Below are 112969 nucleotides of genomic sequence, written 5' to 3'. Positions count from 1 at the left end.
GAGACAGGAAAAATCTTATACTCAGAAAAAGTACGGCGATCACGCGGTATCCCCTGTGGTCGGTGTAATGCTGATGCTTGTGGTGACGATCATCATTGCGGCAGTGGTCAGCGGGTTTGCCGGGGGCATGATATCAGGTCAGAAGAAAGCACCGCAGGCAACGATCCAGGCCACATACAGCCAGTCCGGAGGTATGACGATCACCCATGCGGGTGGCGATCCGCTTGCAGCAACGTCCCTAATGTTTACGGTCTCGGATAACCCGGAGTTCGGACAGGGCCTCAGTGCCGTGACTACGCAGGTGCTCAACACATCTATTATTACGGATGCAAACGGCAATGCTTTGAAAAATCCGGATGGTACCTCGAATCTTACCTCATTCAAGGCCGGCGACTCCCTGTATATCAACCGGACCTACATCGATCCCCAGTATTTCCAGCCTGCGGTGGCCCCATGCGACAGGGGGTCATCTTATTCCGGTACATACGGATACATTGGGGATTCCTATGCATGTACGGGAAATAATGACGTATATGCCATAAAATGGCTGGGCACCGGCTGGGGCTACGACGGATCAAAGACTGCATTCTGGAACCTCGTATTTGTGAACCCGAACAATGTTGGAAAGACGTTCTCGCTCACTGTATCTGACCAGAGTGGCGACACGATATCGCGGACCGACGTGACGATCACGCCGTAGAGGGAGGTCGGACAACCATGTATATCGCACGTGCACAAAAGGGAAAAAACATAAAATCAGGAAATGACTGGGCTGTCTCCCCGGTGGTAGGCGTGATGCTGATGCTCGTGGTCACGATCATCATCGCAGCGGTGGTCAGCGGGTTTTCCGGCGGACTGATTGGCGGTAACAACCAGAAGGCCCCGACCCTTGACATGGATATTAGTATTGCCAACAACGGCTATTGGTCGGGAAGCCATTTCTCCGCCAAGGTCATTGGTGTGGAATCGGGTATCTCAACCCAGAATCTCAAGATTGTAACTTTGTGGAGTAAAACGCTAAGTAACGGAACCCAGGTAACCGGCGGTGCAACGATTCTGCCCGGGACTACCAACACGAACCTGACGTACCAGCCATGCACATTCATGGAATACGGAGTCTGGCAGTTTAACTCCCCCCTGGGATACGGAACAGGTGTCAATGGAACCTCGTGGCCATGGCAGCCGTACGACCCGCCGGCAGGAGCCACACTGGGTAGCTCGTACAATCTTGCACCTGGCGACTCAAGGGGCAGTGCCCAACAATGGTTTGGGAATTATAACCTCGTGTCAGGTACCACCATGTATGCAGAACCGTTCGGCCAGGGAGAGGGACCCGTAGGAGATCAGGCCGGAACAGCTTTCCCCGTAGGCTACGGGATCAACACCGCACCCTATTCATACTCCTATGGGGGTGACGGTGCAACCTACAACTTCCAGCCCGGCGAAACCGATGAAATGATGGCGGTTCTCGGCAGCAACTGGAACGTTCTCATGCCCGGGGACACGGTCTCGGTCAGGGTCATCCATATACCCACCGGAAAGACGATCCTGCAGAAGAACGTGATCGTGGAGGGATGAAATCATGAAACATTCAAGAGAAAATGCGGTCTCTCCGGTTGTTGGCGTGATGCTGATGCTCGTAGTGACGATCATCATCGCTGCACTTGTCAGCGCCTTTGCCGGTGGCATGGCAAAGACGAGCGATAAGCCCCCGCAGGCAACTATCCAGGGAAGCTTCAGCCAGTCCAGCGGTCTCGTCCTGTACCACAATGGTGGGGACACGCTCACTACAAAGCAGCTTGTCATTACCCTTACACCGAGCAGTGAATTCGGCGAAGGTCTGGACAGGACTGCGGTAATTTTGAACAAATCATTGATCACCGATGCAAACGGCAATGCATGGCTGAATGTTACCGATGGGACTATTGGTGTTCCGGCATTTGCTCCGGGCTCATCGATGTATATTAATGTGACCAACCTGCAGATTATCGGATCGCAGAGCGGGGCGGGGATGCTGTTTGCCACAACGGGTCATGGTTCACAGTGGCCTACATGGTGGGCAGAATCCCTTATGAACCCAGCCAATGTGGGTAAGGATATCATCATAGAGGTTGATACAACCACCGGCCAGATGGTCTCAAAGGTGAAAATTCCGATTAAGCCCTGATTTGTAGTAAGTGAAAAAAGATCGGATAACGACATACTTGGCTATTAAGCCGGTTACCATGACTGGAACATATTTTGTCTCGTCATGGAAACACTATTTTTCCCATTTTTGCAAAATAATTTTCTGCCAGACCATTTCCATACCCGGCAAAAAAAGACCAGTTTTCTCTCCAAATCATCCATAATTCAGGTGTGTTAATTCAGTTACCGAAAACTTTTGTTTTGGCTATCTGAAAAGTTCACCAAAGAATTGCAACTACCTGTCATAAAATTTAAAACATATGGTTACAAATTACATTCTGTTAACTATGTGCATTGGAAACACCTGTGGCGGCATGACCGAGACAACGATCTATTCTGCCGCATCCGGAAACCCGACCCTGTTTGTTGCGGGAGCAGCAGCAGTCGCCGCCGGGATTGTGCTCGTATTGTTGCTGGTAAAGTATAACATCATCCCGCTGAAAGGAATTCAGTCTTGTCACGGGATCGCCTTTTAATCATTGGTCTTGTTGCAATCTGTGTGGTCTGTGTCGGGATCGCACTCTATGCAACAACGTCCACTGTCCCGGGATCTTCGCCAGTTGTACTCACCGTGATGATGCCGTACGATCAGGGTATGAGCTCCACCCTGACCCATCTGGCCACGGATTACGGCAAAAGTCACACCACGCAGATCAACCTGATCAGTGTGAAAGGCCGGCAGGCTATGGTTGACGAAATCCTCAGTGGAAATCAGACCCCAGACCTGATCATTATAGAAAAGCAGTATCCCCTGTTCAACCTGACAGGATTAGAGACCCTCCTGTCAGGCGGTTTTGTGGTCAATAGTGACTATCTCTATACCACTGAAGCAGTTCTCGTAGTCCCTCAGGGAAGCGCGATCCACTCTCTCGCAGATATATCCGGGAAGAGGGTTGCGATGGTCAACCAGACTAAATACGCGGCCCCGGGAGGATGTCTTGCAGGGTATATTGTTGCCGACGCGAATGCTTCCGTAACACCGTTCATGGTATCAGGGGTTCCCGAGGCATATGCAGCAGTTGCCAATTCTTCGGCAGATGCAACCAGTATCTGGATGTCGGATTACTCCATGCAGCAGGCAAGAACCGGTGATAATCTCTCCGAAGTTCCCCTACCCCAGTACGGCATGGACAATTACATCGTGCTTCTGAAAACATCCGGTCATCCAAAAGAGGCAGCATCATTCATGGATTATATCGTAGCGCACAAAGACGCCTTTGGCAATACCTGAATATATCCCTCTTTTGTAGATCGCTGTAATTAAATTCCCTTTTGGGAATCGCCCGTGTATTTATCTGCCGTCAGGATCGATATGAAGTAACTTCCCGTTCCTTATCATCTCGCGCCACCGGGCCCACTGCTCATCCATCTGCCGGACATATGCTGCCGATTCCCGCTCCTGTTTGTCGGGCACTATGATCCCGGCAATGCCGCCGTCCCGGAACCAGAGGCGCCGGGATCCAATGAGGGCGAGCACGGGGTCGTGCGTGGCAATAAACGTGATCTTCTCCTTTTGTACCAGAAGTTCGAGCGCTTTTCTCCGGTCTATCCCAGCGTTCTCGATCTCGTCGATGAGGACAATGGGCGAGGAGCTCAGGAGGGCAGTATCGGCAATCATCAGCGCCCGGGACTGCCCGCCGCTCAGCTGGGTGACCGATACACTCCCGGTAAATTTCTCACCGCTCAAATTGTTTGCTGCTACAAGTATGGCCCGGACTATCCCGTCCGGATCCGGGCTGAGCCGGGATTCTGCATGGAGCAAAAGGAACTCTTCTACGGAAAGGTCCACAACAAAATTCATCTGCTGCGAGAGCTGGGCCACCAGTTTCTGCCCCGTGGATTGTACAGCTGATGGGGCAACGGGAGCACCGTTGATGAGGATACGGCGCCCGGTAACCGTGTCGCCCTGCGCAAGCGACTCGATGTCAGCTAAAAACCGGCTCTTTCCCGAGCCGGTAGGACCTACAATGCAGGTCACTTCGCCAGCCCGGCAGGTGATTGCACCACCCTCTTCCTGCCCGGACTTGTCCCTGCCACCGGTGATCGTGAGCGACCGGACCTCAGCAATTCCCGTACCGCCACCCCCTCATTGTTCCCCGCTCCCGGAAGGAAACTCCATCCGGCGGACATTTCCTATCTGGTAGGTGTCGCCCACCCGGGTCTCCCCTAGGCAGTAGGAACAGAGCGCAGCCGGCATTGCAAACCGGAGTTCCGAGCCTTCAAGCGAGTCCGCGTCCGGGATTTCGTGAAGGTGCCGCATCAGGCTCGTGTTTCCCTGGCCAGTGAGGCCGTTCATCATCACGATCCCGGCCCGGGGATTCGAACGCGAGACCCGAAAGGTAAAGACCTCGCGTTCGGCTTGGGAAACGATATCGCCCTTGGTGATCACAACAATATCTGCGAGTTTGAGCATAGGCCCAATCTTTTTTGGCGTGTTTACCCCGGAAAGGACATCGATGACGCAAAGTGCTGTAATGCCCCGGATATGAGGCGAGCACCGGCAGCAGAGACCGGCGCTTTCCGTGACCAGGAGATCGAACCCCTCACGTTTTCCCCATATTACGCAGGCTTCGATGTTTGCCACAAAGAAATGATCGGGGCAGAGACCTCCCGATAAACCGGTGCTCACCGGGATCTGCGCTTTCCGGTAAGTTGCCGGGTCATCAGACGAGATACAGTCAAATTTGGCCACACCTGCACGGACCCCGGCAGCCTGCGCTGCTTTTATGATATGGAGGATGACCGCAGTTTTCCCGGACGAAGGCGGGCCGGCAACGGTGATCAGTTTCATGGGGATTTTCCGTTATAGATCGCAGCAAATTCGCGGCCAAGCATCTCGGTCTCCTCGCCGATATCGTGCTCCCGTATGTAATCCCAGCCGATCCAGTTGAAAGCGGCATCACGGGGGACGCACGGCGCGGCACCTGCTGCCATGCTCGGGAAGTGTACGCCAGAGAGAAGCGATCCGGTCTCTTTTCCGGCAAGATACGAGATGAGTGGATCAAGATCCTCTCGGTGTTTTCGTTTGACAATCATGGTAACGGGGCTTACAATGGCGCCGTCATCAGGCCAGACAATGGTGACATCCTTTGTTTTCTTTGCAAGGTTGGCAAAGAAAAGCGGCATGATCGAGACTGCTGCCCCACCGGCCTTTGAGCCGGCATTTTTGACCATCTGCGCAGGATGAACCGCGGAGGCGATCGACCGGGCAAGCGTGCGAACGCCGGAAAGGCCGGTCTCCTTGTAGAGCGTGAGGAGCACGGTCTCGCAGAAAAACCCGTCCTGTCCACGGATCGCAACAGATTCCTGGAATTCCGGCAGGAGCAGATCGGTCCAGCGCTCTGGGATCTTCCGGTCCCCGATCCTGGTATTGTCTACTACCATGACATCGATGTTTGCGCCCAGCATTGAGTAGTACCCATCCGGGTCGCGGAGATCGAAGTTATCATAGGGTATATCCGCGTGTTCCATGACATCGGAAAAATACTTTTTCTTTCGGAAATGGTCAAAGAAAAACCGGTGATAGTACCCGTTCAGGCCCGGGGAGATTACGATATCCGGCATATCGGAAAGGTTCTTAAATGCCGGGATGTGGTTATAGTAGGCAAGCTGGTTGTTCGCGTTGGACTCGATGAGGTACGAGAACGGGGGGTTCCCGCGCCACTTACGGGATATAAACTGCGCAAACGCAGAATCAAAAGGGATCTTGACCGGGCAGGGCATGAGACCCAGAAACTGCAGGTCACGCTGGTTGTAGCTACGGGCAGCAAGCGTTTTGTTCTTGGGCGTGCGGTATGCGACAACATGTTCCTTTGCGAGAGCTATAAACCCGATACAATCGATTTTTTTGTCACAGAGCGCATCGGCAAGGGTGAGGTACACTGCGTTTTTCGATCGGCTCGGAGCATCTTTGAGTTCGGCAAGACCGTAGGATTCAAAGAGATGCTCTAATTCTGGGTACCGGTTGAGCACTGACCGGATGGAATGATCCGGGATGATGTAGATCGGATCCTCGGGATTCTCGTCCATGTATTTCTTTTCCTGGCCGATGGAATGGCCGTGTATCAACTATTCTGGATTACTTTTCACGGAAAATTAGATAAAGTACGTGATAGAGTGAGTGTTGGTGGGAGAAGATTTCCTGATGGCCGGTTTTCCTGTTCTTGGAAAAGATCGACCACGGGAATAGCACTGACAGGGCAGCTTATCCCGACCCTAAAAAAATAAGCCCGTAACCTCATCTGATTGTCCCTCTCGAAATTTCTCACCTTAATAAGCCTTTTTTTTAAACCAAAATACGCCCGAATTGAGCCCCATATAATGCCCATAAGCGGCCCAAAAACGCGAAAAAACAAACAATTTTTTTATCCGATTTAAAAAATAGAGCCAATTTAGGCTTTTTTAAAACGTGGCCCATACGGGCCCGGAATGGCATAACCCGGATTATATCTCTGGAGGATCAGTACACCTCTCACGGGCTGGACAGGAATTTTCCCGCAAACGCCGGATCTCAACCGGATTTTTTTGGAAAATATTATCGATAACGTTGCCAAATTTTTCCTGGAATGTTCGATGACATTGGTGAATTTTTCTCGGAATTGCCAACTCGCGACTCTATCTTTTTTTACAAATTCCCGATTAATCGGTTATTATCTCATTAATTCCCTTACATCAATTTCAGGAATCCACTGCTTGCGCACGAAGTCCATATTGACTTTTCCAGAAATGTCCGGATGTTACTCCTTCATTAAGATCTTTTCTTGGATAATGGGATCCTGATAAGTTTCGCGGTTTATGAGGGATTTTTCACCTCTGTAATAATATCAAATCAATCGTCGACTTATCAAAACCCGGCCAGAGAAAAATATTATAGTATTTTTGCGGTGGTGTCTTTGTAAAAATTATCTTTTTGCCACTAAAACAAGCGGATCGATATCTGCAAGCGAGTCCATCCATGCCAGGTCTGCGACGTTTGCCCGCTCGATTGCCGCATTTGCCTCGCTTATTGCCCGGTTTGCATTCACAATGGCATTGTTTGCATTCTGGATCTTCCCGTTGGCCTTGTTGATGGCCATCCAATCATTAGCCGGTCCCGGACCTGTTGCTCCTGGTGCGGCCTGCAGGGGAATATCCGAACCGGTACTGCCTTTTTGTGCCTTCCTGAAAGGTACTGACGACGGGTAAATGTTTAGCGGCTGCCGGATATAACTGCGGGAATCGCTCCGGTCTACATACCAGGACCGCATGAGGAGCCGATCTTCCGGAGTGAGGGGCCTGCAGAGAATATCAGGGATATCGGGTGGGGACTGAAGCTTCTGTTTGACTTTTGCCCGATTCATCAAGGCGGGGATAATCACGAGAATAAATTCAAGGGAGATAAAGATCGGTACAGTAAAGACAATAATTGTCAGGAGATCAGTACCCATGTTTTTGTGTATCTGGTGCAGGGGTTAAAATAATCTTCTGTGATAATTTCATACATCGTTACCCCTGTGTGACAATTATACACTTACTGGCATATTCCCCTGATGAGTGGGGAGAACTATTTCAAGTCGGCCTTTTATTTTATTTTTCTGGCATTATTCTGGCATTTACATCAAAAGATATATTGTCTCTGAAAAAGGAATTTACCTTTGATCGGCGATGGGTTGGCGTCAAAAAATTGTTGATCTCTTTTTTGAGAGCGAGGACCCCCCCCGGAGCCACCCTGCCTCGTCCCGAGCCTGGACTGCCGGGTATCTCGTAAAAAACCGTTATGAACTCCTGGAAATAACCAAAAGCGACCAGTATGTTACCTATACTGCACGGGACCAAACAGCAAAGAAAACACTCTCGATCATAACCGTACCGGATAATCTCGTGAATGATGCGGGTGCCGTCCAAGACTTCATGGACGGGGCAGACGAGTGGGTGAGCCTCGGTCACCATACCAATATCGTTTTTGCCGATTTTGTAGAGATGGTCGATGGCAGGCCCCTGTTGTTTTCTGAATATACCGGGAACGGGGTCCTCAGGCAGTACCTGAAATCTTTTCCTCTCGAAAAAACGCTGGACTTCGCCATCCAGTTCTGTACGGGTATGGAATATGCCCATGAGAAGCTGGAGACGTTTCATGGCAGCATCAGGCCTTCCAGCGTGATGGTGCAGAAAAATCCCGTCTTCAGGTTCGGACACTGCTATAAGATCCGGGATTTCGGTATAGCACAATCATTTCCCCAGGATCCCCGAATTGTACATGGGAAATATCCTGCCGATACCGGGACTTTTTCTTTTACACCCCCGGAATTATTCCCGCAAAAAATCAAGGAGAACTTTTCTTTTCACGGTACAGCATCCACAAAATCCGATATCTATGCATTTGGTGTCCTGCTCTACGTGATGGCAACGGGAAAGATGCCTTTCTATGGGCCAGATGAGATCTTCTGCGGGTGCCCCGAGCGCCCCCTGTCCTCAAATCCGAAGGTACCGGAGAGCCTGGACCGGCTGATCGGGAGATGCATGAAACGGCGGCCGGAGGACAGGTATGCCGATTTCGGGGAAATAAAAAACGAACTAAAGCGGGTCTTCAGGGAGCTGACCGGGGAAGAGTACGCAGTCATCGGCAGGAAGGATTCCTGGGCGCATAACGATTGGAACAGCACCCGGGAGGTATTTGTTGAGCCGGACTCAGCGTGTTTCGATGAGGTTGTAACCGCCTTTGAATGCTCGATCCTCCTTGAGCCGGAGAACATCCAGTCGCTGGTCAACAAAGGGGATTTCCTCGCAGAACTTGGCCGGTTTGACGAGGCGGTGTCTGCATATGCCCGGGCGCTCGAACTGTCTCCCAATGATGCCCGGGTATGGAACAACAAGGGGACTTTACTTGCCCGGTGCGGCCGGCTAAAAGAGGCAGTGTCAGCGTATTCCCGGGGACTTGAACTTTCTCCCGGCGATGCCCGGGCATGGAACAACAAGGGGGTTTTGCTTGCCGAGCTTGGCCGGCTCGAAGAAGCGGTAACAGCGTATACCCGCGCACTTGAACTTGCCCCCGCGGATGTAAAGATCTGGAATAACAAGGGTGACGCGCTTGCCGAGCTTGGCCGGTTTGACGAGGCGGTATCCGCGTTCCGGCATGTCTGTACCGTGGATCCGGAAGATACCGATGCGTGGTACTCTACCGGGGGATCTCCTGCCCCCCTGGGCCGGTTTGAGACTGCGCTTGCGTTTGAAACCCCCCTGCCAAATCTGCCCCGGGAAAACACATCCCGGCCGCGCGAGGCGGAAAAATGGTATTGCGAAGGGGAGTCGCTTGCCCGGCGCGGTAAATTCGAAGAGGCCGTGTCAGCGTACGATCATGCAATCACGCTGAAGCCGGATTACGCAGATGCCTGGCTCAACAAAGGAACCGCGTACGGGATTTTAGGGAAAGATCGGGATGCAGTCCGCTGTTTTGGGAAGTTTGTCCAGATGGCACCGCCGGAATCCGCAGCACAGGTCAGAGAGGTCGAGCAGCTGATTGGCCAGATGAAACCGTAAGGCATATTGAGTCTGGGGGGAAATAGGGATTAACAATGATTTGTGGGACCAAGATACAGTGATTGGGATAAAAAGTATTGGGTGCAATAGAGATTGGCGCAGCGCCTTTAACCAGTGGCACTTTATTTTAGGAAAAGAACAATGAGTTTCATTATTGTTTTGGCCCGGGTAAGCAGCAGCCGTCTCCCAAGGTAAGGACATGATTTCCGTTCTTTATGTTGACGATGAAGCAACCCTCCTTGAGCTGACCCGGCTCTTCCTGGAGTACCGGGGTGAGTTTTCCGTTGATACAAAACAATCTGTCCAGGAAGGCCTTGACGCCTTAAAAGTACGGCAGTACGATGCCGTCATATCCGATTTCCAGATGCCGGGGATCGATGGCCTTGAATTCCTCCGGAATGTCCGAACAACCTTTGGCGACCTCCCCTTTATCCTCTTTACCGGTAAAGGGAGGGAGGACGTGGCCATCCAGGCAATAGATGACGGCGTGGATTTTTACCTCCGGAAAGGCGAGGATGCACGGTTGCAGTTTGCCCGGCTGGAAAACCGGATCAAACTTGCAATAGAACGGCGTACTCCCCGGAATGTCCCGGCCAGTCCTGGCATCCTTGTGGCCGAGCTGATCAATTTTTTCCCCGATGCCACCTTTGCGATCGATAAGGAGGGTACCCTTATCGGCTGGAACCATGCAATGGAAACATTGACCGGGGTACCGGCACCGGAGATCCTTGGCAAGGGAAAGTACGAATATTCCCGGGTGCTGTATGGAGAACCGCGGCCGTCCCTTGTCGATCTTATTTTCCGGTCCGATGCAGATGCCGGGAACTATTACCCTCTCCTTGAAGAATGCGAAGGAGGTATCCTTGCATCCGAAACCCGGCTGAAGATTCCCCGGCTTTCCTCCATTAAACTGTCCTGCAGGGCCATGCCCCTCCGGGACCAGAACGGATCGGTCATCGGTGCCATTGAATCGCTCTCTCTTCCTGTCCTGGAACTGCCGGATCCCCGGCATGCCGGTGTATCGCATGAGGTTCCTGCAGCACGGGAAGAGCCTGGTGACCACTGGCAGAAGATAGAGGAGGTTGTCGCCTCTCTCCCCGGAGTCGTGTACCAGTACTGCTCCCGCCCCTCCGGGGAAAACGAGGTCCATTTTATCAACCGGCCCGCAAGCGAAAACATTCTCGGGTTCGATCGTTCGGATGGGGATTTCTTTAGCTGGGTTGCCCGGCACATGCACCCGGATGACCGGGAACGTTTTACCTCGGCTACCGATGGGGCACAGGAGGATGGCGCATCGTGGAACTTCGAGGGTCGGTTTATTAAACCATCGGGGGAGACTATCTGGATCTGGGGGATGGGAAACCGGTCCGTACGCGGGAACGAACAGAGCTACGCAGGGATCTTCCTGGACATTTCTGCACGGAAAAAAGCCGAACTAAAAGTCCAGGAATATGAAGAGAAGTTCCGGCTGCTTGCCGGGCACTCGCGTGAACCCGTTCTTGTTGTGGATTTCGGGGGTTCGATCCTCTTTGCCAACAGTGCTGCGGCCCGGATTTTTGAGACCCCGGACAGCGCCTCACTGATCGGCAGAACGGTCATGGATTTTATCGCACCGGAATCCCGGGATGCACTGGCGCAGGAATTCGTGCAGGCATCACGGGGATCCGGCACCGGCCCGGCAAACTACACCATGCTTTCAGCCCAGGGGAACCTGATCCCCGTGGAAAGTTCCGGGACCGTGGTCCTGTACGAGGGAAAAATTGCCCATTTCCTGTCCCTGCGGGATACGACGGGAAGCCGGACCCTTGAGGGTGCCCTTAAGGAAGGAGACGAAGAGTTCCGTCTTCTCTTCGACCATATGGATGAGCCGGTTGCCCTTTGCGAGATCGTGTATTCCGGTGGCAGCACCGCGTCGGATTACCGGATCCTTAAGGCAAATGATGCGGTCTGGCGCACACTTGGCGCCAGCCGTTCGTCCGTAATCGGGAAGACCAGCCGCGAAGCCTACAACACCCCGGAGCCCCCGCACCTGGACATCTACGCCCGGGTAGCAGCTACCGGCAAAACGGAAACGTTCGAGCGGTATTTCCCGGAACTCCAGAAACATTTCCGTGTATCGGTGTGTTCTCCGGGAAAGGACCGGTTTGCCACGATCTTTTACGATATCACGGAACATAAAAAGGCGGAGACTGCGCTCTTACAGGCAAACCACCAGCTCAACCTGATGGCAAGTATCACCCGGCACGATATCCTCAATAATGTCTCGGCCCTGCTCGGGTACGTTACAATCCTGCGCATGAAGTTCCAGAACCCTGCGCTTTCCTATTATTTCACCAAGCTCGAAGACATCACGACTGCGATCCAGCACCTGATCTCAGATACCCAGATGTACCAGAATTTCGGGATCGCCGAACCGAAATGGCTGGAGGTGAGTACGCTCATCCGGCATCTCCAGATCCCCGAAACAATTGTGCTAACCGTAGATCTTGCCGATGTCGAACTCTATGCGGATCCGCTTCTTGAAAAAGTCTTCTTCAACCTTTTGGATAATTCAATCCGGCACGGCCAGACCGTAACGGAGATCCGGGTCTCGTCCCGCCACAATGACGACCGGCTGGTCCTTTCCTGGGAGGATAATGGTGTCGGGATCCCCAGTGAGGAGAAAAGTAAGATTTTTGAGAAAGGGTTTGGGAAGAACACCGGGCTTGGTCTCTTTTTGTGCCGGGAGATCCTTTCGATCACAAATATTTCCATCCAGGAGACCGGCGAACCGGGCCGGGGCGCCCGGTTTGAGATTACAGTTCCCCCGGGCGGATACCGGCTCACCGATACCCCGAACTACCCGGTGAACTCCTCCCGGTCAAAAAGCCCCGGGATCGGGCAACAACAGGTAAATCCGGACTGATGGTGGACATGTACACGATTCTTGTGGTAGACGATACCCGGCATGTTGCTGACGTATTTGTTACGATGCTTAAAGAGGGAGGTTACTGTCCCCTTGTCGCGCACAGTGGCCAGGAATGCCTGGATCTCTTAGCCACAACAATGCCGGATCTCCTCCTCCTCGACGTCATGATGACGCCCATGGACGGCTGGACTACGCTTGAAAAGATCAAGGAAGATCCGGCCACGTTGGATCTTCCCGTTCTTATGCTCACCTCAAAACTGCTTACCCCGGCACAGGCAGAGCAGTACAGTGTCCTTATCGAGGATTACGTTCTCAAGCCGATCACCAATTTCGAGCTCTACGATACGATCGAACATGTGCTCCGCCGCCGGCAGGCCATCCTTTCGGATGTGGAAAGGGCCCGTCGGTGCGGGATTGATGGCGAGGTTATCAGCGAATATGCCCGGCTCGCAAAGAGCATTGAAGTCAACCGGCGCTTCCTTACAATCCTTGAAAATACCTACAAGCCCGACAAACCGCCTGTCCCGGTCAGTGACAACATCCTCCAGGCACTAAAAAACCTTGAGGGCCATCTCAAAACCCAGGAGGCACGCCACCGGCAGATCAAAGAGGAGATCAAAAAAGCCTCCCGCGAGCCGGTGCCGAAGCCCCGGTACCGGTAAAGGGTAAACCCGGTTACCATGATGCCCGTTACTGATTCCACCCTCTTTTCCCGGCCCGGTTCGATCTTGGAGGAGACCCTTACGGAGATCCGGGATATTCTCGGCAGCAATTTTGAAACGATCACAATCGAACGGGTTGTCATCGGGATCTTCTTTACCGGCATCAAACTTAGCGACGGCTCCGGTGGGATCTGCTTTACTCCCATAAAGGAGATCCCGGATGCTGTCTGCTGCCCGAGCTCTGCCCGGGCAATGCCGTACCCGGGAAAATTTACCGGGAAACCCGCCGCGGATTTTATCCGGGATCTGGCCGGGGCCCCGCCCCTGAAAAAAGCGGTTGGCGTTGCTGTCATCAATGCCCTCGCGGAGTCCTGCAGGAAACGCCGGCCTGATGATGCTTGCGTGACCGATGCAGGGAAAGATGCACTCGAAACTCTCCTTCTGCCGGAAATGGGATATGTGGTGGTTGTCGGAGCGCTTGTACCGATTATTAAGCGCCTGAAAGTCCGGGGAAAACCGTTTGGGATTCTCGAACTCGATCTGCGTACCCTCAAACCCGATGAATTGCCGTTTGCCATCCCACCAGGGAAAGCAGATGCAGAGATCCGCAGGGCCGACATGCTTGTCATTACCGGCACAACCCTTCTGAACAACACGCTCGAACCCCTTCTTGCCTCGGCACGGCCCGGTGCAGAGATCGTTGTCGTGGGACCGACCGCGAGTATGCTCCCCGCCGCATTCTTCCGGCGCGGTGTCACGGTGCTGGGAGGAGATGTTGTTACCGATCCGGACCGGCTGCTCGATACGATAGCCGAGGGCGGATCAGGGTATCATTTCTTTGGAAAATCTGCGGAGAAGACCCTCACCCGGCAGCGGTAATTTCTGCGTTTTGTGCCGCCCTGTTTTTTATTATATTGCGTGGGTTTTGAGGGTTTTCCCAGTATAAGTTAAACTTTTCAGTAAAGTTAACAAATAATAATTATCAAACGTAGGGTTGAGGGAATCCCTTTGCCGGCGATTCCGACAAAATTTCGTGACCGTACCCGAAGACAGGGAAGGGAATCAATCATGAGATGCGGCTATTGTGAACGGGCCTGCGATATGCAGGAAGGACAGAACGGGTATTGCCGGATGTACCGGAACAGTATGGGTGCGATCACGGAAAATTACCCGGACCGGTATCTCAATATCTACCCGGTCTCCAGCGAATCCATCCCGATGATCCACTTTTACCCGAACGGTATCTTCCTGTTGATCAGTACCATGGGCTGTAACTTTGCCTGTGACGGCTGTATCTCAGAGTTCCAGACCACCCGGCCCGGGACTCTGCAGGAGGTACTTGTCCCGCATCCCCCGGAGGAGATCCTGTCGATTGCCCGGGAGTATTCCTGCCGGGGTATCACGTTCTGTCTCAACGAACCTGCCGTGTCCTTTCCCACGTTTCTCCGGGTCGCAAAGGCAGCAAAGAGCGCGGGGCTCCTTGTCGGCTGCTCCAGCAATGGCTACATGACACCGGAGACCCTGCAAAGCCTGCTCCCGTACCTGGATTTTGTCAACATCGGCCTCAAGGGATCATCGGATGAGCGGTACCGGGAATGCGGTGCCGTATCATCCGCCCCGGTCTACCGGAACCTGAAGATCCTGTACGATAATGGCATATCCGTAGAGGTCTCGGTCATGTACCTTAATGGGAGGGAGCAGGAAGTTACCGGGGCCGCAGAGCGTGTCCGTGCGATCTCGCCATCCATTCCCTTCCAGGTCATGCGTTTCATGGCGACGCATCCGGATCTCGAGCCGATCGCCCCGACGCGGGCACAAGGGGAAGCACTCTGCACGACCCTGCGGAACTACCTTGATCACGTGTACCTGTTCAATACCCCCGCGACAACGGAGCTCGACACCCGGTGCCCGGTCTGCGGGAAAATTCTCATCCACCGGGTCTTCTTTGGGCCCATGGCAGCACGGGTACTATCCTGTCATCCTGACGGTATATGCAGCTGCGGATACCGGTTCCCGTGTACGGGTACGATCGATCCGATATTCGAAGGAGAAGTCCAGGTTCTTGGGGGATATCGCTCAATCATGGGGGCGCGGGTCGCAAGCGGTATTCTCGCTACCCTCGGGGTCACCGATGAAAAAGTAATTGACCGTGTTTCAAACACGCTGATTACAAACGGCTATCTCACCGATTTTTCCACCCACACCGGCAGCATAGATGCATATCTCGATATGGTCCGGTACCTTGCAACGCTCGTTCACCGGGAAGAGCGGGCGGACCGGCTCGCCCGGTACATCTTGGATGTGAGGGACGAAGTGCAGGAAAAAGCGCCGGTTACCGGGAAGCCCCGGGTTTACGCAGTGCTCAGCCACCCGCTCTTCCCGCTATACGCGGCAAAGCCGGTAAACCAGCTGATCGAGATTGCAGGGGGGAGAAGCCTCAACCGCGAGCTCGGCTTCACGGAAAGTAAAAATCCCGAATATTCCGTCGAGGAAATCAACCGGCTTGACCCGGAGGTAATCCTCGTATCAGGCCATTTTGCCCCCCCGGTTTCCGATTTTATTACAACCTGCCGGGATCTCGGGATTCACTGCCGGGCACTTGATACGAATCGTGTGTATATGCTCAACAGCAGTCATGCGGACGGGACAATAAGCTGGGCACTGGGTCTCATGGATGTAGCAAACTGCCTCCACCCGGCGCAGTTCCGCTACTCGCTTGCCGGTGAGCAGGAGCGGTATGAGCGTGAGATGGAAGGTACACTTTCATAAAAAGCAGGTTCTTACCGTTTCGCAAATGACGCGATCAACCAATGGACCTCACAGGAAAACCTGGAATCAGGATAAAGGAGATGCAGGAGTTTTGAAATGACGGAGGTAAGAAGTTGCGACAAAACCCCGGAGTCTGATTTCGATACCGTGTTTAGCGCAGATGATTACCTGTATTTTTATGCGGATTCTATCCGGGACGAGTTTACCGATGAGCAGATCGCATTCCTAGTACAGGAACTCGCGCTGGAGAAACGGATGAAGACTCTCGACCTTGCCTGAAAATGTTTAATCATTGTATTTAATAAATACCGAAATCAATACAATTATTCGGATATGATCCCGGATCTCGTTCTGCCAACCTGTTCGGCGGTGACCCAAGAGCGGACATACTGGCGCGACCGGTGGAAAGCGCAGCGTCTGGCCCTGCTTGAATCACGGAAAAGTGAAGACAACAGTTTCTGGAATGATAAAAAAGGAATAAAAAAACATTTTATCGGTGATCTTAACGAATGGAGGGAGCAGGCAGAGACCCGGATCAATGGAATGGGAATAAAAAATGGCTCACGGGTTCTTGAAATCGGGGCCGGAACTGGGGTTCTCAGCGTGCCTCTTGCTGCACGCGGGTGCGAAGTCATCGCAGTGGAACCCTCACCCCTGATGGGAGAAGCCCTTACCGAGTACCAGCGAGGGCAGAAAACCCGGGAGATCACCCTGATCCCAAAGCGATGGGAGGATGTGACACGGGAAGATCTCGGTGAGCCGTACGATGCAGTCATCGCATCCTACAGTCTCATGGTTGCCGATATCGGTGAGGCCGTTCTAAAAATGCAGCATGCCTGCCGTGGCACCACCCATATCTTCTGGTTTTTGACCCAGCCGCTCTGGGCGCAGGTCAATGCCGGGGTATGGAAAGAGATCCATGGCACCGCATTTTACGGTGAGCCAACTGCGGACTGCCTCTGGCAGGTGCTCTATGAAATGGGGATTTATGCACATCTCTCGGTTGAGGGCGGGTGCAACCCGGCGTACTATCCCTCCATCGAAGAGGCGGTCACGGAATTCCACGATCGCATGAACTGCACGACCGCGGAACAGGATGCAATCCTCCGCACATACTTCGCCCGGACACTGGCAAAAAGCGAAAAAGGATATTTCTTGAATGGCCGGGCGCTCGGTGCCCACATCTGGTGGGCTGCAGTAGATCAGTAGCCGGTAATCGAATGCAGATGAAATCTCCAAACAAAGAAGGGGTTATGTAAAAAATGCCCAAATCCATAAAGCCGGAACGTCTTTTCACCTCCCCACTATCGGGATCTTCACCCTTTCCCCGTGATCCATTCTTCTGGAGGGAGCAGTGGCGGCAGCTGAAACTGGCTCATTGCGCTGTCCCGGTATATGGGAATGCCCGGCAGTTCTGGGCAAACAAGGAGATGATCAATGCCGTTTATATGAAAGGCAGAAAAAAGCATGACAGGGATGATGAGACCCGTGCAGCCGCCCTTAGTGTTCCAAAAGGAGCCCGTGTTCTTGATATCGGGACCGGGCCGGGAACCTACGCAGTGCCGCTTGCGGCCCGGGGGTGCCGAGTCACGGCGGTTGAACCGTCACCGGTTATGCGGGAAGCTCTTGCCGAAAACATGCGCGAGCGGAATGCCGAAGATATCAGAGTAATCCCCAAGCGCTGGGAAGATATCACGGTACAGGAACTCGGGGAACCGTTCGATGTCGTCATTGCCTCATATTCACTGACCATGATGGATATCGGTAAAGCCCTGGCAAAGATGGTGGAGTGCTGTGCCGGGACCATCCATCTTTTCTGGTTCATGACCCCTCCTGCATGGGTTCAGGTAAACAGGGATCTCTGGCCGCTTCTTCATGGCGGGGAATTTCCCGGTGAGCCTACAGCAGACTGGCTCTGGCAGGTGCTTTGCGAGATGGGTATCTATGCCAACCTCGAAGTTGAGACGAAATTTCCTCCGTCAGTCTACGCGTCCGTTGACGATGCAGTTGCTGAGTTTTCCGGGAGACTGAAATGCTCAACAACCGCCCACGAGGAGACTGTCCGGAATTATTTCCAGTCCGTATTGCGTGAGGAAGGAGACGGTTTTGTACTGGGGGGCGAGACTCTGGGGGCCCACATCTGGTGGACGCAGGGACAATCTGCGGTGAAATCAACAAATATCCGGGGTTCGGGATCCCGTAAATCCCGGAATACCCCGTGACAAGGATAGTGACCGAAATGAGCGACTACGACATACTATTCAACAAAGCAAAAGAGTTCCACGGGCACGTCTGCCCCGGCATTGTTCTTGGGACACGGCTTACCCTCGCCGGCCTCCGCGAAGTGGGGATAAATCCCCACGAACCGATTCACAACCTGATCGTGTTCATGGAGATCGACCGGTGCGGCACCGATGCCGTCCAGGCCATTACCGGCTGTTCCCTGGGCCACCGCAGTCTCAAACACAAGGATTTCGGGAAATTCGCTGCAACGTTTGTAAATACCACGACCGGAAAAACTATCCGTGTCTCGGTCCACGAGAAGAACCGGGCCGAACATGACAAGATCGATCGAAAAGAGCTCATCACGGTACTCTCCTGTATTCCCGAAGAAGAGATCCTGAAGATTGAACAGGTCCGGCTTGCCATCCCCCGGGAAGATCTCCCCGGGCTTCCCGTGGGGAATGCAGTGTGCAGTGTATGCGGAGAGCAGATCTCCGATAACCGGCAGATTGTCCGGGATGGAGCTGTATTCTGCAGGAACTGTGCCGGTGAATCGTACTACACGGTCATCCCTAGAAAATCTGCTTGATCTGTCTCTGAAGATCATAGAATCGGTCCGGGAAAACGATCCCACATCTGATTTTTAAGGATACGGCATTTTTGATCTTCTTTCCGAATCCTTTCCTATGGTTGGTGAAAGGATCCCAGTTTTTCAGTCTCTCTGTTGCCTTGAGACTTTACTCTGGGGAACTATCCGCGGGAAATCTACTGAGTTCTCTCTCCTTGCTGCATGACTGTTTGCCGCTGTACCTATTCCATGGTGGCTCGTGAGGCATAAAAATTAACTTAAGTCTCTTGACAAAAGAAAGGTATTAACCAACAAATATGTACTTATATCTCCAAATATGCATCAAATACGCGAGAATTTCTCATAAAATCAAAGGATATCGCTTATGTTAACAAAGAAAAATATTTAATATGGTGCCATCAATTGTGAAATATGGCGGAAGACCTCATACAGGCCGATATCGGTCTCTTCCCCCGGAATGTAGGGCCAGGTACCGGGGTATTTACATGGATCATTCTGCTCTCGCTTGTCCTTGCAGACCTTTTCCTCCTTGACATCCTGACCACTCAGCTCATCCTGCATATGGGCGGGATGGAACTCAACCCAGTAATGACGGGGATTGTTACAACCCCGGCCCTGCACATTCTTCTCAAAATAGGCATTGTCCTCTGTATTATCCCCGTTGCACTCAATGCAGAGGCCCGAATAAAAGGATCGGGCATGGCATTGTATGCAGCGCTGATCGTGATGTACACAATTGTCGTCCTTAACAATACCTCGGTGCTCATCCCTCATATCCTGGGTTACCTTGCAGGGTAACACGGTGAGAAAAAAGGGAAGGGCCGTAACGGAATGTACGGCTTCAAAACACGTTTGCTTCCGAGAAGACCGTGACCTGCGTCTGCTCGATCGCGTAAGGCTTGATCTCCCGGGAATGAGACGACATCCGCATCTTGACCACTTCAAGCGCCAGGTAGACATCGGTGAGATCGCTTGAGCGGACATAGCGGAGCAGGATGACCGTATCTGCCAGGTATTCGATGAGTCCGTGACGGCTCGAAAAGACATTGTCGCTGTTGGTCTCGGAGGTCATCATCATGGTGCAATTCTTTTCCCGCAGCCCGTCGATAAACCGGAACATTTCGCGCCGCCTTTCGGCATCGCTTGAAAAAAGGTCTTCAAAGAGCGAGATCGGATCGATCACCACCCGGCTCGCCTTTACCTCGCTGATCAGGTTGGGGAGCTCGTTTTTGATCCGGTTGTTCGCGAGGTTGAAATCCGTTGGGTCGAGCTTGATGATAAAGAGGGATTTGTTGAGGTACGGCTCCACGTCCCAGCCTTTCTGTTTCATGTACTGGAGCAGGCGGTCCTCCCGTTCTTCGAGGCTGATATAGATCGCCCGCTCGCCCCGTTTAAGCCCGTCCCAGATAAAGTTCAGCGAAAAGGTAGTTTTTCCGGTACCGTACGTCCCGATGACGGCACAGATGTTCCCTGCAAGCAGCCCGCCTCCGAGCATTTCGTCAAGCCCGGGGATTCCCATTTTCACCCTGTCGCTGTTCATATGACCATCCTGATATTGCTCACTTCAAATCCCCCGGTGGTGGAGATCCTGACGGCAAATTTCACCAGGTCCTGCTCTTCGAGATGCGGCATGACCCCCCGGAACTTCTCGAAATACATCACCCGCTGGCGCCGCGAGCCGGTGCTCTCCTCCCACCGGAACAAAAATACGGCATCGGCGATATCGGCCAGTTCGATCTCCTTTGCCTGTTCGATGATCCCCCGGCTGAGCAGCAGGTAGATGGCCAGGCGTTTTGTCTTTGCAAACCGCTGGAGGCCCCGGAGAAAACCGGTCAGGTCTGCCCAGAGATTGGGAAGGTTTGTCTGGGTTGCAATATCGGTGATCGAATCGAGGATGATCATAGTCTCCGGCTCTGCTGCCGCAAATATTTCCGTGAGCCGCATGAAGATGTTGGCATGTTCGGAGCGCTTCTGGAGCCGGGTCAGCGTATCACTGCGGCTGTACCAGGAGTCCGGCACAATGCTCCGGTCGAAATAGAGATCCGAGAGATCCTCAAACGCGATCCCCTCCATCCCGCCGGGCACTGAACCGGTGGGAAACGACTGGACGATCTCGCGCCTGATATCGGCCTCCAGCCGGGTAAACGTGATGTACAGGATCTTTTTGGGGTACAGGATACCGGCCCCGGGAACCCGGTGCATCTCTGCAAGGGAGTTTACCGTGGAGCTGTAGGCAAATTCGTAGTGTCCGGCCCCGATATCGCCAAAAAGGAGGGTCAGGGTTCCCGGCGGGACGCCCCCATCAAGGATAGGATCGAGCGATGCGATCCCGGTGGGCATTCTGGTTTCCTGTGATTCCTGCATCCGGTACTCCGTATATCTTCTTGCCGTTTTTTTCTAAAACTCTCATGGGCGCACAGATAAAGATATCTGTCATTCTGCGACGAGTCGGTGCCGGAATCGCCGCAAACGCCCTCCCGTATCGCTGCCCGTTTGGCCGACGTTTCCTTTGGAAACACTATTTATATGAGTGTCTGCCGAACTATAAACAGAAATACGGGGTACCACGCGAGGATGGACGCATGAAGGTTTCAGATCTTTTTACCAGACTCCGGGAATACCGGTCCCGGGCCGGGATGGCCGTGAAGGGTGCAGGTACCCCGCAACCTTTGGCGGGAGATACCGGCACCGCCCTGCAGTCATCCGGCATCCGCGAGGCGAGCTACCGGCATTATTTCCGGTTCCTTAAAGGCCGTGATAAACTGCCAGAGGAGGAGTACGATCCTGCACGGCACGGCCCGCTTGTGAAGGCCGAGATCCCCGCCGGCTACGATCTTCTCGACCAGTACTGGATTGAAGAGGGCCTGACCCTTGTGTATATCGCTCTCAACCGGAAGACCAACCAGACCGAGTACCTCCTCTTCGAACCGCCGCTCTCGGAGTTTGAGTACGAGCTGCTCGAACGCCTCCATGAAGACCTCCTTGATGTCCTGATCCTGACCTCAGATGAGGTAAAAACAGATCGGAAGAAAATCCTCCTCTCAAAGGTGCATGGCCTCCTCGACGACTATGGCCTTGTCCTTGATGAGTCCGCACATTTCAAGATCGAATACTACCTGATCCGGAATTTCATCGGCTGGTCGCGTATCGATCCGCTCATGAAAGATCCCAACCTCGAGGATATTTCATGCGATGGCAGCCGGATCCCGATCTTCCTGTACCACCGGAAACACCGGAATATCAAGACCAACATCGCGTTCGAGGCCACGGTCTTGAATTCGCTTGCAATCACCCTTGCCCAGCGTTCGGGAAAACACATCTCTACCGGCTCCCCCCTGCTGGATGCCACCCTTCCGGACGGTTCGCGGCTCCAGCTGACGCTCGGGACCGAGGTAACTACCCGGGGAACCTCCTTTACCATACGCAAGTTCCGCGAAGACCCGTTTTCTCCCATTGAGCTTATGGAGTACGGGACATTCTCCAGCGACGAGCTGGTGTACTTCTGGCTTGCCATTGAAAACGGTATGAGCCTGCTCTTTATCGGGGGAACTGCATCAGGGAAGACCACATCGCTCAATGCAGTCTCACTGTTTATCCCCCCCATTGCCAAGGTGGTCAGCATCGAAGATACGCGGGAGATCACTCTCTATCATGACAACTGGATCGCTAGCGTCACCCGCGAGGCGCTCACTGAGGGCGGCAATGCCATCAGCATGTTCGATCTTCTCCGGGCTGCAATGCGGCAGCGGCCGGAGTACATTCTTGTCGGGGAAGTCAGGGGTCCTGAGGCACAGACGCTTTTCCAGGCAATGAATACCGGCCACACCACGTTCTCCACCATGCATGCAGGAAGCATCGATGCGGCCATCCACCGTCTGGAGAGCGCGCCGCTCAACGTGCCGCGTAACATGGTCCAGGCATTGAACGTCATTTGTGTTCAGGCCCTCATCTACCGCGGTACAGAAAGGGTGCGGCGGGTCCAGGAGGTTGTCGAGATTGCCGGAATCGATCCTGCTACCGGGAACCTCCGGGTCAACAATGTCTTTCAGTACGATCCAGTCCATGACCGGACCATCTATACGGGTCGATCCCAGATTTACAGCATGATCGCCACAAAACGAGGATGGACACGGGAAGAACTCGATTATGAGATCACCGTAAGGAAAAGCCTCCTCGATGCCATGCATGCGCAGGGGATCCGCGACTACATATCAGTTGCCTCACTCTTCCATAATTATAATATCAACCGTGCGGACGTACTCGCCCACAACGACGATCTCAGACAGGTACTCTGATGAACTTCCGGCACTCCCTCCAGAAATGGCTGCTGCGCGACCCGATCCGGTACCACAGCGTCCATGCTGACCTGGTCTCGTCGCGTTCCGGCCTGACGCTCGAGCAGTACCTCTGGAAGTCTGTGAGGATCTCGGTTGTTTCCGGTATCATCTTTGCGATCCTCGGGTACATCGTGAGTGAGTTTTTTGCCCAGGAGGTCCGGTCCGGGAGAGGAGTCTATAACGTTCTCAACCTCCAGCTCCCTGAAAGTCTTGCGTTCCTTTCCAGTCCCACGGTAGTAGTCTCGGTCAGTGTTGCAGTCTCTTTTGCTTTTGGGGCGTACATCGCCTACCTTCTCCTGCTCCGCCTCCCCCACATCGAGAAGAACAACCGGAGTATCAAGATCAACCTGACGCTGCACAACGCTGTTGCCTATATGTACGCAATGCGCCGGGGCGGGGCTGAGCTGATGTCGATCTTTTACGCCCTCTCCGAGAACGCCCCCATCTATGGGGAAGTGGCGCTCGAGTTCCGGCAGATCACCCGGGATGTGGACTATTTCGGCTCTGATATGCTCACCGCCATGCGGCATCTCTCCAGTACCACACCCTCTGCAAAGCTCAAGGATTTTCTCGAAGATCTTCTCTCGGTGATCGAGAGCGGGGGGGATCTCTCGGAATTCCTCGCGAGCCGGGTGAGGCTGTACCAGGAAGAGGCCCGGTTTGAGCAGAAACAGTTCCTGACCCTCCTTTCCATGGTTGCCGAGTCGTACGTGACCCTCTTTGTTGCCGGCCCGCTTTTTCTGATCATCATCATGGTGGTCATGGGCATGATGGGGGGTTCTGCCGTTCTCCAGCTCTCCCTGGTAGTCTATGCGATCATGCCGATCGGGTCGTTTATCTTTATCCTGCTCATTGACGTTGTATCGGGAAGAGCGGAGAAGGCCGAGAGGTATACACGGGTAAAGGAGCTCAACACGTATTCGGATGTCTTACGGGAGAAAAAGGGAGGGGAGGAACCTCTCTTTGACCAGCTCCATATGTACGACAAGGTCCGGACGCTCACCCATTACATCCGTCATCCCTTTGAGAGTTTTGTCAACGATGTCAACCATACCCTCTACATCACCGTCCCGATAGCGATACTCTACATCGTACTGGTGTTACTGAATATCCCGTACTATGCGGATCCGGAAATCTTCATGGAGGTGATGAACGCTCATCTCGTGATTGCCCTTTTGATCGTCCTTATTCCCTACGCCATATTTTATGAGATCTGGTCTCACAAGGTCAAGGGGATCCAGTCAATGATCCCGGATTTCCTGGAGCGGATGGCCGGGATCAACCGGGTCGGCCTCACGATTGCACAGGCAATCGGGATTATGGTCAACACAAACCTTGGCCTTCTCAGCTACGAGATCCGGCGGATAAAAAGGGACATGGACTGGGGTGCGAACTTTTCCGAGGCGCTGATGCGCTTTGAGCAGCGGATCAGCACCGCGTCCATTGCCCGGACCGTGACCCTCATCACCAAGGCAAGCGAGATGACCGGGCAGATCGGCGAGGTGCTTGCGATTGCCGCAAGCGATGCAAAGATGAGCGAGACCCTCAAAAAAGAGCGCCTTGCCGAGATGTTCATCTATACGGCGATCGTATACCTCTCGTTCTTCGTTTTCCTCTTTGTCGTTGCCGTTCTCTCTACACAGTTCCTGCCGGTACTTGCCCATATCGGGACCGCGGGGATTTCGGGATCAGGCCCGCTCTCCGGTCTTGGGTCAGTACCGGTCAAATCCTTTGACCGGCTCCTCTACCATGCCTGCCTGATCCAGGCGCTCTTCTCGGGTCTGATCGCCGGCCAGATGGGCGAGGCCTCGCTCGCCGCCGGGGTCAAGCACTCCTGTGTCCTCCTGATCATTGCCCTTGTTGTCTTTACCTTCTTTATCGCCGTATACCCGGACCGGCCGGGCATTCACGGGTAAACAGGCATAAATAAGAGCACGGGAGATAGGGTAGTGAGGTGACTTTGGACATGTGTACTGTTGGCGGACCGACGGATATCGAGATCCCCCCTGACCGGGTGAAAGGAAAGGATTACCGGTGCAGGGAATGCGGCGAACGGTTCAAGGGAATCGGCAAAAGGCCCATGTGCCCTTCCTGCCAGTCCGAAGACGTAGCCGAGATATGAACGAACACGCCCGCGGCGATATCCTGCTCGCGAAAGGCGCCCACTCTTTTCTCCTCGCGGCTCCCGTACGCGAGGGTTTTGCGCTCTGCATCGAGACTGCAGCTGAAGAATTTGTCCAGGGGGTCCATGCCGGCGACGTGGTGGTGGTTTCCGCCCCCGGGGCCGGGCCGGTGCAGCCTGCCCTGATGCTCCTTGAACTGGTCAGGACGTACCATCTTCCGCTCGTGGTTCTCCCCAAAAACCACCCGGGATCGAAACGGATCCCGTACGTAGTTTCCGTGGCCCCGGAGATCCTGACCAGCTGTGCGATCGTGCGGGGCACACACCCGGAGCAGCACCTCGTCTGCTCCTCCGATGAACTGGCGGGCCTTGTCGTCCGCATGACCGAAGGTAACGTCGGGATTTCCCCGGTCCCGGCTACCGTGACGCTTGAGTGGCTCTAGCGCCCGGGTACCATCCCGGAGACCCTTTTTGTACAGTGTGCCTGTCACCGGGGGTGCTTCCTCTCCTGAAAAACACCTGTGATCGTAAATAACAATGCATATATTGTGATTTTTACCAAGTATGTACTGCCGTGAGTGGAGGGTTGGATGAAAACTGAGGTCTTAAACGACATCAAGAAAACTGAAACTGAATATCAGTCAGTGATCAGTACGGCACAGGAAGAGAAGAAGAAGCGACGTGCCCAGGCTGAACTGGAAGCTGATACCCTGGTAACCAAGGCGCAGAGCAATGCTGAACAGTACAAGAAGCTGAAACTGGAAGAAGCACGGCACCAGGCAGCTCTAAAACACGCTGATATCATAAAAGAAGGCAATCAGCGTTCAGCGGCATTGAGCGAGAAGGGCAAAAGGAACCTTTCAAAAGCAGTGCAGCTGCTGGTATCGCGGTTTAAGGAGCAGCTGCATGTTGGCGCCTAAACCGATGAGCCGGGTGCTTATCGTTGCATCCCGGGACCAGGCGGAACCGATTATCGGGGAACTCTACCGCGAGCACCTGTTCCATATCGAAGATTACGTGGAGCAGGGACGCGAAGGGTACGAGGGCTTTAAGATCGGAAATCCGCTTCCCGGGGCTACAGAAGCATCGCAGGAGCTTGTCAAGGTCAGGGCAATTGAGAACGTCTTTTCTGTCCGCGGCGAAGATATCGACGCAAAACAGAAACTGAGTGCACCCGAGATCCGGCAGAAGATCGAAAAGGATCTCCCGGGTATCGAAAAAGAGGTCGAGGACCTGGCAGCGGCCCGGTCGAAACTCGATACGAAGGCAAAGGAGTACGAGCAGAAGATCCAAGAGCTTGCTCCCTTCAGGGACACTTCGCTCGATCTTGCTCTTTTGCGCAACACTGCGCATTTTTCCGTGCTGGCCGGTTACGCCCCAAAGGACGTGGTACTTTCTGTCCCGCACGAGATTGAGACTGTTGTAAAAGGCAAGGACCGGGTATTTGTCATTGCCGTGGTTGCGGCAAAAGACCGTGCACAGGCAGAACGCGAGCTCCAGGAAGCGCAGTTCCAGTCGGTTGGGATCCCGGAAGAGAGCGGCACAGCAACGGTCCGCACCGCGTATTACACGGAGCAGATCACCTCGCTCAAAAAAGAGACTGAAGGGGTTAATGCAAAACTCGCACAGATCCGGGAATCGCACGCCGATCTCCTGGTTGCCTGCGAGGAGGCATTCCGGGCAAAGATCGAACAGACCGAGGCACCGTTGAGGTTTGCTACGACCGCAAAAGCGTTCGTGGCTGAAGGATGGGTTCCCGCGGATCGTACCGCAGGGCTCTTTGCCGCCCTTGACAAGGTGACCGGCGGCAGGGTCTTTGTCTCAGAACAGCCTATCGATCTCGCGCACGACACCGTGCCTGTGGAGTACAACAACCCGGAGTTCGCAAAGCCTGCGCAGCTGCTCATGGATGTCTACTCCCGCCCGACGTATACGGAAGTAGACCCGACGCTTCTCTTGTCGATCATGTTCCCGATCTTCTTTGGGGTGATCGTGGGTGATGTCGGGTACGGCCTTCTGATGCTTGCACTGTGTGTTGGCCTCTGGAAGTTCATGAAAGGCGACGAGGCCAGGCAGTTCCTGAAAATTCTCCGGAACGCGAGCATCATGAGCATCTTCTTCGGGCTCTTGTTCAGTGAATTTTTGGGATTCGAGCTCCCGTGGGCCCCGATCATCTACAGCCGCCACTTAAACATCGGCGTAACTGAAGCCGGGGGGCAGGGGGCAGCGATCGCCCAGCTCTTAATCGTCTCGGTCTGGGTCGGTATCCTGTATGTCACGCTCGGCAGGGCGCTTGGCATGGTCAACCACGCCCGCCAGGACCATGGCGACCACCGCATAAAAGCCGTGCTTGCAAACTTCGGCTGGATAACCGTTATGTGGGGAATCCTCATTGCCATCTGGTCGATGTTCCCGATCCCGCTCATGCCGGATCTCACCGGGCTTCCCATCGTGGCGGTGGGGCTCTCTGTCGGTATGGTTGTCGCGATCATCTTTATTGTAATGGGTGTCATTTTCATAGCACGCGATGCGGTCCTCGAGATCATCGAGATCCCGACGATCATCTCGCACGTGCTCTCGTATACCCGTCTGACAGCGGTGGGGCTGTCATCGGTTGCCATCGCGATGGTGGTCAACTACATGTCTATCGGGATGTTCATCAATCCCGGTATGAAGGATCTCTCCATTGTCGGAATTGTCATGATCGTTATCGGGGTTTTGATCTTCCTCCTGGGGCACGCATTCAACCTTGCCCTGGGACTCCTCGACGGCGGTCTTCACTCAATCCGGTTGCATTATGTCGAATTCTTCACCAAGTTCTACAAGGGTGGAGGCAGGAAATACAATCCATTTGGAATGAAAAGGAAATTTACGGAGGACTAGATTATGGCTGACGTTAACATGACTATTGAAATGGTTCAGGCATCGCAGGTCGGAATGAAGGCAATCGGCGCAGGTCTTGCGGTCGGTCTCACCGGTGTTGGTACCGGTGTAGCCGAGATGGGTATCGGTGCCGCAGCTGTCGGGGCAATCGCGGAGAACAAGGACTTCTTCGGTCTGGGCCTGCTCTTTACGGTCATTCCCGAAACCATCGTCATCTTCGGTCTTGTCATTGCACTGCTGCTCCTGTTCTAAAGCGAGGCAGAACAATGGGACTGGAAGCAGTACTAGAAGAGATCAGGGAAAAAGGCAGAAAGGAAGCGGATGCGATCCGTGCCGAGTCCAAAATGGATTCTGACCGGATCCTTGCTGAAGCTGACCAGAAAGTTGCCGGGATCAAGGCAGAAGCCGAGGAAGCCTCAACAAAGCAGGCAGCCCGGGTAACCGCCCAGGAAATTTCCGCGGCAAACCTCCTGGTCAAGCGCGAGATCCTCAACACGCAAAAAGGGCTCCTTGACGAAGTGTATGAGGGTACAATCGCAGAAATTGCAAAACTCCCTGAGAGCTTCCATCGCGAAGCGATCAAAAAACTCCTCACAGAAGCAAAAAAGGAGATCCCGAAGGGAAAGATCCACTGCAATGCACGGGATGAGGCAGCGGCAAAGGCTGTCCTTGCGGAGAAGGAGTTCTCCGGCTTTATCCTCGGCGAACCGGCTCACATCGATGGCGGGATCCTGATCGAAGGCGAAGGGGGCGAGCTGCAGATCGACTACAGCTACCGTACCTTCATGAACAAAGTATGGGAATCCGGGCTCAAGGATGCGTCTGATATCCTCTTCGGATAGGATGGTACAGGTATGGCAGGGATGAAAGGCATTTCAGCGCCCACAATCTACGTCTGTACCAGGATGCGGGTGAGAAAGGCAAAGCTCCTCCCCCGCGAAGAGTACCAGCGGATGCTCAACATGAGCCTTCCCGAGATCATCCGTATCATCGAAGAGACATCCTACAAGCAGGAGATCGACGAACTCGGCACCACGTTTAAGGGGATCGACCATCTCGAGATTGCCCTGAGCTGGAACCTTGCTAAAGAGTACCAGCGGATCCAGAAGATCACGCCGGGAACGCTCAAGCAGTTCACCCGGGCGTATCTTCGCTACTGGGATATCCAGAACGTGCTCACCATCCTCCGCGGCAAGCTGCACGGGGAAAAGACGGGCAGGATCAGGGAGGTCCTTGTCCCGGCAGGAAACCTCGACAAGATTGTGCTCGACCGGCTTCTTGCTGAAGACGGTCCCGACCGTGTTGTCGATGCCCTCAAAGGGCAGCGGATTTACCTGGTGCTTGCCCGCGAGTACCCGGCGGCAAAAGAGTCCGGCTCGTTTGCAAAGATGGAAAATGAGCTGTACAAGCAGTTCTACGCTGAGCTCATTGCAGAGTGCGGCGGGGATGCCGGGGGCAGGATGTTTTTAGCTTATATCCGGCTGGATATCGACATAAAAAACGTCCTGACACTCTTCCGGCTCCGGGCAGACAAGGGAGGAGAAGATGCAAAGGAGCTGTACATCCCCGGCGGTACGATCACTGCTGCCGACTTCTCCGCTCTGGCCACGGCCCAGGATTACCGGGAATTTACCGACCAGCTCAGGGCCAAGGTCCGCACCGGGCCGGTTGTTGAACTCCTCAAAAGCATCGAGACCGAGCGGCCTGTCCATGAGATTGCAGCGCTTCTTGTACACGTCCAGATGGAACAGATGGAGAAACTCTCCCGGAGAAATCCGTTCTCCATCTATCCGATCCTCGTGTACCTGGAGAAGAAGAAGTACGAAGTGTTCAACCTCCGGGCACTGGCACGGGGCAAGCAGTCGAATCTCCCCGCAGAAACGATCAGCAAGTACCTGGTGATATAAGATGGAGATCGCAGTTATCGGCAACAGCGAGTTTATCCTCGGGTTCCGCCTTGCAGGCATCCGTAAGACCTATACCGCGGAAAACGACGAGAAACTCCTGGAAAGTGTCAACAGCGTTCTTGCGGACGGACAGGTGGGAATTCTCGTGCTCAACAGCAGCGACATGGAGCGGCTCCCGCGCCGGCTCCGTACCACGCTTGAGAACTCAGTCAAGCCCACCGTCATTGCCCTTGGCGGCGAAGAAGGGGGCCTGTCCATGAGAGAGAGAATCAAGAGATCGGTGGGTGTTGATCTGTGGAAGTAAAAGCCAACCAAGCAAAAGAAACAAAAAAGGGCGTCCTCAAAAGGATCGCCGGGCCCGTCGTAACGGCCGTCAATCTTGACGCCCACATGTACGATGTGGTCAGGGTCGGTAACGAAGCCCTGATGGGCGAGGTCATCAAGATCCAGGGTGACAACGTCATTATTCAGGTGTACGAAGATACCACGGGTATCAAGCCCGGCGAACCGGTCTCAAACACCGGCCTCTCGCTTGCAGTTGAGCTCGGGCCCGGTCTCCTGACCAGTATCTACGATGGTATCCAGCGTCCCCTTGAAGTGCTCGTCAACAAGATGGGCAACTTTATCGAGCGCGGTGTGTCTGCACCGGGTCTCTCCCACGAGAAGAAGTGGACCTTCAAGCCGGTGGTAAAAGCCGGTGACAAGGTAGAACCCGGCGCAATCCTTGGCGAAGTCCAGGAGACCAACATCGTCCACAAGGTTATGCTCCCGCCCAACGTGAAAGCAGGCGTGGTAAAGACGATAAAAGCCGGCGACTTCACGGTTGACGAGATTATCGTTATCCTTGAAGACGGCCGCGAGTACCCGATGATCCAGCGCTGGCCGGTCCGTGTCCCGCGCCCGGTAAAGGAGAAGAAGAACCCGACGATCCCGCTGCTCACCGGGCAGCGTATTCTCGATGGTCTCTTCCCTATTGCAAAAGGCGGCACCGCTGCAATCCCCGGCCCGTTCGGGAGCGGCAAGACCGTTACCCAGCAGCAGCTGGCCAAATGGTCGGATGCAAAGATCGTGGTCTACATCGGCTGCGGAGAACGCGGCAACGAGATGACCGAAGTGCTTACCGAGTTCCCGCACCTTGAGGACCCGACATCAGGAAAGCCGCTCATGGAGCGGACGGTGCTCATCGCGAACACCTCCAACATGCCGGTCGCGGCCCGTGAAGCATCGGTATACACCGGTATTACGATCGCCGAGTACTTCCGTGACATGGGATACGATGTCTCCCTCATGGCCGACTCCACCTCCCGGTGGGCAGAAGCCATGCGTGAGATCTCCTCCCGTCTTGAAGAGATGCCCGGTGAAGAAGGTTACCCGGCATACCTTGCGGCCCGGCTCTCCGAGTTCTACGAGCGTGCAGGTCTTGTCGAGACCCTCAACCACCAGTCAGGATCCGTTTCGGTCATCGGTGCAGTTTCACCACCCGGCGGAGATTTCTCAGAGCCGGTCACGCAGAACACCCTGCGTATCGTCAAAGTCTTCTGGGCTCTTGACGCAAAGCTCTCCCAGCGCCGGCACTTCCCGGCAATCAACTGGCTCAACTCGTACTCGCTGTACCTGGATGCACTCCATGACTGGTACGACAAGAACGTCTCCCCTGACTGGAACAAGCTCCGGTCCTGGGCTATGGGCGTCCTCCAGAAGGAGGCCGAACTCCAGGAGATCGTGCAGCTGGTTGGTTCCGATGCACTGCCCGAGACCGAGCAGATCACCATCGAAGTCGCCCGCATGATCCGTGAGATCTTCCTCCAGCAGAACGCGTACGATGCAGTCGACACGTTCTGCGACATGCAGAAGCAGTACGACATGATGAAAGCGATCCGGCTCTACTCGGACCTTGCAAACACAGCCCAGGCAGCAGGGGTCAGCCCGGCCCAGATCACGACGATCAAGGCCAAGAACGAACTGCCCCAGATCAAGTTTGTCAAGGACTACAAGCAGCCCCTGGCCAAGATCGAGAAAGACATGGATGCGGAATTCAATGCACTGAGGTCGGCAGCATGAAGGAATACAGGACGATCACAAAAATAGCCGGCCCGCTTGTCTTTGTCGAGAAGACCGAGCCTATCGGGTACCAGGAACTCGTAAACATAGTCCTTTCCGATGGCACGATCAAGCGCGGCCAGGTGCTGGACACAAGCGACGACCTTGTCGTTGTCCAGATCTTCGAGACCACGACCGGTATCGGCAGGGACAGCGGCGTCCGTTTCACCGGCGAAACCATCAAGATGCCGGTGGGCCGCGAAATGCTCGGGCGTATCCTCTCGGGCGGCGGTAAGCCGATCGACGGCGGCCCGGAGATCGTTCCGGAAAAGCGCCTCGACATCACGGGTGCTGCAATCAACCCGTGGGCCCGCAACTCCCCGTCTGATTTCATCCAGACCGGTATCTCCACCATCGATGGCACGAACACGCTCGTGCGTGGCCAGAAGCTCCCGATCTTCTCGGGTGCCGGTCTTCCGCACAACAACGTGGCTCTCCAGATTGCCCGGCAGGCAAAGGTGCCCGGCTCTACCGAGAGTTTCGCGGTCGTATTCGCTGCAATGGGTATCACAAAAGAAGAAGCCAACTACTTCATGCAGGATTTCGAACGCACCGGCGCCCTCGAACACGCCGTCGTGTTCCTCAACCTCGCAGACGATCCGGCAGTCGAGCGTATCATCACGCCCCGGCTCGCCCTGACCACTGCCGAGTACCTTGCATTCGAGCTTGGCATGCATGTGCTTGTCATCCTTACGGATATGACAAACTACTGCGAAGCGCTCCGCCAGATCGGCGCTGCCCGTGAAGAAGTGCCCGGCCGCCGTGGCTATCCCGGGTACATGTACACGGACCTGGCCTGCATCTACGAGCGTGCGGGTATCATCAAGGGCCAGAAGGGCTCGGTCACCCAGATCCCGATCTTAACGATGCCCGGCGATGATATCACCCACCCGATCCCCGACCTGACCGGGTACATCACCGAAGGCCAGATCGTGGTCAACCGTGAACTGCACCGTAAGGGTATCTACCCGCCCATCAACGTGCTGCCCTCGCTCTCCCGGCTCATGAACCTGGGTATCGGCAAGGGGCACACCCGCGAAGACCACAAGAAGGTCTCCGACCAGATGTACGCGGGCTATGCGGAAGGAAACGATCTCCGGGGCCTTGTTGCTATCGTCGGTAAGGATGCACTCTCCGAGCGTGACCGCGGACTTCTTGAGTTCGCCGACCTCTTCGAGGACAAGTTTGTCCGCCAGGGATATGACGAGGACCGTACCATCGAGGACACCCTCGATCTCGGCTGGGACCTCCTCTCCACGCTGCCGGTAGAACAGCTCACCCGTATCGACCGTGACCTGATCAACAAGTACCACCCGAAGCTCAAGGCCGGAGCCAAGAAGGAGTAAGGAGAATCCATGGCGCTGCGCGATATCAAACCAACCCGCTCGGAACTGATCAACCTCAAGAGGAAGATCCAGCTCTCGCAGCGCGGTTATAAGATCCTCAAGATGAAGCGCGATGGGCTGATCATGGAATTCTTCAAGATCCTTTCCGAGGCAAAGGACAGCCGCGGGGAGCTCTTAAGAAGGTACAAGCACGCTGTCGAGATGATGGCAGTGGCAAACACGGTGGAAGGCGCGCTCGGTGTCAAGGCCGCTGCCTTCTCCGTAAAAGAGACCCCGGAGATCACGCTCAAGAGCAAGAACATCATGGGCGTGGTCGTGCCGGAGATCGAGTCCTCCAAGGTGAAAAAGACCCTTGCCGACCGGGGATACGGGGTGCTTGGCACCTCCCCGGTCATTGATGAGACCGCCTCGTCGTTCGAAGACCTGGTCGAAGCCATCATAGAGAGCGCCGAGATCGAGACCACGATGAAGCGTCTCCTCGACGAGATCGAGAAGACCAAGCGCCGGGTAAACGCGCTTGAGTTCAAGGTCATCCCTGAACTCACCGAGGCCCGGGACTTCATCAAGATGCGCCTTGACGAGATGGAAAGAGAAGAGCTCTTCCGGATGAAGAAGATCAAGGCCCGGGGTTCGTCGTAACCCCGGGAGTGTGGCCACATGCCGATCGGTACCCTCCCGGATCTGGGGGCAGAAGGAAAAACGGTGCTTCTCCGTCTTGACCTCAACTCCCCCATCGATCCCACCTCCCACCTTATTTTGGATGACAAACGGTTCCGCGAGCACCTGCCCACGGTACGTGCCCTTTCGGATTCCCGGGTTGTGATCGTCACCCACCAGAGCCGGCCCGGGAAAAAGGACTTTACCACGCTTGAGGCCCACGCAGGCAAGCTCGAAGAGCTCCTGGGCACTCCTGTTACCTACATTGACAGCATCTTCGGGAAACACGCCAGGGATGCCGTGCAGGCCTCAAAGCCCGGCGATATCCTGATGCTCGAGAACGTGCGGTTTGCGGCTGAAGAGAACCTCACGATGAAACCTGAGGACGCAAAAAAGACGCATATCGTCAGGCGCCTCTCATCCATGGCCGATGTCTTTGTCAATGACGCGTTCGGGACTGCCCACCGCTCCCAGCCGACCGTGGTCGGCCTGCCGCTTGCCATGCGTTCCGCTGCCGGCCTTTTGATGGAACGAGAGGTTGCCACCCTTTCAAAAGTACTCTCGGGTGCCCCCCGCCCGGTCACCATGGTGCTTGGCGGCACCAAGATCGATGACTCGATCGAGGTTGCCGCCCACGTGCTTGCAAACGGCATTGCCGATAACGTAATCGTGATCGGGGTCGTGGCCAATGCCTTCTACATCGCTGCCGGGTACGATATCGGCAAACCCTCCACCCAGCTCATCGAGCAGCTGAAGTACCAGGGCGAGATAGCAAAGGCCAAAGCGATCCTTGATACGTTCGGCGACCGGGTGATCCTGCCCTCTGCGGTTGCCGTGCGGCAGAACGGGCGGCGTGCCGAATACCCGGTAGAAAAGATCCCGTTCGATGCACCGGTCATGGATCTCGGCATGGATGCCCTCCCGGCCCTTGTTTCCACCCTGAAAAATGCCGGGACCGTGGTCTTTAACGGCCCGGCCGGAGTCTTTGAGGACCCGGACTTTGCCACAGGCACCTACGAGCTCCTCCGGGCCGCATCGAAAGTCGGGTTCTCGGTCGTGGGCGGCGGGCACACCGCAGCCGTGATCGAGAAGCTCGGGATAGAAAAAGAGTTCACCCACATCTCAACAGGTGGCGGGGCCTGCATCGAGTTTCTGACCGGCAAAAAACTCCCGGCAGTCGAGGCGCTCGAAGAGTCGTACCAGCTCTTCGGGTAAACGCACGTCGCACCCCTCCACCAAAACTCTCTTTTTTGCTGCCGTCGCGGGATATTTATAGCGGCCTTTCCAACTCCATAAGGACATGGCGGAAAAAAAGCCGGCCGGCAGGGGAGAACGGGTAGCCATCTCCTACAAGATGCCGCCCAATATCTATGAAAAAGTAAACCGGCTTGTGTATGAGGAGAAGAAGTTTTCCACGGTCTCCGACTGCATCACGCAGGCGCTGATCTCGTTTGTCGATACCCGCCACGACCGGGAACGTGCAGAGCAGCTCTTCCGCGAGTACCTTGCCTCTGACGCGGGCCGGGAATTCCTTCGGCACGAGATCCGGGGGGCACTCGTGGATGTCCTTGCTCCCCCGCGGGCAGCAAACGGGGAGCGTAACCGGCCGGATCCGTGAGACCCGCCGTGGGGACCGTACTCTTTTTGCCTCAGGACGTTTTAAGGAAAAGATCATGCAGGTTCGCATTATTGCGGTGGGAAAGATCAAGGAGCGGTTTCTTTCCGAGGGGATCGCGGAATATACCAAGCGCCTTTCCCCGTACCTGAAACTTTCCATTGTTGAAATCCCTGAAGAGCACCGGGGAACCCGGGCCCCGGCCGGCCAGGAAGAGCTTGCAAAAGAGAAAGAGGGCGGGCGGATCCTTGCTGCGATCCCAGAGCGTGCGTACGTGGTAGCGCTCGATCTCCGGGGAACGGAAATATCCAGCATTGAGCTTGCCGCCCGGATGCACGACTGGCAGCTTGCGGGTACGAACACGATCGCTTTTGTGATCGGCGGAGATCTCGGCCTTTCCGATGCAGTGATCAACCGGGCCGCGTTCCGGCTCTCGCTCTCTCCCCTGACCTTTACCCATCCGATGGCACGCCTGATCCTTGTGGAGCAGCTCTACCGGGCCTGCCGGATCAACAGCGGCGAGCCCTATCACAAATAATCCCCTGGTCCCCGATCCACACCTATATGAACCGGACGCACAAGACCACTCTTCCATGAGCACCAGGGAACACACCACCCGCGTGGTTGACGAGAAGAGCGGCCTGATGGAATGCCTGGTCTGTGGCGAAAAATATCATGCCACAATGAAAGCCGGCCCGGACGGAAAATTCCTGCCCGAGAACTGGGAGTGCGTGAACAAGTGCCGGCTGATCCATCACGACGAGGAGAAGGCCGGTCACAAGCACTGATTTCCCGGCACCGTTCTCCTTCCCTTTTTATTTTTTCAAGTGCCCCTTTTGTCTGTTCCAGAACACGCGACAGTTTTTTTGGTGACTTTTCCTGCAACCGGCCGGTACCAGCGTGGGGACCCCACATGTCCGGACACAAAGAGGGAGGGTGCCCCTCAGTTTACCGAAAAGGGAGGGAGGGGGTGGGGGCCACCCCCCTCCCCCGGATCCGGGTACTAAACTAATTTTGCAGGGGCAACAAGGGTATGTTCGTGCGGAACTTCCGGCGTGAAATATCCGGCTGCAGGACTCCTGCATGCACCGGTGCCGGGCCGGATCGGATCAAAGGGGAGGAGGGGGTACCCCCCTTTTGAGAAAAAAGTGGAGAGGGGGGGGTGATCCCCACCCACCCCCTTTACCTTTTTTTAAGCACGGCCGCCCGGTTCACGAAATATCTCCGGGTCTCCACTACCTCAAGCCCGCGTTTTTCCAGAATCGTCAGGTTCTCGCGGAACTCCGTTCCCGAAACCAAAAACGGCGGTTCGGAATAGAAAAAAATCCCGCCGGGCGCAAGCATAGCGGCGATCTCGGAGAAGAGTTTTTCCCGGTCTGGGACTTCGTGGACAACAAAGATCGCAAAGGCCGCGTTGACCTGCCCGTCACGGTCCGGTAAAAGATCAAGCGAGTCCGGCTTGCACCGGTGCGTTTTTACCCGGGGCATGAGGCCTTCGGCCGAAAGTTTTTCCCGGACGATTGCAAGCATCTCTTCCTGGAGGTCGGCGGCAATCACGCATCCCTTGTCCCCGACACGCTTTGCAAACTCGCGGGTAAAAAATCCCGGGCCGCAGCCGAAGTCGAGGACCCGGTCGCCGGGCTTCACGTACCTTTCCGCGAGCCGGTCGGGGCGATAGAGAATGCGGCGGAATTTCGTGTCGAGATGGGAAGCGTGTTCGGCAGAGAAGACGTCGCGGGCGTGGGAGTGCGGAGGCATGGTTATTTCATCTGGTTACTGAGCATCTGCATATGACCTTTAAGCGAACCAATAAAATGCTCGAATGACAGGTTCGGATTGGGTTCATCGACATGGATATCTGTACTTTCAAACCGGGCTGTAATAAAACAGGACGATTCATAGAGCCGTTCGAGAATAAGCCTCTCGCAGAGGATCTCGTACCGTTTTTTGTACGAAGCATCCCTGAATATTTCATCGATGGCAAAGTGTGGCTCCCGAACCGCAACCGGGGCGGTCGATTCCGGGCAGTCCTCTAGAAGGAAAAGGTACCCCAGCCACGGTCGGAACATCCGGCTCCCGAATCGTTTCTCCCGGAATGCGACCCAGATATCCGTGGCACTCCCGAGTGCCTCCTCGCTTCGGTTATTGAAATTATTTCCAAACGACGGGCCCATCTGGGATTTCAGTTCAATGACTGCGCCAAGCACACCCTTCTGGACTACCACAATATCCCATTTCTTTTCCGGCCGGTAGTAGCCCGGCAGTTCTACAGCAGTTTTTTGGAAAATAGCCGATTCAGGAATCCCGGCCTCTGTGATTGCCGAACAGATGAGATCGGCAAAGGCGTCCATCTGTGCCCCGCCGGTTGCCGCACCGCGGGTTCCCTGATCGTGTCTTCCAGACTCCGTCTGTTTTGTAATCTGTCTCTTCCGGATAGTCCGGTAGGACCGAACAGCATTAACAATCTTTTCGTCCATTTGTGACCTCACCGGTACGGGAAATCCCCGGATAGTGTCTGCTGGTATTTTTTCACGGTCTGCGGAGTTTCTATCATGATCCCCTGCTTCCGCAGCCGTTGGTATGCATACTCGAGATACCTAGGATCTATCTCTATTCCGATACTATTCCGCCCTGTGGCGGCTGCGGAGAGCATTGTTGTACCGGTTCCCACGAAGGGATCGAGCACTGTGTCGCCAACGAAACTGAACATTCGTATCAGTCGGGTGGAAAGTTCAACCGGGTACGGCGCCGGGTGATCCTGTGTAGATGCACCGGGGATATCAGTCCAGATCTGCCGGAACCATAACTTGTGGTTCTCTTGCGATATGGTACTCAGCAATCGCTTTTCGGTATCCGGTTTTCGGTAGGCACCAGGCTTTCTCTGCATCAGGATAAACTCGATATCATTTTTTATCACACCGTTAGGCTCAAAGGGTTTCCCGAGGATTCCCCCACCTCCGTTGCTGACTTCGAACGTAGCATTGGCGATCTTATGCCAGATAATGGGTGAGAGATTATCAAAACCGATCCTGCGGCAGGATTCGATGATGCTGGCATGGAGAGGCATCACGAGGTGCCGCCCTGCCTCCTTTCGCGAAAGACACACATCGCCAACGACCACAATAAGCCGCCCGCCCTTGGCAAGGATCCGGTAACATTCTGCCCATACTTTATCGAGTTCTGGAAGGAACGCCTCATAGTCCTGAATGTTCCCTAGTTGCCCGTCCGACTCGTGGTATTTTTTCAGGCTCCAGTATGGTGGAGAGGTGACAATGAGATGAACGGATTCATCATCGATACTGGAGAGATCGCGGGCATCACCGAGAACCAGTTTGTGTTCCGTCTGCACAAGCCGGGTGATCGCTTCGATCTTTTTGATGAGATTAGCATTTTTTGATATTGCTGGGATAGCCTTCTGAATACCAACCTCTTCGATCAGCGGATTAAGAAATGCCAGATCGATTTGAGGGGGGATTGCTGAGGATGTCATCGGGCGATTATCCTTGGTATTACTTTATGGAATGAGGGGATTTAAGGGTGTGGGACTCTTACAGATCCTCATTTTCCGGTCATCAGATCTGCAGTTTCCCCTCAGAAAATGGAGCCCGTATCTCCCCCGGATTCTCCTCAAACCCCTCCGGGAAACCCCGTAAAACGCCCGGATTTGGAGGTGCCGGGAAATCCCGTTATAATCGCCCTGATTGCTGAAATTCCTGCAAATTGTGCCCCAAAAAAGACCCCCAGGATCTGGGTGAGTTTTCATTTTCCACATACTTTTGCCCGTGTGAATGCCGATCGGCCCGCAAAAGGCCTTGGTGAGCCTTTAATCGCGGGGTCGGAAATTGACGGTTTTACGGGCATATTTTGGCCAGAAAACCGCGGAATGCTCCCCATATCTCACGTCGGAGGCCCCACTGCGGAAGGTTGGCGTGTTTTTTTTCGAAAATGTTTTAGGAAAATACGGGATCCGTGGAAAAGACCCGGAAACGATCTACCGGCTTTGAGAATTTTGTCGCGTTCGAAAACAACTCTGCACTCTTCCCGGTAAATGAGATCAAGCAGATCCTCAAGCTTGAAACAATGAAGCGGATCTCAACCGGGATTATCCGGGGAATAACGATTCGCCTCTGTGCAAAACCTGCCGGAAAAATTTCCCGGAATATTTTCTACGGGATAAAAATACAGAGATCAATTGTGATATTAACAGAATCTATTTATATCTCCAACTCGTTTTGTAAAATAAGAGATTTATATGGCTGTTTCTTCAACCGACAATCTGCGAAATCTGCTCGAAAATATCAAATCTCTTGGTTTTTTTGACCGGCTGTTTGGCTGGGACCGGATCGGGCACCTGAATGCTGCTGCCGGCAACGAACTCCGGACAATCATCGGCGAACTCAATGCCCTGTATGCGCAAAACGAACAGGCAGAAATCCGAATCCGCCAGCTCTACAGCGATCTGGAGAACCAGAAAAACCAGTATTCCCGGCTCAGAAAAGAGCATGACTCCCTGAAAAATTCCACCGGTAACATTCACGATGTCCTTGACACCCGGGAACAGGAACTGGGGATGCTCAAAGAGTCAGAACAAAAGAATGCCCGGCGCCTGGTTGAACTGGAGAATGAATGCGGGAGGCTGAGATCGGTCATAGACCGGTACATCCAGCTGTTCCAGGAAAAAGAGAACGAGCTGGGTGCCTTAAAAGAAGCCGACTCGAAAAATACCCAGAGGATCACCGAACTCCGTAAAGAATCCGATAAGTTACAGGCCGCACTCGAGCAGTTTACCCAGAGACTACAGGGACAGGAATCCGGTCCCGGCGCACTGCGACCGGCAGAAATCAAAAACGCCAGAAAACCTGTCCGCAGTCACATCATGCCCAAAAATGCCGCAAACCCCGATGAAAAGCGTATCCTCCTGGTCGAAGATGATGTACACTTCTCCCAGATGCTCGAGACCCTGCTCATGGAGATCGGCTACACGGTTGTCGGGATTGCCGTGAGCGGCGAAGAGGCGCTTGCCCTGGCCCGCGGAGAAAACCGGGTGGATGTGATCCTTATCGACATCCACATCGAGGGCGACATAGATGGCATCGAGACGGCACGCCAGATCAAGGAGCTGTACAGCACCCCAACCATTTTCATGACAGCCCAGCCGGACGACGAGAGCATCCGGCGGGTGGTGCTGACAGAATCAGAAGGCTACCTGGTCAAGCCGATCAACCGGCAGGAACTTTTTGCAAACCTCGAGATCGCGATTCATAAAAAACGCAAGAATGATGCGTTCACCGGTGGACGACGGGTAGCGGTCAGCCCGTAGTCCGGCACCGTGCAGGATGCAGGTCTCCCGGAAAAAAGCAGGGTTCTGATAAACGGAATGCCTGAAAATAAAGATATTAATCGCAAGTAACAATTGTCAGCCCAATGGGCAGCAGGAGATTGCGGCAGAGGATCGGGCCACCAGAGGCAGAATCAACGCGGGCTAATTCCCCACAATCTCCCGGGCCCAGTTCCTGAACTCTTCCAGATCCTCCGGATGCAGGCGCAGGTACCTGCTGATAATCAGTTTGCCCCGGACACTTCCTGTGTTCCCGACAATTGTCGCGCCCTTCTTTTCCAGGGTTTCTGCCATATTGCCAAGCATCTTCTCTCCATCCCGGGGATACGTTGCCGTTGCAAAGAGGGCAACCTTCCTTCCGGTAAATGTGCCCTCCTCCAGAAGGCGATTCATATAATCCCCCGGCCCGGTGCCATACATTCCGCTCCCGAGGAAAAGGATCTCTGCATCAGGCAGCGGTTTTTTTATGTCCCCGACGCTCACACCCGACACTTCCGCAATTGCCACAGCGGCACTCCGGGTGCGTCCTGCCCGGGAATCTACCAGCACTGCTACTGTTTCCATACCCTCATCTTCCGGCTTGTGCTATTTATAATTCAGTATAGTACTCACTTCCGGCAATTTTTATCGGCTTTTCCGGGAAGATCGTTCCCTAAAGGGCATCGACCCGATATTAATTAAAAAAAGAGCGGGATCCCTTGGGATCCTTACGGCGCCCACTTTACCGGCAGCCGGTGGCCGGTCTGGGGCACTTTTCCTTCGATGATCTCCTTAATCAGGTATTCGGGAAAAGATGACCGGCTGATCTGCACATACGTTTCATAGCTGACCGGGCCATAGAAGCGCCGGACGCCATCATTGCGGGTGACCACAAGGGTTTCTTTGTCGATATCGAATCCAAGTTCCTGGATCTGTTTGGACAGGCGGTGGTGCCAGACTAAGCTCATTGTTTACCTCGCATTTGACCGGATTTGATCAAATCCTCTTCTTGGTTACCATAAAAAAGATAAAAACCTGCTGAAGTAATCCGGTGTATTCCCTCTTCTCTTTCTTTGATGGATTGATGTTTACCGGTTTTTTTGGCACAAGATTCTTGCCCGCACCGCACCCATGATCGTCTATGATTCCGGATGCGGATGACGATCCGTTTCCCCGTGTCTATAAGGTAGACCGGCTCTTTCCCGAGGAGCAGGATTTTGTCGCAGACGACATATCCCCCCTCCAGCCCTACGAGATGGCAGAGCTCGATGAGCCGGCCATACCGGTCGAGATGCCCCCGCTGCATAAGGGAGAAGATCCCAATCCCCCGGCAGAGAAGATGGGCGGCCGCGCCGGCCCGCGGGACGAAACCGGGATATCACGCGATACGAAAGGGGCTGACGAGCAGGTGACACTCTCGTTTTTCAAAAAGGAAAAGGAGAAGCTGCGCCGGCCATGGGACGGGCCGGATCTTTCCCCTCCAACCCGCACGGACGCTCAAAAGGAAGGATAACTGCATGGCACCTGCCGTATACAACCCGGGGCACAAGGCAGTCCTGGACGATCTCCTTCTTGCCCTCCCCGGCGTTGAGCCGGGCAAAATGTTCGGGTACCCGGCATATTACGTGAAGGGAAAACTGTTTGCCTGCGTGTACGAAAACGGCGTAGGCATCAAGGTGCCGGCCGCAATGGCAGCAAAACGTGCAGGACAGCCCGGCATCACCTGGTTTGTGCCACTCGGGCGCCGGCAGATGAAGGAATGGATCCGGATTGACCGGGACACCTCAGAAGAGTACCGGAACGACAAAGAGATCTTTTCGGCTGCTATCGCGTACGTCTCAACGCTCGCAAAATAACCGGTACTCTCTTTGCCGGAAAAAAAGGGATTTCTCTGCCGGGTGATCAGTTCTTCTGCGCCGGTTCGGCCGCGGGGGAAGTTTTCCCGGCGGCCTCCTCGCCATCTGCCTGAACGCTCTTCATGGACGGGAAGAGGATCACTTCCTTGATGGAATTGTTGCCGGTAAGAAGCATCACGAGCCGGTCGATCCCGATGCCCACGCCCCCGGTCGGTGGCATGCCGTACCCGAGCGCGTTGATGAAATCGTAATCGATCATCTGGGCTTCAAGATCGCCGAGCTGGCGTTTTTTGTCCTGCGCCTCGAAGCGCTCCTTCTGGTCGAGCGGGTCGTTGAGCTCGGAGAAACCGTTTGCCAGTTCCATGCCGTAGATGAAGAGCTCGAAGCGCTCAGTGAATCCTTCTTTTGTCCGGTGGCGTTTTGCAAGCGGCGAGTTCTCCACGGGAAAATCGTAGATAAAGGTAGGCTGGATCAGTTTTTCCTCCACCATGTTCTCGAAGAAGTACACCAGGAACTCGCGCTGTGTCTGGGGTTTTTCGGCTTCCTTGAGCTTGTTTTGGATTGCAAAGGCCCGGAGCTCGTCCACCGACAGGGCAAAGATGTCGATCCCGGCGTACTCCTTTACCGCATCGGCCATCGAGAGTCTGCGCAGGGGTTTTGCAAAGGAGATACTTGTGCCCTCAAACGTGATCTCCGTTTTGTTGTGCACCTCCTGCACGAGCGTTGCCAGGAAATCCTCGGTGAGGTCCATCATGTCATACACATCGTGGTACGCCCAGTAGATCTCTACCATGGTGAACTCGGGGTTGTGGTGCGTGTCAATGTCCTCGTTACGGAAGTTCCGTGCGATCTCAAAGATCCGCTCAAAGCCGCCGACCACGAGCCGTTTTAAGTACAGCTCGGGTGCGATCCGGAGGAAGAGCTTCTGGCCCAGGCAGTTGTGGAACGTGGTAAACGGGCGTGCGTTCGCACCGCCGTACACCGGCTGGAGGATCGGGGTTTCGAATTCGAGAAAGTCCCGCTCGGAGAGGTAGCGCCGGATGGAAGAGAGGATCCGGCTCCGGTTCCGGAAGTTCTGCCGGACCTCCTCGTTTGCAATCAGGTCCACGTACCGCTGCCGGTAGCGTTTCTCCACATCGGTAAGGCCGTGGAACTTCTCGGGCAACGGGCAGACGGCTTTTGTAAGGAGCTGGATTTTGTCCACCCAGATCGTGATCTCGCCCAGTTTTGTCCGGAAGACGTGCCCGGTCACGCCGACAAAATCGCCCCGCTCGATGTACTGGTTAAAGAAGTCGAATGCCTCGTCCCCAAGATCTGCCTTCCTGATGTAGAGCTGGATCTTGCCGCTTTCGTCCCCGAGATCTGCAAAGATGGTCTTGCCATGGTTGCGGATGATGGAGAGCCGTCCTGCGGTAACAACGCCCTCGGCACTCTTCTCGTGGGTGATCTCTGAGAATTTTGTCCTGATCTCCGCGATCGTATTCTTCCGGTCAAAGGTGGGGGGATAGAGGTCGATGCCTTTCTCCCGCAGGGCCCGGACTTTGTCGAGCCGGGTCTGGTCGAATGCAAGGGTATCAGCAGGATCGGTCACGGGAATGCTCCGGGGCGGTGGATAAACGTCTGTCTCATACGTTCGCCTTCAAGCGTAATAATACCTACAACGCAGCTGCCACGCCGAAAAAGGGAATAGGTGAATGAGTCAACTTCTCACAAAAATGCATATGGTGAAAATATGTCCTAACACATTTGTAGAACTAACGGCGCTCATCTCTCTTTTTGGGCGTGCGCGAACGATAGGGCAATTTTATCCCCTATTATATTTTAAGTTACACTGAACTGGGGAGTCAAATGAGTCATAGTTATTTAGTTCGATATTCCGTTAAAACCAATTTTAAATTGAAAACGCGGGTCGATTTCAATTTTCCAATATGTTCGATGACAATTTATGATTCAATTGGACCAATCGAGGATAAATGTCGTTGGCTTCACTGCTGTAAAGTTGATGTAATTATTTCTTCAGAGAAAATCGAATCTGCTATTGATGATGCGTTAGTGTTTTTCGATGCTGCAATCGGACTAATTTCACTGCAATTAGTCACACCAACAGATGTACCGATTTTTGAAAAGGCGATAGAATGGGATGATGGAATTCACGACCGAGAATTTATCCAGAATACTGTGTTGCCACATAATCTTGGTAAAGTTAGAGAATTTGATCCCGAGAAATTTGGAATTTTATTCAGCAAGTTGAATGAGACGGAGATACCGTATCGAAAAAAATTCCCTCAACGAATTGAACGCGCCATCCGCTGGTTTAGAATGGGGATATTCGAGTCAGATCACTTTACAAAGTATACTTGTTATTGGTTAGGTCTTGAAATTCTTAATCCCGTAATTAAAGAGAAGTATATTGAAAACATTACGAACCATTCCCTACGCCATTACCACAGGAAAGAAAAACCAACGGAATTGATCAATCTCGCTGGTATCAAATATTTGCTAATGGAAATTCAAGGAAAATCGTACAACGAATGGGTGGAAATTAAAGAGATTCGGGATTCAATCGTCCACGGTAATAAATCCCTTGAGTTGATTAAAACAATCGTAACTAATTATCTGTCCACACTTGAAGAATCCCTCCTTACAGGAATATACGAGTGTATTGGCCTATCAAAGGCAGAAATATACAAACTAATTCGTCCAGGATATCCCCGCCCCTCAAAAACTGAAACAAGACTTATTGCGACATTGATTAATGCTGATAAAAAATCGATGGACATGACTTATTTGCCAGAATTAATTCTTCAAAGTAGCGAACAAGCTCAAACAGATGTTCCAAATGGATACGAGAAGACGCTGACCGTGAGATATACATTAAAAAACTCTCATGGACCGTGTAATGTCTCTGGCATAATGTTAGTTGGATCATCCGATCCTGAAATGAAAAAGCGAAAATTTGAGTGTAGTGCTGATGTATTCAAAAAATAGAATCAAAATGATGATTTTTGAGAGATCAGTACATTAATTCGAGTTGATTGTGTAACCTCCACCAAAATTTCGATTGGCTGGAACTGAAATTTTATTGATGCTCTTGGGGGCTGCGGCCTGCCCCTGTCGCTCGGGCATTCGCCGTTTGCAATGATGCCGTATAACTTGCATTCCGGGCAGCTCCCGACACGGGTTAATACCGAGTGCATCGCATACGCCCCCGCCCCTGTTGGGGGCAGGGCTGGCGTAATGGGGGGTCTTGAGTAATTTTTTAAAAAGGGTTATTCCAGGACAAAAGATCAGGAGGAGTCCCGCTTCCTGAAAATCTCCGAAGCGTATTTGGCAAGACCATAAATCCCGTCCGTGGACGGGTGGACCTCGATAAAATCTTCGAATTCGTGCACGGAGATCTCCCGCTGCATGAGAAACGCAAGATAGGCGGCAACGGTCCCTCCCGAAGGCCCCGCGGCACAGATCCCCTCGATCTCACCCGTTGCAGGATCGGCAAAGAGCTTGGCAAGCCCGGTATCTCCGTATTGCACCGACCAGTAGGTTCCCGGCCCTGCCGGGCCGGGCAGGGCAATCGAGGCGCTCCCCTCGCCACTGCTACCGCAGAAGGCGAGCTCATGGGCAAGGTAGATTGCCTGCGGGATCCGGGAATAGTCCATGTGCCGCTCTTTTCCCAGAATATTATCCGCCGCAACAATGCCCTCGTGCCGAGCAACCGGGGTCAGGAACGGGGCGCCTGCCACGTCCCCGCAGGCATAGATGCCGGGCACGCTTGTCTGCATCCGGTCGTTGACGATGATCGCGCCATCCGGTCCTTTGTCGATCCCCGTTACCATGCCGGAGTTTGGCACCAGGCCAGCTGCGAGCAGCACGGCATCAGCCGAAATTGCCCTCTCTGTTCCGGCAGCCCGGTACCGGACCCCTGTGGTCAGGTCCGTCCCGGCGATCCCGGCAACTTCGGTCTCCTCCTGTATATTCACACCCGATAATTCTTTCATCGCGACCGCCCGGAGATGCCGGTCCAGGTTTTTCAAAAAACCGCTCCGGGCAAGCACCGTAACCTCGCTCCCGAACTCAGAAAAGATGTACGCAAACTCTGCTGCCATCACGCTCCCGCCGATGATTGCAATTTTTTTTGGGAGCTCGCGAAGGCTCCAGAGGGTGTGCGGTGTGTACACCCCGGGGAGCGAAACGCCGGGGATTGCCGGGATGTTGGGCCGGGAACCGGTGGCGATGATCGCAGCCTCGCAGTCAACCGGCTCGTCGCCGATAAAGACTTGTCGTCCGTCAACCCGGCCGGCTTTGCCGTACACCACATCCACGCCGGCCTGCCGGGTTTCATCATCAAGAATGCCCGAGATCTTCTGCTGGACAACATACGTCTCGTCCATCAGTTTTCCGAACCGGAACGCGGGCAGGGTATCGATCATCCCGCGCTTGTAAAACCTGCGCGTGGTTGCAGCGATGCGTGCGGCGTCGTTTAAGGCACAGACCGGCATACAGCCAAAATGGAGGCACTGCCCGCCGATCCCCTGCTCTTTTCCTTTGGGTTCGACAAGCGTGACTTTTTTTCCGGCAGAGGCAAGCCGGATCGAGGCTATCCGCCCGGCCGGGCCCCCGCCCAGGACAACGATCATATGAGGAAAAAAGTTAGAAGACCTCGACGCCCTCGTCCATAGGCTCGGACAGGAGCTCGCCGGTGAAGGCATTGACCTCCACGATCTTCTTGCCCCGGATCTGCCAGACCGGGATGTAGACCTGTTTTGTGTCGATTGTAATGTTCTTGCGGTCGGGCTTGAGGGTCTTTTCCTCATAGAAGATCGCGTCGCCCTTTTCCTGCTTGATCCTGACCTTCTGGGTGAGCCGTTCGATAAGCTCGGTCACCATGCGCTCGGATGCCTCTTCTTTTGTGATGTGCGCATCGGATACCTCGGCATTGGCCGGGATCTCGGAGTCCTCGACTTTGGTCCCGTCAAGATCGAGCTTGATGCCGTTAATCGCATTGATCGCGCCCCAGCCGTCTGCATCAAAGGGGATGCGCCGGTCCTTGTACACCTGCTCCCCGCTGCTTGTGTAGTGGATCAGGTAGTAGGGCATGAACCGGAGTTTTGCCGCGCCCTGGATTCCCGCGGTCCGGATCGCGGCCTGCTCGGAGAGCTTGACCGGGAAGTGGAGGATCGAGATGCCGGAGTGCTCGTCTTCGGCCGGTGCTTCCTCTGCAGCAGCTGCCGCCTTTTTTGCCTTTGCCTTGCCCGGTGTGAGGTCGAGCTTGAGTTCCTGCTCCACGATGTCGGCAAGTACCGCCTCCCCTGCGTACTGGACAAACTCCCCGACACCCCACTGGGTACAGTTCTCGGTCGTAATGTCCTTTTCGAGGGTGAAGAGCAGTTTCTTGCAGGTCATCTCGTGGTCGTCTACCATGAGGCTGTAGTTGGTCTTGTCGAACTGCCCGACGAGTTCCGCATCATTTGAGCAGAGTACAAGAACGCATTCGCCGTCCCTTACGGCCGAAAGATCGAGGGGTTCGTCAACCTCTTCGACCTCAAACTTCGCCGCTTCAAGAATGAGCCTCATCGCATTCCTGGCTTTTTCCCGCATGTCCTGTTCCATCATATAGAGTTTGCTATGGGCTTATAGAACAATTTTTCTATTGAAATCGCCGAGATCACTAATCATGACCGGGCCACTCAAGTTTGTCAATCACAGCATTGACGACTACGCGATGCAGGTGACCTACGATCCCGCCAAGGGGACCGGCAAGGTCGTTTACAATATAACCCTTGTGAAAAACGAGGACTTCGAGTACGCAGTCTCGGTTCTCAGGGACGCGTACAAGACCGGCGTTTCTGTGAGCGGCCTGGTACGGTTTGCCTCTTCAAACGAGAAGATCGAGGACTTCGTGGTACCTGACGGGTTTACCGCAATCTGCACGGTCTGCAGCCTGACCTTCGACGGCCTGTTGATCCGGCGCGGCATCCCGATTAATCCGATTGGCGGGGGCGTGGTGGAAGTCGAGGACCGTTCGCCCATCCGGTTCACCCACATCATCCTGTACGAGCATACCACCATCGACCCGCTCCAGGTGCTCATCTCCCAGCAGATCACTTCGGTAAACGATGTGATGCGCAAGGGCAGCGGGAACATCCTTGCAAACATCCGGGAGTTCCATATGGAGGCAGAGCCGCTCGTGGGCCAGGTGCTTGACGAGCTTGTGGAGAGCAGCTTTACCGGGATCCTTGAGGTCGGTGTGCCCAATATCCCGCTCCTTGGCGTACCGGGCAGCCCGCAGTACGTCTCCATTGCTGCGGTAGGCGGCACAAACCCGATCGCCGCGATCCGTGAGGGCGGGCGTTTTGTCCAGACCCAGGCGCTCAAAGGTGTCATGGATGTGGAAAAATTCGTGGAGATCCGGGATTACTAAATGCGGGCGCCGCTTCTTTTTGCCTTGCATCGCTTTATAGGATCCCGGAGAAATTGTACCTTAAATTTCGGCGCGTGATCCTCCCATGAGATTTTTTGCCCCCGGTGCGATAATTCTCGTACTTTTGGCGGTACTCTGCGTAATGCCGGTGCTTGCCCAGGACAAATATCTCGGTGGCTCTCCGCAGATAACGGCGTATATCGCCGGGACCAACGAGTTTTCGCCCGGTGAGGATGCGACGATCACGGTAGTTATCCAGAACAGCGGGACTGCAGATGTCCTGTTCCTCAACCAGGGAACGCTGCATCAGGCGGATATACCCACGACCGCGAAGTTATTGACGGTATCTCTTACTTCCGGAGGGGCGCCGATCAACATCACGACCGGTCCGCAGGCACTCGGGGATCTTGCGAGTCCCGGGATCACGAGTGTACCGTTCACGGCGAAGATCACCACGGATGCGAACATGGGATCCTACACGCTGCCGCTTGAGGTGCAGTACTCGTATCTCTCGAACAGCCTGGCAAACCAGCCGGCAAGCGACGAGGTCAACCCGGAGTATTCACCGGTAAACGTAACCATTCCGCTCACGGTCCGGATCCAGCCGGTGGTCCAGGTCACGGTACTGGACGCCGAGGCGTCGGGCCTTGCGGTCGGAACGGAAGGCTATGTCAACCTGACCCTCAAAAACACGGGGTACCAGGATGGGACCAAAGCAACCGTGCAGATCCTGCAGCATGGTGACAGCGCCATCTACCCGACCGATAACAGCGTCTGGATCGGCGACTTCCCGCGCAATGGCACGGTCACCTGCCAGTACAAGGTCTCGGTCTCCGACAATGCCCAGCAGCAGACCTATCCGGTCGATGTGGAAGTGACCTATACCAACTCTGACGGTAACGTAGTCACATCCGCGATCGATACCGTGGGTATCCCGGTGGCCGGCAAGATCACCTTTGCCGTGGTCTCTCCCCCGGCAGAGGTAGTCCAGGGTGCAAATACCGTGATCACTATCACCTACCAGAACACCGGTGCGATCACCGCGCGGAGCGCCGAGGCACGGCTCACCACCTATGCCCCGCTCTCAAGCGACGATTCCCTGGCCTATCTCGGCGATATCCCCCCGGGTGGAACCGTGACTGCACGCTATGCCATATCCGCCGATACTAATGCCGCAACCGGGACCTATCCCCTCGATACCGAGGTCAGGTACCGCGATCAGCTCGATAACAGCCAGGTCTCCGATACCTTTACCGCAAACGTTACCGTCACCCAAAAACCTCCCACATCCCCCCTGGTACAGGCTGCTGAAATTGTCGCTGCCATCGCCATTATCGCGGCGGCCGGATATTACTTCTTTGTGATGAGGAGGAAACAATGACCCCCGGGTGGAACGGGGCACTCCCGGCCCCCGGGATACGGACGGTCCGGGACATGAAGAGCGTCCTTGCCGAGCCCCGGTGCCCGGAAACAGGGGCGCTCTATTTCATGTACCGCGATCTTGCCCGGTCAGCCCCTGACCGGTGCTGGCTTGCGCAAAACCGGCTCCGGTACGATGTTACCGTCATCCCCCCGCGTGACCTCTGCGGCGAGTATGTCAAGACCAAGGGGCATTATCACCCGGCTGACCCGGCCGGTACCGGCTACCCGGAGCTGTACGAAGTGACTCAGGGCGAGGCCTTCTTCCTCCTCCAGTCCCGGACACTTGACGATATTGTCCTTATCCATGCCGGGACCGGGGCCCGCGTGGCGATCCCGCCGGGCTACGGCCATATCACCATCAATCCTTCTCCTGATGCAACGCTTGCTCTCGCAAACCTTGTCTCCACCGCGTTTGAAAGCGAGTACGGGGAATACGAGACCCTGCACGGGGCGGCATACTACCTCATGAACGACGGGCGGATCGTAAAAAACCGGCATTATCCGGAAGTTCCCCCGGTCCGGCATCTCACAGCAGTAAAAGGAAGGGACGCAGCCGGCCGGGCATGCACGGGATCGCTCTATTCGCTGGTCAGCAACCGGGATGCACTCGCATTCTTGAACGAGCCGGAAAAATACCCGGACGTTTTTACGGGACTGACAAAAGATTAGGGGCAGCAAGGCGCTTGTGGGCATTTGCCTGTGCCCGAGAGAGCACTTTTTCCTCAGAGGGTGTCCCTGCCTTCCAGCCGTTTGCCTCAAGGTTTTTGAGCGCCGCATCGATCTCGGCATAGGAAAGGCCGATCTCGCCCTCGTCGCTTTGGCCGGCCCAGAGCCCTGCCGAAGGAGTCTTTTCGAGAATGGCTTTTGGGATCTTCACCTCTTTTGCCATCTCGTACACATCGGTCTTGTACAGGTGGACAATGGGCTGGAAATCGGCGGCATTGTCCCCGTACTTGGTGCAGTAGCCAAGCATCGCCTCGCTCCGGTTGGAAGTGCCGCAGACAAGGCGGTGGTCCCGGTTTGCGTGGTAATACAGCACGGTCATCCGGATCCGGGCCATCAGGTTCCCGAGCAGGTAGGGGGTCTCCACAAAGCCCGGGATCGTTTTGAATGCCGCAAGCATAGGATCGATCAGTACCACCCGGTGCTCCATCCCAAGCATGGCGCAGAGTTCCTGTGCGTCAGAAAGATCCTGCGGGTTACTGACCGATGCAGGAAGAGAGAGACCCAGCACCTTCTCAGGGCCGATTGCCCGGCAGCAGAAGGCTGCGGCAAGCGCCGAGTCTACCCCTCCCGAGACCCCGACCACGATCCCCTGGGATTTGCTGTTCCAGTACGCGTACCGGATCATCTGTTCGACCTGTCCCATCCTGCACCCGAGTTCCTGTGCCATCCGGTTCTCCTTTGTTAGAATAAGCGGATGAATTTCTTTAACTGTTCGGTGGTCCCGGTAACGATCACTGCATCCCCATCCGTCAGGTGCTCTGTTGCGGGAGGCAGGACCATGACCCGGTCCGGACACTCAAGGCCGAGCACCCGTACGCCGCTCTTTGCAGCAACAGTACCCACGGAGAGGCCTCGGGAATGCTGCACCTGTTTGAGCGCCACGATCTCCCCGTCCGGGAGATCGATGAGGATGGTGATGGTCCCGGCAAGCACGATCCTCCCCACGGTCTGGCCTCCGATACGCGGCAGGAGTGCAACGTAATCCGCCCCGGCGCGGTAGAGTTTTTCCACGGCCGCGGGATCATTTGCCCGGGCAAGGATGCGGATGCCGGGGTTGAGGTTGCGCGCCATCAGCGTGGTGAAGATGTTGACGTTATCATCGTTGAGCGCAACAATGCAGAACCGGGCTTCCCCGATCCGGGCCTCGTTTAAGATCTCCTCGCTCTCGGCATTCCCGAGAACCTCGTTCACGTTGTACTTCTTTGCGTCTACAACCACGCAGGCAATGCCTGAAGCGATCATCTCGGCATAGGCCGATGACCCTACGTCCCCGAACCCGGCGATCACGGCATGGCCGATCTGCGCCTTGTCCACCTCTAGTTCCTCGTGTACGGCCCGGCGTACCGCGTCGGCCCGGCCGAACAGGAAAAGCGATGTCGTGGCATCGATCGTCTCGGAAGGATCAGGCTGCGGGATAAACCTGCCCGCCTTCCAGAGGAAGGGGACCGCGACGCCGTACTTCCCGGGGAGGTCGACCCCGCCCAGGTTCATTCCTACCACCTTGCTCTCGGGCATCACCGGGATATGGATCAGGCGGAGATTTTTCTCCGGGAACTCCTCGCCGTTGATGGTGAGCCGGTCAAGGCCGGGGATGAGCGAGGCGGTGTCGCCGCTTGGATTAAGGACCGCATGCCGGGCAAGGATCCTCCCGGTGACCTGCTTTGGGGAGAGCACGAACTCAGCCCCGGCATAGCGCAGGTACCGGTCAAAGGAGATCTTGTCCACAATCGAGATGATCCGCGCCCTGGTGATCCCGCGTATCCCAAGGATGATGCTTGCTGTTGTCCTCTCGTTTTCGCAGAGGATCACAAAGTCTGCGTTCTGTATCCATGCCTGCTCCCAGGTCTGCGGGTCGTCGTATTCTCCCCAGATGACAAACGCCCTTCTCAGGTGCCGCTGCGCAAGATCGCGTGCTGCTTTCTCATCCTCCTCCACAATCAGGATCTCTTTTTCCGAAAGCGAGAGGCTCTCGACAAGCGCACGGGAGAGCTCCCCGTTTCCCACGATAACGGTGTGGTGGTACAAGGGGTGAGGTGTCCGGCGCGCCGGCCCCGAGCGGAGCACGGCAACGAGGTACGGCGTGAGGATCAGGGGGATGACCATGAAAAGCATAATCACTCCAGAGAGCATCGTGACCGTTGCAAAGAGGATCATCGCGTCCGAGTGGTACGTGATCAGGCTCCCGGTGGTCGTGAGGGTCTCGATCACAAAGAGCAGGGACTGGGCCCAGTCAACAGATCTGCCCTCGAACTCGGGATACAACCCATGGAAGGTCACGGTCAGGATTGCGATCAGCAGGACAAAGAGCACAAAATAGAGCAGGACCCGCATCTTTGCCGAGGTGTGGACGATTCGCCAGATCACGTTTTGGCGCGATCTCATGCAGTGCCCCTCCTGTACTTTTCCCGGATGGCACATGCCGGGCAGCCCCCGGCGCTCTGTAGTTCACCGCATGCCGGGCAAGTGGAAGGGTGATCTGATGCAATCCCGGAAAGGGTCCCGGCAAGATTTGCAAGTGCGAACCGTGCGGCCGGATGCCGGCTGTTGTAGGTGTTGAGAGCTTCGTTTGCATCGCGCGCAAAACCGCTTGTGCCGGTGCAGGGAGCCGCCGGCAGGAAGTTCCCGGGGACATGCAGCTGTCCGTAGCGCTCCAGTTCCGCTGCCGGAATTTCTATAAATGGCCGGATAACCGGGATCCCGGATCTCCCCACGGACTTTCGGGAAAAGATAGTCTGCTCCGGGGTACCCGTAAGGAGGTCGGAAAAGAACCCCTCCGCGATCTCGTCAACCGAGGTGGCAATGGCGCACCGGGTAACCCCGTGACTTTCCGCGATCTCACTGAGGAGATCGGTTGTAAGCACCCGGCAGGCACGGGCCGCCGCATCCTGCCCCTCATCCTGGATGAGGCGGTCCAGCGTAATTCCGTACCGCTCTGCGAGTGAGCCGGTAAACCAGGGAATGCCGTGCCCCTCTGCAATCGCCCGGGCCCGCTCTGCGACCGGGGATCCGGATATTCCGGGGTCAACAGTTATCGCGCAAAGCCGGATATCCCGCCGGTTCCTGATCAGGCCAAAAAGAAAAAAGAGGAGGCCGGCGCTCGCTGCATCCCCTTCGAGCATTACCGCGATAGTATCTCCCGGGCGCAGCCAGCCGTGGGTGCGGATGGTGCGCTTGGCTTTTGCCTCCAGGTCACGGGTAAAATGCACCGGGCAGAGATGTTTTCCCGAATAGGGCTGGAAAACAATGGCCTCGCGCCGGCATGCGCTGCACTGCATGGGTGACCAATCCTTTTCTTATCTGGCAAATGGAAGATGTTTAAAGTTGTGCTCGTGACGCCGGTATGCACCGTGCCCATGATTTTATAGTCTGCCACATAACCACACTGGTACCTATGGTCGTTGCCCCCGAGCGCATCCGCAGCCTGCACAAGTACGAGAAGGCGATTCTTACCGCCCTCGAACGGTCCATGAAGCGGTATGAGTGGGTGCCGCTCGAAAGCCTGGAGCAGGCAACCGGCCTCTCCGAGTCCGAGGTCAACTACCGGCTCTCGCGGCTGATCCAGTGGGGCATGGTCCGGTTTAACCCCGTGCCCTATGACGGCTACGCGCTCGTTTTTGGCGGATACGATACGCTCGCCCTCATGACCCTGGTAAAAAAAGGAGCCATCTCGGCCCTGGGGGCAAAGATTGGCGAGGGAAAGGAATCGGTGGTGCACGAGGCACTGGGCCTTGGGCCGGTGGCAATCAAGTTCCACCGGGTGGGCCAGCGCTCGTTTAACACGCCCCGGCTCAACCGGGAGTATCTTCCCGAGACCGGCAGCTGCCCTTGGCTCCTTGCTTCCCGGCTATCGGCCGAACGCGAGTACCTGGCTCTTAATGCCCTCCACCCGAAGGTCTCCGTCCCGCTTCCCGTGGCCCAGAACCGGAATGCAGTCGTGATGGCAAAGATCGAGGGCCCGAGCCTTGCCCGGTGCAAACTCTCTGACCCGGCGGCAACGCTGGATGCTGTCCTCAAAAACGTGCGGGCCGCGTACCAGCTTGGGGTGATCCACGCAGACCTCTCGGAGTTCAATATCCTCATGGAGGACGACCGTCCCGTGATCATCGACTGGCCGCAGTGGATGGAGACAACACACCCCAATGCCGCCGCAACCCTTGAACGGGATATCACCAATATCCTTGCCTTCTTTGTGCGGAAGTACAAACTCGCGTATGACCCCGGGGAAACCCTGCGATGCGTGACCGCCTGAGTGTATTTGGGATCGATATTGTCAAAGGCTCGGTGCGTTCGCGGTCCCGCCGGCCGATGTACGCGCTCGTCAGGCTGGAAGAAAGCGAGATTGTAAGCGAAGGTACGGTCTCAATGTTCCGGCTCTTCCGGCTCCTCTCTGAAGAGCGGCCCGACATCCTTGCCGTTGACAGCATCCAGGAGATCGCGACCGACCAGCACGAACTCTTCTTCTTTTTACAAGGGTTGCCCCCGCAGACAAAGCTCGTGCAGGTGACCGGTGGCGAAAAGAAGGAGACGCTCGGGAAGGTTGCGGCCCGGTTCAACATCAGCTTTGACCGGTTCGACCCCTTTGCCGAGGCCCGCACTTCGGCCCGGGTGGCAGCCCTTGGGGCCGGGGCAGAGGTCATCGCGTTCGAGAACGAAAGTGAAGTCGTAGTAAGCCGGCACCGCTCGCCCGGCCGGGGCGGGTGGAGCCAGAACCGGTACGTGAGAAAGATCCATGGCGCTGTCCAGCTCAAGGGGCGCGAGATCGAGATGCAGCTTGCCGCAACAGGGCTCCGGTACGAGAAGAAGGAGACCAAAGCCTTTGGCGGGTGCAGCCGGGTGCTCTTCCGGGTCTTTGCCGCCCGGGGCCAGGTCCCTATCTCCACGTACCGCGGGGCAGACGTCCAGGTAAGGATCAGCGGGAAAAAGCTCGAACGGATCCGGTTCCGGCCGCTTTCGGGAAAGCCACGGTACATGATCGTGGGTATCGATCCCGGCACCACCACGGCCATTGCGGCACTGGATCTGGATGGCAATCTCCTGCACCTGGAGAGTTCCCGGCAGATGAACATGTCCGGTGTGATCGAGGCCCTGTACCGCGCGGGAAAACCGCTGGTGATCGCTTCTGATGTGCAGGAGATGCCGCACACGGTAGAGAAGATACGGAGGGCGTTCTCGGCAGTGGCGTACACGCCAAACCAGGATACGCCGGTTGAGACAAAACTGGCACTCACGGCCGGTTACCCGTACTCAAATGTCCACGAGCGCGATGCCCTCTCCGCTGCTCTTGATGCAAGCGTGCAGTACCAGCACAAGTTCCGGAACCTCATCAAGAGAGTACCTCCCGGCCACGATCTCGATGAGGTCCGGGCCCGGGTAATCCGGGGCCAGGCGCTCGACCAGGTACTGGTGGAGATGCATGCGGTGGCCCCGTCAGCAGCGCCAGCAGAGGAAGCCCCCACAGCCCCGGCCGGCGAGGGGGGCCGGCACGATGATCGGGTCCGGGTGCTGGACGGGATGGTCAAGCGCCTGCGCACGTACGTTGATGAGCTCCAGGAAGAGGTCAAGGCAAAGGAGTACGAGATCCACCGGCTCCAGGGACGGCTCCGGACCGTGCACGATGACCGGACCGTGCAACTCGCCAAAGATGCCGAAGTGGCAAAAAGGGACGCGATCATCGCAAGCCTCAAAAAAAGGCTGCGCCGGGAGGAGCGGCACGGGCGGACGCTTGCAAAAAGGGTGGAGCGGATCCGGACCTATGCCGAGCTCTCGGTGGATGGTGAGGCGCAGCCGGTAAAAGTGCTCGATGCACTCACCCGCGAGGGCCTGCGTCGGCTTACCGGAGATACCGGGGTGCACGAAGGCGATATCGTGTACGTGCAGCGCACGGGAGGGTGGGGAAAGAGTGTGGTCCGTGACCTTGCCGAAGCAAAAGTCCGGGCCCTGATCACCCCGGGAGGCGGGGAAGGGGACGTGCAGATGGGTGCCGCGTTTCGTGAAGCGGGCATCCCGCTCCTCACCTCTTCAGAGACCGCGGTTCAGGTAAAGGGCAGGCAGGGCCTTGCTCCCAAAGACCGGATCGGGCCGGCCATTTCCCGCTGGCAGGAAGAACAGGCGCAGTTTGTCCGCGAGAAGGAGTCCTCACGGATCGAGCACATGTTCAAGGAGTACAAGAGCGAACGGGGTAAGGAAGTAAAAAAAGGCGGGGGCCGGAACGATGGACGACCGTGAACTCTTAAAGACCGTGATGAGGATCGTGGGCGAGGAAAACTGCCGGGATGACTGCGCAATCCTCCCGTGCGGCGACCAGGTGATGGTGGCCACGACAGATATGCTCCATAAAACAACCGACTTTGTGGACGGCATGACCGACTGGCAGATCGGCTGGATGAGCGCTGCGGTCACCATCAGCGACATTGCGAGCATGGGCGCGGCGCCGAAGTATCTACTCATCGCGGTGGGTCTTGACCGCTGGGAGCAGCTCGCCGGTGTGATGCAGGGGGCAAAGGACTGCTGCACGCGCTTTGGCGCACAGATCGTCGGCGGCGATATTGACCGTCACGGGGAACTCACGGTTGTCACGACCGGCCTCGGGCTTACCTCCCGCCGGGATCTTGCCCGGCGCGAAGGGGCATGGCCCGGGGATCTTGTCTGCATCACAGGGGTTCCCGGGCAGGCACAGGCCTGGCTCGACGGCTATAAACAGTTCGAGAAAGCACTTTTTGAGCCGCAGCCCCGGGTTGCCGAAGGACAGGCACTTGCCCGTGCCGGGGTTTCGGCGATGATGGACGACAGCGATGGGATCGCCCTCTCGCTTTACGATCTCATGAGCGTGAACACGTGCGGTTTTGCCATAGATTCGGCGTTCGTTCCCCGGCCGGACGAGGTCCCGGAACCGCAGGCACGCGAGCTCGCTCTGTACGGCGGCGGTGATTACGAGTTGATCTTCACGATTGCCCCGGACCGGTACCCGGTTGCAGGAGTCCCCTGCACGGTGATCGGAACGGTCACAGAGAAAAGGTCCGTGCTCGTGGATGGCAGGCCCATGGAGAAACGCGGGTACCAGCACCGCTGGTAACCTCCTCGCCGGCGCAGTTTGCTTAAATACAAACAATAAAAAATAGTGGATAAAGGAGCCGGTTGCACGTTATGGATACGCTGGAAAGCAAGCTGGACCACCTCACGGCCGAACAGCGCCGGGAGGTGGAGGACTTTGTCGATTTTCTGATCCAGCGGGCAGAGGGGATCCGGGTGACCGTGCAGCTGCCGTCCCACGACCCGATTCCGGCAAAATCCATTGCCCCGCCGCTCATCACCCCTGATCCGGCACCGGTGGAGGAGCCGCCGGCGTCTCTTGCCCGGGAGTACGTCCCGCCGGCTGCATCGGAACCGGTGCACGAGGCTGAAGCACCGGCTGCCCTCCACGAGATCGAGACCGATGACGGGCTTCTCGATTACGGAAAATTCGAAAGAGCCGCCGCAGCACCAGCCCCGCTTCCACCCTCCCCCGCGGACGCGGCCGTGCAGAAGGTCAAACGGAAGCTGATCCAGAAAAGCGAGGCGAGTAAAACCCAGCTCCTCGACTGGATCGATTAATTTTTTTTTTAAATTTTCAGGAAAAATGATGGACTCGACGGGATTCGAACCCGTGGCCTTCACGTTGCAAACGTGACGATCTACCCCTGATCTACGAGCCCTCGTATGCGGCATATACTTTTTCTGCGGCATGCTTATAGTTGTTACTGATCGGCAGGAAAAAGAAGGAAGCCCCGGTCAATTCTACGGATGCTTGCGATAGAGGGAGTGCACCGTTGCAACCGCCCCGATGATTGCGGCAATGCTTCCGATCAGCGCAGCAAGAACAGAGGTGCTCGTCCAGAACGATGCAGTATCGGTCGGGACCGGTGTTACTGTAGCTGCCGGTGTAGCTGCGGTCAGGTTCTGATCTGCAAGCGATCCGGAGACTGCGACCGTGCTTCCCCCGGCCACTGTGATTGTTGTCCCGTAATCCGCATAGCTGCTCATCGTGAGCCGGAGTGCATGGGTCCCGGGAGCGATCGTGCTCAGGTTTACCGGGGTGATCCCCTCATACACATTGTCGATGTACACATTGGCCCCGCCGGGCGTTGAAGAGACAAAGACATACCCCTGGGCCGGAGGAGTGGTGGTGACATTTGCCACCGGAGTGGCAGAGGTCGTGGCATTTGTGCCGGCAGTTGTTATCGTAACCGCGGGAATCCCGGTCCGCAGCGCCAGCAGCCGGGTGACCAGGCGCTCGTTTACCCGGTCGGCCTCCGTACTGTTGAGGTACGCCGTATCTGCAGGGGGCAGCCATGCAACAACATACCCGTTTCCGTACGGGGCAAAGGCAAGTGCCGGATCTCCGTTCTCAAACGAGAGCAGGGTGGTAGCACCGGAACGCGCCACAAATGACTCCCGCGTGGAGACCGGCGTGGTGTTGGGGTACTGGCCGGGCAGGCCGGCAAAAAGGTCCGCAGAGAGCGTGGCATTCGGGTCACTTACGATGAGTGCCGGACTGCCCGGGGAGGTACCTGAAGACTGCACCGGGAGGATATCAGAAAACCGGTCCAGATCGTCCCCGCTCAAAAGAAGGATCCTGCCGGCCGCTGTTGCATTGATGATGCCCGAGGCGGAACTACTGGAAAATCCCGGGTCGCCGCCAAGGATGATGACTTCCGTGGACGCGTTGGTAAAACAGGACAGGTCTCCGTCGAGCTCGGGCCCCGCAAGGCCGGGAAGCGAGCAGGCCACAACAAATTCGTCCTGGTGGAGGCTCGTGTTTAATCCTGCGGTACCCCCGTACACCGCAGCAGTGATCGCAGACCCCGGCATCACAAGGAACAGGGCGGCACAGAGTAACGCGGCACACGCAACCGGGGAGGGGGAGAGATTTGCCATAACAGAGATCTCCTTTCCGGGATCATGGTTGGCCGGTCTCCGTGTTGATAGTTTCGCCCCGGCCCGGCGGGTTTTGCCGGCTCCGGAGTGTTTTATTATTTCCCGGGCAAAAGTTGTGATCAGATCCGGGGAACAGGGTGTGATCTCCCCGGAAGGACCCGGGCGATCCCATGGTAAAACTGATCATCGAACCCAAGAAAGCAAAGGACGGCCAGATCGATTACATCGTGACGTACCACGATGTGAAGACGGATAACCAGTTCACGGTTACGACCACAAACAGCCTTGACGAGGCAGTGCAGCGGCTTAAGGAGACGCTGGAGAGCGAAGTTAAGATTCTCACCGCAAAATAGGAAAAAGGATGCCGGATCTTACCTGCCGGCGCTGATGTCGACGAGGATATTGCTGCCCTCGTGTTTGACGTTGTAGACGGGAAGATCGTAGGTCTTGATCAGGCGCTGTTCTTCTACGATACCGGCAAACATCTCTCCCACCGATTTTCTCACGTTCTCGGGGCAGCCGGAAAACTTCTCTGCGATCCCGTCGAGTTCCAGGACCGGCCCGGACATCAGTTTCCCGGTGGTTACGTCAAACTGCGAGGCATGCATGGGGCAGGTGACGATCGTTCCCATCAGGGAGCCGCGGGACATCCGGGCATTCTCATGGCCGCACCGGTCCCCGATTGCATAAAACACACCCTCAACATTTACGATGCAGATCTCTGTCTCCCCGATCTCCACGTGTTTCATGGCACCGGGCACAATCTCATCTGCTTTTGCAACTTTGACAAATCCCATGTTTTTCACTCCGTTTAACAATTCTCTCCTCAATGCTGGATATGGCTCCCGTCGCAGAACGGCTTGTTTTTGGATCTCCCGCACCGGCAAAGGGTAAGCCGGTTACGGATCCTGTACGGCTTCCCCTCGGCCGATACCACGGGTATGCCGCCCCGTACCCAGAGCGGGCCGTGTTCTTCCCGGGGCGGGTACTCGATGAGCACGATCGATCTTTCCAGTTCGGGCTCAATGGCTTTTCCTGTTTCCGCATCGCGGATCACGAGCCGTCCCGAGGGACAGTTGCAGGCCTCCTCAATGGCAGTTGCCTTTGCAGCCGGGTTGTCCGAGTTTTCGGTGAGGTTCCAGACTCCCCCGGCCCGCATGCAGAACCGGGCATGGACACAGAGGTTCTCGTAGTCGAGCAGCTCAAGCTCGGGCCCCGTTATGATCCGCGGTTGCCGGAGATATGGCTCGCTTCCCGCGGTCTCGGTACCGATAAAACCGATCTTCGCGTGCGTCCCGTCACAGAACGGTTTGTGCTGCGAATGGCCGCACCGGCAGAGGGCATAGGTTTCCTGAACGGAAAAGCGTTCCACTTCCCGCCATGTACGGCAATAGCCCTCATCATCATTGCAGATCTCCATCCGGATAAGCGGGACGCCCCCGGTAACAATATAGGGACCGTTCTTTGTAACGGTGATCTTCATCTCGTCTTTCTGTTCCGGTGCAGGTTTTTTCTTGTCGGTCATGATCTGGTCAAAAAAAAACAGGTGTCTTCTCGTACAGTGGGCAGGACCTTGTGGCCTGTCTTACATCAGCCCGATCTGCTGCATTAAGGCGATCTTGTCATAGAAGAGTTTCTCCTCTACGATCTCCCCGTTCTTCCAGTGGGCAACCGTGCAGAATTCGACTTTGAAGGATTTGCCTGTTGGCGGGATCACTTTCCCATCAGGTGTGGTCATCGGGCCCTTGAAAGTGCCGGTGAACTCGGCGACAGAGCACGTATAGTCCCCCTGGCCGAAGAATATCTTATACGGCCGGTTCCCGACCTTGTTGTCCGGGAAGATCTTAAAGAAGGCAATCGCTTCATCCTTGTGGGAGTGGCGGCCATGGGTCGGATCTGCCTGTGCCGGCCAAAAGACATCAACATCCTTTGCATGGCGTTTCTCAAATGTTGCCCAATCCTGGGCGTTCCAGGCATCATCCAGCGTCTGCATCAGACGCATGTTCTCTTCAACACTCGACATCGTGGATCTCCTTTGTATTACGATCGTGAATTATCCTGTCGGGCAGATAATAATTTTGTAACTTATATGAGGGTATATATCATAGTGTGGTACGGATGACCAGCGACCCAAAGACAATTGCGCTCCTCCAGACGCTCGGGCTTTCAACCTATGATGCAAAGGCCTACGCAGTCCTGATGAGGATCGGCAGCACGACACCGTTTATTCTTGCCGAGGAAGCGGGAATTCCCCGGACCAAGATCTACGAGACGATAAAACGGCTGGAAGCACAGGACTGGATCCGGGTCGAAAAGGGCAGGCCGGGGAAAATATCGCCAGTCTGTCCGAGTGAAGCTATTGGCAGGCGTAAATCAGCGATCGTTGCGGAGATCGACCGGCTGGAAACCGAGTTTACCATGCAGTACGAGAAACGCACGGAAACCGAGATCCCAAAAGCAAGCATCATCCGGGGTATCGATAATATTGCGGTCAAAACTGCTGAGATGATGGGGCGGGCACGGGCCAGCCTGTACCTTTTTGGGACGCTCTATTACCCGGAGGAACTCGCGCCAATCAAGGGCCAGGTGGCGGCGGCAAAACGCCGGGGTGTCGTGATCCGGATCTCATCCAACAACCCGGTCCGGACAAAAGACATGCTTGTTGACGTGTACGAATCCTTTTCGCAGGTGACAAGCGATGTCCAGGTGGCGCCGGAGCCGTTTATCCGGACGCTTACCATCGACAACAAGGAGATGCTCATGATGTTTCCCCTGCCCGAGGCCGGGATGGCGGCCCGGGAGAATGTGGTGGCGCTCTGGGTGGCAAACGATATGGTGACCCGGGCGATCAACAATGTCTTCAATATCACGTGGGGAAACCCGAAATGGACCGGAGCGGGTGCGGACCCGGAAGGATCCGTGACGGCCCGGGAGAAATAGCTGATTTGCCGCTGGTACCAGGATTTTCCCCGCAGGAGAGAATACGAAAAGGATTGCATTTTTTAAATTAAAACAGGATGGACCCGGCGGGATTTGAACCCGCGGCCTCTACGTTGCGAACGTAGCGATCTACCCCTGATCTACGAGCCCAGTGCGGTATTACAATTCTCCTGCGGATGGAATATAGTTATTGCTGTACTCCTTGTAAAACCGCGGGAAAAAGAAAAAATCAGAGGATGATCTCGATGTCGAGCTTCTCTGCCAGTTCCTTGTACCTGTTCCGGATGGTAACTTCGGTTACCCCGGCCACCTCCGCTACTTCGCGCTGGGTGCGCCGCTCGCCGCCAAGGATGGAGGAGATGTAGATTGCAGCTGCCGCAACACCGGTCGGTCCGCGGCCGCTCGTGAGTTCCCTCTCGCCGGCCTGGCGCAGGATCTCGACTGCCCGGCTCTGGACCTCGCCCTTGAGGGTGAGACCGGAGCAGAACCGGGGCACGTAATCGATGGGCGAGGTCGGGAGGAGCTTTAAGCCCAGTTCACGGGAGATAAACCGGTACGTCCTGCCGATCTCTTTTCGTGAGACACGCGACACTTCTGCGATCTCATCGAGCGTACGGGGCACGCTGCACTGCCGGCATGCAGCATAGAGTGCAGCCGCCGCAACGCCTTCAATGCTCCGGCCACGGATCAGGTTCTTGTCCACAGCATCACGGTACACCACGGCCGCGGTCTCACGGACGTTTCTGGGGAGACCAAGGGCCGAGGCCATACGGTCCAGCTCGGAGAGTGCGAACGCAAGATTCCTCTCCGTCGCATTGCTGACACGGATCCGGCGCTGCCACTTGCGGAGGCGGTAGAGCTGGGCGCGGTTTTTCGAGGAGATGGCCCGGCCATAACTGTCCCGGTTCCTCCAGTCGATCATGGTGGAGAGACCCTTATCATGGATCGTAAAGGTCATCGGAGCGCCGACACGCGACCTCTTCATGCGCTGGTCGTGGTCGAACGCACGCCACTCCGGGCCCCGGTCGATGAAATCGTCATCGATAACAAGCCCGCAGCTCTGGCAGACCAGCTCCGCACGTTCGTAATCGTGCACCAGCTGCCTGCCGCCGCACTCCGGGCAGACTGTCTCGGTGTGGTTCTCCGCTTTCTTTTCCTGTTCCTTGACTTTTATACGCGATTTGAGCGCTTCCCGCTCACTCTGGAGAAGTTTGAGTTTTTCTACTTCCTGCATCCGGCATCACCATCATTATCTTGCTTTCGACCAGACCGGTCCTGTCCGGGTCTTTGCGGGGACGGGGGATTCCCGCGCAAAGAGTTTCTCGCCCGGTTGTACGCTGCACGGGCCTCGGCAGAGGACAAGGGCATAGGGGTTTTTCACGTTCCCGAAAAGGTCTGTGATCTTTCCCACCGGTTTTGTCCTCCGGTCCATCACTTCGCTATACAACCCCGGGAGCTGAGCGGCGTCGCACTGGATAACGAGCATCCTTTTTCCATAGGTGCTCATCGCTCGGCCAACAACTTTCACGTAAAGCAACCTCGGGGGGGTATACAAAGTACTAAAGTAATTTAGTAATCTATATATGTGAGACTTAGTTGTATTTAACCATTGCGTGAAAGTATAAATAGAAATTTCAGAAACCGAGGAATTTGTCGATATTTAAAGAGATGATAGCGGCGGCTTCTTCCTCAGTCAGCCCGGCCCCCATCGCCACTTTCTCCTTGGCGCTCCGGTCCATGAGATCGTGCGGCGCGTGCGCATCCGAGTCCACCACGAGCTGGCATGAAACCTCGCGGGCGATCCTGACCACGTGGCCGTTTGTCCGGTTGTGCCCGCCACGGGACGTAATCTCGAGCGCGATCCCGTTCTCCTGCGCAAGCTTTGCATCCTCGCGGGTGATAAGTCCCGGGTGGGCGAGCACATTCACCTCAGGGCAGGCGCAGGCCGCGTGGTTGGTGCCGGGTGCCACCGGTTCAACCGTGGTCTCCCCATGCACAACAACGATCTCCGCACCCGCGTCCCGCGCCTGCCGGGCAACGGCGGCGATCTGGGACGGGGGAACGTGCGTGATCTCGACCCCGCAGAGGAGACGGACGCCGAAAAGCCGGGCTGATTCCTGTACATCAAGGAGCGTTTTTACAACCGATACCGCGTTGGAGGTATCTACATGGTCAGTGATGGCTACAGTGGTGTACCCGATCACGGCCATCCGGCGCACCAGTTCTGTCGGAAGCATCTCGCCATCAGAAAGGATCGTGTGAGTATGGAGATCGTACAGCCCGTTCATTTCCGCACCTCAATGGCCCGGGCTACTTTTTTGATAAGTGCCTCTTTTTTCCCGGTATATGTGGCAATGATCCGGCCCTCGTGCCGGGCCCAGTGGGCCGGGTGGTGGTGCTCCTCTGCCTGGCAGGCTATCCCAAGGCGCCTGAGCGCCCTCTCGACATCGTTTGCATTCGGGCCTTTTGCCGCGATGTTGCGCGGGACCCGGCGGCCTTCCGCCCGGGAAAGGGCCGCATTAAAATAACAGGGATAGAGGATGCACTCGCCTTTTTCCATCAGGTAAAAAGTATGGGGGTCAAGGTATAAACACTGTCCGCTCAAAAACTAAAGGTATGCACCACATCGACGTCAGGATGGAAAAGGATGTATACGACGTCAACAACTCGATTGCCGATGAGAACGCACGGCACCTTAAAGAGCACGGTATCCGGGCATTTGATCTGCTGGGGGCAATCGGCTCGGGAAAGACCGCGCTTATCGAGCGCCTTGTCCCGCTCTTAAAGGAACGCGGCCTGCGGGCCGGCGCCATTGCCGGCGACGTGTACGGCGATGACGATTTCCAGCGGATCGTAGCCACCGGGATCCCCGCATACAATGCAAACACCGGCAAGGAATGCCACCTGGACGCTCATCTGGTGGAGCACGCGATCGATCACCTCCCGCTCGACACGATCGATGTCCTCTTTATCGAGAACGTGGGGAACATGGTCTGCCCTACAGACTTCCGGCTCGGCGCAGAAAAAAGGATCGTGATCGTAAGCTCGACCGAAGGCGATGATGTGGTCAACAAGCACCCGATGATGTTCCGGGACTGCACAATTGGCGTCATCAACAAGGTTGACCTTGCCCCGCTCGTGGGTGCAAACCTTGGCCGGATGGAGTCCGACATCCACCGGTACAATCCGAAGATGCCGGTCTTTAAGACCAACATGAAGACCGGGGAGAACGTGGCGCAGCTTCTCGACGCAATCCTCGCGTGACCGGCCCGGTACGAAAGGGAAATAGTATAAATAACTCCGGAGGGAACATATAGAGCACCATTTCCGGGAACGGTTCAATAGGTCCCGGGAAAAGATCTGAAAGGAAGTAACACCATGCTCTGGCAGGGAGAATCCATACGGAAGGTCACTGGTGGCAGGCGCCGCCCGGCCCAAGGAAAGCGGAGATTTGAGATCGGGCTTGCACCGGCAGACACCCATATCGGCGAGGACCGGTCAAAACTGGTCCGGACCACGGGCGGGAACACCAAGATCCGGTCCATGCGTGCGCAGTTTGCAAACGTCACCAACCTCGCAAACGGCGAGACCAAGAAAGTAAAGATCGAGAATGTTGAAGAGAACGGCGCAAACCCGAACTATGTCCGGCGGAACCTGCTCACCAAGGGCGCTATCATCCGGACTGAGATCGGACGCGCCCGGATCATGAGCCGCCCCGGTCAGGACGGCATCATCAACGCGGTGTTACTCGCATAAGTGCGGGGAAAATACATCCCCGATCTTTTTTCGATGGCCATTAAGGCCTTGTTTTGCCGCTGCAGGTTTTTTAACCGGTTAAGGGCGCAGCAATTGTTTTTTAGATTAGGCTCTCCCATAGTGTAATTATGCGAAGGATCTATTATCGTTACCCGCAGCGGGTGGATCTCTCGTTTGCGATGGGAATGACATTTCCGGAAACCCTGCAGTACGTCTCGGATCTGAGCGGGCAGGAGTCCACCAAGACCACAGGAAAGGAACTCATCCGGGTCAAGGTAAAAGTCGAGATCGCGACCAACCGTGCGGAATTCGGTGACATCACTCCCGATATCCTGCGACCCGGTGTGATCACTGAAGCGGCCGATCTCAGAATATCGGTCCTCGCCCTTGCTCTTCGCGGGAGCGGGAAGGTACCGCTCGCAAACGATATCTTCTATGTCCGGCTCACCGACCGGGGCAACTGCACCGATATCGATATCGCACGGCAGGACTCGGGCGAGGGTCTTGATGCCATGGACATGAAAAGTATCCTCCTTGGTAAACCGAATTGACACTCCGGATCACGGTCGCCGCACCGTTCAGGCACACGCGGAAAGATGCCCTGCGCAAGAACGAGCTCGTGTACTATTATGCGCTCGACCGCAAGTGGATGAGCACCGAACAGGCGACCGTGCTGCTCAAGCGTGCCGAGGAGTCCGGCCTGCTCCGGCAGGAGAACGGAGTCTACACGATCCTTTTTGACCCGGCCACCGAGACCATCCCGATGGGCTTTAGGCCGGGCTCGACGGTATTCGAGGCTCACGATCCGACGCAGGAGCTGATTGGCCGGATCACCAAAGCCCGGAATGTACCCGAGACCGAGGTGGCAAGCGAGATGAACGCGGTGATCCGGGAGCAGTTTGGCGGGAACCTGCTCCCCCCGGCAGCGCTCGTGCTCCTTGCCAAAAAATACGGCGTGCCGTACGAGGATCTGCGCGAGGTCCTCATTGCCGCACTGAAAAAAGGATAAACCCATTCGTGGCACGGTTTATTTTTTCGTGATTTTTATCCCGGCTGTTTGGATTTTCCCGCCAGTATTGCCGGAAAAGCAATATAATCCAACGTGCTACCGGTAGGTATGCAGGCGCGAATACATGGTGGCCGGCGGCGGAGGTCTGCCGAGATCCCGTGGCTTTTTGTTGCCACAATCATCGGCGTTGTGATCGTGGCCGGTGCCGCAGTTCTCTATTTCTCCGGCGGGTCGTCATCGGGGCATTCCTCCTCCGATATGGTCCCGCTTACACCGACCCCGACCGGCACTCTTGCAGCAACCGGGACACATGCAGTTGTCACATCTTCGACACCGGTGGTTATAGCGACCAGTACTCCTGCAGTCGTCTCCTCAACCGGCGTTTCGATCAGCGTGAGCTACATCGGGGGCTTCAACGGTACGTACAATTCGGGTGACGGGATCATGACGGTCTCCGGTTCGGGCTCGAAGGTCTATACCGTGGCAAACGCGACCGGCACGATCACTGCCACCTTCCAGAAGACCGACAGCACCGCCACTCACCCGCTGAGCGTGAGCATTTACAAGAACGGCCAGCAGCTTGCGATCGATAACACAAGCGCATCGTACGGCAAGGTCACGGTCTCGGCAACCGTGTGATGCCGGGAACGTTACGATTTTTTTTATTACAGGAGCCGGACGCTTTTTAGAGCCGGGATACTGCCCGGACTGCTGCCTCTTCGGTATCGTAGATGGCAATAATCTGTGTAAACCCGGTCATGGAAATGATATGGTCGACAAATTTCGTGAGCGCAAAGACACCGAAGTGGACATGGGATTCTTTTGCCTTTTTCCCGATGGCAAGGAACACCCGGAGCCCCGAGCTCGATATATATTCTGATCCGGACATGTCGCAGAGGAGTGCCTTTGGTTCGCGTGCAACATATTCCCGGAGCTCCTTTTCCAGGGCCATGGCTTCCACGTGATCGAGAGAAACGGGCAGGGTGACGATGAGGCAGTCACCTTTTTCCCGGACTGTGCAGAGTGCCATGGTCATTACCTGGGTCAGTTACGTTCCTGTCTCCTCTTTAAGGTATTAAGGATTGAGGATAATCCGGGGCTGAGGTCCGGTGTCCTGCCATCTCATCAACAGGAATATGCCCTAACAGAACGGATTATTTGTTTTGTTTCCCGATTTTTTTAAGTCGGGCATTCCCCTCTTTTGGGGAAATGAGCACAAGCCGGTATTTGTCAGCGAGTGCCTTTGATACCTCCGTCACCAGTCTTTGATCGAATGTCACGAAATAATTGGCTTTGATTGAGATGGCGGTTGCAAGTAGAATCGCGTCCTGCGTCTTTACCCTCTTGAATTTAAAGATCAGAGAGGCGACAATTTCAGAAAAGTTATCGCCATCTTCTTCTGGTTCGTCGGACAAGGGGAAGATTGAGCCGTTCCCGAACAATACATCGAATCTGTTTTCAATATCTTCGTATACGGACTCCATGGAGTCTTCCGGAAGATCGATGGCATTCTTCTCTTCGTTCCAGCGGGAAAGCGGGGTACCGTTCCTGAATAACAGGATGCTCCGGATTTCGTCGCGGACGGCAGAGTAGACTTCATTCATCGCGAGGTATGAAAAATAAAATTCATCCGGCAATCCCTTTGATCTCAGATCGATAATTCCCTGGATGAAATCAATGGAAGGCTTATGCCGGTTCAGATAGATATCGCGAAAATCGGAGGGGATTTGGTATTTTTTGATAAGAAGCGCAAGGACTCCGGAGTCAGTGATCAGCCAGGGGACGAGTGTATTGGTATCAATACACCATCGGCTGCCGACGTACGTCAACGTTATCTCCTTGCTTTTTTCTTTGGGCTCCACAACCCCTTGATCTGTCCTGCTTCACCGTTCACGCTCGAACGCTGCCGCAGTTGATAATATTTTCCGGTTACGGGGTTATGGATTCGTTTGGTTGGCATAATGGCACTGACATTAGGTATTTCGTAAGTGATAATAGTTGTTTGCACTGAGCTGGTGTCGTGGGGTCTCATGTAAAAATGAGCTCGGGAGTTGAAGATCACAGTTTTGTTCGATCCGCCCCCAGTGGTAGTCCGGCACCCTTCCGGCTAGAACTGTCCTCCGATATCTTTATCGGGCCGCCACCATGACAGAAAAATAACTATGCCTCCCTCTGCTGTAAAAACGATCCGTGACCAGATCTTCTGGCAGTACGCAAAGCTGATCTCGAAATCCGCCGGGCTTTCAAATGCCCGGGCCTTCCAGATGAGCCGGTTTGTGAAGCTCCGTGACGGAGAGATCGTGTGGTCGTCCACGATCCGGGAATGGCTGCACGAGCACGAGAATCCGGGTGCATGCATCTACTGCGGGGCAGCGGGCGGTCCGCTCACTACCGAACACATCCTCCCCCGATGTTGTGGCGGCCCGGACATCCCCGACAACGCTATCCGGGTCTGCAGGCCGTGCAATTCGGCCAAAGGTGCCCGGCGGCTGTACGAGTGGAAGGGCCTCAAAGAGAAAGACGCGATCCCACGGATTGCAGAGGGCAAGTATCTTAAGCTGCTCTACGATCTTCACGAGCAGAAGGGTACGCTCAACGTGGACAAGAAGGACCTGGGCCGGATGATGTGCCCGGCCTGCGACCTTCATAGCCGGTGCGAAGATGAGGGGACGGTGGAGAAGATGACGGTGTATTGCCTAGAGGGGGTGTTTCACGCGGAGTGAAAAAATTTGCTGTTTGTTGAAAGTTCCGATCGGATAGAATATCTTTACATGATTGCAGGAAAATAAACTCAGGTATCGGACATAAAATTAGATTTGAGTTCGCATTATAGCAGAGAGATAACATGGCTCGACCAATAGAAGTGGGGCTTGTCCTTTAAGGTGAGGACGCCCGGGAATTTTACCGGTATATGGAAAACCCGGCACGCTACGATACGCCCGAGGGTCGCGAGCTGGCACGCAAGGCGGCATATCTGGCAAGAAAAACCAGATTATAATGGCTGTCTCTTTTGAAGATCTAAAATTTGAAATTCTCCATGACGGCAGCAACCTGTCGTCATTTAGATGGAATGCTGCAAATTTGCATACTTTAATATTTTTTTAAGCGTTTTGTCGGAGAGATAAGATCCACTTCTATCTTTTTTAGGGATTATTGCGTCTAACTCGGATTCTTTTATCGGGGCGATGGGCGTGATTTTACTCAATTCAATTGCGACTATGTTTTGTTTGATGGATGCAAATCGGAAATACTCCTGCTCTGAAAAGGCCAAATGTTTACCAAAGCGATTCCAGATTTTTTGCGGAGTGTCGATATGAACAGATTGGATTTCACCAAGGGCAGTGACTGCTTTTTCAGGATCAAGTGAGTAAAAAACCAGAGTTTGACCTTTTTGTAATTTCTTCCCTATGGGCCCGCCTTTAACATAATAAAGAGGGCGCTTCTTTTGAAGAAGTCGTTTAAGGTATTCTGGTTTAATTGAGACAACCATACCCTTGATGGGACCATCGCAGAAAACAGGAGGTAGGTTACCAAGGATCTTTGCGATATCTTTAGATGAAAATATCAGCACGCCATTCTCTCTTGCATATTTTTCTGCCCGTTTAGAAAACGAACGTGCCACAAATATTGGAAAATGGTACTTAGAGGTTGAACAGCATTGATGTAAAACCATAATTGGATCGAAGTCAACTTTTTCATCTTTAATTTCAACAAGAGCATCTAATGAACAATTATTAAAATCAATTTTCATATGTCTATCAAAAGCGCGATCGCTTACAACCGGATGATCCTCAATTTTCGCAGCCTTAAGAACAATACTGAGATACCATCCTCCCAAATTTTCCCAATCGAAAGGATCCCCAAAATATTCTGGCATTAAGGCCTTTGATAGGATATAGGATTCCCGCCCATTACCGTAGAGATCATCTTTACCTGAAATTAAAAATCCTTTGGAAATTAAAAATTCAATCATTTCCTTGTTATCGATATAGAGATAAGAAATGATTCGAGTCGTACCAGATTTACGACACTGGTTTTCCACTTCAGAATATAAGTCATTACTGTATCTCTGATGGATAAAATCCGGATCGACAAAAAAACTTTTTAATTCTGCAACACCACTGGCCGTTAATTTGATAATCGAAGTGGCAATCAATTTTTCTTTCCAGATCCCTATCGCAAAGCGCCTTTTACCATTGGACATTTCCGTCTGAACACTTTTTAACCAAATTTCAAAATTCGGATAATCTGCCGAAAATTTTGGAGATAATAAGTCATTTAATTGACGAATCTCATCATCCTGAAGAATCCGATCAAGTCGATATTCAGACATGGTCTAACTCCATTTGCTCGTTAACACCAGACTGTGCCAAGGGATAATTTCGATAAGAGAAATTTTGGGGAGGTGAAAAATTGGGATCAATTTTCAAAGGATCTATTGGATTGGGGAATCGGCTTTTTTTATCAATTTCGAAGGCGAAAATTTGTTTGCTGTCAGAGCAATATTCAAAAAACATCTTTTTCGAAATTCCACCGACTGTACCATATCTCGCCCAAATCTCATTTGGGGTTCCGGAAAATATTTTTTTTACAGTGAACCACCCTACAATTTTTTTTGTGGGGGATCCTTCATAAATAAAAATCACGCTTGGGGGATAGTTAGGTTTCGCCTTTCGAAATTCGACGGTTTTTTCACCGGAAAAAATTTTTTTGACGTATACTGGCTTAATTGATAATAATATGGCCATCGGTTCCTGTCTCCAAAACTATCTTTTCGAATGCCTCTTCAGAGATTAGTTCAAATCCCCGAGGTGCAGAATGAATATCGGTAATAATTCCCAACTGAATAAGGCGTTGCAAAGTGAGTCGTTTAGGGAATGAATACGCATAGAGAAAATTTACTACGAATGGCCGAATGGTTGGGTATTTATCCCACTGCTCTTTCAACTCATTTGCAGAAAACACGCTCCTTTTTCTGCAAATCCAAACAAAATCCTCTAAACTTTGAATATTTTTATGGACGTTTTCCACGATTCCAATAGTCGTGATTACTGATTGATGGTATCCACCAGTTCTGTAAAAAATAATTACATCACCGGATTGCAAATCTTTGCGATAGGACCGCGAAATATAAACTTTGGAGATAGCATTTCTGTGAGGTTCATTTTCAATAAAATCCGCTGGAGATTCTCTTTGAAGAATGGAGTCAGGAAGTAGGCTCGTGTGATAGGCCGGATAAATTGGAACAATAAATTTTCTTGCGTTTTTAGATAGGTAGGGATATGTTGTTTTAGGAGTATTGAGGGATACTTTAGGTGAAAAATCCCTGACATATACCAGTTCCTCACCGTATTTAGATGTTTTAATTCCATGAGGTGTGAATCCAAAATCAGTAAGTAACTGAATGAGCCTTTCTTGCTCGGGGCGTTTGGGGAAAATTGTAACATAGATTTCTTTGACGGACTGGTGTAACGCATTATCAAATATAATTTTTAGGAAGCGCTCTCCCAAAATATAGCCATTTAGTTTCACTTTGAAGGTACCAATTTTCAACCGTTTATTTGGTTTAAATATCGGTGTAATATCGCTATAGGACTCTTTTTCGGTTTCAACCTTCATGTAGAGAAAGGCCAGGACTTTTTTCTCCAACATACAAACATACGCGATTTCGTCAGATTTCCGATTAAACCACTCATTAAAATCCGAATAATCCTCTCGCAGACTATTAAAAAATTCATCTGTGATATCTATGTTCCCAAAGAACTCTTTTTTTATGGCTAGAACCTTATAATCTACAAAATCGGGATTTTCTGACGTTAATTTCTCTAATAATGAATCAATGGTAAAGATCTTGCCATTAATCCCCAGATCACTGGCTTTTTTATGAATTTTCTTATCTTCCGTTAGTAGAAGATCAACTCGACCTGCATAGACTTCATTTAGAAGTAGAGTATCGTTTAAATCATTGGATTTGGTATCCCAATGATCGGATACTTTTTTTACATCGGTATGAATTGGTGCAACAGTAGGAAGGATGTGATAACTTTCCAGTTTCACCAAAAAAGCGGTACGGACTTTTTGATCTTGAATTTTTTTTATTTCATCAACAGTAATCTGGTGTACACATTTTTGATAACCTAGCCGGTCGATCCAGGAAAATAATTTCCCAATATCTGGATTGATGGGATTTTTCCCTTCACGGTGTAAAATAATATTAGTATCCAACAATAATTTCATCGAGATCGCCGACACAACCAATCGATCTTTTTAAATATATATTATAAATCTCCCATATACCTTTCTACAAACTGATGAATATAACGCATTGGGATCTTTTAGAGTGCTATAGTAAGATAGCGGGATGTTTATTTTCACTTCTCCTACGCGGTACTTAAATAGGTATAGACGAAACATATTTTTTAGATTTGGGAGTTTGTGGAATTGACCGGTGTTTTGCTTTCCATCAAACCTAAGTATGTCCAAGCTATCTTGGAGGGGACCAAGCATTACGAATTTCGAAAGAAGATCTTCAATGATTCCAATAGTAAAACCGTTTATATTTACTCCTCATCTCCTATGAAGAAAATTGTTGCTTGTTTCCACCCCGGGAAAATTGTGCAGGGCTCACCGGATTTCCTTTGGGAGCAGTTCCGTGAGTTTTCTGGACTAAGCGAGTCAGAATTCTTTAATTACTTTTCTGGTAAAGAAACCGGCTATGCGATTCCGATTGATGAGTTGGAGACATTCGAAGAACCAATAAATCCATACAACACGTTCGAGCGTTTTGTCCCTCCACAATCTTTTTGTTATGTGGATAGCCCTAGCATTGTACAATCTACAAATGAACTCAAATAAACAAACAGATAATCCCAAATATGAAGGTGGTCCGTCTCGTTCATGGAATAGCAATTTGGCCGAATGGATCCCCGGGAGCGAGAAATATTGTTTATTTTGTGGGGGATCTTTTCTTGCCTTCATCACTCCACCCCCACATATAGCATCTGCGGCAACAACTCCGCTTTGATCGCATCAATCCCCATCCCATCCGCACCACAAACCTCGCTGGTCGCTCGTGGGGCTTCGCGTGCTGCTTGTGAACTCCCTGAGCCCCTCTGTGCAGTTTTGTCTCCCGTTTCCCTTCCGGGATCCGCGCTATTGGGGGAGGGGGGTGGGGGTCACCCTCCCCCCGACTGTTTTTTAGCTCATGGGGGGTACCCCCTTGGTACGGCATCTGTCCGGCCCACATCCTTCCGTCGGCAACTCAACGCGAACGGCCCGCTTTTTCCCGCGCAGAATGGAAGAGCCACACTGATCCGGTGGAGGGGGGGGTGCCCCCCACCCACCCCCCTTTCGATCCGCGGGGTACACCCTGCCGGCCAGTATTTGTGGAGAAGAGCGGAGCGCAAATCGATACGCACGCGTACTGGAAATGATCCCTGGAACTTCAAGAAACAAAAACAACGAAGCGCGAAAAAAGTATTTTTGCCCGGGAAACATACTCCTGGACCTTTCTCTCTTTGGTTTTCTTTCTCTTCTCGGCGCCTTCGACATTGGGGAAGAGCTCGTCAAGGGTCTTTTCGCCGTACGCGGTCACGCGGGCGTTGACCTGCACGAACTCGGGGGTGATCTGGTAGGCGCGGATCATCTTTCTCTTGCGCTCGCCTTCTATCACAGGATGGAACCCTACGCCCCGCGCCCGCCAGGCTCTTTCGTGCCGTCCCGCTGGGGAATGGGTACCCCCTCCTCATCCGGCTCAGGCGCCGGCTGTGTTCATGCAGTTATCCACAGTTGGAATACGGGCAAAAGCTCCGGAACCAGCAGCCGCAGCAGCTGTATCTCAGTCCTTTCGGACACTTGGTCTTGATTGACATACAGGGAAATTGTTTTGGTATGAAATAGTCTTGGCGTTGAGTGAAATGGATTTTGCACTCAAAAATGCGGTCGGATTCTGTTGCGGGATGTTCCCAAAGAACCGCGACACGCACACGTATCAGAAACGTGCACCACAGAACAGAAACCGGAAAAACAGCGAAGCGCGAAAAAAGTATTTTTGCCCGGGAACGTTACTTCCGGACCTTTCTCTCTTTGGTCTTCTCTTTCTTCTCGGCGCCTTCGACCTTGGGGAAGAGCTCGTCGAGGGTCTTTTCGCCGTACGCGGTCACGCGTGCGTTGACCTGCACAAACTCGGGGGTGATCTGGTGGGCGCGGATCATCTTTCTCTTGCGCTCGCCTTCCATCACGGGGTGGAACCCTACGCCCTCTGCAAGCAGGAGTTTCCTCCGCCCTGCGCCCGGCAGGCTCTTTCGTGCCGGTGTCCCGGTCTGGTCCGAGCCCCCGGTGATCAGGATCTTGTAACCGGCAAGCCCGAGGGGGCCGGCGTCCACTTCATCCCCGATCTTCTTGCCCACGACTGCTCCTGCCGCTCCGGTGCTGGCATCGACATTGTATGCGCGACCGGTCTTCGGGTCTGATACTACGACTTTTAATTCAACCATGCTTGATTCTCCGTATTGGTCATCCCGGGACGCAACCGATTGGCATTCCCGTTCACTCTCCGGCCCTTAGGCGTAACGTACGCCTGTGCACGTGAAGTACCCATTTAATTATACCAGTACGCTATTAAACCCTCGCGTCTCCCAGACCCGCAAGCTCGGCGCCGCCAGCTGACCCTGAGCGCTTCTCTCACTTACCCCAGAACGGCTCGGCCTTGCGCCGGATCGCAACAAATTCCGCGAGCACTTCCTGCGTGCTGATGTTGAGGTTCTTGAGCATCTCACGTTCAAGCACCTTCACGTGGCGCTCGGGCAGGTCCACCAGGAGATCGTCTCCCACGTTGAGCTGCCGTCCTACGGTTGCCCCTTCAATCGAGATTGCCACCTCAAGGCCTGCGTCCGCCTCCTTAATCGATTCCTGCCGGAGCTGCATGGTCTTGAGGTGCCCGATCTTTTTCCCGTCAGTCTTTACCAGGTCCACATCCGCACGGAGCTTCCCGCCCAGCACGCGCACCCCGACCACGGCCGGGTTGCTCTGCCGGAACACGCAGTCCGGCAGCAACCGGATTTTTGCCGGCATCATCACGTGCTCGAATTGCGCCTTCTCCGCGATCCGTTTCTGCTCGTCGCGCCATGCCACGTACTGATCGATGAGCTGGTAGATCACCTGGCCTGAGAAGACCTTCACCTGCGTGTAGAGCGGGTCTTTTATCATATCCGCCGCGTCGGGAAGGATCGGGGTATTGAAGGACAGGAGCACGCGGAATGTCGGGTTCTTGATGGTCTCGGTGTCGATCAGGTCGTGCCGGCTTACCGGGCCAACCTGTGCCCGCATCACTTTGATCTCTTTTGACTCCAGCTCTTTGCAGAGCGCTTCGAGTGCCCCGATTGTATCCGCCTTGATCACGATCCCCTCTTCGGCAAGGTTCACATGGATCTCCTGCATCTCCTTTCGGATCCTGGCGGCGAGCTCGTCCATGTTCCCCCGGGTCACAAAGAGCGGCGAACCGGCAATCACTTTTTCAAGGCCCGGGGCCGAAACCTTGATCCCGGACGCCGCCACAACCGACTTTACGCGCTCGAACCGGTCCTCGATGAGGATCTCCTTCATGGGTCGGGGTTTCAAAAGCGATCTGACCTTGGTGGTCACCACGTCATCCTGGCTGGCCATCGCGATCTCGTCACCGACCGAGAGCGTGCCGTTGTACAGGATCACATCAAGCGTTGTCCCCAGGCCCCGCTCTTCTTTTACCTCGAGCACGGTCCCCTCGCCTGGTCCCTCTGCAGAAAGTTTGAGCTCCTCGCCCATGTACCGCTGGGCAAGCCCGATCATGATCATGAGGAGGTCCGCGATCCCCTCGCCCGTGTGGGCGCTTACGGGAACAATTGCAAGGTTGCGCTGGAAATCCGAGACCCGGTCGTACCGGTCCGCGGAGAACCCGAGATCGGAGAGTTTGCCAACGATCTCGTAGGTCTTGGTCTCGATATCGGTCTTCACCCGTTCGTTCTGCTTGCCAAAACTGGACAAAAACGATTCGTCCTTGTTGATCCGCCAGCCATGGATCCGGTCCACCTTGGTGGCAGCGATCACAAACGGCGTCTTGCAGTTCCGCAGGATCTGCAGGGCCTCAATGGTCTGGGGCTGGAACCCCTGGCTGATGTCCACGACCAGGATCGCCATGTCGGCAAGCGCCCCTCCCCGGGCCCTAAGTGTGGTAAACGCGTGGTGCCCCGGCGTATCGATAAAGAGCAGGCCGGGGATGTTGATGGGGATCTTCTCCATCGATCCGCTCATCTTCCGGATCGCCTCGATGGGGACGATTGTAGCGCCAATGTGCTGGGTGATCGCACCTGCTTCCGAGGCAACGACCGATGACCCGCGGATCCGGTCGAGAAGTGAGGTTTTCCCGTGATCCACATGTCCCATGACGCACACGATCGGCGTCCTGATCTTCGGGTCTGACATACCCCAAACCTCCCTTATGCACACGCGCCCTGGATTACAGGATATCAAAAACCGTTCGTGGTGCGGCCTGAGATGCCGCTTCCCCGTTCCTACGCTAATCCTGTCAGGGCCACCTGTTATCTTAATGGATGCCTTACCCTATTAATCATCGCTCCCTGACCCTTGCCACAAGGCAACCGGCGGCAGACCCGTATCCTCCCTGTCCACGCGGTGCAGCAGGGAGTTAAATTAATCAGAGTCCACAACCAAGTTAACAGGAACATCTGCCAGGGTAGGGTAGTCTGGTTATCCTAAGGGGCTGTGGATCCCTCGACCCGGGTTCAAATCTCGGCCCTGGCCTCGTTTTTCTCCTGTATTTTGCTTCTTGAAGAGTTACGGGGCGGCCGTACTGTTATCCGCGTGCAAAAAAGACCCTGCACACAAGAAAATGCCCCCGGGTGGCACAAAATCAAAAAAACGGCCTGGTCAGGATGAGACCATGCCTGCAACTGTCCAGGGGCCGCCCGCGGTCACATCAAGGTAATACTTTCCTGCGCCCAGTTTCTCGGTATCGGTCACAGTGCCGGTCCCGATCGCGTTTGCAAGGAGCGCAACCCGGCATCCTGCGCTGTCCGTGATCCAGACAATATAGTTGCCCCCTCCTGTGTGGTCAAGGGTAAACACCCAAAGGCCGGGGCTTGTCACCGTAAAGGGGACCACCGTTGTCCCGTTCCCGGCAAAGGAGACCGATCCAGCGCTGTTCGTTCCCTGGTAGAGTGAGTACGTGATCCCCGAGGCCGTCTTTTTGGTGATCGTATTTGCATCCGGCGCATAGATCCAGACGCTCTTTACCCCTGTATCACGGGTTACGATGTACTGGTTGTCTCCGGCCTCTACCCAGGTCCCGTTGAAGCTCACCCCGGGCTGATTGGAAAAGGTCTCCTGGGTTGTCCCGTCCAGGCCAAATGTGATCCGGAACTGGTTCGCCTGTCCCGGGCTCCTCCATGTGCCGGCAATGGGATCGAGATCGAGCGATCCCGGTAGCGTCCGGGTGCAGGAAGAAAGGGCTGCAGCAGCATCGGCTGCAGGAGATGCAGAGCTGGTCGCAATACCGGCCTGGGCGCTTTCCATGCACCCGGCCGTAAGGATCGCACCGATGCAGAGTACAACAAGGCAGACGATCCCGGCAAATTTCCCGATCCGGGCCGGTATTCCTGCTGGTGTGGTCATATCCCTCTTCTCCCCCGTGTTGCCTTGATCCATTGTTGCCTGGGTATTTGAGTAGTTTCCGCTGATGTAACCGCGTGGTTAGCTCAATGAATCGCCTGGTTATGCCCACACCCGCTCCGGGGTACCGGGCCGGCGGCGGGATGCAGGATCGATCAGCCTTTTGTAGCTGGTCCGGCAACAGAAGGTGTGGACTCCCTTACCCATGCGCTTGTGGCCGCGGCCCTTGCGTACGCCGCCGGTCTCCCGCATCTCCTGCCCTTTTTTGTGCTCGGTGCGGTCATCATCGATGCCGACGTCCTTTTTTCCCTCTTCTCCCGTAACACTCCCTCACTCTACCTTTTTATTCACGGCGGGATCGCCCACAGCCTTACAGGTGCCGTTGTCATGTCCGCGCTCGCATATGCCGGTATCGTGCTCGCTACCATTGCCGGTCTCATACCCCCGGCCCTTTCGTTCGGCTTCGGCCCGGCCGGAGCCGCAGCAGTGCTCACCGGAGCATTCCTCCATCTTGCCATGGACCTTCCTGCAAGCCCGGGTATCCCGCTTCTGGCCCCTCATTCAGACAAAAAGTACGCGCTCTTTGTCCTGCCGGGCCCAAGCTTTCTCCTGATGGCCCTAAGCCTCTTCTTTTTGATCTGGATGGCGCTTGGAGTGGTCACCTTTGCAGGAGGGATGGCGGCGTACATGGCGATCTTTTGTGTGTTCCTGCTCGTCCGGGCAATCGCGTTTTGCCTCTCCCGACCGGAGCTCCGGGATGTGATGCTTGTCCTGCCCCAGCCGGACCCGCGCCGCTGGCTTGCCCTGTACGACAGGGGCGAAGCATGGGAGGTAAAGGAATACCGGATGGGGAGGGGTAGCGGTGCATCCATGGTCTGGCAGAAGTACCGGGGCACCACTGCCGCAGAGATTGCGCCGTATCTTGCGCTGCCGGAACTGAAACGCCTGCGGTACCACTCTTACCTTTTGACTGTGGAAAAAGAGAACGGTGCGCTCGTGTTCTCTGACCCGCTCCGGGTATACGGCCGGATCTTCTATCCCCCGCATTACAAACAGGTGCGGTTCAACATCCCGTGATCGCCGCGCTTTTATACCGATGGCGCAGCACCTTACGTAAGAGAGGATATGCATATGGCTAAAGGAGGGTATGTCCACGGGTACTCGGAGCGGGAGGCAGAAAGACTGGGTGACCAGGCCCGGACCCTGACCTCACTCCTCCATCACGATACCCGGTACCCGCCCGGGAGCCGGGTGCTCGAAGCCGGTTGTGGCACCGGCGCCCAAACTGTGATCCTGGCCAAAAACAGTCCCGGTGCGGCAATCACCTCCATCGATATCTCCCTGGAGTCCCTGGTGCGTGCGGAGGAACGCGTGCGGTCTGAAGGGATCGCAAACGTGACCTTTCGGGCCGGCAATCTCTTCAGCCTCCCGTTTGCGCCACAAACGTTTGACCATGTTTTTGTATGCTTTGTTCTTGAGCACCTCCCTGATCCCGGATGTGCTCTCGCATCCCTGCGCCCGCTGATCCGCCCTGGCGGGACTGTCACTGTGATCGAAGGCGATCACGGCTCTGCCTATTTCCACCCCGAAAGTACGGCAGCTCATCGGGCAATACAGTGTCTGGTAGATCTCCAGAAAGAGGCCGGGGGAAATGCGCTTGTTGGCCGGGAACTCTATCCCCTGCTTGCCTCTGCCGGGTTTTGTGATGTGCAGGTTTCGCCCCGTATGGTGTATGTCGATGCCTCGCGGCCGGCACTCGTGGAGGGATTTACCCGACAGACCTTCACTGCCATGGTCGAGGGCATCCGGGATGCGGCACTGGAGAAAGGCATGATGACCCAGAAAGACTTGGAGCGGGGAATTGCAGACCTGTACCGGACCTGCGAACCGGACGGCGTCTTCTGTTACACGTTCTTCAAAGCGACCGGTACGGTTCGGGAATGAACCTCCCTCTTCCCGTTGTCCACACCTGGCATGGCTGAACCCGGCACTTTCGCACTCCGCGTGCCCACCGGTATAAATGGAGAGATATCCTACGGAAATGAGGATACGGATACTATGGATACCATAACAATCCTTGGCTTTGTTGCCGGGGCACTGACTACTGTTGCCTATGTCCCCCAGGTGATCCGGAGCTGGAAACTCAAGGAGACCCGGGACATCTCGCTTTCCATGCTTGTGCTCTATGCAACCGGTGTCTTCCTCTGGTTCGTGTATGGGGTCTGGTCAGATGCTCTCCCCATCATCGCGGCAAACGGCATCTCACTTGTCCTGATCCTTGTCCTGCTCGGGATCAAGCTGCGATACCGGTGAGAAGAGAACAGCCCGCAGGCATCTGCCATTTTTTTTAAAATTTTCAGAAAATGGATAAAAAAAGTTAGTCCTGAAGGAGTACGAGGGTACCGGCGATCTTGTCGTGGAGGCCCTGGCGCTTTTTCGTGAGCCCGATCATGATAAACCCGATAAAAATGATCAGGATCGAGATAAACTTGGCAAAGAACCGGAGTGTTGCACGGCCAAAGGAGATCCGGTTGCCTTCGAGATCGGTCACCTGGAGACTCATGAGAACCTTACCCGGGGTGGCTTGTCCCCGTGTCGACTCAAAACCGGCATAATAAAGCCAGGGAACAACGATCACTAGGAGACCTACTGCAGCGGCGATGGGCCCGAGGGCTGCAATCGGTGCTCCCGACTCGGTAAGGGTGGAGATCGGTGCATGGTCGACTACGAGATAATAGAGATACATAATCCCGTTTGTCTGGTTGAAGAATGCAACCGCGATAATGCCAAAGAGGGCAATAAGGATGATGTCGACAATGAATGCAACAAACCTGCGCCCGAGGCCGGCGTAGATTCCGATCTCGGCGGTTTCCTCGGGTTCTGCGGAGGCCACGGCTGCCGGGGGAGCCGCATCGATGGGTGCTCCACACCACTGGCAGAATTGTCCGGAAGCGTCAGTCTCCTTCCCACATTTTGGACAGAACATTCCTCATACTCCTGATAGGTAAAGTTAATCCGGGTGTCCTTTTTAATTTATCTGTTCTTATTTTTGGCTTTTAGAGAAAATGTCCCGGATTCCGGGCGGTCCGGTACCGTATAAAAAATACCCGGGCACAAACCAGAAATAGGTCCCATAAGAAAGCGTTATTCATGCGATACGCAATAATTATGGCCGCCTGTTGTGCGGTACTCTTCTTTACGCTCTTTGCCGGGTGCACGAGTCCGACCCAGGCCGAGATCCAGCCGGTTTCTACGCCCGAAACAACTGCAGCCCCGACAACTCCCGTTATGACTGCAACCCCGGTACCGACCACGGTAGAAACAGTTGTCCCGCTCCCGGCAAGCCAGACGGTGTACTTCACGGTCACCAAGGACCGCCCGACCGGCAAGATCACCCTCCTGTGCAATAATGGCCCTGGGATGAGCTCGGCCCAGGTCATCGATCTCACGGTCACCCGTGCCGATGGAACGGTGGAGGACCAGAAGCTCACCAACGCCAACGACCTCGGCCAGATATCCGGAGATGCATCGATCACCCTCCCGGGCTCACTCGACGGCGTTGATCATGCCCAGGTGCACATCACCATGGGCGGCAAGGTCTACCTGGTCTATGACCAGGACGTTGGATCAGCAAACCCCTACAGTTCCACGTACTCCTCCCTCGATCACTCCTAACTTTTTTTATCCGGGCCCCTGTCCCTCCTCTCCTGCGCTGCGCCCACCGATCCGGCCTGCATATTTCTGCATCACATATCCAAGAGCAAGGACTGCTGCCATGACCGCACCAAGGACAATCCACTGCTCTGCTCCTGCGGTCCCGACGGCTATCCGGGCCACGAGATTGAGCGGGTTGTAGGGCAGGGCGAGCACGAGTAGCAGGATCACCACGAGTGCCGTTGAGAAGACGAACTGCGCAGCGGTACGCTCACGGTAATAAAGAGCGCAGCACGCAGCGATCAGGATCAGGAGCAGGGACGCGAACGTAACGTGGAGCAGGATCAGCAGGGGATCCGCAATCGCGATCCGGTTGAGCGAGAGGAGAAGGATCCATGCCCCGGCCTGAACCGGGACAAGGATGGCGCAGATCAGCACCTTACCCCAGACCATCTCGGCAAACGTGACCGGCGTTGAGATGAGTGTCTCTAGTGTCCCGTGCTGGTATTCCTCAGTGATAAGATCGATCACGAGCGCGGCAGAGAGGATGCCCGGCAAAAAGACCAGCAGCGGGACCAGGAGACCGTACACAAACCCGTAGAAGTCCCCGCTGCCAGCGGACGCCGGGACCTGGAGCGGGATCGGCGTCACATCGAGCCGGCCGGCCCGGATCGTGCGCAGGTCGCCCTCGTACTGCAACAGGACCGACTTGAGCCGCACATCGACAACTGCACCCTGCAGATCGTCGGTCAGTGTGTATAGCGTGATCTTGACCGGGTCGTCGGAACCGGGTGCTGTATCCGGCACGTACACTACCGCGGAGAGCCGGCGCTCCTTGAGGAGCTCGACTGCGGTCGAGAGGTCCATCCGGTGCACCCGGAGATCGTTGCTCCCCTCCAGATACCCAAGCAGCGGACTCTCGTTTCCGGCATACGCGATATCATACCGGAAATGGGAGTAGCGCGAGAGCGAGACCGGGTCGTACATTGCGGTGAGCCCAACCATGAGGAATGACGAGAAGAGCGCGATAAAAACCTGGAGCAGGATGGCTAAGAGGATTGTTTTCTCTGACGCGAGCCCCCGGAATTCCTTCTTTGCGATGACCGCAATGTGCCGGCCCTTCAATGGAACCACCCCAGGACGTACAGGTTATAGCAGCAGTGCAGGAGGGTTGCGGCAAAGAGGCCGGGCACAAGCGCCTTTTTCCCCCCGAGTTTGAGCGAGGAGGCAACGATAAGAACGCAGGCAAAATGGAGGAGGAGCGGCATCCAGAGCGACCCAAGCGACAAAAAGAGGACGCTCCCGAATATCGACTCGGAGATCTGGGCAAGCGTGGCAAAGAGAAGAAGTTTTTCTCCCACCAAAAAGCCGATAGCCGTGGCAGCAGAGGCAAGGACCAGGTTCTTCCACGAGAAAAATGACGGATCGCGCACAAAGAGCGTGTAGATCCCGGCCGCCTTTGCCATCTCTTCGATGAGTGCCGCAAGCACGAGGAGGGAGATAAGCGAGTACGGCATGGGCAGGTTGAAAAAAACCACAAGGCCCATCATCTGGGCCATGAAGACAAACGGGATCGAGATAAGGGCAAGCACAAAGAGCGCCGCAAAGGGATGCTTTTCCGGGAGGATCCCTGAGAGGAACTCACGGATCCGGGGCAGGAATTTTTTCTCGGAAAAAAGCCGCTCTTCATTGAAGTTTTTGGCTGCAATCGCAAAGAGCACGGCAGCGGTCAGCCAGAAAAGGGACGTGGCATAGACATAGTCTGCTACTGTCCACGCGGTCCCCTGGACGGTGAGCACAATCAGCGTGAGTGGGGAGACCAGGCTGATTACGTGGACGTTTGCAAAGATGGAGGGAAAGAACAGGTACGAGGTCGCGACTGTGGAAAAGAAGATGGAGACAAACGAGAGCTCCCGGAAACTCCGGGCCAGCATCCCGATGATGAGAGCGTTTGCGAGAAAGAAGACGATGATGGGAATGAGCGGGAGGAGGACAAGCAGCGAAGCATGGATGTAGAGCGTGATCACGGTGCAGATCGCAAGCATCGCAAGGAAGTACGGGAGCATCTTTCCGAGAATGATCGAAGAAGTCTTCACCGGCATGGAGAGGAGGGGCTCGCCCTGGCGCTCTATTCTCTCGTTCATGATGCTCATCATGAAAAACTGCGAAGAAAAGTACAGCGGGAAGATGAAGACAAAGACAAGGATGATCGAGTCAAAAGGCAGCGGGGGAGAGAGCTGGTCGGGGGTGACAAACGATCCCATGGCAGCACTGTTCGGGGAGAGCACATCCGTGTACCGCGATACCGGCGAGTTCTCCTGCGAGGATATAGCAATCTGCTGCCGGAGCTCGTCCTGCGTAATGCCGAGCGTGGGTGAGGGCGTGGGGATGTTCTCGACCGGGCCCTGCGGCACCGGTGCACCCGGCCCGGGAGGCACCGGTATGTACTGTCCGTTCTGGGGTGTAGAGAAGTTGATCTCGCTTTCCACCGATTCGGTATCGATCCAGAGCGGGTACGCGGCAAAAAGATCGCTTTCACCGGCGTACACGCTGTTCTTGTATTGCGCATAGTCCCGTGCAAGGGCGTTCTCGGCCGACTGGCCTTTCTGTGTGGCGCTTGCAAAGACCCCTCCCCGGACTATGACAATGTCGTAGGTTCCCCGGTCCCGGATAAGATCGGCGTCGGTATCCTGGTATACCGTAAACCGGGTATCGGAGGTAAAGAGTGCGGCGACTTTCGGATCATCCACGCCGATCCGGTACATCCCGTCCTGGATGTGGAGCCCGCTCTCTGCGGCAAAGCCGGTTACAAAAACAAGGAGCACAAAAAGGACAATCGCGACCGGCAGGACATTGCGGGACATGACCGAGAAGGTCTTTTTTACTTCCCAGCGTGCGATGATCGCAATGTCCCGCGCTGCACTCATGGCCGGCCCCGTATATCGATAGCCAATAGGTGTGGGAACAGGGCTCAAATACTGATCGTTGATGACACTCCGGTGTTTTTTGGCCTGCACCCATCCCAATGTATATGTTCCCGTTCCCTCCACAGTACATCAAAGCCCCCCGGAGTACCTGCCGTGATTGCCGCGGACCACCTTATCAAGCGCTACGATGGCTTTACCGCACTTGACGATGTGAGTTTCTCTTTTCCCGGCGCCGGCATCTTCGGGATCGTGGGGCACAACGGGGCTGGTAAGACCACGCTTCTGAAAATTGTTTCCGGCCTTGTTGCCCCCACATCCGGAAGCCTCGTGGTCAACGGGATCGATGTGGTACATGACCCGGTAGCGCTCAAGGAGACGCTGGGCTACCTGCCCGAGGAGTCCCGGCTCTATGAGACCATGACCGCGGAAGACTACCTCTCGTTCTTCGGCGAAATCTACGGGATAGAAAAAGAGGAGATTGTGCTCCGCACCCGCCGGCTCTTTGCGGCCCTGTCACTTGAGACCGGTGGGAAGAAACTGGGCGAGATGAGCAAGGGTATGAAGCGCAAGGTGGCAATTGCCCGCTCCCTTATTCACAATCCGAAGTTTCTCGTGTATGACGAACCGGCAAGCGGCCTTGATCCCATGACCTCCCGGTTTATCTCCGGGTACCTGAAAAAGCTCAAGGGTGAGGGCCGGACCATCGTGCTCTCGGCCCACAACCTGTACCAGGTAGAGGAGATCTGCGACAGGGTGATGATCCTCCGGCGCGGGAAGGTGATGGCGCTCGGGACAATGGACGAGCTGCGCGAACAGTTCGGCTCGATCACGTACACGATCTGGTTTGCCCATCCCGATCCGTCCCGGCTCGATCACCACACGATTCCCTACCACCTTGATGAGCGGGGACTTGCCTGCGAGGCCGGGGACATGACAGAACTCAATGCCTGCTCGGCTGCGATCGCAGCAGCCGGGGGTCGGGTGGAACGGATCGAGTCCCGGTACCCGTCGCTGGAAGAGATGCTGGTTGCAATCGGCGAATAACCGGAAACTTTTTTTGGAGAGGAGTGGGAACTTCCGCGTCGTTTCAGCGGCGGGAACGCGATCTTCTGCGCGGGAAGTCCTGCGGGAACAGTTCCCCTGGAGCCCGCACCTGAGCGCCAATGGTATCCACCGCTTCAGCCACAAGCCGGCCCTTGAGCGCAATTACGTCCCGGACCGGGAGCGTACCGGCTTTTGCAGTCAGGACATAACTCTCGGTAAAAAGATCAAGGCCCCCAATGGCAAAATCGTCAAGCCCGATAGGGACGCACGGGGTATCGGAAGGTGGCCTGCTGCTGACCGGGCAGATGAGGAGATCGCCCTCCTCCGGTGCGGACAGGACTACGGCAGGCCGGGTCTTTTTCCCGTGCTGCTCTGCAAACGGTACCGGGGCAAGGATAACATCTCCCCGGTTATAACGTCCCATATGCTGGAATATTCAGGCGCCGGAAGGGATAAGGCAATTCCCCGGCTGGCACCCTTTTTTCACAAAAGATCCTGTGGGCACACTAGGGAGAAACGTATTACACCCGGACCGTGAAGGAAACGATCAGGAAAACCGTGGTGAGAAGAATGCAGTTAGCAGATTGTGTCATGCAGCGGTATGCGACAAAGAAGTTTGACAAAAAGAAGATCCCCGAAAAAAAGGTAGAGGAACTCATTGACCTTGTGCGGTTTGCGCCATCGGCCCTGAATCTCCAGCCCTGGAAGATTAAGATCGTAACCGACCAGAAAACAAAAGAAGAACTTTTGAAGGTCTCGAACAACCAGGAGCAGGTGACAACCTGTTCGCACCTTCTTGTATTCTGCGCCGCCTCCGATTATGATTCCCTGGTAAAACGGCTTGGGGCGCTTATGAAAAAGAACCATGTTCCCGATGACATTACCGGAAGGGTGACCGGGATGGCGGCGATGTTTGCGAAAAGCATGACTGATGAGCAGCGGGCCGCGTGGTCGCAGGCGCAGACGTACCTTGCGCTCGGGAACGCGCTCAATGGCGCAAAGTCGCTGGGCTTTGATTCCTGCCCGATGGGTGGGTTTGACCCGAAGGGATATTCGCGGATCCTCAACATCCCGGCGCACCTCACCCCGGTGATGCTCTGTCCGATCGGGTATGCGGCTGACAAGCCTGCACCTAAGATCCGGTACAAAAGAGAAGAGATCCTGTTTTAAAGAAAAAAAACCCCGGCAATTTTTTCATACGTGAAACTCTCCCCCGGTTATCTCCGCTTTACGCAGGGTGCATCACGAGTCCAGCCCCGCACGGCATGGAGAGGGGACGTGGCCGGGACCCCCACCTCGTAATTACATTGGCCTCACGATTGAAAAGCCATAAATGAGGGGATCTCACGCTCCCGGGTGCCTCTCTTTGTGACACAGGCCCCCCTCTACTAACAGATCGTGGAATTTCTGAGGAAAAACCGGTCCCGGTTTTCCTGTCCGGCAACCCTTGTTATTTTCGGCCAATAACCGCGTTTCCTGCCCCTTTCCGGGGGGTGCCATGCCAATCCCTCGTTTCCTTTTTCGCGGCGAAAAAAACGCCGCTAAATTGCACGGTCTAATCCTGATTAAAACGACTATTTTGAGAAAATAACGGTTTAAACAAATAATCGTGGAATGTGTTGGCACCCTGTCCGCTGGAACCGTCCGGGCGTGGATCCGTCTCCAGCCACTCTCCGTCGGAGAAGGGAATTGGGAAAAGGGTAGGTCCGGTCCCCCCGATTTATCTCCCTACCGGAGCCCTTATGACATACTGGGAAAGAGAGAGAAAGAGCAATGCCGCGCTGTGACTTTTGCGGAAAGAATGTTTCGCTCCCGTTCCACTGCCAGTACTGCGGGAAAAATTTCTGTGACGAGCACCGGCTCCCGCCCAACCACGATTGTGCCGGGCTTGCGGTGTGGAAAAAGACCCCGGCGCCGGGTGTTGGCATCCGGTACGGGGCCGGAGGCACGAGCGCGTACGGCGGTGGGTACGCAGCAAAGCCCGCGGACAAAAAACCCGGGCGCGTCCCGTTCTGGAAGCACCCGTACTTCCGGATTGCGGTTGTACTCGCGGTGATTGTCCTTCTCATCATCGTCTTTGTCCTCATGGGCGGATGTCTCCAGCAGGCAGGTGAGAACGTGACTCTCTCCTCAACACCGTCTCCTGCTCTTCCTGCGGCCACGACTACTCTTGCCCTGACCACAATAACGCCCAACACCACCCCGCTGGTGACGGTAGTTTCCACATCAGCCGCAACGCCAACACTTTCTCCTGCTCCGGCCATACCGTCAGAGACGATTGCAACGGCAACTGCCACCCCCCCGTTTCCCCTGGTGACTGCCCGGGTCTCCGATGACCCAAACCCGGTCCAGGGTTCGTCGCTCGCCAGCCGGATCCACGATCTCATTAACGAACAGCGGGCACAAAACGGGCTTGCTGCACTCTCGTACGACCCGGCGCTTGCCGCACTCGCGCTCAACCACAGCACGGACATGGCCACGAACAATTATTTCTCGCACATTGACCCGGCCGGGGAAGACCCGACTGCCCGGGGGAACGCGAGCGGGATCTATTGCGTCAAGAATTATGGCTCGTACTATACCTACGGGATTGCGGAGAACATCTTCCAGAATAACCTCTACACCTTGGTGACCGATACAAACGGCGTTTATTCTTACGCATGGAGCACCCCGGAGGAGATCGCGCAGTCCACCGTTACCGGCTGGATGAACAGCCCGGGGCACCGGAAAAATATCCTTACTGCAACTTATGACAGTGAAGGAGTGGGCGTGGCGGTTGCAGCGGACGACAAGGTGTACATTACCGAGGATTTCTGCTGACCCGGCCACCGCCTCTCTTTTACTCTCCACGATCCCATACGTTTTGCTATGAAACATTCCGGCCACGAAGAGTTCCTGCGGGTGACTCCCGTTATCGACCATGATCACCCGGCCGTGAGAAAAAAGGCGCTGGCCCTTGCTGAAGGCTGCACGGGAGACGTGGAGATCGCCCGGACCTGCTTCACCTTTGTCCGTGACGAGATCCGGCACAGCTGGGATTACAAGGCAAACCCGGTTACACTCTCTGCATCGCAGGTCCTGGAGCATACCACCGGCTATTGTTTTGCAAAAAGCCACCTTCTGGCTGCCCTGCTCCGGGCAAACGCCATCCCTGCCGGGCTCTGCTACCAGCGGTTGAAAAACCATGCGGAGATCGGCCCGGCATTCTATCTCCACGGCCTCAATGCTGTCTGGCTCGAAAAGTACGGCTGGTACCGGGCGGATGCACGGGGCAACCGGGCCGATGTGCATGCAGAGTTTATCCCCCCAAAAGAGCATCTTGCGTTTGTCCCAAAAGAACCGGGCGAATCCGACCTGACCGGGATCTTCTCCGACCCGCTTCCTGAGGTGGTCCGCCTGCTCTCGGAGTATACGGACTATATCGACGTACGCAAAAATTTGCCGGACGTGGAGTAACGGTCCGCACATTGCCCCTGCCGCCACATTCCAAAGCCTGAAATGGAAAACATATCATACACCTCTTTCACGTATGCCCGCACCACATTCCCGCAGCTTCCGGGATGGGAAGACTCTCGAAGGCGAAATTGCCGCCGCCATGCACCATGTTAGGGCGCTAGGTGTAACGTACCCGGACCATTACTACGAGTCGCTTGTCCTCAAGTACGAAAAGGACAGCGTGCCTTACCCTCACATCTTAACCATCCTTGGTGAACCCCGGATCCGCAGCCATTTTTATTACGGAGAGGCTTTGCAACGGCCCGGCCCGCTCCTCGATTACGGCTGCGGAACCGGCGACAATATCCGGCAGATCCTCCGGGACGGGTTCCCGCGGGACCGGATCACCGGTTTTGACCTTTCATGGGAGAGCATCGATCTCGGTTTTGACCTGTACCGCGACCGGGACGCATTACGGGATCTTTTCGTGGTAAACGATACATTTCCCTTCAGGAAGGAGCAGTTTGATACAGTCTATTCCGGGTCCGTCATCCACGTGATTGCCGATGATGCCGAGCTCGACGAGTACCTGGCAAACGCGTATAGGGCACTCCGGCCGGGTGGTATCCTCTTTGGTTCTACGCTCGGGATCGAGGATGGCAATGCCTGTGGCCCGGATGAGCACGGGCCGCCCCGGGTCTCTCCCCGTTCCGATATTATCCGGCACATCACGGCAGCCGGGTTTGCAGAACCGGCCATCGTTGCAAAACCCCACGAGGCCCACCGCCTTGGCGACAAAAAGTGTGTCTTTGAGTTCTGCGCCACAAGGCACAAAAATCCGTAACGTACGCTCCCACTACGGGAAGACACTCATAACCCCGGGCATCCTACGGTACTTCAGGAACCATTTATGAAGATCCTTGCCATCCACGGAAGCCCGCGTACAACCCGGAGCATGACCCGGCAGCTTGCCGGTTTTGTCCTTGCCGGTTCAGCAGAGTCCGGTGCAGAAACAGAGATGATCGACCTTGCCGACTATCGGATCCTTCCCTGCACGGCTTGCGAAGCATGCACTCTCAATGGTATCTGCGTCAACGACGACGATATGCCGGAGCTCCTCGCCCGGATAAACGAAGCCGACGCCCTGATCCTTGGCTCGCCGGTGTATATCGATAATGTCACCGGCCAGATGAAGGTCTTTTTCGACCGGCTGGCAGATGCGATCCATTACCAGCAGTGTGCCGGGAAATACGGTTGTGCGGTAGCGACCACGGGAGAATCCGGTGGCGATGAGGTGGTCGCGTATCTCAACCATGTCCTCAATTATCTTGGCGTTATATCAGTCGGGGGCATGAGCGTTGCGACCGGGGGAGGACCGGAAGCGGTAGATGCGGCAGAACCTGCCGCCCGGGCCCTCGGGAAAAAACTCGCGGATGCGGTCCGGAACGGTTATTCCGATCCGGGGCAGGAAACCGAGATCGAGGGAAACCGGGCGTACTTCAAAACGATCGTAGAAGAGAACCGGGACTTCCGCCCTGATGAGTTCGAACGGTGGGTGCGGATGGGCTGGATATAAGCCCCCCTTTTCACTCATTTTAATGCTTTTTTCCCGGATAATTCAACCGCTGCCTTCCTGTTGCATCCTGTCCCGGAATCTTTAACAAGGTTGGACAGCATCGTTCAAGTACAGTAATACGGAAAAGATCATGGCGGCAGACTGGCATCGGCGTATCCTGACAGTATGGAACGGTTACCGGAAATGGCTCGTCCTCTCCCTTGTCCTGACGATTGCGGGGGCACTGTGCACGCTTGCCATCCCCCTGCTCTCGCAGGCCCTCATTAATCAGGGGATCCTTGGCAATAACCTGGGTGTGGTCATCCATTACGGGGGGTACATGCTCGTGCTCACCATGGTGGCCGCGGGCTGCCAGGTGGCAAACACCCTGATCGCAGTCAAGTTCTCCGAGCGGACTGCCAATTACCTCCGGACCGAATCGTACCGCCATATCCAGGAGCTCTCGTTTGGGAATATCGACCGGATGCGTCCGAGCGATCTTCTCGTACGGCTGACAAACGATATCCAGAACGTCAAGATCGCGATCCAGCAGGGAATCCTCAACCTCCCTCTCGTCCCGGTCATGCTCATTATCACCATCCTGCTCATTGCGTTCTACACCCCGGCCCTTATCGGCCTCATGGTCGTCCTCCTGGTTGTTTTTACGATCCTCCTTACAGCCTACCTCCGGTTCGTGCTGCCGGTCTTTGCAGTGCGCCAGGAGAAATACGATGCCATGAACGGCCGGCTCCAGGAAAACCTTGCCGGCGTCCGGGTGGTCAAGGCGTTTGTGCGCCAGCGGCTGGAAAACGACCGGTTCTCCCGGGTTGCCGGGGAGGTAAGAGGGTCGTCGCTCCGCGCCCAGACCTCGATTGCCATCCTCATCCCGACCATGCTGCTCGTGGTAAACCTCGGGCTTGCCGCGATCTTTTTTATCGGCGGCACCAGTGTGCTCTCGGGCACGGGATTTTCGATCGGCGAGGTGATCGCTTCGATCCAGTACCTCTTCCTCCTGATAATGCCGTTTATGATCCTCGGCACCGTGCTCCCGGCAATCTCTGCCTCACGGCCGTCGTTTGACCGGATCTACGAACTGCTGGACACAAAAGCGGAGGTGAACGACCCGGCAAAACCTGCGGCTTTTGACCCCTCGTCCGTAAAAGGCCGGGTGGTCTTCGACCATGTGTCGTTCGGATACCGGACCCCGGAGGGTACACCCGGGCCGCTTGTGCTCCGCGATATCTCTGTTGTGGCAGAACCGGGAGAGACGATAGGGATCCTTGGTGCCACCGGTTCGGGAAAGTCCACGCTCATCCATCTCCTTCCCCGGTTTTACGATGTCACAGACGGCAGGATTACCCTGGATGGCACCGACATCAGGCAGATCCCCCAGGACACGCTGCGCCGGACCGTTGCCATCTGCCTCCAGCAGCCCAACCTCTTCTTCGGTACGATCCGGGAGAACATCCTTTTTGGCGCAGATGACCGATCGGATGCGAACATGGTCGCCGCTGCCGAGGATGCCGATGCCGCAGGGTTTATCACCAATATTCCCCGGGGATACGATGATGCCGTGTCCCGGCACGGGGCAAATTTCTCGGGCGGCCAGCGCCAGCGCCTGGCCATAGCCCGGACCCTTGCGGCAAAACCGAAGATCCTCATCCTTGACGACAGCACGAGCGCCTGCGATGTGGCAACCGAGGCCCGGATCCAGGATCGGATCAACCAGCGGTTCGCCGGTGTTACCAAGATCCTTGTGGCGCAAAGGATTAGCACGGTGATTGCTGCGGACCGGATCCTCCTCCTTGACAGCGGGAAGATCGTTGCCTCGGGCACCCACGAGGAACTGCTGGCAATAAGCCCGGAGTACCGAGAGATCTATGATTCGCAGCTGGGCCGGGGCATTGTCGGGAGAGGTACATCATGACCGCAGATACGGTGTCTCCCGGCGCGGACCAGCTCCCCCCGATGATCCCGACCGTGCGGCGTTTCTTCCGGTACATGGCCCCGCACCGGTTCAGGCTCGCGCTCGTGATCGTCTTTATGGCGGTTTCGGCCCTGCTCACTGCCGCATTCTCGCTCCTGATGGGCGAAGCCACCACCCTGATCTCGTCAGGCCCGGGTCCGCTTGCCCCGCTCGAAGAAGTGATCGCAGCCCTTACCGCAGCGGCCCTGGTTACCTGGCTTGTCGGGGTCGTCTCCCAGAAGTTCCTCTCGGATATCGCGCAGGATGCGCTGTACTCCCTCCGCTGCGACCTTGTCTCCCACATCCAGACGCTTTCGCTTAACTTCTTTGACCGGCGCCCGATTGGCGAACTGATGAGCCGGGTCACCAATGACACGCAGGTGATCGAGCAGTACATCAGCATCGGAGCCCTCCAGACCGGCCAGGCCATCATGACAATCGTGATCATAAGCATTGTCATGCTCTGGGTCAATGTGGAATTCACCGTCCTTGCCTACATCGTGGTGCTGGGCCTTGTCTGGGTCTCATGGCTGCTCACCAAGACCTCGGGGCCCGCGTTTGCCCTGCTCCAGGAAAAGACCGGCGATCTCAACGGGTTTGCGGAGGAGTGGCTCTCGGGAGAAAAGACCGTGATCGCGAGCCGGCAGCAGGGAGAGGCCGCCGAGCGGTTCTCCGCGTTCAGCACCCGGGTGGCCGCAATCGGCGAAAAGGCCCAGTTCTCCGCGCTCATCAGCCAGCAGATCTCATCGATCTTTACCACCGTGCTCATAGTAGCGCTCCTTGTCGTGGGCGGCCTCTTAGTGATGAACGGGATGGCCGCGATCGGCACCCTGATTGCATTCATCGGCTTCTCGTTCTCGCTCTTAAATTCCTTTACCACGATCTTCTCGGTGTATGCCCAGATCCTCAACGCGATTGTAGGGATGTCCCGCGTCTTTGCGGTCATGGATGAGACGCCGGTCGTGGCTGATCTGCCCGAAGCGCCGGCCATGGCGTCTGTTACCGGGGATGTGGAGTTTGACCATGTGGACTTCTCGTATATCAAAGGGCGGCGGGTACTCTCTGACAACACGTTTCACGCAGCGCCCGGGCAGATTTTCGGCCTCTGTGGACCCACCGGCGCCGGGAAGAGTACCATCATCAACATCCTGACCCGGTATTACGATATCGAGAGCGGTGGAATCCGGGTGGATGGGACCGATATCCGGTCAGTACAGCAGGACACGCTTCGCGTCCAGATCGCGCAGGTGCTCCAGGAGCCATTCCTCTTCTCCGATACGATTATGGCAAACCTGAAATACGCACGGGAAGGTGCAACGAATGAGGAATGTATCCGTGCAGCAAAGCAGGCCAATGCCCACGAGTTCATCCTCCGCCAGCCCAAAGGCTACGACACGGTACTCGTGGACGGTGGCACGAACCTCTCGCAGGGGCAGCGCCAGATGCTCACCATTGCCCGGGCAATCGTGGCCGACCCGAGGATGCTCATCCTCGATGAGGCGACCAGTAATGTCGATACCCGGACCGAGAAGCTGATCCAGGAAGGGCTGTTGACCCTCCAGAAAGACAAGACATCGTTTATCATCGCTCACCGCCTCTCCACGATTCGGCATGCCGACCAGATCCTGGTCATCGATAAGGGAAGGATCGTGGAACGCGGTACACACGCCGAACTCATGGAAAAGAAAGGGTTCTATTACGATCTCTACATGAGCCAGTTCCGGGGAAGGCTCGCCGGGATCGTAAAAGAGTAAACGGGAGATAAAAATAGCCGGCGGAATGATCCCGCCGGCAATACCCTGTTTTTTAAAAGTTCTCCGCGTAGATTTCGAAATATGCCTGCGGGTGGGCGCAGGCCGGGCATGTTGCCGGAGCTGTTGTCCCTTCGTACACGTACCCGCACTCCCGGCAGTACCACTTCACCGGAGTATCGCGTTTGAAGACCATCCCTTTTTCGAGGTTTGCAAGGAGCCGGTTGTACCTCTGTTCATGGTACTTCTCGACCACCGCCACCTGCCGAAAAATGTTTGCGATCGGGATAAATCCCTCGTCTTTTGCTGTCCCGGCAAAGGTCGGGTAGAGTGTCCCCCATTCCATCATCTCGCCGTCAGCGGCCGCCTTCAGGTTCGCTTTTGTGGTCCCGATCACACCGGCGGGATATGCGGCCGTGATCTCCACCATCCCTCCCTTGAGGAACGAGAAGAAGAGTTTCGCGTGCTCTTTTTCCTCCTCGGCGGTCTGTAAAAAGACCGCTGCGATCTGCTCGTACCCCTCGTTTTTTGCCACTTTGCCAAAATAGCTGTACCGGTTCCTGGCCTGGGATTCCCCGGCAAATGCCGCAAGGACATTTTTTTCCGTTTTGCTGCCGATAAACTCCATTTTCTCCTCATGGGGCAGCCTGCAGTGTTTACAGACGCCTTTAGGAGATCGATCGGGGGCTGCCGTAATTAAGATTATGTTACCGGCATTACGATCGAAGAGCCGGAGCGTGAAGTACCGGGGCACGTCAGGAAGAATGGAAAGAAAAGCGGGCCTGAAGGGATTTGAACCCTTGACCTGCGGATTAAGAGTCCGCCGCTATGCCGAACTAAGCTACAGACCCACGTAGCCTAATAATGTGGCCGTTACAGCCGAATAAATGTTTTGGAAACAAGCCGGCAAAAACTGCCGATAGAATCCTTTTATACGTGGGTGTGGCCCATCTTTTCCTAACATGCCAGAGACCGCCGCGTTTGAGCCGCAAGCCCCAACGAAATACTGCATCTTCGGGTGCGGCACCAGCGGGTACAACATCATCCTCGAACTCGCCAAAGAGAACGAACGCGTGATCGTGGTTGACCGCGATGAAACGCGCGTACGCCATCTCCGCGATCAGAAATACGACGCGTATGTACGGGATATTGCTGCATCGGATATGCTCTCCGGCCTTCCATCGTTTGAGATCGCTTTTGTGATGACCGGCGATGCGGATGCCAATCTTGCCGCGGTTGCGGGTATTAAGAAACGGTACCCGACCGTCCAGGTGATCGCCCGTGCTGTGGATCCGGTGACAGGCCAGAAGCTCACGGCCGCCGGGGCTGACCTTGTCCTTTACCCTCAGGAGGTCGTGGCAAAGACCGCGGTCTTCCAGATCAAAAAGCAGCACGCGAGCCGGATTTCGCAGAGGCTTTTCTCGCTCCTTGCCGGCTGGGATGGAATCCTTGGGATCATCACCCACAAGAACCCTGACCCGGATGCGATCGCAAGTGCCATGGCCCTTGCCGAGATCGCCCGGCATGCGAACTCAAAAACGCTCACAACCCGGATCTTCTACGAAGGAAATATCGGACATCAGGAGAACCGGACGTTTGTCAACCTTCTCGATATCAAGATGGAGCACCTCTCCTTGGACGCGCTCCAGAAATGCACGTACCTTGCCATGGTGGACTGCTCGGGCCCGGGAGCTAACAACGACGTCCCGCCCCAGACAAAGATCCAGATCATCATTGACCACCACAAGGACGGGAACCACGCGGCCGGGCAGGGTACGTTCACCGATATCCGCCCGGGTATCGGGGCAACCGCGAGCATCCTGACTCAGTATCTCCAGGAGCTCGATATCCCGGTTGATAAGAGGGTGGCAACAGCACTCCTGTATGGCATACGGACTGACACAAAAGAGTTCAAGCGCAACGTAACCCCGCAGGACCTGGGAAATGCCGGCTTTTTGCTCCCGCTCACAGATGCGGACCTGCTCGACAAGATTATGTCGCCGTCCATGTCGCAGGAGACCATCGATGTGATAGGTAAGGCAATCCAGAACCGGAAGATCCAGAGCGGGTATCTCTTCTCTAACGTCGGTTACGTGATGAACCGCGATGCCCTCCCGCAGGCAGCTGACCTCTTGATCACACTTGAAGGGGTGAACACGGCGCTCGTGTACGGGATCACCGATACCGCTATCGTGATCTCGGCCCGGAACCGGGATATCCGGCTCCATATCGGGAATGCGCTTGCCGAGGCGTTCGGGGACATGGGGGATGCCGGCGGCCACCCCAACATGGCCGCGGCAAACCTCCCGCTCCACTATTTTGGGAACGTGGCAGACAAGGTAACACTCCTTGACGTTGTTATCGAGCCGATCCTCCAGAAGTTCAAGAACCTCGTGGGCCTGGAAAACGAGGACCGGAAAAATGAGGAGTAAGGCCGCGCCGTTCCCGCTTCCCGCGGCCGGGTGCCGGTGAGGTATGGAGTTCTCCGCATGGGAGCCATATTACCTCGAAATCCTCGCTTACTTCGGGTTCTCCAGGGAAGACGATGAGAAGGCTGCGGCTCTGCTTGCGGCACTTACCGATCGCGATGACCTTCCCGCACTTGTGCGGCTGGTGAAAGGCCGGGATGTAGCCGTCTGCGGGAACGCCCCCGGCCTTGCGAGGGAGCTCTCCCGGATCCCGGTGGGGCACGTGGTCTTTGCCGCCGATGCCGCGGCCGACGTGCTTTACATGCACGGTATCCGGCCGGATGCGGTTTTTACCGATCTTGACGGAGCAACCGATCATCTCATAGAGATGAACCGGGCGGGGACCATTGCGGTAGTGCATGCACACGGTGACAACATCCCGCTCCTGCAGCACTGGGTGAAAAGGCTGCCGGGCCCTCTGATCGCCACCACGCAAAGCACGCCGTTTGGACATGTACACAACTTCGGCGGGTTCTCGGATGGGGACCGGGCGGTCTTTGCTGCCGATGCGCTCGGGGCAAAGACGATCACGCTTATCGGCTTCGACCTCGATGACAGAAATGTCGACCCGGTCAAGCGCGGGAAACTTATGTGGGCTAAGAAACTGCTTGCCCTGATCGGCCATGACCACTGACACCTCCCGGAGCACAACCGCAGTTATTCTCGACGGGTATGTGGACGAACCCGCGTGCCTCGGTGTCCCTCCGTACATCTCTCCCTATATCCGGACGGTGGCAGGGGCCATCAGTGTGCACGGTTTTTCCGTCAGGTATCTCACCATCGACCAGCTCAGGAACGACCCGCAGATCTTCGCCGCAATGGACCGGGCCGGCCTGCTCGTCATGATCGCGGGGGTTACAGTACCGGGAAAATATCTTGGCGGTACTCCTGCCACGATCACCGAGATCCAGCAGGTGGGCCACCAGCTGAGGGGCCCAAAAAAACTGATCGGCGGGCCCATCGGCTTTGGGTACGCAGGCGAGGGCGGGAAGAAAGCGGTCCGGCAGGTAATCGCCGGTTTTGACGCATTGCTCGAAGGGGATCCGGCCGTTGCACTCGACCGGTACCTTGCCGGGGGAGATCCAACGGGGGTGTTCGATTATACGCGGACGGATCCGTGGAGCGTGGCAGGCGCCGGCATTATCGTGCAGCACCCGGACTTCCCGTACGTGATGTGCGAACTGGAGACCGCCCGGGGCTGCTCTCACGGGGCGACCGGGGGCTGTTCGTTCTGTACCGAGCCGTTCTACGGCCTGCCCCGGTACCGTTCCGTATCCGGGGTCGCAGCCGAGGTTGCGGCTCTTGCCTCTCATGGGGCCCGCCACTTCCGGGTGGGCCGGCAGCCGGATCTCCTTGCCTACGGGGCAGACGCGGGTGAGTACCCGGCGCCCCGCCCGGATCTCCTCGAAGAACTCTTCTCCTCGATCCGTACCTCGGCGCCGGATCTTAAAACGCTCCACATCGACAATACGAACCCGGCCACCATTGCCCGGCACGAGGAGAAGAGCCGGGAGGCACTCGCCGCGATCATCCGGTACCACACACCCGGGGATGTGGCCGCGTTCGGTATGGAGACCGCTGATCCGGCTGTTGTGGCGGCCAATAATCTCAAGGCACAGCCGGACGAGGTTTTCAGGGCAATAGAGATCGCAAACGAAATTGGCGGGGTTCGCCGTGACGGGATCCCCGAACTGCTGCCCGGTCTCAACTTTGTCTGTGGCCTTGCCGGGGAAACGCCTGCGACATACGACAAAAACGAGCAGTTCCTTTCACGGGTGCTCGCGGCCGGTCTTCTTGTCCGGCGCGTCAATATCCGTCAGGTGATGCCGTTTGAAGGAACGCCGGCCTATACGAACAATACGCTCGGGAAAAACGAACGCCGGTTCCGGGCCTTCAAGGAGTTTGTGCGGGAAAAGATCGATCTCCTCATGCTCCGTCAGGTCTACCCCATAGGGACCATCCTCCGCGATGTACGCATAGAAGTCTCAGGGGAGCTCTCGTTTGGCCGGCAGCCGGGATCGTACCCGATCCTGGCCGGTATCCCGCTAAATCTCCCGGCCCGGACTGTGATCGATGCGGTTGTGGTGGACTGGGGCATGCGTTCGATCACCGCCCTTCCGCTGCCGCTCAATATCAATACCCTGCCGGCATCTGCCCTCCGCTGGATGCCCGGCGTGGGGAAAAAACGCGTGGCGGCCGTAATAGCAAAGAGGCCGTTTAAGGATGTTGCTGCGTTTGTGAAGGTCGCAGGGAGCTCGGCTCTCGACCCGTATCTTGAATGCTAGAAGACAGGTAACCAAAAACGGTTTTAGATCTTTTTTAATTCGGTAACTTTCAGGATATCGGTCCGGGTCACGATCCCTACAATCCGGTCTTCCTGCAGGATCGGGATGCGGCCGATATTCCGGGCAGACATGATCCGGAGAGCATCGATCACCGAAGCCGTGGGGGGCAGGGTGACAACCTCACGGGTCATCACATCTTTTACCTGCATTGCCTCGCGGTCGATGGGAGAAGTCCGGTTCACGTCCGCAAGAGTCACCATGCCCACGAGCGTGTCGCGCTCGGTGACAGGAAAACCAAGGTGCTTGCTTGCGTACATCATGTCAACAACCTTGACGAGCTGCATGCTCGCGGGAACCGAGACCACCGGGGTGCTCATCATCTCACCCACGGTCACATCACGGAGCAGGACATTGTACTGCACAGCCGATGATTCGAGGCTTGCCCCCAGGTACACAAAGAGGGCGATCAGGATCAGGAAGGGATCGAAGGGAGCGATGTACCCGGGGATACCAAAGAGCCCGACGATACCAAAGAGGATAGCAAATCCCTTGCCCACGTTTGCCGCAATCCGGGTTGCCCGATCAAGCGGCATCCGGGTTGCGAGAGCCGCCCGGAGCACACGGCCGCCATCCATGGGAAAGGCGGGGATCAGGTTGAACGCAAAGAGGATGATGTTGAGCACACCCACGTACCCGAAAATAAAGATGAGCACTCCCTGTATTGCGGGTGCAGGTGTGAGTGCCGGGGTGACGTACACAAGGCCGCAGCAGGCAAGGCCAAAGACAAGGCTTGTGAGCGGCCCGGCAAGCGCCATGGGCAGCTCAGTCCTTGGTTCCGGGGCCCCCTCGTCCATCTGGGCAACGCCCCCGAACATCAGGAGTGTGATGCTCTGCATCCGGATTCCTTTTACCCGGGCCACAAGCGAATGGGCGAGCTCGTGGACAAACACTCCGAAAAAGAGTCCGAGGGCAACAATTGTCCCGAGGATCCAGGGCATGTAGCCGCCGGAGATGATAGTGGAGTCGATCCCGATGCCAAAGAGCCCCCCGATCAAATCGGTGGTAGCTCCGATCTGGCTGCCGATAAGGAAGGCAAAAACCGGAATGATCAAAAGAAAAGTCCAGTGGAGCATGATCGGGATCCCAAAAAGCCGCCCGATTCGAAGAGATCCGTCCATAAAGTATGGATTATCTTTTTAACCCATATGGTATATACTTTCATCTGATAACGATGGAATCTCAGATTACGGACTTATTCGGGCTTGCGATCTACACGGACAAGGGCATGTACATCGGCGAGGTCGATGATGTGGTCATTGACGTAGATTCAAAGAAGATCGAATCCCTTGTTGTAGGCAAGGTTAACGACCAGCTCTTTGAGCTTAAGAACTACAAGGGACTCAAGATCCCGTACCGGATCATCAGCGCCATCGATGATATTGTGCTGATTCGCCACCTGCCGGGTGCCTTTGCCGGCTCGGGCACAATCGAGGAAGAATAATCGCGGATTTTTTTATTTCAGCACTATTCCACCGGGTGGGAAGGGAGATCCGGCATTTTTGTTCTCTCTCCCTTTAACCCACAGGGGGGCGTTCCATGGATAATTACGAGATCTTCTCAAACCTTGCCACAATCCCCCCGGTCTTTGTCCGGCTCGATGGCCGGGCGTTCCACGGCCTGACCAAAAAGTACGGGTTTGCAAAACCGTTCGACGACAGGTTCTGCTCGGCAATGATGGCTGCGTGCCGGGCCCTTGTTGCCGACAGCGGTCTTGCGCCGGTGTTTGCGTACACGTTTTCGGACGAGATCAGTCTGTACTTCACCGGGCTGCCCTTCTCAGGAAGGGTGGAGAAGATCGATTCGGTGGCTGCCTCGTATGCGGCAAGCGCCCTGACACTCGCCCTTGGGGCAGAGGAGCCACTAGCTTTCGATGCCCGGGTTGTGCAGGCAACCCCGGAGACCGCGATTGAGTACATGACCGGCCGACAGGACGAGGCCTGGCGCAACCACATCAACTCCTACTGCCAGCAGGCGCTGATTGCCGAAGGGATGGATGCCACCGATGCGGCACGAAAACTTAAAGGGCTGCCGGCGGCAGAGCTTCACGAGATGATGCACGAGCGGGGAGTTAACCTGGCAAAGACGCCGGCCTGGCAGCGCCGGGGGATTCTTGTCTGCAAAAAAGAGGAAGAAAAAGAAGGGTACAACCCGGTTACGGATGAACACGTGATCGTAACCCGGAGCAGGGTTGTTGAAGACCGCGACCTCCCGCTCTTTTCAACGCCGGAAGGGCAGGCATTTCTGCGGATGCTGATCTGCGGAAAACCGGAAACATCCGGGAGCTCATAAAAGCCCGGCCAAAAAAGAAAAAGGATCCGGCATCAGGCCACTTTTGAGATCCCAATCGTCATCGCGATCCCTTCGACATCCCAGTCCTTTGCGAGCTGGTGTGACGATCCTGCCGGCTCTGCTGAATGGTGAAGCGAGAGCGTTTTTGCCCGGACCTCATCGGCGATACCCGGCTTCCAGCTCGCTCCCACAAGCTCGCAGATACGTTTGTCTGCGACAGCTACGTCCACCATGATAAAGTCCTCGACTGCGAGATCGAGCTGCCGGCGCATCTCCTGGATCCGCCGGATGATCTCCCGGGCATAGCCTTCCGCCTCAAGGTCCGGGGTAAGGGCTACATCCACGTACACCGTCCCGTCCTCCATCGGGGCCGAGAAGATATCCGTCGGGAGTTTTTCCGTGAATCTCACGTGCTCTATACCAATTTCAACGACATCTTGTTCGTAATCTGTCCCGATCTTAAGATCGTCGGGTTTCGAAATTTTTCCCTCTTCAATTTTTAACTGGAATTTTTGCCCGGCATCGACCGCAGCCTTGATTGCGTTTCCGTCCGCGGCTTCGATAAGGCCTTTGACCGCAAACGAGTTTTTCCCGAATCCCTTGCCGAGCGCTTTCATGACCGGCTCTGCATGCCAGCCGATCCGGTCCCACCGGCCTATCACAACCGTGACCTTGCGGGCGTTGGCCCGGTCCATGCAGACCTCATTAAGCCGGGCAACCGCGTCTTTTACCTCGGGTTTTGCGGTCACGATCACAACTTCGTCCACCGGCCAGCGGAGTTTCCTCTTTCCGGCCTGGCGGGCGTTCTGGACTGCGTCATCGAACGAGCGGACGAGCTCCATAGCGTGTTCAAGCTCGCGGTTTGTGAGCGCATCGTCGCATGCCTGCCAATCGAGCATATGAACGCTCCCGGGATCGTTTTTACACCGTAGGTTGCTGTAGATCTCTTCGGTGATGTGCGGGGCAAACGGGGCCATGAGGTCGACAAGACGGCGCATCACGTAATAGATCGTCTCGTAGGCAAAGATCTTCTGTTCTGATTCACCTTCGAGCCACATCCGGGGCCGGACGAGCTGGACGTACCAGCGCGAGAGATCTTCGAGAATGAAATTGAGGATCTCCCGGGTTGCCCGGTGGAGCTGGCACTCCTTTGTGCTTGCATCTACGATCCCGGCGACTGTGTTGATCCTTGAGACGATCCAGCGGTCTTCGTCCGGAAGCTCGCGGATGTGCGACCGGACAAACGAGCCGTCCCAGTGCCCGCTTTTTGCCTCGGGTTCGAACCTGTCGAGGATCATGTACGGCATCGGAAACCGGTACACGTTCCAGAGGATGTTCATCGTCCGGTTGACAGTCGCGATACCGTCCCAGTTGAACTTTAAGTCGTCCCAGGGGGCAGATGAAGAGAGCACATAGAGCCGGAGCACGTCGACCCCGACCTTTGCGATCACTTCCTCGGGTGCCACTACGTTCCCGAGGCTCTTTGACATCTTCCTGCCCTCTGCATCGAGAGCAAAGCCGTGCATGCAGACACTCTTGTACGGCGCCTTCCCGAATGCGATCGTGCTTGCCCCGAGCTGCGAGTAGAACCAGCCCCGGGTCTGGTCCTGTCCCTCGGTGATAAAGTCCGCAGGCCAGAGTTTTTCAAACTCATCGGTCTTTGCCGGGAAGCCGACCGTTGCCCATGACGCAACCGCGGAGTCGAACCAGACGTCGAAGATATCCCCGACCCGCTTCATCGTGCCGCCGCACTCGCAGGGAATTGTCACTTGGTCCACGAACGGGCGGTGGGGATCGGGAACCTTCTGCCCGCTCGCCTTTTCCAGTTCCGCGATCGTGCCGATCACCCGGTATTTGTCGCATTTGTCGCAGATCCATACCGGTATAGGGATGCCCCAGTACCGCTGCCGGGAGACGCACCAGTCCCGGGCCTCCTTGATCCAGTCATAGAACCGGGCGCTGCCGGCCCACTCGGGGTACCATGTGACTTTCTTTACCTCCGAGAGCATGAGGTCCCGCATCTCCGAGGCTTTCAGGAACCACTGGGATGTTGCCCGGAAGATGATCGGTGTCTTGCAGCGCCAGCAGTGGCCGTACCGGTGGGTAATCTTCTCGGTCGCGAGCAGCCTTTCTCCGAGTGCATCGAGCACCTCTCCATTCGCATCCCGGACAAATTTCCCGGCAAAGATCCCCGTTTCGGGCCGGAACTTTCCTGCCCCGTCCACCGGGCAGACAATGGCGAGTTTCTCTTTTGTCCCGAGCACGTAGTCGTCCCAACCGTGGCCCGGGGCAATATGCACCATGCCGGTGTTCTCCATTGCAACAAAGTCCGCAGCAACAACCCGGTGGGCGATCTCCTTCTGGATCGGAACCACATCCATGAGCGGGGAGTCGTACTCCCAGCCGATGAGTTCAGCGCCTTTTTTGGTCTCTAACGTCTCGAACTTCTGGTACCGCCCTTTCTTGAGCACGGATTTTACGAGATCCTCTGCCACCCAGAGGTATTCCTCGCGCCCGTTCTTCTCGGCGTGAACCCGTGCGTAGACAAATTCTTTTCCCACCGCGACCGCTACGTTGGCGGGAAGGGTCCAGGGAGTTGTCGTCCAGATCACAAGCGACTCGCTTACCTTACCCCTGATCGGGAACTTGACAAAGACCGAGGGGTCGGTCTCGTCCCAGTACTCGACTTCGGCGTCCGCAATCGCCGTCTCGCACCGGGGGCACCAGTTCACGACCCGGTACCCGCGCTCAAGCATCCCCTTCTCCTGTGCTTTCGCCAGCGTCCACCACGCTGCTTCCACATACCATGGCTTGATCGTCTGGTACGCGTTTTTGAAATCCATCCAGATCCCGAGGTTCTCGAACTGGGCGTCCATGAGTTCCTTGTTCTTTATCGCGAACTCCCGGCACTCGTTGATAAACTTTTCAATCCCGAATGTCTCGATATCCTTTTTGGAGGCAAAGCCGAGTTTTTGCTCGACTTTCACTTCGATAGGAAGGCCATGCATATCGTAGCCCGCACGGTCGATCACATTCCTGCCGTTCATCCGGTGGTAGCGGAGGATCGAGTCTTTTATAATTTTGTTCCACGCGGTACCAAGGTGGATCTGACCGGTGGTGTATGGCGGGCCGTCGACAAAGAAGAATGCCCTGCCGGCACTGTGCTGCTCTTTTACTGCCTTGTAGGTATCGTGAGTGCGCCAGTACTCCTGCACCTCACGCTCGATATCTTTCGCGGAAAAGTTTGCGGTAACTTCCTTCACAACATCCCTCTGTCTACGGTGGCGGGATACCCAAACGTATCGATATATGTTGACTCTTTATCACAAAGTAGTTTTCTTGTGCCTGTTTTTTGCCGCTAATCACCCTGCTTCCGTTTAGACATTCGCCGGTGCCATGAGAGCGGCAAACAGCGGATGAATACGGGCTTCATGTCAGCCACGCAGGACATCAGCCGGGCACGGTACGCATTTGATACCCTGAATGTCAGCTGCGTGCAGGTCAACGATATCCCTGCGTTCCGCGCCGATCTTATATGCCGTACGGCGGCTTTGGAGAGATCCGGTACCGGCTGTAAGGGGCGGCGGTACTCCCTTAAGGAGATGCTCTCACTCCGCCTGATAGTGATCAACCGGCGCCGGGAACTGGAAGAGCCGGCCGGATCATCCCGAAACCGGGAAACATAAAAAAAGGGTGGCACTTACTCAAAACCCAGGATATCGGGACAGAACATCTTGAGCAGGTTCTCGATATAGGTATAGGACCTCTTGTGGTCGATGTATAACCGGAAACTGGTCCCGTCGGTTTTTTTGAGGTCGAGGTATCCCGAGAGGAGTACAGGTTTTTTGAGGACTGCACGGGCCAGTTCTCCCCTTTCCGCGGAGAAGACGCTGAGGTTTTCCAGTTCACCGATGGCTTTCTGGTTTGTATCCGATGAGGTCCCGAAGAGCTCGTCCATGAGGAATGTGCCGAACTGGACTCCTGCCTGCGGGGCGGTGACATCAAGATCGGGATTACGGATGACAAAGATCCTGCGGGTGGTGGCATAAATACCGTACCCCCCGGTTGATGAGCCGATTGCACCTGCAAGAGATCTGCCTACCCCATCGCCAACGATTTTGAGGGTCAGGCTGGAGATCCCGCCGAGGTACTCTTCGGCTTTTGTATTGCCTGTCATCTCGTTTATTCCGGTCACCGTAATCGCTTCGATGGCAGCAATGAGCTGTCCGGCGGCATCCTGAACCGGGGAGCATTTTCCCTGCAGGATCATTGGCCGGCCCCGGATGGAGACGCGTTCTTTCTCTCCGATGTACGTGTCCCCAACCCTCTTTGCTGCAGGAATATTTCCGCCAGGGGTTGATCCCAAAGGCCGGATGATGTGATCGATCAGCATGGGGCCGGGTTTGCCATAGAAAGGTACGGCGTACTCCTGGCCGGCCTTCCCGATCATCTCCACCGCGGGGACCCCGGTGAGCTGGGCAAGTTTTGCACTCCAGGCAATGATCATTCCCCGGGTATCCACCGCAAAAACCGGGGCATCGAGTGACTGGAGGGTAGCCATCATATCTCCCCAGTCATCGGGATGTTCCGGTGGCAATTCCGCTGCCGGCTGGCTGCTTGGCGCAACCGGATAGACCGTAGTTTCAGCTGGGGAACTTCCCCCGATCCGTACCAGGTGGGAGGTATCCCTTCCCGTTATCTGGTATTCCTGGATCGTCCCGGCCTGGGTAAAGAACCCATGGTAACTCCATTCAAGAAGGACACTTCTTCCGTCCCCGGCAATGATGTGGTGCTGGAGCAGGCAGTCCGGCTTGTCAAAGGAGAGGCCCTGGATGCGGGAGAAGATCTCGGCACGCTCGCTGTCGGGTATAAAGGCAAAGAAATTCTCCTTTACCAACTGGCGGTAGGGCTTTTTGAACAGGTGGACACAGGGTTCATTTACGTAGCTGAATAAACCGTCAGGCTTGACCCGGGAGATGAGCTCCGGTCCGCTATCCACAATCGAGTTGTAGAACCTGGCCCAGGCCATCAGCTCATATTCGGCGTTCTTCTGCGGGACCCTGACCCGGATAAAATCGATCAGCCGTTCGACCTCACCTGCCATATCGGCGCCCTTCTGGAGATAGTAATCGGCGCCGGTGTTGAGGGCATCGCGGGCGATATGTGCGAGCCTCTTTGCCGTGGCCATTACAAAGATCGACTGGCCCCCCCGTGCCCGGATCTCCTTTAAGAGGGCAATTCCGTCCATGTCGGGCATGGAGAAATCTGCAATAATTACATCAAAGTACTGTCGATTGAGCAGATCCAGTGCATCGGAAGCAGAGATCGAGGTCGTGACTAACAGATCCTTTTCCTGCTCGAGCCGTGCCTTGAACGCGTCCAGAAACAGGGGTTCGTCATCGATACAGAGAAGAGAAATAGTCTGCGGCATGCTCTTGCCCCCCAGTGTGTATCCAGATTCTGATTCTCCATATTAAATAAATTATTTAATTGATGTATTCCAGTACCGAAATCCGGAGGGATGCTCGCGTTCCCGGGTTGGTGCAGGTTCACGCATCATAGCGTTACAAAGGATGGCACTCCTGAACAGTGGTGAACGTCCAGAGAGGTTTTTTTCTGGCAGAGCATACCGGAAGATCATGAAAGTTGCGCTGATCCACTCCCGCGATGATGTGGCGGGTTGTACTATCCGGCGCCACATCGAGCAGTGTCTCGATGACGCTCATGGGAGCGCAAACGGGAGAACCTATGAATTTGTTGAGGTTGGTGGCAGGCTTATCAATGCCGAGGGAGTCGATGCCACTCTGGATGTTAATCTGGTTATTTTCCTCTCACGTCATTCCAGCGTAAACCCGGTACCGGTGCTCACGGTCCATGCCACCGGGAATTTCGGCGCAGCGGAACTGGGGGGGAGCCCCCGCACGCTTGCCCCTGCTGCACCCGCCATGATGCAGGCGACCCTGCGGGCGCTCGCCCGGTACTGCCCCGAAGGGTACCGGGTCTCGTACGAGGTCACCCACCATGGCCCCACGGGGCTTTCCCACCCTTCGTTTTTTGTCGAGATAGGTAGCACGGAAAAAGAGTGGGTTGACCCGGTGGCCGGCCGGGCAGTGGCTGAGGCCGTGCTCGGGGCAGATCCGGCCGGTGCTGTCCCGCTGATCGGTATCGGGGGTACCCATTACGCCCCCCGCGAGACCGCGATTGCCCTTTCCAGCCGGGGGGCATTCGGCCATATTGCCAGCTCCCGGCTCCAGGTAGCCCTTCTCGACCGGGAGCTGGTGCAGGCTATGGTGGTGCAGAGCCGGGCAGTTGCTGCGTATATTGATCGGAAGGCAGTCCTTCCTGGTGACGTTTCCCGGATTTCTGCGATCCTTGACGAATTGGGCATTCCCCGGCTGTCCGAGACAGAGATCACTTCCCTTGGGCACCTTGCATGGGAGGCCTACAGGGAGGTACGGGCTCTTGCTGCAACAGTTGGACCACAAACCCGGTGCTTTATCCATGCACTCGAAGGCACCGGTCCTCTTGTTCTGGTCTCCCTTGATCCGGTACTCCTAAGTGAGGCCAAGAGATGTGACGAATCTGCACTGGTCCAGAGGTTTGGGCCGCTTCCGGTGGCACACCTGGCCACAGAGGACAACGTGCTTCTCCCGCAATTCGTGGCTTTTGAACGCAATTCTTCGAAAATAATAAATGATTTAAATACATTGTGCGTGAAAATCATACGTAACAGGGAAAGCACAGCGACGGAGAACGATTATCTGGTCATCAGAAAGGTCCGGTTTGACCCCCAAAAAGCGCGCGAACTTGGGGTGCCGGCCGGGCCTGCCTACCGCCAGCTTGCCGCCGGGCAGGCTGTGGAGTATGATGGCCAGATAATAACACCTGACAGGGTCTCCGTTGCCACGGAGACCAGAATCCACATCCCGGGACTGGAGAACTACTCATGAGGTCGATTGTTGAAGAGGCACTGACAAAGGCGCGGGACGAGACTGCATCATCCCCGCAGAACAACGAGGATCTTGACCAGATCTTAAGCGAACTCAAGACCGAGATCACCGTGATCGGCTGCGGGGGCAGCGGTTCGAATACCGTCACCCGCATGATGGAAGAGGGGATCCATGGTGCAAAGCTTGTGGCCATCAATACCGATGCCCAGCACCTGATCCGCACCCACGCAGACCAGCGCATCCTGATTGGAAGGCAGCGGACCCGGGGCCTTGGCGCCGGCTCTATCCCGCAGATAGGTGAGGAAGCAGCGCTCGAGAACGAACAGGATATAAAAGCGATCGTCTCCGGATGTGATATGGTCTTTATCACGGTAGGCCTCGGTGGCGGCACCGGCACCGGCTCGGCCCCGGTTGTTGCCAAGGCTGCCCGGGAAGAAGGTGCGCTCACCATCGCGGTTGTCACCCTGCCTTTTGCCTCCGAGGGTGCAATCCGGATGGAAAACGCGGAAGCCGGTCTCGAACGCCTCCGGGATGTGGCAGATACCGTGATCGTGGTCCCGAATGACCGCCTGCTTGAAGTTGTTCCCAAGCTTCCCCTTTCCGCAGCGTTCAAGGTCTCCGATGAGGTGCTCATGCGGGCAGTCAAGGGTATCACGGAACTTATCACCATGCCTGGCCTGGTCAACCTCGACTTTGCCGATGTGCGCACGGTCATGGAGCGTGGTGGTGTTGCCATGATCGGCATGGGCGAAAGCGACAGCGAAGACAAGGCAGCAGATTCGGTCAAGAAAGCGATCCGGTCCCCGCTTCTTGATGTGGATATATCCGGCGCAACCGCGGCGCTCGTGAACGTAGTCGGCGGCCCGGACATGACCATGGCGGAAGCCGAGGGGGTTGTGCAGGAAGTCTACTCGCGCGTTGACGAGAATGCACGGATCATCTGGGGTGCGCAGGTCGACCCCACCATGTCCAACAAAATGCGGACGCTTCTGGTGGTCACGGGCGTTCGGTCGCCACAAATATATGGTCGCAATGAGAAGCTTACCCCCAAAGTACAGAAACAGTACGAGATTGATTTTCTCAAGTGAGCAGTTATGGAAATTTCAAAACCTGATATCAAAATCGATGTGCACGAGGAGTTATTCCGCAAGTACATCCGCGTCCTGAAACTCGCGCGCACACCCAGCCGGGAGGAGTTTACCAAGATCGCGACCGTAGCAGCGGCAGGGATCCTTCTCATAGGGCTGATCGGATTTATCATCTATCTGTTCTTCGAACACAAGCAGATGCTGGGATTCTAGATCCTGATGGCCATGACAGCGGAACCCACTCCCGTATCGCCTGCGGTACCGACAGTACCCGAGGTATTCTCTAACCGGATATTTGCGATCAAGACGACCTCCAAGCAGGAGCGGACCGTAGCCGACAATATCCTTAAGGCAATCGAGACAAAGGCCACTGATATCAAGGTCACCTCGATCATTGTCCCCAATGAACTCCAGGGATATGTTCTTGTGGAGACCCCTGAAGAGCGTAACCGGATCGAACAGCTCGTGGAGATGATTGCCCACGCCCGCGCAGTGGCAAAGGGCCAGACCACCCTTGCTGAGGTGGGACATTTCCTGATCCCCAAGCCCGTAGTTTCCGGTATCGACGAGGGTACGATTGTCGAGCTGATCGCCGGACCATTCAAGGGTGAAAAAGCCGTGGTCAAGCGTGTGGATTCCGCAAAAGAAGAGATCACGGTGGAGCTGTACGAGAGTGTTGTCCCCATCCCGATCACTGTGCGGGGCGACAACGTGCGGGTCGTAGACAAGGTCAGCGACCGGTAACTTTTTTTTTTGTTCTCGTTTTGGGTTTTATTATTACCGGTAGGTTTTTTTTGCCTTGCTGCCGCGCTTCTGCTCCGTGACCGGTGGGAATGTTGATAAAGCATCAGTTTAATATTACAAAATGTAATGTAAACATTACAAGTGGCGGCCTCCCATGGCTGCTTTTGTGGAGACTAAGCTCATGAAACCATTCAGTGTCTCAATTGTCATGCTCCTTGTTGCCACCCTGGTACTTGCCGGGGTACTTGTCGCAGGATGCACGCAGGATTCCGGCAGCAGCACATCTGCTGCGGCCACAAACAGCCAGCAGGCAGCGCCTGCCGGTACAGCATCCAATCCGTCTTCGGATAATAGCGGATCGTATGGAGGATCAGGCTCGTATACCGGGAACGGCAATTACGGGAACCACACGTTTTCCGGGCAGGGTTTCCTTACAAACACGACCCTGCTCAATGCGGCTGCCGCTCAGCTGGGCGTTTCCGAGCAGGCCCTCCAGAATGCCCTTACTCCCCAGAGCGGGCAGCGGATGAACCTTACTTCCGCGGCCGCTCAGCTCGGCGTAACCCCGGATCAGCTCCGGTCGGCTCTTGGCTTCCCGGCCGGAGGTTTCCGCCATGGTAACCAGACCGCGGCCATGATGACACCGGCCTCCGGTCAGTGATCCGGGTATATCCTTCATATCTTTTTTTTCGGCGGCCCAAGCTGGTGATCAAGCCAATACCTTTATCTTCGATATTCTCTCTAACCCCACTTACAGGAGCAGATGAACATGAAAATTCTTGGAATAAATGCCAGCCCCCGCGGAAAGGAGAGCAACACCCTCCGGCTTACCCGTGCTGTGCTTGACGGGGCGAAAGAAGCGGGTGCGGAAACAGAACTTGTCGATCTTTACACCCTGAAGATCGGGTACTG

At 55.4% G+C, this 112969-nt stretch carries 117 protein-coding genes, 4 tRNA genes and 1 pseudogene (2 of these 122 running past the window's edge); 77 read left to right on the top strand and 45 right to left on the bottom strand.

The genetic code is table 11. The features are described 5' to 3' along the window. From MBOO_RS13255 to MBOO_RS13250, 5 genes are all read left to right on the top strand, one after another. On the top strand, positions 1–700 hold the 3' portion of the coding sequence (locus tag MBOO_RS13255) for a type IV pilin N-terminal domain-containing protein (protein ID WP_012107951.1). Its footprint begins 2 nt before the window's first position; 700 of the gene's 702 nt are visible here — the last part of the coding sequence; its start codon straddles the left edge of the window (only 1 of its three bases is visible, at position 1); its stop codon occupies positions 698–700. Between the two features lie 17 nt (positions 701–717). Next, complete coding sequence (locus tag MBOO_RS12405) at positions 718–1578, top strand: type IV pilin (protein ID WP_012107950.1); 861 nt, start codon at positions 718–720, stop codon at positions 1576–1578. A 4-nt stretch (positions 1579–1582) separates the two neighbouring features. Continuing rightward, positions 1583–2167 (top strand): type IV pilin N-terminal domain-containing protein, encoded by a 585-nt coding sequence (locus tag MBOO_RS14100; RefSeq protein WP_012107949.1) that lies wholly within the window; start codon positions 1583–1585, stop codon positions 2165–2167. A 307-nt stretch (positions 2168–2474) separates the two neighbouring features. After that, the gene (locus MBOO_RS14005; RefSeq protein ID WP_157677704.1) at positions 2475–2663 is read left to right on the top strand and encodes a hypothetical protein; all 189 of its coding nucleotides are present in this window, start codon (positions 2475–2477) and stop codon (positions 2661–2663) included. After that, positions 2642–3418, top strand: a complete 777-nt coding sequence (locus MBOO_RS13250) for a substrate-binding domain-containing protein (protein WP_012107948.1) — start codon at positions 2642–2644, stop codon at positions 3416–3418. The genes MBOO_RS14005 and MBOO_RS13250 overlap by 22 nt, the downstream gene beginning before the upstream one ends. A 60-nt stretch (positions 3419–3478) precedes the next feature. Here the strand turns inward: MBOO_RS13250 and MBOO_RS12390 are convergent, their stop codons facing one another. The 4 genes from MBOO_RS12390 to MBOO_RS12375 all read right to left on the bottom strand — a co-directional run bounded on the left by MBOO_RS12390 (position 3479) and on the right by MBOO_RS12375 (position 7613). Further along, on the bottom strand, positions 3479–4186 hold the full coding sequence (locus MBOO_RS12390; protein ID WP_083756213.1) for an ATP-binding cassette domain-containing protein: 708 nt from the start codon (positions 4184–4186) through the stop codon (positions 3479–3481). A gap of 87 nt (positions 4187–4273) precedes the next feature. Then, positions 4274–4978 (bottom strand): GTP-binding protein, encoded by a 705-nt coding sequence (locus tag MBOO_RS12385; protein WP_012107946.1) that lies wholly within the window; start codon positions 4976–4978, stop codon positions 4274–4276. Then, on the bottom strand, positions 4975–6216 hold the full coding sequence (locus MBOO_RS12380) for an ABC transporter substrate-binding protein (protein WP_012107945.1): 1242 nt from the start codon (positions 6214–6216) through the stop codon (positions 4975–4977). Before MBOO_RS12380 ends, MBOO_RS12385 begins: the two co-directional genes overlap by 4 nt. Before the next feature lie 872 nt (positions 6217–7088). Further along, positions 7089–7613: a hypothetical protein gene (locus MBOO_RS12375; protein WP_012107944.1), complete on the bottom strand. Its 525-nt coding sequence runs from the start codon at positions 7611–7613 to the stop codon at positions 7089–7091. Between the two features lie 217 nt (positions 7614–7830). Between MBOO_RS12375 and MBOO_RS12370 the strand changes: the two genes are divergently transcribed. The 10 genes from MBOO_RS12370 to MBOO_RS12325 all read left to right on the top strand — a co-directional run bounded on the left by MBOO_RS12370 (position 7831) and on the right by MBOO_RS12325 (position 19651). Next, entirely contained in the window at positions 7831–9702 is a 1872-nt protein-coding gene (locus MBOO_RS12370) for a protein kinase family protein (RefSeq protein WP_012107943.1), read from the top strand. Between the two features lie 199 nt (positions 9703–9901). Further along, complete coding sequence (locus tag MBOO_RS13245) at positions 9902–12607, top strand: PAS domain S-box protein (RefSeq protein ID WP_012107942.1); 2706 nt, start codon at positions 9902–9904, stop codon at positions 12605–12607. Positions 12608–12615: 8 nt separating this feature from the next. Continuing rightward, positions 12616–13272 carry a response regulator gene (locus MBOO_RS12360; RefSeq protein ID WP_048068776.1) on the top strand — a complete coding sequence of 219 codons (657 nt, stop codon included), beginning with the start codon at positions 12616–12618 and terminating at the stop codon, positions 13270–13272. Between the two features lie 18 nt (positions 13273–13290). Beyond that, positions 13291–14151: a DUF364 domain-containing protein gene (locus MBOO_RS12355; RefSeq protein WP_012107940.1), complete on the top strand. Its 861-nt coding sequence runs from the start codon at positions 13291–13293 to the stop codon at positions 14149–14151. A gap of 189 nt (positions 14152–14340) precedes the next feature. Further along, positions 14341–16041 carry a radical SAM protein gene (locus MBOO_RS12350; RefSeq protein ID WP_012107939.1) on the top strand — a complete coding sequence of 567 codons (1701 nt, stop codon included), beginning with the start codon at positions 14341–14343 and terminating at the stop codon, positions 16039–16041. A gap of 96 nt (positions 16042–16137) precedes the next feature. After that, entirely contained in the window at positions 16138–16320 is a 183-nt protein-coding gene (locus MBOO_RS12345; protein ID WP_012107938.1) for a hypothetical protein, read from the top strand. Between the two features lie 54 nt (positions 16321–16374). Next, on the top strand, positions 16375–17250 hold the full coding sequence (locus MBOO_RS12340; protein WP_012107936.1) for a class I SAM-dependent methyltransferase: 876 nt from the start codon (positions 16375–16377) through the stop codon (positions 17248–17250). A 53-nt stretch (positions 17251–17303) separates the two neighbouring features. Next, positions 17304–18263: a class I SAM-dependent methyltransferase gene (locus tag MBOO_RS12335; RefSeq protein ID WP_012107935.1), complete on the top strand. Its 960-nt coding sequence runs from the start codon at positions 17304–17306 to the stop codon at positions 18261–18263. Between the two features lie 17 nt (positions 18264–18280). Next, positions 18281–18853 (top strand): FmdE family protein, encoded by a 573-nt coding sequence (locus MBOO_RS12330; protein WP_012107934.1) that lies wholly within the window; start codon positions 18281–18283, stop codon positions 18851–18853. A gap of 411 nt (positions 18854–19264) precedes the next feature. After that, positions 19265–19651: a DUF5658 family protein gene (locus MBOO_RS12325; RefSeq protein ID WP_012107933.1), complete on the top strand. Its 387-nt coding sequence runs from the start codon at positions 19265–19267 to the stop codon at positions 19649–19651. A 43-nt stretch (positions 19652–19694) separates the two neighbouring features. Here the strand turns inward: MBOO_RS12325 and MBOO_RS12320 are convergent, their stop codons facing one another. Continuing rightward, complete coding sequence (locus tag MBOO_RS12320; protein ID WP_012107932.1) at positions 19695–20393, bottom strand: KaiC domain-containing protein; 699 nt, start codon at positions 20391–20393, stop codon at positions 19695–19697. Then, entirely contained in the window at positions 20390–21217 is an 828-nt protein-coding gene (locus MBOO_RS12315) for an RAD55 family ATPase (protein ID WP_012107931.1), read from the bottom strand. Before MBOO_RS12315 ends, MBOO_RS12320 begins: the two co-directional genes overlap by 4 nt. Before the next feature lie 44 nt (positions 21218–21261). Here MBOO_RS12315 and MBOO_RS12310 point away from each other — a divergent pair, with 44 nt between their 5' ends. The 17 genes from MBOO_RS12310 (at position 21262) to MBOO_RS12235 (ending at position 36608) form a co-directional block, all read left to right on the top strand. Beyond that, on the top strand, positions 21262–23148 hold the full coding sequence (locus tag MBOO_RS12310; RefSeq protein WP_012107930.1) for a type II/IV secretion system ATPase subunit: 1887 nt from the start codon (positions 21262–21264) through the stop codon (positions 23146–23148). Next, positions 23148–25106 (top strand): type II secretion system F family protein, encoded by a 1959-nt coding sequence (locus MBOO_RS12305; RefSeq protein WP_012107929.1) that lies wholly within the window; start codon positions 23148–23150, stop codon positions 25104–25106. Before MBOO_RS12310 ends, MBOO_RS12305 begins: the two co-directional genes overlap by 1 nt. A gap of 50 nt (positions 25107–25156) precedes the next feature. Further along, positions 25157–25312 carry a hypothetical protein gene (locus MBOO_RS14095; protein WP_198324436.1) on the top strand — a complete coding sequence of 52 codons (156 nt, stop codon included), beginning with the start codon at positions 25157–25159 and terminating at the stop codon, positions 25310–25312. Further along, on the top strand, positions 25309–25755 hold the full coding sequence (locus MBOO_RS12300) for a hypothetical protein (protein ID WP_012107927.1): 447 nt from the start codon (positions 25309–25311) through the stop codon (positions 25753–25755). The genes MBOO_RS14095 and MBOO_RS12300 overlap by 4 nt, the downstream gene beginning before the upstream one ends. 147 nt (positions 25756–25902) lie before the next feature. Next, positions 25903–26232: an ATPase gene (locus tag MBOO_RS12295; protein ID WP_012107926.1), complete on the top strand. Its 330-nt coding sequence runs from the start codon at positions 25903–25905 to the stop codon at positions 26230–26232. Further along, entirely contained in the window at positions 26219–28195 is a 1977-nt protein-coding gene (locus tag MBOO_RS12290; RefSeq protein ID WP_012107925.1) for a V-type ATP synthase subunit I, read from the top strand. Before MBOO_RS12295 ends, MBOO_RS12290 begins: the two co-directional genes overlap by 14 nt. Positions 28196–28198: 3 nt before the next feature. Beyond that, positions 28199–28447 (top strand): H+-transporting two-sector ATPase subunit C, encoded by a 249-nt coding sequence (locus tag MBOO_RS12285; protein ID WP_012107924.1) that lies wholly within the window; start codon positions 28199–28201, stop codon positions 28445–28447. Between the two features lie 14 nt (positions 28448–28461). After that, positions 28462–29037, top strand: coding sequence for a V-type ATP synthase subunit E family protein (locus tag MBOO_RS12280; protein ID WP_012107923.1), 576 nt, complete (start codon positions 28462–28464; stop codon positions 29035–29037). 12 nt (positions 29038–29049) lie between these two features. Then, on the top strand, positions 29050–30102 hold the full coding sequence (locus tag MBOO_RS12275; protein WP_048068483.1) for a V-type ATP synthase subunit C: 1053 nt from the start codon (positions 29050–29052) through the stop codon (positions 30100–30102). 1 nt (position 30103) lies between these two features. Then, a complete protein-coding gene (locus tag MBOO_RS12270; RefSeq protein ID WP_012107921.1) occupies positions 30104–30406 on the top strand; it encodes a V-type ATP synthase subunit F in 303 nt (100 codons plus the stop codon). Continuing rightward, on the top strand, positions 30397–32163 hold the full coding sequence (locus tag MBOO_RS12265) for an ATP synthase subunit A (protein WP_012107920.1): 1767 nt from the start codon (positions 30397–30399) through the stop codon (positions 32161–32163). The genes MBOO_RS12270 and MBOO_RS12265 overlap by 10 nt, the downstream gene beginning before the upstream one ends. Further along, on the top strand, positions 32160–33548 hold the full coding sequence (locus tag MBOO_RS12260) for an ATP synthase subunit B (protein ID WP_012107919.1): 1389 nt from the start codon (positions 32160–32162) through the stop codon (positions 33546–33548). The genes MBOO_RS12265 and MBOO_RS12260 overlap by 4 nt, the downstream gene beginning before the upstream one ends. Before the next feature lie 9 nt (positions 33549–33557). Then, complete coding sequence (locus MBOO_RS12255; RefSeq protein ID WP_012107918.1) at positions 33558–34187, top strand: V-type ATP synthase subunit D; 630 nt, start codon at positions 33558–33560, stop codon at positions 34185–34187. Between the two features lie 18 nt (positions 34188–34205). Continuing rightward, positions 34206–35420: a phosphoglycerate kinase gene (locus MBOO_RS12250; protein WP_012107917.1), complete on the top strand. Its 1215-nt coding sequence runs from the start codon at positions 34206–34208 to the stop codon at positions 35418–35420. A gap of 85 nt (positions 35421–35505) precedes the next feature. After that, entirely contained in the window at positions 35506–35823 is a 318-nt protein-coding gene (locus MBOO_RS12245) for a hypothetical protein (protein ID WP_012107916.1), read from the top strand. A 55-nt stretch (positions 35824–35878) separates the two neighbouring features. Next, positions 35879–36358, top strand: coding sequence for a 23S rRNA (pseudouridine(1915)-N(3))-methyltransferase RlmH (gene rlmH, locus MBOO_RS12240; protein WP_012107915.1), 480 nt, complete (start codon positions 35879–35881; stop codon positions 36356–36358). A 55-nt stretch (positions 36359–36413) separates the two neighbouring features. Further along, a complete protein-coding gene (locus MBOO_RS12235) occupies positions 36414–36608 on the top strand; it encodes a hypothetical protein (RefSeq protein ID WP_048068482.1) in 195 nt (64 codons plus the stop codon). A 394-nt stretch (positions 36609–37002) separates the two neighbouring features. Here the strand turns inward: MBOO_RS12235 and MBOO_RS12230 are convergent, their stop codons facing one another. The 3 genes from MBOO_RS12230 to MBOO_RS12220 are packed head-to-tail and all read right to left on the bottom strand — an operon-like array spanning position 37003 to position 39310. Then, on the bottom strand, positions 37003–37578 hold the full coding sequence (locus MBOO_RS12230; protein ID WP_012107914.1) for a class I SAM-dependent methyltransferase: 576 nt from the start codon (positions 37576–37578) through the stop codon (positions 37003–37005). A 2-nt stretch (positions 37579–37580) separates the two neighbouring features. After that, entirely contained in the window at positions 37581–38297 is a 717-nt protein-coding gene (locus MBOO_RS12225; RefSeq protein ID WP_012107913.1) for a PaeR7I family type II restriction endonuclease, read from the bottom strand. Between the two features lie 8 nt (positions 38298–38305). Further along, positions 38306–39310, bottom strand: coding sequence for a DNA-methyltransferase (locus MBOO_RS12220; protein WP_012107912.1), 1005 nt, complete (start codon positions 39308–39310; stop codon positions 38306–38308). A gap of 762 nt (positions 39311–40072) precedes the next feature. Here MBOO_RS12220 and MBOO_RS13240 point away from each other — a divergent pair. Next, a complete protein-coding gene (locus MBOO_RS13240; RefSeq protein WP_012107911.1) occupies positions 40073–41140 on the top strand; it encodes a response regulator in 1068 nt (355 codons plus the stop codon). 162 nt (positions 41141–41302) lie between these two features. Here MBOO_RS13240 and MBOO_RS12210 read toward each other — a convergent pair whose 3' ends face one another. After that, complete coding sequence (locus MBOO_RS12210; RefSeq protein ID WP_012107910.1) at positions 41303–41722, bottom strand: flavodoxin family protein; 420 nt, start codon at positions 41720–41722, stop codon at positions 41303–41305. Positions 41723–41865: 143 nt separating this feature from the next. After that, positions 41866–42105 (bottom strand): hypothetical protein, encoded by a 240-nt coding sequence (locus MBOO_RS12205; protein ID WP_012107909.1) that lies wholly within the window; start codon positions 42103–42105, stop codon positions 41866–41868. Positions 42106–42278: 173 nt separating this feature from the next. Between MBOO_RS12205 and MBOO_RS12200 the strand changes: the two genes are divergently transcribed. Next, positions 42279–42650: a hypothetical protein gene (locus tag MBOO_RS12200; protein ID WP_012107908.1), complete on the top strand. Its 372-nt coding sequence runs from the start codon at positions 42279–42281 to the stop codon at positions 42648–42650. Positions 42651–42654: 4 nt separating this feature from the next. Next, positions 42655–42993 carry a hypothetical protein gene (locus MBOO_RS12195; protein WP_012107907.1) on the top strand — a complete coding sequence of 113 codons (339 nt, stop codon included), beginning with the start codon at positions 42655–42657 and terminating at the stop codon, positions 42991–42993. A gap of 46 nt (positions 42994–43039) precedes the next feature. Here the strand turns inward: MBOO_RS12195 and lysS are convergent, their stop codons facing one another. After that, entirely contained in the window at positions 43040–44584 is a 1545-nt protein-coding gene (lysS, locus tag MBOO_RS12190) for a lysine--tRNA ligase (RefSeq protein ID WP_012107906.1), read from the bottom strand. Between the two features lie 344 nt (positions 44585–44928). Here lysS and MBOO_RS12185 point away from each other — a divergent pair, with 344 nt between their 5' ends. Continuing rightward, positions 44929–45981: a HEPN domain-containing protein gene (locus MBOO_RS12185; protein WP_048068480.1), complete on the top strand. Its 1053-nt coding sequence runs from the start codon at positions 44929–44931 to the stop codon at positions 45979–45981. 299 nt (positions 45982–46280) lie between these two features. Here MBOO_RS12185 and MBOO_RS12180 read toward each other — a convergent pair whose 3' ends face one another. Continuing rightward, positions 46281–47627, bottom strand: a complete 1347-nt coding sequence (locus tag MBOO_RS12180; RefSeq protein WP_012107904.1) for a dihydrolipoyl dehydrogenase family protein — start codon at positions 47625–47627, stop codon at positions 46281–46283. 13 nt (positions 47628–47640) lie between these two features. Beyond that, on the bottom strand, positions 47641–48603 hold the full coding sequence (locus MBOO_RS12175; RefSeq protein ID WP_232385612.1) for a hypothetical protein: 963 nt from the start codon (positions 48601–48603) through the stop codon (positions 47641–47643). Positions 48604–48664: 61 nt separating this feature from the next. Here MBOO_RS12175 and MBOO_RS12170 point away from each other — a divergent pair, with 61 nt between their 5' ends. The 3 genes from MBOO_RS12170 to MBOO_RS12160 all read left to right on the top strand — a co-directional run bounded on the left by MBOO_RS12170 (position 48665) and on the right by MBOO_RS12160 (position 51502). After that, positions 48665–49411 (top strand): DUF128 domain-containing protein, encoded by a 747-nt coding sequence (locus MBOO_RS12170; RefSeq protein ID WP_012107902.1) that lies wholly within the window; start codon positions 48665–48667, stop codon positions 49409–49411. 85 nt (positions 49412–49496) lie between these two features. After that, positions 49497–50792, top strand: coding sequence for a COG1361 S-layer family protein (locus tag MBOO_RS12165; RefSeq protein WP_012107901.1), 1296 nt, complete (start codon positions 49497–49499; stop codon positions 50790–50792). Next, positions 50789–51502 (top strand): glucose-6-phosphate isomerase family protein, encoded by a 714-nt coding sequence (locus tag MBOO_RS12160; RefSeq protein WP_012107900.1) that lies wholly within the window; start codon positions 50789–50791, stop codon positions 51500–51502. The genes MBOO_RS12165 and MBOO_RS12160 overlap by 4 nt, the downstream gene beginning before the upstream one ends. Here MBOO_RS12160 and MBOO_RS12155 read toward each other — a convergent pair. Genes MBOO_RS12155 through MBOO_RS12145 form a run of 3 tightly spaced genes read right to left on the bottom strand, consistent with a single transcriptional unit; the run spans position 51480 to position 54834 of the window. Then, the gene (locus MBOO_RS12155; RefSeq protein WP_012107899.1) at positions 51480–52226 is read right to left on the bottom strand and encodes an NAD+ synthase; all 747 of its coding nucleotides are present in this window, start codon (positions 52224–52226) and stop codon (positions 51480–51482) included. The two genes, MBOO_RS12160 and MBOO_RS12155, sit on opposite strands and share 23 nt — an antisense overlap. 14 nt (positions 52227–52240) lie before the next feature. Beyond that, on the bottom strand, positions 52241–53941 hold the full coding sequence (locus MBOO_RS12150; RefSeq protein WP_048068479.1) for a potassium channel family protein: 1701 nt from the start codon (positions 53939–53941) through the stop codon (positions 52241–52243). Continuing rightward, a complete protein-coding gene (locus tag MBOO_RS12145) occupies positions 53938–54834 on the bottom strand; it encodes an ATP-binding protein (RefSeq protein ID WP_012107897.1) in 897 nt (298 codons plus the stop codon). Before MBOO_RS12145 ends, MBOO_RS12150 begins: the two co-directional genes overlap by 4 nt. 116 nt (positions 54835–54950) lie before the next feature. On the opposite strand from MBOO_RS12145, the gene MBOO_RS12140 reads away from it, so the two are divergent. The 4 genes from MBOO_RS12140 (at position 54951) to MBOO_RS12125 (ending at position 59149) form a co-directional block, all read left to right on the top strand. Beyond that, positions 54951–55808, top strand: coding sequence for a serine/threonine-protein kinase RIO2 (locus tag MBOO_RS12140; RefSeq protein ID WP_048068478.1), 858 nt, complete (start codon positions 54951–54953; stop codon positions 55806–55808). Next, complete coding sequence (locus MBOO_RS12135) at positions 55793–57784, top strand: DUF460 domain-containing protein (protein WP_012107895.1); 1992 nt, start codon at positions 55793–55795, stop codon at positions 57782–57784. The genes MBOO_RS12140 and MBOO_RS12135 overlap by 16 nt, the downstream gene beginning before the upstream one ends. Then, the gene (gene thiL / locus MBOO_RS12130) at positions 57771–58631 is read left to right on the top strand and encodes a thiamine-phosphate kinase (RefSeq protein WP_012107894.1); all 861 of its coding nucleotides are present in this window, start codon (positions 57771–57773) and stop codon (positions 58629–58631) included. Before MBOO_RS12135 ends, thiL begins: the two co-directional genes overlap by 14 nt. Positions 58632–58702: 71 nt before the next feature. Then, positions 58703–59149, top strand: coding sequence for a hypothetical protein (locus MBOO_RS12125; RefSeq protein WP_012107893.1), 447 nt, complete (start codon positions 58703–58705; stop codon positions 59147–59149). A 29-nt stretch (positions 59150–59178) separates the two neighbouring features. Here MBOO_RS12125 and MBOO_RS12120 read toward each other — a convergent pair. Both MBOO_RS12120 and MBOO_RS12115 read right to left on the bottom strand, forming a co-directional pair. After that, a tRNA-Ala gene (locus MBOO_RS12120) sits at positions 59179–59250 on the bottom strand. Positions 59251–59332: 82 nt separating this feature from the next. After that, positions 59333–60472, bottom strand: a complete 1140-nt coding sequence (locus tag MBOO_RS12115; RefSeq protein WP_012107892.1) for a PEGA domain-containing protein — start codon at positions 60470–60472, stop codon at positions 59333–59335. Positions 60473–60642: 170 nt separating this feature from the next. Between MBOO_RS12115 and MBOO_RS12110 the strand changes: the two genes are divergently transcribed. Next, positions 60643–60825 carry a hypothetical protein gene (locus MBOO_RS12110; RefSeq protein ID WP_012107890.1) on the top strand — a complete coding sequence of 61 codons (183 nt, stop codon included), beginning with the start codon at positions 60643–60645 and terminating at the stop codon, positions 60823–60825. 18 nt (positions 60826–60843) lie between these two features. Here MBOO_RS12110 and MBOO_RS12105 read toward each other — a convergent pair whose 3' ends face one another. From MBOO_RS12105 to MBOO_RS12095, 3 genes are read right to left on the bottom strand one after another with little or no spacing between them, the layout of a single operon-like run. After that, entirely contained in the window at positions 60844–61269 is a 426-nt protein-coding gene (locus tag MBOO_RS12105; protein ID WP_012107889.1) for a Rieske (2Fe-2S) protein, read from the bottom strand. 29 nt (positions 61270–61298) lie between these two features. Further along, positions 61299–61997 carry a CDGSH iron-sulfur domain-containing protein gene (locus tag MBOO_RS12100; protein ID WP_012107888.1) on the bottom strand — a complete coding sequence of 233 codons (699 nt, stop codon included), beginning with the start codon at positions 61995–61997 and terminating at the stop codon, positions 61299–61301. A gap of 60 nt (positions 61998–62057) precedes the next feature. Next, positions 62058–62495, bottom strand: coding sequence for an ester cyclase (locus MBOO_RS12095; RefSeq protein WP_012107887.1), 438 nt, complete (start codon positions 62493–62495; stop codon positions 62058–62060). A 95-nt stretch (positions 62496–62590) separates the two neighbouring features. Between MBOO_RS12095 and MBOO_RS12090 the strand changes: the two genes are divergently transcribed. Next, positions 62591–63412 (top strand): TrmB family transcriptional regulator, encoded by an 822-nt coding sequence (locus tag MBOO_RS12090; RefSeq protein WP_048068477.1) that lies wholly within the window; start codon positions 62591–62593, stop codon positions 63410–63412. Positions 63413–63490: 78 nt separating this feature from the next. Here MBOO_RS12090 and MBOO_RS12085 read toward each other — a convergent pair. From MBOO_RS12085 to MBOO_RS12065, 5 genes are all read right to left on the bottom strand, one after another. After that, positions 63491–63562, bottom strand: a tRNA-Ala gene (locus MBOO_RS12085). A gap of 79 nt (positions 63563–63641) precedes the next feature. Continuing rightward, on the bottom strand, positions 63642–64646 hold the full coding sequence (locus MBOO_RS12080; RefSeq protein WP_012107885.1) for a transcription initiation factor IIB: 1005 nt from the start codon (positions 64644–64646) through the stop codon (positions 63642–63644). Between the two features lie 15 nt (positions 64647–64661). Continuing rightward, positions 64662–64940 (bottom strand): H/ACA ribonucleoprotein complex subunit GAR1, encoded by a 279-nt coding sequence (locus MBOO_RS12075; protein ID WP_048068476.1) that lies wholly within the window; start codon positions 64938–64940, stop codon positions 64662–64664. Positions 64941–65046: 106 nt separating this feature from the next. Continuing rightward, entirely contained in the window at positions 65047–65700 is a 654-nt protein-coding gene (locus MBOO_RS12070) for a histidinol phosphate phosphatase domain-containing protein (RefSeq protein ID WP_012107884.1), read from the bottom strand. Further along, positions 65697–65972, bottom strand: a complete 276-nt coding sequence (locus MBOO_RS12065) for a signal recognition particle subunit SRP19/SEC65 family protein (RefSeq protein WP_012107883.1) — start codon at positions 65970–65972, stop codon at positions 65697–65699. Before MBOO_RS12065 ends, MBOO_RS12070 begins: the two co-directional genes overlap by 4 nt. 56 nt (positions 65973–66028) lie before the next feature. Here MBOO_RS12065 and hypB point away from each other — a divergent pair, with 56 nt between their 5' ends. The 5 genes from hypB (at position 66029) to MBOO_RS12040 (ending at position 68816) form a co-directional block, all read left to right on the top strand. After that, entirely contained in the window at positions 66029–66676 is a 648-nt protein-coding gene (gene hypB, locus MBOO_RS12060; RefSeq protein WP_012107882.1) for a hydrogenase nickel incorporation protein HypB, read from the top strand. A gap of 114 nt (positions 66677–66790) precedes the next feature. Then, on the top strand, positions 66791–67168 hold the full coding sequence (locus MBOO_RS12055; protein ID WP_012107881.1) for a 30S ribosomal protein S8e: 378 nt from the start codon (positions 66791–66793) through the stop codon (positions 67166–67168). A 128-nt stretch (positions 67169–67296) separates the two neighbouring features. After that, positions 67297–67719, top strand: coding sequence for a hypothetical protein (locus tag MBOO_RS12050; protein WP_012107880.1), 423 nt, complete (start codon positions 67297–67299; stop codon positions 67717–67719). Then, a complete protein-coding gene (locus MBOO_RS12045; protein WP_012107879.1) occupies positions 67716–68177 on the top strand; it encodes a DUF2240 family protein in 462 nt (153 codons plus the stop codon). Before MBOO_RS12050 ends, MBOO_RS12045 begins: the two co-directional genes overlap by 4 nt. A 108-nt stretch (positions 68178–68285) precedes the next feature. Beyond that, a complete protein-coding gene (locus MBOO_RS12040) occupies positions 68286–68816 on the top strand; it encodes a hypothetical protein (RefSeq protein WP_012107878.1) in 531 nt (176 codons plus the stop codon). A gap of 46 nt (positions 68817–68862) precedes the next feature. Here MBOO_RS12040 and MBOO_RS12035 read toward each other — a convergent pair whose 3' ends face one another. Both MBOO_RS12035 and MBOO_RS12030 read right to left on the bottom strand, forming a co-directional pair. Further along, complete coding sequence (locus tag MBOO_RS12035; protein ID WP_012107877.1) at positions 68863–69207, bottom strand: STAS domain-containing protein; 345 nt, start codon at positions 69205–69207, stop codon at positions 68863–68865. A gap of 124 nt (positions 69208–69331) precedes the next feature. Continuing rightward, the gene (locus MBOO_RS12030) at positions 69332–69781 is read right to left on the bottom strand and encodes a PIN domain-containing protein (protein ID WP_157677703.1); all 450 of its coding nucleotides are present in this window, start codon (positions 69779–69781) and stop codon (positions 69332–69334) included. 558 nt (positions 69782–70339) lie between these two features. Between MBOO_RS12030 and MBOO_RS12025 the strand changes: the two genes are divergently transcribed. After that, positions 70340–70900, top strand: a complete 561-nt coding sequence (locus MBOO_RS12025; protein WP_012107875.1) for an HNH endonuclease — start codon at positions 70340–70342, stop codon at positions 70898–70900. 338 nt (positions 70901–71238) lie between these two features. On the opposite strand, the gene MBOO_RS12020 is transcribed toward MBOO_RS12025, so the two are convergent. The 3 genes from MBOO_RS12020 to MBOO_RS12010 are packed head-to-tail and all read right to left on the bottom strand — an operon-like array spanning position 71239 to position 74429. Further along, positions 71239–72510 carry a GNAT family N-acetyltransferase gene (locus tag MBOO_RS12020; protein WP_012107874.1) on the bottom strand — a complete coding sequence of 424 codons (1272 nt, stop codon included), beginning with the start codon at positions 72508–72510 and terminating at the stop codon, positions 71239–71241. Then, positions 72503–72925: an ASCH domain-containing protein gene (locus MBOO_RS12015; RefSeq protein WP_012107873.1), complete on the bottom strand. Its 423-nt coding sequence runs from the start codon at positions 72923–72925 to the stop codon at positions 72503–72505. Before MBOO_RS12015 ends, MBOO_RS12020 begins: the two co-directional genes overlap by 8 nt. Next, positions 72903–74429: a PIN domain-containing protein gene (locus tag MBOO_RS12010; protein WP_198324435.1), complete on the bottom strand. Its 1527-nt coding sequence runs from the start codon at positions 74427–74429 to the stop codon at positions 72903–72905. The genes MBOO_RS12015 and MBOO_RS12010 overlap by 23 nt, the downstream gene beginning before the upstream one ends. Positions 74430–74753: 324 nt before the next feature. On the opposite strand from MBOO_RS12010, the gene MBOO_RS12005 reads away from it, so the two are divergent. Next, positions 74754–75032: a hypothetical protein gene (locus tag MBOO_RS12005; protein ID WP_232385611.1), complete on the top strand. Its 279-nt coding sequence runs from the start codon at positions 74754–74756 to the stop codon at positions 75030–75032. Between the two features lie 589 nt (positions 75033–75621). Here MBOO_RS12005 and MBOO_RS12000 read toward each other — a convergent pair. From MBOO_RS12000 to infB, 3 genes and pseudogenes are all read right to left on the bottom strand, one after another. Next, positions 75622–75882: pseudogene (locus tag MBOO_RS12000) on the bottom strand (S6e family ribosomal protein); the annotation flags it as partial. A 358-nt stretch (positions 75883–76240) separates the two neighbouring features. Further along, positions 76241–76672, bottom strand: a complete 432-nt coding sequence (locus tag MBOO_RS11995; RefSeq protein WP_012107869.1) for a 30S ribosomal protein S6e — start codon at positions 76670–76672, stop codon at positions 76241–76243. Between the two features lie 187 nt (positions 76673–76859). Continuing rightward, entirely contained in the window at positions 76860–78635 is a 1776-nt protein-coding gene (gene infB / locus MBOO_RS11990) for a translation initiation factor IF-2 (RefSeq protein ID WP_012107868.1), read from the bottom strand. Between the two features lie 265 nt (positions 78636–78900). On the opposite strand from infB, the gene MBOO_RS11985 reads away from it, so the two are divergent. Next, a tRNA-His gene (locus MBOO_RS11985) sits at positions 78901–78974 on the top strand. 126 nt (positions 78975–79100) lie between these two features. On the opposite strand, the gene MBOO_RS11980 is transcribed toward MBOO_RS11985, so the two are convergent. Next, positions 79101–79844, bottom strand: a complete 744-nt coding sequence (locus MBOO_RS11980) for a hypothetical protein (protein WP_012107867.1) — start codon at positions 79842–79844, stop codon at positions 79101–79103. Between the two features lie 186 nt (positions 79845–80030). Here MBOO_RS11980 and MBOO_RS11975 point away from each other — a divergent pair, with 186 nt between their 5' ends. The 3 genes from MBOO_RS11975 to MBOO_RS11965 all read left to right on the top strand — a co-directional run bounded on the left by MBOO_RS11975 (position 80031) and on the right by MBOO_RS11965 (position 82154). Next, positions 80031–80918 carry a metal-dependent hydrolase gene (locus MBOO_RS11975; protein WP_012107866.1) on the top strand — a complete coding sequence of 296 codons (888 nt, stop codon included), beginning with the start codon at positions 80031–80033 and terminating at the stop codon, positions 80916–80918. A gap of 54 nt (positions 80919–80972) precedes the next feature. Further along, entirely contained in the window at positions 80973–81785 is an 813-nt protein-coding gene (locus MBOO_RS11970) for a methyltransferase domain-containing protein (RefSeq protein ID WP_012107865.1), read from the top strand. A 114-nt stretch (positions 81786–81899) separates the two neighbouring features. Next, positions 81900–82154 (top strand): SemiSWEET family sugar transporter, encoded by a 255-nt coding sequence (locus tag MBOO_RS11965; protein ID WP_048068769.1) that lies wholly within the window; start codon positions 81900–81902, stop codon positions 82152–82154. 64 nt (positions 82155–82218) lie between these two features. Here MBOO_RS11965 and MBOO_RS11960 read toward each other — a convergent pair whose 3' ends face one another. After that, positions 82219–82827: an RDD family protein gene (locus MBOO_RS11960; RefSeq protein ID WP_012107863.1), complete on the bottom strand. Its 609-nt coding sequence runs from the start codon at positions 82825–82827 to the stop codon at positions 82219–82221. A 164-nt stretch (positions 82828–82991) separates the two neighbouring features. On the opposite strand from MBOO_RS11960, the gene MBOO_RS11950 reads away from it, so the two are divergent. Next, the gene (locus tag MBOO_RS11950; RefSeq protein ID WP_012107862.1) at positions 82992–83516 is read left to right on the top strand and encodes a hypothetical protein; all 525 of its coding nucleotides are present in this window, start codon (positions 82992–82994) and stop codon (positions 83514–83516) included. A gap of 6 nt (positions 83517–83522) precedes the next feature. Here MBOO_RS11950 and MBOO_RS11945 read toward each other — a convergent pair whose 3' ends face one another. Beyond that, positions 83523–84620: an ABC transporter permease gene (locus tag MBOO_RS11945; RefSeq protein WP_012107861.1), complete on the bottom strand. Its 1098-nt coding sequence runs from the start codon at positions 84618–84620 to the stop codon at positions 83523–83525. Continuing rightward, positions 84617–86422 carry an ABC transporter permease gene (locus MBOO_RS11940; RefSeq protein WP_012107860.1) on the bottom strand — a complete coding sequence of 602 codons (1806 nt, stop codon included), beginning with the start codon at positions 86420–86422 and terminating at the stop codon, positions 84617–84619. Before MBOO_RS11940 ends, MBOO_RS11945 begins: the two co-directional genes overlap by 4 nt. 153 nt (positions 86423–86575) lie before the next feature. Here MBOO_RS11940 and MBOO_RS11935 point away from each other — a divergent pair, with 153 nt between their 5' ends. Further along, on the top strand, positions 86576–87466 hold the full coding sequence (locus MBOO_RS11935) for an ABC transporter ATP-binding protein (protein WP_012107859.1): 891 nt from the start codon (positions 86576–86578) through the stop codon (positions 87464–87466). A 43-nt stretch (positions 87467–87509) separates the two neighbouring features. Here the strand turns inward: MBOO_RS11935 and MBOO_RS11930 are convergent, their stop codons facing one another. Further along, complete coding sequence (locus tag MBOO_RS11930) at positions 87510–87890, bottom strand: type II toxin-antitoxin system PemK/MazF family toxin (RefSeq protein WP_012107858.1); 381 nt, start codon at positions 87888–87890, stop codon at positions 87510–87512. A 146-nt stretch (positions 87891–88036) separates the two neighbouring features. On the opposite strand from MBOO_RS11930, the gene MBOO_RS11925 reads away from it, so the two are divergent. From MBOO_RS11925 to MBOO_RS11895, 7 genes are all read left to right on the top strand, one after another. Continuing rightward, complete coding sequence (locus MBOO_RS11925) at positions 88037–88636, top strand: nitroreductase family protein (protein WP_012107857.1); 600 nt, start codon at positions 88037–88039, stop codon at positions 88634–88636. A gap of 603 nt (positions 88637–89239) precedes the next feature. Beyond that, a complete protein-coding gene (locus MBOO_RS13235; protein WP_012107856.1) occupies positions 89240–90286 on the top strand; it encodes a CAP domain-containing protein in 1047 nt (348 codons plus the stop codon). Positions 90287–90334: 48 nt separating this feature from the next. Next, positions 90335–90922, top strand: a complete 588-nt coding sequence (locus tag MBOO_RS11915) for a transglutaminase-like domain-containing protein (RefSeq protein WP_012107855.1) — start codon at positions 90335–90337, stop codon at positions 90920–90922. A gap of 73 nt (positions 90923–90995) precedes the next feature. After that, positions 90996–91745: a class I SAM-dependent methyltransferase gene (locus MBOO_RS11910; RefSeq protein WP_012107854.1), complete on the top strand. Its 750-nt coding sequence runs from the start codon at positions 90996–90998 to the stop codon at positions 91743–91745. Positions 91746–91811: 66 nt separating this feature from the next. After that, on the top strand, positions 91812–92477 hold the full coding sequence (locus MBOO_RS11905) for a flavodoxin family protein (protein WP_012107853.1): 666 nt from the start codon (positions 91812–91814) through the stop codon (positions 92475–92477). 130 nt (positions 92478–92607) lie between these two features. Then, the gene (locus MBOO_RS11900; protein ID WP_012107852.1) at positions 92608–94383 is read left to right on the top strand and encodes an ABC transporter ATP-binding protein; all 1776 of its coding nucleotides are present in this window, start codon (positions 92608–92610) and stop codon (positions 94381–94383) included. Then, positions 94380–96176: an ABC transporter ATP-binding protein gene (locus MBOO_RS11895; RefSeq protein ID WP_012107851.1), complete on the top strand. Its 1797-nt coding sequence runs from the start codon at positions 94380–94382 to the stop codon at positions 96174–96176. Before MBOO_RS11900 ends, MBOO_RS11895 begins: the two co-directional genes overlap by 4 nt. 52 nt (positions 96177–96228) lie before the next feature. On the opposite strand, the gene rbr is transcribed toward MBOO_RS11895, so the two are convergent. Beyond that, entirely contained in the window at positions 96229–96801 is a 573-nt protein-coding gene (gene rbr / locus MBOO_RS11890) for a rubrerythrin (RefSeq protein ID WP_012107850.1), read from the bottom strand. Positions 96802–96950: 149 nt separating this feature from the next. Further along, positions 96951–97024, bottom strand: a tRNA-Lys gene (locus MBOO_RS11885). Between the two features lie 111 nt (positions 97025–97135). Here MBOO_RS11885 and MBOO_RS11880 point away from each other — a divergent pair. From MBOO_RS11880 to MBOO_RS11870, 3 genes are read left to right on the top strand one after another with little or no spacing between them, the layout of a single operon-like run. Continuing rightward, positions 97136–98605: a DHH family phosphoesterase gene (locus tag MBOO_RS11880; RefSeq protein ID WP_012107849.1), complete on the top strand. Its 1470-nt coding sequence runs from the start codon at positions 97136–97138 to the stop codon at positions 98603–98605. A gap of 43 nt (positions 98606–98648) precedes the next feature. After that, positions 98649–99275, top strand: coding sequence for a 6-hydroxymethylpterin diphosphokinase MptE-like protein (locus MBOO_RS11875; protein ID WP_012107848.1), 627 nt, complete (start codon positions 98649–98651; stop codon positions 99273–99275). Beyond that, positions 99265–100926 carry a radical SAM protein gene (locus tag MBOO_RS11870; protein WP_012107847.1) on the top strand — a complete coding sequence of 554 codons (1662 nt, stop codon included), beginning with the start codon at positions 99265–99267 and terminating at the stop codon, positions 100924–100926. The genes MBOO_RS11875 and MBOO_RS11870 overlap by 11 nt, the downstream gene beginning before the upstream one ends. A 23-nt stretch (positions 100927–100949) precedes the next feature. Here MBOO_RS11870 and MBOO_RS11865 read toward each other — a convergent pair whose 3' ends face one another. Next, on the bottom strand, positions 100950–102104 hold the full coding sequence (locus MBOO_RS11865) for a CBS domain-containing protein (protein ID WP_012107846.1): 1155 nt from the start codon (positions 102102–102104) through the stop codon (positions 100950–100952). A 53-nt stretch (positions 102105–102157) separates the two neighbouring features. Between MBOO_RS11865 and MBOO_RS11860 the strand changes: the two genes are divergently transcribed. Both MBOO_RS11860 and MBOO_RS11855 read left to right on the top strand, forming a co-directional pair. Beyond that, positions 102158–102427, top strand: coding sequence for a PRC-barrel domain-containing protein (locus MBOO_RS11860; RefSeq protein ID WP_048068765.1), 270 nt, complete (start codon positions 102158–102160; stop codon positions 102425–102427). A gap of 95 nt (positions 102428–102522) precedes the next feature. Continuing rightward, positions 102523–103275 carry a tRNA(His) guanylyltransferase Thg1 family protein gene (locus MBOO_RS11855; protein ID WP_012107844.1) on the top strand — a complete coding sequence of 251 codons (753 nt, stop codon included), beginning with the start codon at positions 102523–102525 and terminating at the stop codon, positions 103273–103275. A 32-nt stretch (positions 103276–103307) separates the two neighbouring features. Here the strand turns inward: MBOO_RS11855 and ileS are convergent, their stop codons facing one another. Continuing rightward, entirely contained in the window at positions 103308–106538 is a 3231-nt protein-coding gene (gene ileS / locus MBOO_RS11850; RefSeq protein WP_012107843.1) for an isoleucine--tRNA ligase, read from the bottom strand. 168 nt (positions 106539–106706) lie between these two features. On the opposite strand from ileS, the gene MBOO_RS11845 reads away from it, so the two are divergent. After that, complete coding sequence (locus tag MBOO_RS11845) at positions 106707–106961, top strand: hypothetical protein (RefSeq protein WP_157677702.1); 255 nt, start codon at positions 106707–106709, stop codon at positions 106959–106961. A 14-nt stretch (positions 106962–106975) separates the two neighbouring features. On the opposite strand, the gene MBOO_RS11840 is transcribed toward MBOO_RS11845, so the two are convergent. After that, entirely contained in the window at positions 106976–108706 is a 1731-nt protein-coding gene (locus MBOO_RS11840; protein ID WP_012107841.1) for a response regulator, read from the bottom strand. A gap of 208 nt (positions 108707–108914) precedes the next feature. On the opposite strand from MBOO_RS11840, the gene MBOO_RS11835 reads away from it, so the two are divergent. From MBOO_RS11835 to MBOO_RS11810, 6 genes are all read left to right on the top strand, one after another. Then, positions 108915–110225 (top strand): D-aminoacyl-tRNA deacylase, encoded by a 1311-nt coding sequence (locus MBOO_RS11835; protein ID WP_048068472.1) that lies wholly within the window; start codon positions 108915–108917, stop codon positions 110223–110225. Next, on the top strand, positions 110222–111313 hold the full coding sequence (gene ftsZ, locus MBOO_RS11830; protein WP_012107839.1) for a cell division protein FtsZ: 1092 nt from the start codon (positions 110222–110224) through the stop codon (positions 111311–111313). The genes MBOO_RS11835 and ftsZ overlap by 4 nt, the downstream gene beginning before the upstream one ends. 6 nt (positions 111314–111319) lie before the next feature. After that, positions 111320–111526: a protein translocase SEC61 complex subunit gamma gene (locus tag MBOO_RS11825; protein ID WP_012107838.1), complete on the top strand. Its 207-nt coding sequence runs from the start codon at positions 111320–111322 to the stop codon at positions 111524–111526. Between the two features lie 12 nt (positions 111527–111538). Then, the gene (locus MBOO_RS11820; protein ID WP_048068471.1) at positions 111539–112057 is read left to right on the top strand and encodes a transcription elongation factor Spt5; all 519 of its coding nucleotides are present in this window, start codon (positions 111539–111541) and stop codon (positions 112055–112057) included. Positions 112058–112211: 154 nt separating this feature from the next. Then, positions 112212–112718, top strand: a complete 507-nt coding sequence (locus MBOO_RS11815) for a hypothetical protein (RefSeq protein WP_012107836.1) — start codon at positions 112212–112214, stop codon at positions 112716–112718. A gap of 108 nt (positions 112719–112826) precedes the next feature. Beyond that, positions 112827–112969, top strand: the beginning of a protein-coding gene (locus MBOO_RS11810; RefSeq protein ID WP_012107835.1) for a flavodoxin family protein. The gene runs 526 nt beyond the window's last position; 143 of the gene's 669 nt are visible here — the first part of the coding sequence; its start codon is at positions 112827–112829; its stop codon lies off the right edge, out of view.

The sequence above is a fragment of the Methanoregula boonei 6A8 genome (assembly GCF_000017625.1).
In the GTDB taxonomy this organism is placed as follows: Archaea; Halobacteriota; Methanomicrobia; order Methanomicrobiales; family Methanospirillaceae; genus Methanoregula; species Methanoregula boonei.
The sequence above is the reverse complement of the archived record's forward strand: the minus strand, read 5'-3'. Positions and strand labels throughout refer to the sequence as shown.

Coding starts and splice junctions, on each gene's coding strand:
- MBOO_RS12405 (WP_012107950.1), top strand. CDS start 718: ATGTATATCGCACGTGCACAAAAGGGAAAAAACATAAAATCAGGAAAT.
- MBOO_RS14100 (WP_012107949.1), top strand. CDS start 1,583: ATGAAACATTCAAGAGAAAATGCGGTCTCTCCGGTTGTTGGCGTGATG.
- MBOO_RS14005 (WP_157677704.1), top strand. CDS start 2,475: ATGTGCATTGGAAACACCTGTGGCGGCATGACCGAGACAACGATCTAT.
- MBOO_RS12385 (WP_012107946.1), bottom strand. CDS start 4,978: ATGAAACTGATCACCGTTGCCGGCCCGCCTTCGTCCGGGAAAACTGCG.
- MBOO_RS12380 (WP_012107945.1), bottom strand. CDS start 6,216: ATGGACGAGAATCCCGAGGATCCGATCTACATCATCCCGGATCATTCC.
- MBOO_RS12375 (WP_012107944.1), bottom strand. CDS start 7,613: ATGGGTACTGATCTCCTGACAATTATTGTCTTTACTGTACCGATCTTT.
- MBOO_RS12370 (WP_012107943.1), top strand. CDS start 7,831: ATGGGTTGGCGTCAAAAAATTGTTGATCTCTTTTTTGAGAGCGAGGAC.
- MBOO_RS13245 (WP_012107942.1), top strand. CDS start 9,902: ATGATTTCCGTTCTTTATGTTGACGATGAAGCAACCCTCCTTGAGCTG.
- MBOO_RS12360 (WP_048068776.1), top strand. CDS start 12,616: ATGTACACGATTCTTGTGGTAGACGATACCCGGCATGTTGCTGACGTA.
- MBOO_RS12355 (WP_012107940.1), top strand. CDS start 13,291: ATGATGCCCGTTACTGATTCCACCCTCTTTTCCCGGCCCGGTTCGATC.
- MBOO_RS12350 (WP_012107939.1), top strand. CDS start 14,341: ATGAGATGCGGCTATTGTGAACGGGCCTGCGATATGCAGGAAGGACAG.
- MBOO_RS12345 (WP_012107938.1), top strand. CDS start 16,138: ATGACGGAGGTAAGAAGTTGCGACAAAACCCCGGAGTCTGATTTCGAT.
- MBOO_RS12340 (WP_012107936.1), top strand. CDS start 16,375: ATGATCCCGGATCTCGTTCTGCCAACCTGTTCGGCGGTGACCCAAGAG.
- MBOO_RS12335 (WP_012107935.1), top strand. CDS start 17,304: ATGCCCAAATCCATAAAGCCGGAACGTCTTTTCACCTCCCCACTATCG.
- MBOO_RS12330 (WP_012107934.1), top strand. CDS start 18,281: ATGAGCGACTACGACATACTATTCAACAAAGCAAAAGAGTTCCACGGG.
- MBOO_RS12325 (WP_012107933.1), top strand. CDS start 19,265: ATGGCGGAAGACCTCATACAGGCCGATATCGGTCTCTTCCCCCGGAAT.
- MBOO_RS12320 (WP_012107932.1), bottom strand. CDS start 20,393: ATGAACAGCGACAGGGTGAAAATGGGAATCCCCGGGCTTGACGAAATG.
- MBOO_RS12315 (WP_012107931.1), bottom strand. CDS start 21,217: ATGCAGGAATCACAGGAAACCAGAATGCCCACCGGGATCGCATCGCTC.
- MBOO_RS12310 (WP_012107930.1), top strand. CDS start 21,262: ATGGGCGCACAGATAAAGATATCTGTCATTCTGCGACGAGTCGGTGCC.
- MBOO_RS12305 (WP_012107929.1), top strand. CDS start 23,148: ATGAACTTCCGGCACTCCCTCCAGAAATGGCTGCTGCGCGACCCGATC.
- MBOO_RS14095 (WP_198324436.1), top strand. CDS start 25,157: ATGTGTACTGTTGGCGGACCGACGGATATCGAGATCCCCCCTGACCGG.
- MBOO_RS12300 (WP_012107927.1), top strand. CDS start 25,309: ATGAACGAACACGCCCGCGGCGATATCCTGCTCGCGAAAGGCGCCCAC.
- MBOO_RS12295 (WP_012107926.1), top strand. CDS start 25,903: ATGAAAACTGAGGTCTTAAACGACATCAAGAAAACTGAAACTGAATAT.
- MBOO_RS12290 (WP_012107925.1), top strand. CDS start 26,219: ATGTTGGCGCCTAAACCGATGAGCCGGGTGCTTATCGTTGCATCCCGG.
- MBOO_RS12285 (WP_012107924.1), top strand. CDS start 28,199: ATGGCTGACGTTAACATGACTATTGAAATGGTTCAGGCATCGCAGGTC.
- MBOO_RS12280 (WP_012107923.1), top strand. CDS start 28,462: ATGGGACTGGAAGCAGTACTAGAAGAGATCAGGGAAAAAGGCAGAAAG.
- MBOO_RS12275 (WP_048068483.1), top strand. CDS start 29,050: ATGGCAGGGATGAAAGGCATTTCAGCGCCCACAATCTACGTCTGTACC.
- MBOO_RS12270 (WP_012107921.1), top strand. CDS start 30,104: ATGGAGATCGCAGTTATCGGCAACAGCGAGTTTATCCTCGGGTTCCGC.
- MBOO_RS12260 (WP_012107919.1), top strand. CDS start 32,160: ATGAAGGAATACAGGACGATCACAAAAATAGCCGGCCCGCTTGTCTTT.
- MBOO_RS12255 (WP_012107918.1), top strand. CDS start 33,558: ATGGCGCTGCGCGATATCAAACCAACCCGCTCGGAACTGATCAACCTC.
- MBOO_RS12250 (WP_012107917.1), top strand. CDS start 34,206: ATGCCGATCGGTACCCTCCCGGATCTGGGGGCAGAAGGAAAAACGGTG.
- MBOO_RS12245 (WP_012107916.1), top strand. CDS start 35,506: ATGGCGGAAAAAAAGCCGGCCGGCAGGGGAGAACGGGTAGCCATCTCC.
- rlmH (WP_012107915.1), top strand. CDS start 35,879: ATGCAGGTTCGCATTATTGCGGTGGGAAAGATCAAGGAGCGGTTTCTT.
- MBOO_RS12235 (WP_048068482.1), top strand. CDS start 36,414: ATGAGCACCAGGGAACACACCACCCGCGTGGTTGACGAGAAGAGCGGC.
- MBOO_RS12230 (WP_012107914.1), bottom strand. CDS start 37,578: ATGCCTCCGCACTCCCACGCCCGCGACGTCTTCTCTGCCGAACACGCT.
- MBOO_RS12225 (WP_012107913.1), bottom strand. CDS start 38,297: ATGGACGAAAAGATTGTTAATGCTGTTCGGTCCTACCGGACTATCCGG.
- MBOO_RS12220 (WP_012107912.1), bottom strand. CDS start 39,310: ATGACATCCTCAGCAATCCCCCCTCAAATCGATCTGGCATTTCTTAAT.
- MBOO_RS13240 (WP_012107911.1), top strand. CDS start 40,073: ATGGCTGTTTCTTCAACCGACAATCTGCGAAATCTGCTCGAAAATATC.
- MBOO_RS12210 (WP_012107910.1), bottom strand. CDS start 41,722: ATGGAAACAGTAGCAGTGCTGGTAGATTCCCGGGCAGGACGCACCCGG.
- MBOO_RS12205 (WP_012107909.1), bottom strand. CDS start 42,105: ATGAGCTTAGTCTGGCACCACCGCCTGTCCAAACAGATCCAGGAACTT.
- MBOO_RS12200 (WP_012107908.1), top strand. CDS start 42,279: ATGATTCCGGATGCGGATGACGATCCGTTTCCCCGTGTCTATAAGGTA.
- MBOO_RS12195 (WP_012107907.1), top strand. CDS start 42,655: ATGGCACCTGCCGTATACAACCCGGGGCACAAGGCAGTCCTGGACGAT.
- MBOO_RS12185 (WP_048068480.1), top strand. CDS start 44,929: ATGACAATTTATGATTCAATTGGACCAATCGAGGATAAATGTCGTTGG.
- MBOO_RS12180 (WP_012107904.1), bottom strand. CDS start 47,627: ATGATCGTTGTCCTGGGCGGGGGCCCGGCCGGGCGGATAGCCTCGATC.
- MBOO_RS12175 (WP_232385612.1), bottom strand. CDS start 48,603: ATGATGGAACAGGACATGCGGGAAAAAGCCAGGAATGCGATGAGGCTC.
- MBOO_RS12170 (WP_012107902.1), top strand. CDS start 48,665: ATGACCGGGCCACTCAAGTTTGTCAATCACAGCATTGACGACTACGCG.
- MBOO_RS12165 (WP_012107901.1), top strand. CDS start 49,497: ATGAGATTTTTTGCCCCCGGTGCGATAATTCTCGTACTTTTGGCGGTA.
- MBOO_RS12160 (WP_012107900.1), top strand. CDS start 50,789: ATGACCCCCGGGTGGAACGGGGCACTCCCGGCCCCCGGGATACGGACG.
- MBOO_RS12155 (WP_012107899.1), bottom strand. CDS start 52,226: ATGGCACAGGAACTCGGGTGCAGGATGGGACAGGTCGAACAGATGATC.
- MBOO_RS12150 (WP_048068479.1), bottom strand. CDS start 53,941: ATGAGATCGCGCCAAAACGTGATCTGGCGAATCGTCCACACCTCGGCA.
- MBOO_RS12145 (WP_012107897.1), bottom strand. CDS start 54,834: ATGCAGTGCAGCGCATGCCGGCGCGAGGCCATTGTTTTCCAGCCCTAT.
- MBOO_RS12140 (WP_048068478.1), top strand. CDS start 54,951: ATGGTCGTTGCCCCCGAGCGCATCCGCAGCCTGCACAAGTACGAGAAG.
- MBOO_RS12135 (WP_012107895.1), top strand. CDS start 55,793: ATGCGTGACCGCCTGAGTGTATTTGGGATCGATATTGTCAAAGGCTCG.
- thiL (WP_012107894.1), top strand. CDS start 57,771: ATGGACGACCGTGAACTCTTAAAGACCGTGATGAGGATCGTGGGCGAG.
- MBOO_RS12125 (WP_012107893.1), top strand. CDS start 58,703: ATGGATACGCTGGAAAGCAAGCTGGACCACCTCACGGCCGAACAGCGC.
- MBOO_RS12115 (WP_012107892.1), bottom strand. CDS start 60,472: ATGGCAAATCTCTCCCCCTCCCCGGTTGCGTGTGCCGCGTTACTCTGT.
- MBOO_RS12110 (WP_012107890.1), top strand. CDS start 60,643: ATGGTAAAACTGATCATCGAACCCAAGAAAGCAAAGGACGGCCAGATC.
- MBOO_RS12105 (WP_012107889.1), bottom strand. CDS start 61,269: ATGGGATTTGTCAAAGTTGCAAAAGCAGATGAGATTGTGCCCGGTGCC.
- MBOO_RS12100 (WP_012107888.1), bottom strand. CDS start 61,997: ATGACCGACAAGAAAAAACCTGCACCGGAACAGAAAGACGAGATGAAG.
- MBOO_RS12095 (WP_012107887.1), bottom strand. CDS start 62,495: ATGTCGAGTGTTGAAGAGAACATGCGTCTGATGCAGACGCTGGATGAT.
- MBOO_RS12090 (WP_048068477.1), top strand. CDS start 62,591: ATGACCAGCGACCCAAAGACAATTGCGCTCCTCCAGACGCTCGGGCTT.
- MBOO_RS12080 (WP_012107885.1), bottom strand. CDS start 64,646: ATGCAGGAAGTAGAAAAACTCAAACTTCTCCAGAGTGAGCGGGAAGCG.
- MBOO_RS12070 (WP_012107884.1), bottom strand. CDS start 65,700: ATGAACGGGCTGTACGATCTCCATACTCACACGATCCTTTCTGATGGC.
- MBOO_RS12065 (WP_012107883.1), bottom strand. CDS start 65,972: ATGGAAAAAGGCGAGTGCATCCTCTATCCCTGTTATTTTAATGCGGCC.
- hypB (WP_012107882.1), top strand. CDS start 66,029: ATGCACCACATCGACGTCAGGATGGAAAAGGATGTATACGACGTCAAC.
- MBOO_RS12055 (WP_012107881.1), top strand. CDS start 66,791: ATGCTCTGGCAGGGAGAATCCATACGGAAGGTCACTGGTGGCAGGCGC.
- MBOO_RS12050 (WP_012107880.1), top strand. CDS start 67,297: ATGCGAAGGATCTATTATCGTTACCCGCAGCGGGTGGATCTCTCGTTT.
- MBOO_RS12040 (WP_012107878.1), top strand. CDS start 68,286: ATGCAGGCGCGAATACATGGTGGCCGGCGGCGGAGGTCTGCCGAGATC.
- MBOO_RS12035 (WP_012107877.1), bottom strand. CDS start 69,207: ATGGCACTCTGCACAGTCCGGGAAAAAGGTGACTGCCTCATCGTCACC.
- MBOO_RS12030 (WP_157677703.1), bottom strand. CDS start 69,781: ATGAATGAAGTCTACTCTGCCGTCCGCGACGAAATCCGGAGCATCCTG.
- MBOO_RS12025 (WP_012107875.1), top strand. CDS start 70,340: ATGCCTCCCTCTGCTGTAAAAACGATCCGTGACCAGATCTTCTGGCAG.
- MBOO_RS12020 (WP_012107874.1), bottom strand. CDS start 72,510: ATGTCTGAATATCGACTTGATCGGATTCTTCAGGATGATGAGATTCGT.
- MBOO_RS12015 (WP_012107873.1), bottom strand. CDS start 72,925: ATGGCCATATTATTATCAATTAAGCCAGTATACGTCAAAAAAATTTTT.
- MBOO_RS12005 (WP_232385611.1), top strand. CDS start 74,754: ATGAAGAAAATTGTTGCTTGTTTCCACCCCGGGAAAATTGTGCAGGGC.
- MBOO_RS11995 (WP_012107869.1), bottom strand. CDS start 76,672: ATGGTTGAATTAAAAGTCGTAGTATCAGACCCGAAGACCGGTCGCGCA.
- infB (WP_012107868.1), bottom strand. CDS start 78,635: ATGTCAGACCCGAAGATCAGGACGCCGATCGTGTGCGTCATGGGACAT.
- MBOO_RS11980 (WP_012107867.1), bottom strand. CDS start 79,844: ATGACCACACCAGCAGGAATACCGGCCCGGATCGGGAAATTTGCCGGG.
- MBOO_RS11970 (WP_012107865.1), top strand. CDS start 80,973: ATGGCTAAAGGAGGGTATGTCCACGGGTACTCGGAGCGGGAGGCAGAA.
- MBOO_RS11965 (WP_048068769.1), top strand. CDS start 81,900: ATGGATACCATAACAATCCTTGGCTTTGTTGCCGGGGCACTGACTACT.
- MBOO_RS11960 (WP_012107863.1), bottom strand. CDS start 82,827: ATGTTCTGTCCAAAATGTGGGAAGGAGACTGACGCTTCCGGACAATTC.
- MBOO_RS11950 (WP_012107862.1), top strand. CDS start 82,992: ATGCGATACGCAATAATTATGGCCGCCTGTTGTGCGGTACTCTTCTTT.
- MBOO_RS11940 (WP_012107860.1), bottom strand. CDS start 86,422: ATGAGTGCAGCGCGGGACATTGCGATCATCGCACGCTGGGAAGTAAAA.
- MBOO_RS11930 (WP_012107858.1), bottom strand. CDS start 87,890: ATGGGACGTTATAACCGGGGAGATGTTATCCTTGCCCCGGTACCGTTT.
- MBOO_RS11925 (WP_012107857.1), top strand. CDS start 88,037: ATGCAGTTAGCAGATTGTGTCATGCAGCGGTATGCGACAAAGAAGTTT.
- MBOO_RS13235 (WP_012107856.1), top strand. CDS start 89,240: ATGCCGCGCTGTGACTTTTGCGGAAAGAATGTTTCGCTCCCGTTCCAC.
- MBOO_RS11915 (WP_012107855.1), top strand. CDS start 90,335: ATGAAACATTCCGGCCACGAAGAGTTCCTGCGGGTGACTCCCGTTATC.
- MBOO_RS11910 (WP_012107854.1), top strand. CDS start 90,996: ATGCCCGCACCACATTCCCGCAGCTTCCGGGATGGGAAGACTCTCGAA.
- MBOO_RS11905 (WP_012107853.1), top strand. CDS start 91,812: ATGAAGATCCTTGCCATCCACGGAAGCCCGCGTACAACCCGGAGCATG.
- MBOO_RS11900 (WP_012107852.1), top strand. CDS start 92,608: ATGGCGGCAGACTGGCATCGGCGTATCCTGACAGTATGGAACGGTTAC.
- MBOO_RS11895 (WP_012107851.1), top strand. CDS start 94,380: ATGACCGCAGATACGGTGTCTCCCGGCGCGGACCAGCTCCCCCCGATG.
- rbr (WP_012107850.1), bottom strand. CDS start 96,801: ATGGAGTTTATCGGCAGCAAAACGGAAAAAAATGTCCTTGCGGCATTT.
- MBOO_RS11880 (WP_012107849.1), top strand. CDS start 97,136: ATGCCAGAGACCGCCGCGTTTGAGCCGCAAGCCCCAACGAAATACTGC.
- MBOO_RS11875 (WP_012107848.1), top strand. CDS start 98,649: ATGGAGTTCTCCGCATGGGAGCCATATTACCTCGAAATCCTCGCTTAC.
- MBOO_RS11870 (WP_012107847.1), top strand. CDS start 99,265: ATGACCACTGACACCTCCCGGAGCACAACCGCAGTTATTCTCGACGGG.
- MBOO_RS11865 (WP_012107846.1), bottom strand. CDS start 102,104: ATGGACGGATCTCTTCGAATCGGGCGGCTTTTTGGGATCCCGATCATG.
- MBOO_RS11860 (WP_048068765.1), top strand. CDS start 102,158: ATGGAATCTCAGATTACGGACTTATTCGGGCTTGCGATCTACACGGAC.
- MBOO_RS11855 (WP_012107844.1), top strand. CDS start 102,523: ATGGATAATTACGAGATCTTCTCAAACCTTGCCACAATCCCCCCGGTC.
- MBOO_RS11845 (WP_157677702.1), top strand. CDS start 106,707: ATGTCAGCCACGCAGGACATCAGCCGGGCACGGTACGCATTTGATACC.
- MBOO_RS11840 (WP_012107841.1), bottom strand. CDS start 108,706: ATGCCGCAGACTATTTCTCTTCTCTGTATCGATGACGAACCCCTGTTT.
- MBOO_RS11835 (WP_048068472.1), top strand. CDS start 108,915: ATGAAAGTTGCGCTGATCCACTCCCGCGATGATGTGGCGGGTTGTACT.
- ftsZ (WP_012107839.1), top strand. CDS start 110,222: ATGAGGTCGATTGTTGAAGAGGCACTGACAAAGGCGCGGGACGAGACT.
- MBOO_RS11825 (WP_012107838.1), top strand. CDS start 111,320: ATGGAAATTTCAAAACCTGATATCAAAATCGATGTGCACGAGGAGTTA.
- MBOO_RS11820 (WP_048068471.1), top strand. CDS start 111,539: ATGACAGCGGAACCCACTCCCGTATCGCCTGCGGTACCGACAGTACCC.
- MBOO_RS11815 (WP_012107836.1), top strand. CDS start 112,212: ATGGCTGCTTTTGTGGAGACTAAGCTCATGAAACCATTCAGTGTCTCA.